The 110,497-nt window shown below is 68.6% G+C and carries 92 protein-coding genes (1 of these 92 cut by a window edge); 37 read left to right on the top strand and 55 right to left on the bottom strand.

Annotated elements, in window-relative coordinates; translation table 11 throughout:
- The first annotated feature begins 784 nt into the window (after positions 1-784).
- Complete coding sequence (locus KUG43_RS05150; protein ID WP_216906765.1) at positions 785-3,355, top strand: zinc-dependent metalloprotease family protein; 2,571 nt, start codon at positions 785-787, stop codon at positions 3,353-3,355.
- A gap of 19 nt (positions 3,356-3,374) precedes the next feature.
- Here the strand turns inward: KUG43_RS05150 and KUG43_RS05145 are convergent, their stop codons facing one another.
- Entirely contained in the window at positions 3,375-3,563 is a 189-nt protein-coding gene (locus KUG43_RS05145; protein ID WP_216906763.1) for a hypothetical protein, read from the bottom strand.
- Between the two features lie 112 nt (positions 3,564-3,675).
- Positions 3,676-5,139 (bottom strand): protein adenylyltransferase SelO, encoded by a 1,464-nt coding sequence (locus KUG43_RS05140; RefSeq protein ID WP_216906761.1) that lies wholly within the window; start codon positions 5,137-5,139, stop codon positions 3,676-3,678.
- A 618-nt stretch (positions 5,140-5,757) separates the two neighbouring features.
- Here KUG43_RS05140 and KUG43_RS05135 point away from each other — a divergent pair.
- Complete coding sequence (locus KUG43_RS05135) at positions 5,758-6,828, top strand: glycosyltransferase family 4 protein (protein ID WP_216906759.1); 1,071 nt, start codon at positions 5,758-5,760, stop codon at positions 6,826-6,828.
- Positions 6,821-8,938, top strand: a complete 2,118-nt coding sequence (locus tag KUG43_RS05130) for an amylo-alpha-1,6-glucosidase (protein WP_216906757.1) — start codon at positions 6,821-6,823, stop codon at positions 8,936-8,938. The genes KUG43_RS05135 and KUG43_RS05130 overlap by 8 nt, the downstream gene beginning before the upstream one ends.
- Before the next feature lie 37 nt (positions 8,939-8,975).
- On the opposite strand, the gene KUG43_RS05125 is transcribed toward KUG43_RS05130, so the two are convergent.
- The gene (locus tag KUG43_RS05125; RefSeq protein WP_216906755.1) at positions 8,976-11,339 is read right to left on the bottom strand and encodes a RelA/SpoT family protein; all 2,364 of its coding nucleotides are present in this window, start codon (positions 11,337-11,339) and stop codon (positions 8,976-8,978) included.
- Positions 11,340-11,436: 97 nt separating this feature from the next.
- On the opposite strand from KUG43_RS05125, the gene KUG43_RS05120 reads away from it, so the two are divergent.
- Positions 11,437-13,047 (top strand): ABC transporter ATP-binding protein, encoded by a 1,611-nt coding sequence (locus KUG43_RS05120; RefSeq protein WP_216906753.1) that lies wholly within the window; start codon positions 11,437-11,439, stop codon positions 13,045-13,047.
- Positions 13,048-13,060: 13 nt separating this feature from the next.
- On the opposite strand, the gene KUG43_RS05115 is transcribed toward KUG43_RS05120, so the two are convergent.
- Positions 13,061-13,555 (bottom strand): DoxX family protein, encoded by a 495-nt coding sequence (locus KUG43_RS05115; RefSeq protein WP_216906751.1) that lies wholly within the window; start codon positions 13,553-13,555, stop codon positions 13,061-13,063.
- A 331-nt stretch (positions 13,556-13,886) separates the two neighbouring features.
- On the opposite strand from KUG43_RS05115, the gene KUG43_RS05110 reads away from it, so the two are divergent.
- Positions 13,887-14,201, top strand: a complete 315-nt coding sequence (locus tag KUG43_RS05110; RefSeq protein ID WP_216906749.1) for an alpha-amylase family protein — start codon at positions 13,887-13,889, stop codon at positions 14,199-14,201.
- A 79-nt stretch (positions 14,202-14,280) separates the two neighbouring features.
- On the opposite strand, the gene KUG43_RS05105 is transcribed toward KUG43_RS05110, so the two are convergent.
- Positions 14,281-15,255: a VOC family protein gene (locus KUG43_RS05105; RefSeq protein ID WP_216906747.1), complete on the bottom strand. Its 975-nt coding sequence runs from the start codon at positions 15,253-15,255 to the stop codon at positions 14,281-14,283.
- Between the two features lie 60 nt (positions 15,256-15,315).
- On the bottom strand, positions 15,316-16,236 hold the full coding sequence (locus KUG43_RS05100) for a DMT family transporter (protein ID WP_216906745.1): 921 nt from the start codon (positions 16,234-16,236) through the stop codon (positions 15,316-15,318).
- Positions 16,237-16,528: 292 nt separating this feature from the next.
- On the opposite strand from KUG43_RS05100, the gene KUG43_RS05095 reads away from it, so the two are divergent.
- Positions 16,529-17,335: an SDR family NAD(P)-dependent oxidoreductase gene (locus KUG43_RS05095; RefSeq protein WP_216906743.1), complete on the top strand. Its 807-nt coding sequence runs from the start codon at positions 16,529-16,531 to the stop codon at positions 17,333-17,335.
- 4 nt (positions 17,336-17,339) lie between these two features.
- On the opposite strand, the gene KUG43_RS05090 is transcribed toward KUG43_RS05095, so the two are convergent.
- Positions 17,340-18,767 (bottom strand): NAD(P)/FAD-dependent oxidoreductase, encoded by a 1,428-nt coding sequence (locus KUG43_RS05090; protein ID WP_216906741.1) that lies wholly within the window; start codon positions 18,765-18,767, stop codon positions 17,340-17,342.
- A gap of 203 nt (positions 18,768-18,970) precedes the next feature.
- Between KUG43_RS05090 and KUG43_RS05085 the strand changes: the two genes are divergently transcribed.
- The 10 genes from KUG43_RS05085 to KUG43_RS05040 are packed head-to-tail and all read left to right on the top strand — an operon-like array spanning position 18,971 to position 30,682.
- Entirely contained in the window at positions 18,971-19,468 is a 498-nt protein-coding gene (locus KUG43_RS05085) for a DUF2231 domain-containing protein (RefSeq protein WP_015110318.1), read from the top strand.
- A complete protein-coding gene (locus KUG43_RS05080) occupies positions 19,468-20,091 on the top strand; it encodes a DUF2231 domain-containing protein (RefSeq protein ID WP_216906740.1) in 624 nt (207 codons plus the stop codon). The genes KUG43_RS05085 and KUG43_RS05080 overlap by 1 nt, the downstream gene beginning before the upstream one ends.
- Positions 20,092-20,102: 11 nt before the next feature.
- Positions 20,103-21,041, top strand: a complete 939-nt coding sequence (locus tag KUG43_RS05075; RefSeq protein ID WP_216906738.1) for a cytochrome c oxidase subunit II — start codon at positions 20,103-20,105, stop codon at positions 21,039-21,041.
- A 4-nt stretch (positions 21,042-21,045) separates the two neighbouring features.
- Positions 21,046-22,716 (top strand): cytochrome c oxidase subunit I, encoded by a 1,671-nt coding sequence (locus tag KUG43_RS05070; protein ID WP_216906736.1) that lies wholly within the window; start codon positions 21,046-21,048, stop codon positions 22,714-22,716.
- The gene (locus KUG43_RS05065; RefSeq protein ID WP_216906734.1) at positions 22,713-23,315 is read left to right on the top strand and encodes a cytochrome c oxidase subunit 3; all 603 of its coding nucleotides are present in this window, start codon (positions 22,713-22,715) and stop codon (positions 23,313-23,315) included. Before KUG43_RS05070 ends, KUG43_RS05065 begins: the two co-directional genes overlap by 4 nt.
- Before the next feature lie 3 nt (positions 23,316-23,318).
- Positions 23,319-24,833: a GMC oxidoreductase gene (locus KUG43_RS05060; RefSeq protein ID WP_216906732.1), complete on the top strand. Its 1,515-nt coding sequence runs from the start codon at positions 23,319-23,321 to the stop codon at positions 24,831-24,833.
- Positions 24,830-27,553 carry an MGH1-like glycoside hydrolase domain-containing protein gene (locus KUG43_RS05055; RefSeq protein ID WP_502988576.1) on the top strand — a complete coding sequence of 908 codons (2,724 nt, stop codon included), beginning with the start codon at positions 24,830-24,832 and terminating at the stop codon, positions 27,551-27,553. Before KUG43_RS05060 ends, KUG43_RS05055 begins: the two co-directional genes overlap by 4 nt.
- Positions 27,550-29,190 carry a GMC family oxidoreductase gene (locus KUG43_RS05050; protein WP_286194392.1) on the top strand — a complete coding sequence of 547 codons (1,641 nt, stop codon included), beginning with the start codon at positions 27,550-27,552 and terminating at the stop codon, positions 29,188-29,190. Before KUG43_RS05055 ends, KUG43_RS05050 begins: the two co-directional genes overlap by 4 nt.
- A gap of 8 nt (positions 29,191-29,198) precedes the next feature.
- Positions 29,199-30,470: an NHLP bacteriocin system secretion protein gene (locus tag KUG43_RS05045; RefSeq protein ID WP_216906730.1), complete on the top strand. Its 1,272-nt coding sequence runs from the start codon at positions 29,199-29,201 to the stop codon at positions 30,468-30,470.
- Positions 30,467-30,682 carry a hypothetical protein gene (locus tag KUG43_RS05040; protein WP_216906728.1) on the top strand — a complete coding sequence of 72 codons (216 nt, stop codon included), beginning with the start codon at positions 30,467-30,469 and terminating at the stop codon, positions 30,680-30,682. Before KUG43_RS05045 ends, KUG43_RS05040 begins: the two co-directional genes overlap by 4 nt.
- Here the strand turns inward: KUG43_RS05040 and KUG43_RS05035 are convergent.
- From KUG43_RS05035 to KUG43_RS05010, 6 genes are all read right to left on the bottom strand, one after another.
- Positions 30,643-32,301 carry a TolC family protein gene (locus tag KUG43_RS05035; RefSeq protein ID WP_216906727.1) on the bottom strand — a complete coding sequence of 553 codons (1,659 nt, stop codon included), beginning with the start codon at positions 32,299-32,301 and terminating at the stop codon, positions 30,643-30,645. The genes KUG43_RS05040 and KUG43_RS05035 overlap by 40 nt on opposite strands.
- Entirely contained in the window at positions 32,298-32,537 is a 240-nt protein-coding gene (locus KUG43_RS05030) for a hypothetical protein (RefSeq protein WP_216906725.1), read from the bottom strand. Before KUG43_RS05030 ends, KUG43_RS05035 begins: the two co-directional genes overlap by 4 nt.
- Positions 32,538-32,542: 5 nt before the next feature.
- Positions 32,543-32,815, bottom strand: coding sequence for a hypothetical protein (locus KUG43_RS05025; protein ID WP_216906723.1), 273 nt, complete (start codon positions 32,813-32,815; stop codon positions 32,543-32,545).
- A gap of 79 nt (positions 32,816-32,894) precedes the next feature.
- On the bottom strand, positions 32,895-33,845 hold the full coding sequence (locus KUG43_RS05020; RefSeq protein ID WP_216906721.1) for an RluA family pseudouridine synthase: 951 nt from the start codon (positions 33,843-33,845) through the stop codon (positions 32,895-32,897).
- Positions 33,845-34,801, bottom strand: coding sequence for a ribosome biogenesis GTPase YlqF (ylqF, locus tag KUG43_RS05015; protein WP_216906719.1), 957 nt, complete (start codon positions 34,799-34,801; stop codon positions 33,845-33,847). The genes KUG43_RS05020 and ylqF overlap by 1 nt, the downstream gene beginning before the upstream one ends.
- Positions 34,801-35,184: a universal stress protein gene (locus tag KUG43_RS05010; protein WP_216906717.1), complete on the bottom strand. Its 384-nt coding sequence runs from the start codon at positions 35,182-35,184 to the stop codon at positions 34,801-34,803. Before KUG43_RS05010 ends, ylqF begins: the two co-directional genes overlap by 1 nt.
- A gap of 140 nt (positions 35,185-35,324) precedes the next feature.
- On the opposite strand from KUG43_RS05010, the gene KUG43_RS05005 reads away from it, so the two are divergent.
- Positions 35,325-36,530, top strand: a complete 1,206-nt coding sequence (locus tag KUG43_RS05005) for a phosphoglycerate kinase (RefSeq protein WP_216906715.1) — start codon at positions 35,325-35,327, stop codon at positions 36,528-36,530.
- A gap of 9 nt (positions 36,531-36,539) precedes the next feature.
- On the opposite strand, the gene KUG43_RS05000 is transcribed toward KUG43_RS05005, so the two are convergent.
- From KUG43_RS05000 to KUG43_RS04985, 4 genes are all read right to left on the bottom strand, one after another.
- On the bottom strand, positions 36,540-36,926 hold the full coding sequence (locus KUG43_RS05000; protein ID WP_216906713.1) for a hypothetical protein: 387 nt from the start codon (positions 36,924-36,926) through the stop codon (positions 36,540-36,542).
- Positions 36,927-37,024: 98 nt separating this feature from the next.
- Positions 37,025-38,428 carry an ATP-binding protein gene (locus tag KUG43_RS04995; protein ID WP_216906711.1) on the bottom strand — a complete coding sequence of 468 codons (1,404 nt, stop codon included), beginning with the start codon at positions 38,426-38,428 and terminating at the stop codon, positions 37,025-37,027.
- Entirely contained in the window at positions 38,406-39,131 is a 726-nt protein-coding gene (locus KUG43_RS04990) for a response regulator (RefSeq protein ID WP_216906708.1), read from the bottom strand. Before KUG43_RS04990 ends, KUG43_RS04995 begins: the two co-directional genes overlap by 23 nt.
- Before the next feature lie 3 nt (positions 39,132-39,134).
- Positions 39,135-39,926: a DUF8623 domain-containing protein gene (locus KUG43_RS04985; RefSeq protein WP_216906706.1), complete on the bottom strand. Its 792-nt coding sequence runs from the start codon at positions 39,924-39,926 to the stop codon at positions 39,135-39,137.
- A gap of 77 nt (positions 39,927-40,003) precedes the next feature.
- Between KUG43_RS04985 and KUG43_RS04980 the strand changes: the two genes are divergently transcribed.
- On the top strand, positions 40,004-41,086 hold the full coding sequence (locus KUG43_RS04980; RefSeq protein ID WP_216906704.1) for a UDP-N-acetylglucosamine--N-acetylmuramyl-(pentapeptide) pyrophosphoryl-undecaprenol N-acetylglucosamine transferase: 1,083 nt from the start codon (positions 40,004-40,006) through the stop codon (positions 41,084-41,086).
- On the opposite strand, the gene KUG43_RS04975 is transcribed toward KUG43_RS04980, so the two are convergent.
- Complete coding sequence (locus tag KUG43_RS04975) at positions 41,070-42,206, bottom strand: pyridoxal phosphate-dependent aminotransferase (protein WP_216906702.1); 1,137 nt, start codon at positions 42,204-42,206, stop codon at positions 41,070-41,072. The two genes, KUG43_RS04980 and KUG43_RS04975, sit on opposite strands and share 17 nt — an antisense overlap.
- A 106-nt stretch (positions 42,207-42,312) precedes the next feature.
- On the opposite strand from KUG43_RS04975, the gene KUG43_RS04970 reads away from it, so the two are divergent.
- The 4 genes from KUG43_RS04970 to KUG43_RS04955 are packed head-to-tail and all read left to right on the top strand — an operon-like array spanning position 42,313 to position 46,801.
- Entirely contained in the window at positions 42,313-43,224 is a 912-nt protein-coding gene (locus KUG43_RS04970; protein WP_216906698.1) for an AAA family ATPase, read from the top strand.
- Positions 43,211-44,122: a DUF58 domain-containing protein gene (locus KUG43_RS04965; protein WP_216906696.1), complete on the top strand. Its 912-nt coding sequence runs from the start codon at positions 43,211-43,213 to the stop codon at positions 44,120-44,122. The genes KUG43_RS04970 and KUG43_RS04965 overlap by 14 nt, the downstream gene beginning before the upstream one ends.
- Positions 44,119-45,963, top strand: coding sequence for a transglutaminase TgpA family protein (locus KUG43_RS04960; protein WP_216906695.1), 1,845 nt, complete (start codon positions 44,119-44,121; stop codon positions 45,961-45,963). Before KUG43_RS04965 ends, KUG43_RS04960 begins: the two co-directional genes overlap by 4 nt.
- Before the next feature lie 10 nt (positions 45,964-45,973).
- Complete coding sequence (locus KUG43_RS04955) at positions 45,974-46,801, top strand: pentapeptide repeat-containing protein (protein WP_216906693.1); 828 nt, start codon at positions 45,974-45,976, stop codon at positions 46,799-46,801.
- A gap of 16 nt (positions 46,802-46,817) precedes the next feature.
- Here the strand turns inward: KUG43_RS04955 and KUG43_RS16905 are convergent, their stop codons facing one another.
- The 7 genes from KUG43_RS16905 to KUG43_RS04925 all read right to left on the bottom strand — a co-directional run bounded on the left by KUG43_RS16905 (position 46,818) and on the right by KUG43_RS04925 (position 53,578).
- The gene (locus KUG43_RS16905; RefSeq protein ID WP_286194411.1) at positions 46,818-47,216 is read right to left on the bottom strand and encodes a type II secretion system protein GspD; all 399 of its coding nucleotides are present in this window, start codon (positions 47,214-47,216) and stop codon (positions 46,818-46,820) included.
- Positions 47,167-49,068, bottom strand: coding sequence for a general secretion pathway protein D (locus KUG43_RS04950; RefSeq protein ID WP_286194391.1), 1,902 nt, complete (start codon positions 49,066-49,068; stop codon positions 47,167-47,169). Before KUG43_RS04950 ends, KUG43_RS16905 begins: the two co-directional genes overlap by 50 nt.
- A gap of 83 nt (positions 49,069-49,151) precedes the next feature.
- On the bottom strand, positions 49,152-49,949 hold the full coding sequence (locus tag KUG43_RS04945) for a hypothetical protein (protein WP_216906691.1): 798 nt from the start codon (positions 49,947-49,949) through the stop codon (positions 49,152-49,154).
- Positions 49,946-50,653: a PilN domain-containing protein gene (locus KUG43_RS04940; RefSeq protein WP_216906689.1), complete on the bottom strand. Its 708-nt coding sequence runs from the start codon at positions 50,651-50,653 to the stop codon at positions 49,946-49,948. Before KUG43_RS04940 ends, KUG43_RS04945 begins: the two co-directional genes overlap by 4 nt.
- The gene (locus KUG43_RS04935; protein ID WP_216906687.1) at positions 50,650-51,528 is read right to left on the bottom strand and encodes a type IV pilus biogenesis protein PilM; all 879 of its coding nucleotides are present in this window, start codon (positions 51,526-51,528) and stop codon (positions 50,650-50,652) included. The genes KUG43_RS04940 and KUG43_RS04935 overlap by 4 nt, the downstream gene beginning before the upstream one ends.
- A 57-nt stretch (positions 51,529-51,585) precedes the next feature.
- Complete coding sequence (locus KUG43_RS04930; protein ID WP_216906685.1) at positions 51,586-52,773, bottom strand: quinone-dependent dihydroorotate dehydrogenase; 1,188 nt, start codon at positions 52,771-52,773, stop codon at positions 51,586-51,588.
- A 10-nt stretch (positions 52,774-52,783) separates the two neighbouring features.
- A complete protein-coding gene (locus KUG43_RS04925) occupies positions 52,784-53,578 on the bottom strand; it encodes a ribonuclease H family protein (RefSeq protein ID WP_216906683.1) in 795 nt (264 codons plus the stop codon).
- A gap of 73 nt (positions 53,579-53,651) precedes the next feature.
- On the opposite strand from KUG43_RS04925, the gene KUG43_RS04920 reads away from it, so the two are divergent.
- Complete coding sequence (locus KUG43_RS04920) at positions 53,652-54,389, top strand: DUF3747 domain-containing protein (protein ID WP_216906682.1); 738 nt, start codon at positions 53,652-53,654, stop codon at positions 54,387-54,389.
- A gap of 322 nt (positions 54,390-54,711) precedes the next feature.
- Here the strand turns inward: KUG43_RS04920 and rplL are convergent, their stop codons facing one another.
- The 9 genes from rplL to gloA form a co-directional block, all read right to left on the bottom strand.
- A complete protein-coding gene (gene rplL / locus KUG43_RS04915) occupies positions 54,712-55,098 on the bottom strand; it encodes a 50S ribosomal protein L7/L12 (RefSeq protein WP_216906680.1) in 387 nt (128 codons plus the stop codon).
- Between the two features lie 62 nt (positions 55,099-55,160).
- On the bottom strand, positions 55,161-55,688 hold the full coding sequence (gene rplJ / locus KUG43_RS04910; RefSeq protein ID WP_216906678.1) for a 50S ribosomal protein L10: 528 nt from the start codon (positions 55,686-55,688) through the stop codon (positions 55,161-55,163).
- A 259-nt stretch (positions 55,689-55,947) separates the two neighbouring features.
- Positions 55,948-56,610 (bottom strand): GDSL-type esterase/lipase family protein, encoded by a 663-nt coding sequence (locus KUG43_RS04905; protein ID WP_216906676.1) that lies wholly within the window; start codon positions 56,608-56,610, stop codon positions 55,948-55,950.
- A 9-nt stretch (positions 56,611-56,619) separates the two neighbouring features.
- Positions 56,620-57,327 (bottom strand): 50S ribosomal protein L1, encoded by a 708-nt coding sequence (gene rplA / locus KUG43_RS04900; RefSeq protein ID WP_216906674.1) that lies wholly within the window; start codon positions 57,325-57,327, stop codon positions 56,620-56,622.
- Between the two features lie 76 nt (positions 57,328-57,403).
- Positions 57,404-57,829, bottom strand: coding sequence for a 50S ribosomal protein L11 (rplK, locus tag KUG43_RS04895; protein WP_216906672.1), 426 nt, complete (start codon positions 57,827-57,829; stop codon positions 57,404-57,406).
- Between the two features lie 157 nt (positions 57,830-57,986).
- Positions 57,987-58,691, bottom strand: coding sequence for a transcription termination/antitermination protein NusG (gene nusG / locus KUG43_RS04890; RefSeq protein WP_216906670.1), 705 nt, complete (start codon positions 58,689-58,691; stop codon positions 57,987-57,989).
- Positions 58,691-58,915 (bottom strand): preprotein translocase subunit SecE, encoded by a 225-nt coding sequence (gene secE / locus KUG43_RS04885; RefSeq protein WP_254945043.1) that lies wholly within the window; start codon positions 58,913-58,915, stop codon positions 58,691-58,693. The genes nusG and secE overlap by 1 nt, the downstream gene beginning before the upstream one ends.
- 117 nt (positions 58,916-59,032) lie before the next feature.
- Positions 59,033-61,852, bottom strand: a complete 2,820-nt coding sequence (locus KUG43_RS04880; protein WP_216906668.1) for an ATP-dependent Clp protease ATP-binding subunit — start codon at positions 61,850-61,852, stop codon at positions 59,033-59,035.
- The gene (gene gloA / locus KUG43_RS04875) at positions 61,842-62,243 is read right to left on the bottom strand and encodes a lactoylglutathione lyase (RefSeq protein WP_216906667.1); all 402 of its coding nucleotides are present in this window, start codon (positions 62,241-62,243) and stop codon (positions 61,842-61,844) included. Before gloA ends, KUG43_RS04880 begins: the two co-directional genes overlap by 11 nt.
- 129 nt (positions 62,244-62,372) lie before the next feature.
- On the opposite strand from gloA, the gene eno reads away from it, so the two are divergent.
- Positions 62,373-63,668, top strand: coding sequence for a phosphopyruvate hydratase (eno, locus tag KUG43_RS04870; RefSeq protein WP_216906665.1), 1,296 nt, complete (start codon positions 62,373-62,375; stop codon positions 63,666-63,668).
- 13 nt (positions 63,669-63,681) lie between these two features.
- Here the strand turns inward: eno and KUG43_RS04865 are convergent, their stop codons facing one another.
- From KUG43_RS04865 to argJ, 4 genes are all read right to left on the bottom strand, one after another.
- Entirely contained in the window at positions 63,682-65,379 is a 1,698-nt protein-coding gene (locus KUG43_RS04865) for an ABC1 kinase family protein (protein WP_216906663.1), read from the bottom strand.
- Positions 65,379-65,723 carry a hypothetical protein gene (locus KUG43_RS04860; RefSeq protein WP_216906661.1) on the bottom strand — a complete coding sequence of 115 codons (345 nt, stop codon included), beginning with the start codon at positions 65,721-65,723 and terminating at the stop codon, positions 65,379-65,381. The genes KUG43_RS04865 and KUG43_RS04860 overlap by 1 nt, the downstream gene beginning before the upstream one ends.
- 34 nt (positions 65,724-65,757) lie before the next feature.
- Positions 65,758-66,315 (bottom strand): hypothetical protein, encoded by a 558-nt coding sequence (locus tag KUG43_RS04855; protein WP_216906660.1) that lies wholly within the window; start codon positions 66,313-66,315, stop codon positions 65,758-65,760.
- A gap of 70 nt (positions 66,316-66,385) precedes the next feature.
- Entirely contained in the window at positions 66,386-67,621 is a 1,236-nt protein-coding gene (gene argJ, locus KUG43_RS04850) for a bifunctional glutamate N-acetyltransferase/amino-acid acetyltransferase ArgJ (protein WP_502988575.1), read from the bottom strand.
- Here argJ and coaE point away from each other — a divergent pair.
- The gene (coaE, locus tag KUG43_RS04845) at positions 67,598-68,371 is read left to right on the top strand and encodes a dephospho-CoA kinase (RefSeq protein ID WP_216906656.1); all 774 of its coding nucleotides are present in this window, start codon (positions 67,598-67,600) and stop codon (positions 68,369-68,371) included. The genes argJ and coaE overlap by 24 nt on opposite strands.
- A 153-nt stretch (positions 68,372-68,524) precedes the next feature.
- Positions 68,525-69,655 (top strand): alpha/beta hydrolase, encoded by a 1,131-nt coding sequence (locus tag KUG43_RS04840; RefSeq protein WP_216906654.1) that lies wholly within the window; start codon positions 68,525-68,527, stop codon positions 69,653-69,655.
- Positions 69,656-69,673: 18 nt separating this feature from the next.
- Here the strand turns inward: KUG43_RS04840 and gatB are convergent, their stop codons facing one another.
- On the bottom strand, positions 69,674-71,167 hold the full coding sequence (gatB, locus tag KUG43_RS04835; RefSeq protein WP_216906652.1) for an Asp-tRNA(Asn)/Glu-tRNA(Gln) amidotransferase subunit GatB: 1,494 nt from the start codon (positions 71,165-71,167) through the stop codon (positions 69,674-69,676).
- A gap of 114 nt (positions 71,168-71,281) precedes the next feature.
- Here gatB and KUG43_RS04830 point away from each other — a divergent pair, with 114 nt between their 5' ends.
- Positions 71,282-72,472, top strand: coding sequence for an FAD-dependent oxidoreductase (locus KUG43_RS04830; RefSeq protein ID WP_216906650.1), 1,191 nt, complete (start codon positions 71,282-71,284; stop codon positions 72,470-72,472).
- Here KUG43_RS04830 and KUG43_RS04825 read toward each other — a convergent pair.
- From KUG43_RS04825 to KUG43_RS04810, 4 genes are read right to left on the bottom strand one after another with little or no spacing between them, the layout of a single operon-like run.
- Positions 72,411-74,240, bottom strand: a complete 1,830-nt coding sequence (locus tag KUG43_RS04825; protein WP_216906648.1) for an adenylate/guanylate cyclase domain-containing protein — start codon at positions 74,238-74,240, stop codon at positions 72,411-72,413. The two genes, KUG43_RS04830 and KUG43_RS04825, sit on opposite strands and share 62 nt — an antisense overlap.
- A complete protein-coding gene (locus tag KUG43_RS04820) occupies positions 74,240-74,926 on the bottom strand; it encodes a FecR domain-containing protein (protein WP_216906646.1) in 687 nt (228 codons plus the stop codon). The genes KUG43_RS04825 and KUG43_RS04820 overlap by 1 nt, the downstream gene beginning before the upstream one ends.
- A gap of 34 nt (positions 74,927-74,960) precedes the next feature.
- Positions 74,961-75,419 carry a nucleoside-diphosphate kinase gene (gene ndk / locus KUG43_RS04815; protein WP_216906644.1) on the bottom strand — a complete coding sequence of 153 codons (459 nt, stop codon included), beginning with the start codon at positions 75,417-75,419 and terminating at the stop codon, positions 74,961-74,963.
- A gap of 44 nt (positions 75,420-75,463) precedes the next feature.
- Complete coding sequence (locus tag KUG43_RS04810) at positions 75,464-78,058, bottom strand: cyclic nucleotide-binding domain-containing protein (RefSeq protein WP_216906642.1); 2,595 nt, start codon at positions 78,056-78,058, stop codon at positions 75,464-75,466.
- A gap of 101 nt (positions 78,059-78,159) precedes the next feature.
- On the opposite strand from KUG43_RS04810, the gene speA reads away from it, so the two are divergent.
- The gene (gene speA / locus KUG43_RS04805) at positions 78,160-80,124 is read left to right on the top strand and encodes a biosynthetic arginine decarboxylase (protein ID WP_216906640.1); all 1,965 of its coding nucleotides are present in this window, start codon (positions 78,160-78,162) and stop codon (positions 80,122-80,124) included.
- Between the two features lie 2 nt (positions 80,125-80,126).
- On the opposite strand, the gene KUG43_RS04800 is transcribed toward speA, so the two are convergent.
- The 4 genes from KUG43_RS04800 to KUG43_RS04785 form a co-directional block, all read right to left on the bottom strand.
- On the bottom strand, positions 80,127-82,010 hold the full coding sequence (locus tag KUG43_RS04800; protein WP_216906638.1) for an adenylate/guanylate cyclase domain-containing protein: 1,884 nt from the start codon (positions 82,008-82,010) through the stop codon (positions 80,127-80,129).
- Positions 82,007-83,059 (bottom strand): FecR family protein, encoded by a 1,053-nt coding sequence (locus KUG43_RS04795; RefSeq protein WP_216906636.1) that lies wholly within the window; start codon positions 83,057-83,059, stop codon positions 82,007-82,009. The genes KUG43_RS04800 and KUG43_RS04795 overlap by 4 nt, the downstream gene beginning before the upstream one ends.
- A 37-nt stretch (positions 83,060-83,096) precedes the next feature.
- A complete protein-coding gene (locus tag KUG43_RS04790; RefSeq protein WP_216906635.1) occupies positions 83,097-83,825 on the bottom strand; it encodes a FecR family protein in 729 nt (242 codons plus the stop codon).
- A gap of 76 nt (positions 83,826-83,901) precedes the next feature.
- Positions 83,902-84,606: an SIMPL domain-containing protein gene (locus tag KUG43_RS04785; protein WP_216906633.1), complete on the bottom strand. Its 705-nt coding sequence runs from the start codon at positions 84,604-84,606 to the stop codon at positions 83,902-83,904.
- Positions 84,607-84,695: 89 nt separating this feature from the next.
- Between KUG43_RS04785 and KUG43_RS04780 the strand changes: the two genes are divergently transcribed.
- Positions 84,696-86,177 carry a mechanosensitive ion channel family protein gene (locus KUG43_RS04780; RefSeq protein WP_216906631.1) on the top strand — a complete coding sequence of 494 codons (1,482 nt, stop codon included), beginning with the start codon at positions 84,696-84,698 and terminating at the stop codon, positions 86,175-86,177.
- On the top strand, positions 86,177-88,129 hold the full coding sequence (locus KUG43_RS04775) for a CHASE2 domain-containing protein (protein ID WP_216906629.1): 1,953 nt from the start codon (positions 86,177-86,179) through the stop codon (positions 88,127-88,129). Before KUG43_RS04780 ends, KUG43_RS04775 begins: the two co-directional genes overlap by 1 nt.
- Here the strand turns inward: KUG43_RS04775 and KUG43_RS04770 are convergent.
- The 3 genes from KUG43_RS04770 to KUG43_RS04760 form a co-directional block, all read right to left on the bottom strand.
- Positions 88,083-88,724 (bottom strand): hypothetical protein, encoded by a 642-nt coding sequence (locus tag KUG43_RS04770; RefSeq protein ID WP_216906627.1) that lies wholly within the window; start codon positions 88,722-88,724, stop codon positions 88,083-88,085. The two genes, KUG43_RS04775 and KUG43_RS04770, sit on opposite strands and share 47 nt — an antisense overlap.
- 92 nt (positions 88,725-88,816) lie before the next feature.
- A complete protein-coding gene (locus KUG43_RS04765) occupies positions 88,817-89,176 on the bottom strand; it encodes a DUF3307 domain-containing protein (RefSeq protein WP_353617932.1) in 360 nt (119 codons plus the stop codon).
- A 90-nt stretch (positions 89,177-89,266) separates the two neighbouring features.
- The gene (locus KUG43_RS04760; RefSeq protein ID WP_216906625.1) at positions 89,267-93,415 is read right to left on the bottom strand and encodes a CHAT domain-containing protein; all 4,149 of its coding nucleotides are present in this window, start codon (positions 93,413-93,415) and stop codon (positions 89,267-89,269) included.
- A 277-nt stretch (positions 93,416-93,692) separates the two neighbouring features.
- Here KUG43_RS04760 and KUG43_RS04755 point away from each other — a divergent pair, with 277 nt between their 5' ends.
- Positions 93,693-95,411, top strand: a complete 1,719-nt coding sequence (locus KUG43_RS04755) for a ShlB/FhaC/HecB family hemolysin secretion/activation protein (RefSeq protein ID WP_216906623.1) — start codon at positions 93,693-93,695, stop codon at positions 95,409-95,411.
- A gap of 17 nt (positions 95,412-95,428) precedes the next feature.
- Here the strand turns inward: KUG43_RS04755 and alaS are convergent, their stop codons facing one another.
- The 3 genes from alaS to KUG43_RS04740 form a co-directional block, all read right to left on the bottom strand.
- Positions 95,429-98,098, bottom strand: a complete 2,670-nt coding sequence (alaS, locus tag KUG43_RS04750; protein WP_216906621.1) for an alanine--tRNA ligase — start codon at positions 98,096-98,098, stop codon at positions 95,429-95,431.
- Between the two features lie 65 nt (positions 98,099-98,163).
- On the bottom strand, positions 98,164-100,059 hold the full coding sequence (gene glsA, locus KUG43_RS04745; protein ID WP_216906619.1) for a glutaminase A: 1,896 nt from the start codon (positions 100,057-100,059) through the stop codon (positions 98,164-98,166).
- A gap of 89 nt (positions 100,060-100,148) precedes the next feature.
- Positions 100,149-101,966 carry an HD family phosphohydrolase gene (locus tag KUG43_RS04740; RefSeq protein WP_216906617.1) on the bottom strand — a complete coding sequence of 606 codons (1,818 nt, stop codon included), beginning with the start codon at positions 101,964-101,966 and terminating at the stop codon, positions 100,149-100,151.
- A gap of 157 nt (positions 101,967-102,123) precedes the next feature.
- Here KUG43_RS04740 and KUG43_RS04735 point away from each other — a divergent pair, with 157 nt between their 5' ends.
- Both KUG43_RS04735 and KUG43_RS04730 read left to right on the top strand, forming a co-directional pair.
- Complete coding sequence (locus KUG43_RS04735) at positions 102,124-102,600, top strand: hypothetical protein (protein WP_216906615.1); 477 nt, start codon at positions 102,124-102,126, stop codon at positions 102,598-102,600.
- Positions 102,597-105,698, top strand: a complete 3,102-nt coding sequence (locus KUG43_RS04730; RefSeq protein ID WP_216906613.1) for a DEAD/DEAH box helicase — start codon at positions 102,597-102,599, stop codon at positions 105,696-105,698. Before KUG43_RS04735 ends, KUG43_RS04730 begins: the two co-directional genes overlap by 4 nt.
- A 12-nt stretch (positions 105,699-105,710) precedes the next feature.
- Here KUG43_RS04730 and KUG43_RS04725 read toward each other — a convergent pair whose 3' ends face one another.
- The gene (locus KUG43_RS04725) at positions 105,711-106,853 is read right to left on the bottom strand and encodes a fatty acid desaturase family protein (RefSeq protein ID WP_216906611.1); all 1,143 of its coding nucleotides are present in this window, start codon (positions 106,851-106,853) and stop codon (positions 105,711-105,713) included.
- A gap of 78 nt (positions 106,854-106,931) precedes the next feature.
- On the opposite strand from KUG43_RS04725, the gene KUG43_RS04720 reads away from it, so the two are divergent.
- From KUG43_RS04720 to KUG43_RS04710, 3 genes are all read left to right on the top strand, one after another.
- On the top strand, positions 106,932-107,798 hold the full coding sequence (locus tag KUG43_RS04720) for an SWIM zinc finger family protein (RefSeq protein ID WP_216906609.1): 867 nt from the start codon (positions 106,932-106,934) through the stop codon (positions 107,796-107,798).
- Entirely contained in the window at positions 107,785-108,270 is a 486-nt protein-coding gene (locus tag KUG43_RS04715) for an MEKHLA domain-containing protein (RefSeq protein ID WP_216906607.1), read from the top strand. Before KUG43_RS04720 ends, KUG43_RS04715 begins: the two co-directional genes overlap by 14 nt.
- A gap of 173 nt (positions 108,271-108,443) precedes the next feature.
- On the top strand, positions 108,444-108,863 hold the full coding sequence (locus tag KUG43_RS04710) for an Hsp20/alpha crystallin family protein (RefSeq protein ID WP_216906605.1): 420 nt from the start codon (positions 108,444-108,446) through the stop codon (positions 108,861-108,863).
- Positions 108,864-108,868: 5 nt separating this feature from the next.
- Here KUG43_RS04710 and KUG43_RS04705 read toward each other — a convergent pair whose 3' ends face one another.
- Entirely contained in the window at positions 108,869-109,234 is a 366-nt protein-coding gene (locus KUG43_RS04705) for a PilZ domain-containing protein (protein ID WP_216906603.1), read from the bottom strand.
- A gap of 131 nt (positions 109,235-109,365) precedes the next feature.
- Between KUG43_RS04705 and KUG43_RS04700 the strand changes: the two genes are divergently transcribed.
- On the top strand, positions 109,366-110,497 hold the 5' portion of the coding sequence (locus KUG43_RS04700; protein WP_286194385.1) for a diflavin flavoprotein. 644 nt of this gene lie beyond the right edge of the window; only the first 1,132 of its 1,776 coding nucleotides appear in the window; the start codon lies at positions 109,366-109,368; its stop codon lies beyond the right edge, outside the window.

The raw sequence follows: 110,497 nt of genomic DNA, 5'->3' as shown, positions 1-110,497 counted from the left end.
CAGCGCCTGCTCCAGGCCAGCGAGCACCACATCGGCCGTGATCTTGATCCTGTAGCGGCAGGCCTGGGTTTCGCTGCAGGCGAAGGTGCCGTGCTCCAAGCCCCATCAGGCCGGTTGAGACTTAACGCTCCACCACCTGATCACTCGGCTTGCCCTAAGCCAACGGAGACAAGCCGCCGTTTGGCACCTATCGCATCCGCGCAAGATCCGCAAGGCTTGCGGGCATTGCGTTTTACGGCATGGTGCTTCCCTCCCAACAGGGCCTCAATCTTCCCAGGGCGAAGCCTTAGGGCCCATCTGCAGGACTCAAGCGGCTGCTTCGAGCAGGGGGCTTCATACAGCTTCATGAATAGAGCCGCACATTCGCCTACCAAAGTCTCATCCAACATTCACCGGTAGACAACAGCTTCTCCCGGCAAGTTGTCGCGAAATCAAAGGCGCAGATGATCGGATTGATCGATGATCTCCTCGGGCGTGACTGGGCTCCCCAGCCCCTGAACTAAACCCGAGGAAAGACCAACTCGCAAGTGTTCTAGATCCCGTGACTTTGATGTCCTTCTGGATACTTGGGCTGGCAAGGGTGAAAGCTTCTCGCGGGGTCCGCTGAGCCTCAATTTTCCATCGCAAAGTGGTCTTGACTGCCCCATCCAATCTGACGAACTCCCTGGTCGGTGCCTATCTCTTTCCCGATTGGTCTGGTCAAGCAAGGCGCTCGTCCGATTCTTTCGTTCCGAGTCGCGGCAACACGCCATCCCAGGGGAGCGGCAACCTGCTCGCCCTCCCGATGTGGGGGCTTGCGACGACGACGGCCCTCCCTTCCCCAGGTGGATCGACCAGCGGAGGCGCCATCGCCGACAGCGTGCTGGCTCCGAAGGCTCAAGGCCCCCTTTTCCAATCCAGCGCCCGCATCGAATCCTCCACGAGCGTCGCCCTGAGCAGCCATCAGGTGCTGGGCGATTCCTTCGCCAACGTTGCTGCCACGGCAACCGCCTCAGGGGATAGCTGCTGCCTCTGCAAGGACTGCAGCCAGCTCGCCATCGACACCGACCCGGCCAGCTCGGGCGGCACCGCTCAGGCCCCCATCGTCCTCGGCGGACTGGTCACCCTGGCCGGCTCGGTGGATCTGAGCCAGACCTTCCAGCTCCACAGCAATCCCCTGGCCACCAAGACGATCTTCCTCGACTTCGATGGTTTCAGCATCAGCTCCACACCCTGGGAAAACGGTGGCGCCCTCAGCCTCGGCTCCTTCTACTCCTCCTTCGACTCCGCCGCCCTGACAGAGATCCAGCGCATCTGGCAGCAGGTGGCGGAAGATTTCGCCCCCTTCAACATCAACGTCACCACCCAGGACCCGGGCAGCGCCAACCTCAGCAAGTCCGGCAGCGGCGACGACCGCTGGGGCATCCGCGTTGCCTTCACCAGCAACCTCAACCTGCTCACCGGCAGGGCCATCACCAATGCCGGTGGCGGCGGTACCGCCTACTACAACAGCTTCAACTGGAGCACTGATGACGTCGCCCTGGTCTTCAACCGGGGCAGTTACACCGCCGCCGCCACCGCCTCCCACGAGGTGGGCCACAGCCTCGGCCTCACCCATGACGGCTCCAGCGGCACCGAGTACTACGCCGGCCATGGCGGCACCGGGCCCACCAGCTGGGGCACCCTCATGGGCGCTCCCTGGCTGGGCGACGACGAAAATCTCACCCAGTGGAGCAAAGGCGACTACGCCGGCGCCAACAACACCCAGGACGACCTGGCCGTCATCACCGGCAGCAACGGTTTCTCCTACGCCGCCGACGACCACGGCAGCAGCTTCGCCACCGCCACGGCCCTCACCGGCATCAGCTTCAGCAGCTTCGGGGTCATCGAACGGAACACCGACATCGACCTGTTCCGCTTCGACACAGGCGCCGGTCTGGTGAGCTTCGACATCGTCAACGCCGCCAGGGCCTACATCGGCAGCGGCGGCAGCACCATCACCCAGTACCTCGCCGCCCTGGGCCCCAATCTCGACATCGCCGCCAGCCTCTATCGGGCCAACGGCTCCCTCCTGCAGACCTTCAACCCCGCCGATCTCACCACCGCCAGCTTCTCCATCAATCTTGAGGCTGGCACTTACTTCCTCGGCATCGACGGCGTCGGCTCCGGAAACCCCCTCGCCATCACCCCCTCCGGCTCCACCGACTACGGCAGCCTCGGGCAGTACATGCTCTCCGGCAGCGTCCAGCAGGTCACCACAACCACGACCACGACAACAACGACCACCACCACCACCACGGTGACGCCCCCAGCCGCGGCGCTGGTGGTGCAACCCACCGGCACCCTGTCGACCAGCGAAAGCGGCGCCACCGCCAGCTTCCAGGTGAGCCTCTCGCGTGCCCCACTGCAGGACGTGATCGTCAACCTGGCCAGCACCAACACGGCCGAGGGCCTGCCCCTCACCACACGCCTGGTGTTCAGCGCCAGCAACTGGTCGACGCCGCAGACCGTCACCATCCGGGGTGTGGATGACGGGGTGGTGGACGGCACCGTGAACTACGGGATCACCCTGACCACCAGCAGCACCGATCCCGCCTTCAACCAGCTGCAGACCACCCCCGTGGCGGCGCAGAACCTGGACAATGACGTGGCCGCCAGCCCGACGCTGTACACCGCCAGCAGGGGCGCACTAACGGCCCAGGCCTACATCACCGCCCCCGTCGTCAGTGGATCCCTCACCGACATCCATGGCAGCGACGATCAACGGCTGGCGATCACCGAAGGCAGCATCTCCCTGAAGAGAGGCCAGGTCGCCAGCGACCTCAATGCCTATCAGTGGACGTTCGACAATCTGATCAATGCCAGATCCCTGGTTTTCGAAGGCTCTCGAACCGCCAATACGGTTAACGACAACTTCAGCATCCAGTTCTCCACCAATAACGGCAGTCAGTGGACCACGGCCTTCACCGTGTCGAACACCACCGAGAGCCGCTTCTCCTATGCCTTCGCCAGCCCGCTGAACGGCACGGTGCTGGTGCGGGCGATCGATACGAACAGCACCAGCAAGGCACAGTTCCGCAACACCCTCTACGTGGATCAGCTGGCCTTCAGCACCACGCCCAGTGCTGCGGGATCACGGGCCAAGGCCTTGGAGGTGGATCCCATCATCGGAGCGGGGCCTGCACTCGCCACCAACGACGACCCCTCTCCGACCAGCTCGATGGACCTCCACGAGGGAAGCGGAATGGATGTCCTACCCAGCCTGGAGACGTCGCCACTGGCGGGGTGGATGCCAGGCAGCGTCAGTGAGACACCGTCGCCCCTGGCCACCGACCCGCTGGGGATCTGGCACCCCGCACCGTCGCCATTGGTCTGACGTGTCGCTGGCCTGGAGCTCAGGACTCAGCCAGCCCCGGAAACACCATCAGGTCGATATGGCCTCCGGCAGGCTGGCGCCATTCGCGGAACTCCGCCGCCAGGGCCCGGTGCTCGTGGTCGAGCGATTGCGACTCCAGATCCAGCAGGCGCTGATGCACCAGATCGAGCGTGTTGTCGATGAGCTGGGCAGCCTGTTCGGAGGTCATGGCATCGCTGCGATGGGGAAAGCCTGGGCTTCGCGGTGTTGTAGAAGACGCCGCCCCGGTGGGCTGTAGCCCCTGACACGGGCCGTCTCCCCCGTCGGCGGACCCGCACCGATCACACCGTCTGGGCCAGCCACTGCTGCAGCGGTGTCCAGTCGTCCCGTTCATCGATGGCGGCCCAGATCCGCTCGATCACCGGCCGGATCGGCGTTTCCGGCGGGTTCCAGCGCTGCAGGCAAGTGCTGATGGCGGCCTCAGCGGTGCTGGCGGGGTCAGGGCGCGCGGCATGACTCCAGCGCCACCAGGCGTCCCGCCAGTCCAGCCATTCGGCCCGTGGCGGCGCCGGGGCCTCGGCCACGAAAGGCGCCAGGTCGTCGGCCGTGGCCGGCAACCCGCCCACCCGGACGCGCTCCGCCAGGGCGGCGAAGAAACGGCCATAGGCCACGGGCCAGCCGGCCAGCAGCCGCACCGTGGGGGGCACCGGATCGGGGAGGTCGGCCAGGGTCTCGGCGGGCACCAACCCGGCGTCGAAACCGAGGCGACGGCGCATCTGGCGGCGGTAGTGGGCGTCGTAGACAGGGTCGAACGCCTCCAGCGCCGCCTCCAGCGGCCGCCGGGGCAGCAGCATCGCCAGGGGCTCCTGCAGCAGCCGCAGGTTGTGCTCGCAGACGAGCGGCTGGCGGCCGTAGGCGTAGAGGCCGTCGCGGTCGAAATAAGCGGCGGTGAAGCCCGGATCCCAGGCCTCGAGGAAGGCGAAGGGGCCGTAGTCGAAGCTCTCGCCGGCCAGCGACATGTTGTCGGTGTTGAGCACCCCGTGGGTGAAGCCCGCCGCCATCCATTCGGCCGCCAGCCGCGCCACCCGCTGCACCAGCTCGCCGTAGAAGGCCAGCAGCAGCTGGTCGCCACTGCTGTGGATGGCCTGCAAATGGGAATAGTGGGTGGCCACCACATGGCGCAGCAGCCGCTCCAGCTGGGCCGGCTGGCGCCGAAACTGCAACCGCTCGCAGGTGCCGAAGCGCAGGTGGGTGCGGGCCAGCCGCACCATCACCGCACTACGGGTGGGGGAGGGCTCGTCACCGCGCCAGAGATCTTCGCCGGTTTCGATCAACGTCAGGGTGCGGCTGGTGCTGACGCCAAGGCGATGCAGGGCCTCACTGGCGATCACCTCCCGCACGCCTCCCTTGAGGGTGAGGCGGCCATCACCGCCCCGGCTCCAGGGGGTGGTGCCTGAGCCTTTGCTGCCCAGGTCCTGCAGCTGGCCGTGGCGATCCCGCAGCTGGCCGTAGAGGAAGCCGCGGCCGTCTCCCAGCAGGGGGTTGTAGGTGCCGAACTGATAGCCGTGGTAACGGAGCGCCAGCAAAGGCGCGCGGCCCTCGAACCGCCCGTAGGCCTCCTCCAGATCGGCGTCGCGGATGGCGGCCGGATCCAGGCCCAGCTGGTGGAGCAGGGGGTCGTTGCGGAACCGCAGGCGCGTGAGCGGAAACGCCGCCGCCTCCACCACATCCCAGTACTCGGGCCCGAGGGCCTCGATGGCAGCCTCGAAGGGCAGGCCCAGCAGGGGGTTGGGGGTGACAGCCATCAAAAGAGACCCTAGGGAGCAGGAGGTCCCCGGAGCCGGTGCGGTGGCGAGGGGTGGGACGGCCATCCCGATGGCAGGCCAACAAGTCGTGTGGGCGAGTGACGCAGGGCACCCACAGTCCCTCAACCAGAACTCCGAACCCCGTCAAGTGCCGATGGAACACCAATCCAGTCGGCCAACGTGGCGACATCATCAGCAGAGAACACCACTGGATCAGTGGAATTCAGCAGCAGGATTTGCTTGGCCGCAAGCGGTGAAGTCTGGCCTCAATGGATGGATTCAATGGACCAATTCGGTGCAGTTTTGCGCTCTCCAGATTCCTCCAGTTCGGCGTGCTTGCCCGAAGGATCTGAGGCTTGCTGGGATGTCCCAACACCATAGACATGGAGATCTCCACCACCATGACATTGGCAGGGTCATCAACCCGAAACAGAATCATCGCCCCAGTGTCACACCTTGGGGTCGCCGTTGTACGGCTTGGAAGCTTGATTGCCTACTCCACCAGCACACCTGACGCAATCCCGCCGTCCTGCAGCAAATCTGCTGTGCAGGCTTTCAGCCTTGGATTTCTGGATAGGGTTGTAACGAGAGAAGAATCTGAAGCAGGAAGGTGAAGAGATGAGAATCGCGCAGATTTCCACCCTTCACGAGAGGGTTCCGCCCGTCGGCTATGGAGGAACAGAACGGGTCGTTCACTATCTCACGGAAGAATTGGTGCGCCGTGGCCATGAAGTGGTGTTGTTTGCCAGTGGCGACTCCCTGACCAGCGCCAAGCTCTGCGCCTGTGTCCCCCAGGCTCTGCGTCTCAGCGGGCAGGTGTCTGACGCCAGCGTGCACAATGCGATCCAGCTCGACCGCGTCGTTGAGCAGCTCGACAACTTCGACATCCTCCATTTTCATAACGGCCACTCCCATTTTCCCCTTTCCAACCTGCTGGGCATTCCCCATCTGAATACCCTGCACGGCCCCCTGCATGCGCCCGAGCAGAAGCTGCTGTACACCCACTTCCATCAGGTGCCTCTGGTCTCGATCTCCGAAACCCAGCGCCAGCCCGTGCCCGGGGCCAACTGGCTCGGCAACGTCTACCACGGGCTGCCCAACGACCTCTATCGCTACCAAGCCACACCCAGGCCCTACCTGGCCTTCATCGGCCGCATCTCACCGGAAAAGCGGCTGGATCGTGCCATCGCGATCGCCACGGCCGTGGGCCTGCCGTTGAAAGTGGCCGCCAAGATCGATCCGGTGGATACCCCCTACTTCCATGATCACATCGAGCCGTTGCTGAAAAACAACCCGCTGGTGGAATTCGTTGGCGAAGTGGATGACGCCGGCAAGCAGGATCTGCTCGGCCATGCGCTTGCCCTGCTGTTTCCGATCGACTGGCCCGAACCGTTCGGCCTTGTGATGATCGAGGCCAACGCCTGCGGCACCCCGGTGATCGCCTGGCGCAACGGCTCGACCCCGGAGGTCATCCGTCAGGGGGTCAACGGCTACCTGGTGGACTCGATCGAGGAGGCCATCGCTGCAGTCGGCCGGCTGGAGCAGCTGGATCGATCGCGGATCCGCAGCCACTTTGAGGTCTGCTTCTCGGTCACGCGCCAAGCCGAGGACTACGAGCACCTCTACCGGCACCTGATCCAGGCCCGTCGCTGCCAGAGCCCCGCCCACCGGACTCCGGTGTATGCCTGATCCGCTGCCTCCCTTCGTTCTCAAGAACGAGGAAACCTTCGCGATCCTGGATTCCCGTGGCGAGATCTGCCCGGACCTCCAGCACGAGGCCGGCATCTTCCACCGCGGCACGCGCCACGTCAGCCGGCTGCAGCTGTTGCTGTGGGGACGACCACCCCTGGTGCTGAGCTCCACCGAGCTCGGCGCGGTGGGGGTGCTGGTGAGCCATCTCAGCAACAACGATGGCGGTGCCGAGGGCTCGGCGGCCATGACGATCCACCTGGAGCGCAACACGGTCCTGACCGCCACCGCCTGTCTGCAGCAGTTCTGCTTCACCAGCTATGGGGACCAGCCCGTTGTGATGCCGCTGACCCTGCGCCTTGATGCGGACTTCCGCGACATCTTTGAGGTGAGGGGCTATACCCGGTCGGAGCGGGGCCGCACGGTGCGCCGTGGCGTCGATGGCACCCTCGAGCTGATCTACCGGGGGCTGGACGGGGAGGATCGGGCGACAGTGCTGCGCCTGAGCGATCCCGTGGAGGACGTGAGCGAGGAGCACATCAGCCTGCAGCTGACCCTGGAACCCAGGCAGACCCGGCGGCTCTTCCTGGTCTTGGACTTCCACCCTGGTTCAGCGCCACTAGGCGCGGAGGATCACTACAACGCCGCCATGGCCGCCACGATCCAGCGCTTCCGCGAGGCCCGGCGCAGCGCCGCCTCGGTGATCAGCGACAACCCGGCCTTCAACAGCTGGCTGATGCGCTCCTTCTCCGACGTGCATCTGCTGGCCAGCCAGGTGGAGGATGGCCTCTACCCCTATGCCGGGGTGCCCTGGTTCAGCTGTCCCTTCGGCCGTGACGGGCTGATCACGGCGCGCCAGATGCTGATGGTGGAACCACGGCTGGCGCGGGGCGTGCTGGGCTACCTGGCCAGTCGCCAGGCGGTGATCAACGATCCCGCCCACGACGAAGAGCCCGGCAAGATCCTGCACGAATCACGGCTGGGGGAGATGGCGGCGCTCGGAGAAGTGCCGTTTTCGAGGTATTACGGCGCCGTCGACTCCACGCCCCTGTTTCTGATGCTGGCGGGCGACTATCTCTGCCGCAGTGACGATCAGGATTTTGTCGCCGGCCTGCTGCCAGAGCTGGAGGCGGCGATGGCCTGGATTCACAGGGCCGAAGCCGGCAGCTTCGATGGCTTTCTCCGCTACCTGCGGGTGGCCGAGAACGGCCTGCGCAATCAGGGATGGAAGGATTCCGACGACTCCATCCACCACGCCGATGGTCGATTGGCCGAAGGCTCCATCGCCCTCTGCGAAGTGCAGGCCTACGCCTACGGCGCCCGCCGCTCGCTCGCTTCGATTCTTCACCGCCTGGGACGGCCCACAGAGGCCGAGGGTCTGCTGGAGGAGGCCTCCGCCTTGCGCCACCGCTTCCACCAGGCCTTCTGGACGCCCTCGATCGATTCCTATGCCCTGGCCCTCGATGGCGAAGGCCAGCCCTGCCAGGTGCGGACGTCGAATGCCGGTCACTGCCTCTGGACCGGCATCGCCACCACTGAGGCGGCGGCGGCCATCGCCCGGCAGCTGATGGCACCCACCAGTTTCAACGGCTGGGGCGTGCGCACCCTGGACGAACGGGAGTGCCGCTACAACCCGATGAGCTACCACAACGGTTCCGTCTGGCCCCATGACAACGCCCTGATCGGCATGGGTCTGGCCCGGTATGGCCACCGCTCCGAGGCCCTGCAGATCCTCACAGGCCTGTTCGAGACCGCCAGTGCGGTGCCGATGTTCCAGTTGCCGGAACTGTTCTGCGGCTTCCCGCGCCGAGAGGAGGAGGGACCCACCTTCTACCCGGTGGCCTGCAGTCCCCAGGCCTGGGCCAGTGCCAGTGTGTTCGGTCTGCTGGAGGCGGTCACGGGGATGGCGATCGAGCGGGAGCACGGCAGCAGCCGGGTGCAGGTGCGCCTGCACAATCCCTGCCTGCCGAGGGGGCTGAATATGCTGGACATCAACGGGCTGCGGCTGGGAGACGAGGAGATCAACCTGCAGTTCCACCGCAGTGACCACGACGTGGGCGTGATGGTGCGCGGCCGCTCCCCCGGGGTGGATGTGCTGATCATGAAGTGAAACCCAGGCCAGGAACCGACGGCAACCGCCTGCCGGTTCAGCCGATGCCGGTGCGGCAGAGGTCGAGCACGTCGGCCATCGAACGGATCTGGTCCATGGTGGTGCGCAGCTGGGCGGCGCTGAGCAGCTCGACCCGCAGGTCGATGCGGGCCGGCCTGCCGGCGCTGGTGCGAACCCGGGCATCGCTGACGTTGATGCGGTGGTCGGAGAGGCGCATCAGGATGTCCTTGAGCACCCCCACCCGATCGAGCACCTCGATGCGCAACCGCACCGGGTAGCGCCGCTGCTGGGCCTCCCCGAGCGGGTTCCAGCGCACCGGCAGCCGCCGCTCCACCGGCACCTGGGGCACGTTGGCGCAGTCCTGGCGGTGGATGGTGATGCCGTGGTTGCCCAGGGCCACGGTGCCCACGATCGCCTCGCCGGGCAGGGGGCTGCAACAGCCGCCCAGGCGGTACTCGAGTCCTTCGAGCCCCAGGATCGGGCTGGTCGAAGGGTGCCCGTGGGGCGCATGGCGCGGCTGGGCTGCCGCCACCCCGGCCGCCACCTCTTCATTGGTGGGCGTGGGGGCGGCGGCGGCGGTGCTGAGGCGCACCTCTTCCCGCAGGCGATTCAGCACCTGCTGCAGGGTGACGCCGCCGAAGCCCAGGGCAGCCAGCAGATCCTCGGTGCCCACCAGGTTGCAGCGCTTCGCCACCCGGGCGATCGCCTCCCCGTTCAGCAGGGCGTCGAAGCCGTCGCGACCCAGCTCCCGCTCGAGCATCTCCGTGCCCCGCTGGATGTTGTCGTCGCGGTGGCTGCGCTTGTACCAGCCCCGGATGCGGTTGCGGGCCGTGGGGGTGGCCACGAAGTTGAGCCAGTCGAGGCTTGGATGGGCGTTCTTGGTGGTGATCACCTGCACGAAGTCGCCGTTCTGGAGCGGGGTGGCCAGGGGACAGAGGCGGTCGTTGATGCGCACGCCCTGGCAGTGGTTGCCCACCTCCGAGTGGATGCGGAAGGCGAAGTCGACGGCGGTGGACCCCTTGCGCAGACCCACCACATCCCCCTTGGGGGTGAACACGAACACCTCCTCATCGAAGAGGTCCTCCTTGATCGAGGCCAGGAAGTCGCTGCTGTCCTCGCCGCCGTCGTCCTTCTGCCAGTCGACCAGCTGCCGCAGCCAGTTGAAGCGCTCGGTGTCGCCGGCCGCCGGAGAGCCCCCCTCCTTGTACTTCCAGTGGGCGGCGATGCCGTACTCCGCCACCTGGTGCATGTCGGTGGTGCGGATCTGGACCTCGATCGGCCGGTGCCGGCCGATCACCGCCGTGTGCAGCGACTGGTAGCCGTTGGGCTTGGGCAGCCCGATGTAGTCCTTGAAGCGGCCGGGGATCGGCCGGAAGATGTCGTGCACCACGGCCAGGGCCCGGTAACAGCTCTCCACGCTCGGGCAGAGAATCCGCAGGGCCGCCACGTCGTAGATCTCGTGGAAGGCCTTCTGCTGGCGCTGCATCTTGCTCCAGATGCCGTAGAGGTGCTTAGGCCGGCCGCTCACCTCGCAGTCCTGCAGACCCGCCGCCACCAACCGGTCGCGCAGCAGCTGCACCGTGGCCCCCAGCCGCTCCTCCCGTTCGCTGCGCTTGGTGGCGACCTGCTGCTGCACATCCCGATAGGACTCGGGCTCCAGCACCTTGAAGGCCAGATCCTCCAGCTCCCACTTGAAGCGGCCGATGCCCAGGCGGTTGGCCAGGGGGGCGTAGATGTCGCGGGTTTCCCGGGCGATGCGCTGCTGCTTCTCGGGCTTGAGGGCGCCGAGGGTGCGGATGTTGTGCAGCCGGTCGGCCAGCTTGACCAGCACCACCCGGATGTCGCTGGCCATGGCCAGGAACATGCGCCGCAGGTTCTCCGCCTGGGCTTCGGTGCGGTTGGTGAAATGGATGCCCCCCAGCTTGGTGACCCCCTCCACCAGGGCGCGCACCTCCTCACCGAAGCGGGCCTCGATCTCCTCGGGGGTGACCTGGGTGTCCTCCACGACGTCGTGGAGGAAGCCGGCGGCGATCACCGCCGCACTGGCGCCGATGTCGCGCAGCAGGCCGGCGACGGCGATCGGATGGACGATGTAAGGCTCTCCGCTGGCCCGGAACTGGCCGTCGTGGAGCTGGTAGGCGAAGTCGAAGGCCGTGGCCACAAGGGCCTCTGGATCGACGGGGCGCGACGCGTCGTCGCCGGCGGGCTGCCGTTGCTGCAGGCTCTGGCGCAGCCAGGCCGGCAGCGAGACGCCGTAGCTGCGCTCGGAGAGTTCAGGAGCCTGGGGTGCGGGAGCCACTGGGGCGAGCACCGAAGCCTCCGGTGTCCCATCCCCATCAGAAGCTGGAACCGAGGCGTAGGCCACCGGAGGGGAACCTGGATCCGGCGCCACTCTCAGCATCACACCCTTCAGGGTTCTCCCATGGTATGGGGCAATCGTCACGAACCAGGGGATTTGCGCATTCGGCCATCCAGACTGGTCGCCGTCGGACCCGTCCATGGCCCCCAGAGCCCCGTCCATCCCGCCGGCGCCAGTGCTGCGGATCGGCGCCCTGCAGGTGCGTTACCCCGGCAGTGAACGGCCCACCCTCGATGGCCTCGACCTGACCCTCTCGGCGGGCGAGCGTCTGGCCCTGGTGGGGCCCTCGGGCTGCGGCAAGAGCACCGTCGCCCGTGCCGTGCTGCAGCTGCTGCCCCCCGGCAGCAGCTGCGAGGGGGAGCTGCTGCTGACCGGTCAGGACCCCCGCCAGCTCCGGCGCGCCGCCCTGCGCCGGCTGCGGGGCGAAGCGGTGGGCCTGGTGTTCCAGGACCCGATGACCCGGCTCAACCCGTTGCTCACCATCGGCGAGCACCTGCGGGACACCCTGGCCGCCCACCGCGGCGGGGGCCGCCAACGGGCCCGGGAGCTGCTGGCCCGGGTGGGCATCGACCCGGAGCGCTACGGCAGCTTTCCCCATGAATTCAGCGGCGGCATGCGCCAGCGCCTGGCCATCGCCCTGGCCCTGGCCCTGCAGCCGCCCCTGGTGATCGCCGATGAACCCACCACCAGCCTGGATGTGGCCGTGGCCGGCCAGGTGATGGCCCAGCTCAGTGATCTCTGCACCGAAACCGGCAGCGCCCTGCTGCTGATCAGCCACGACCTGGCCATGGCCGGCCGCTGGTGCGACCGCATCGCCGTGCTCGACCAGGGGCGTCTGGTGGAGGAGGCCCCCAGCCACCAGTTGCTCACGACACCCGCCTCACCGCTGGCCCAACGGCTGGTGGGGGCCGCCCGGCTGAGGGAGGGCGGCCACAGCGAGGCCCCCGCCGCCGCGCCGGTGCTGCTGGAGGTGGAGGAACTGCGCAGCTGGCACCCCCTGCCCTCGGTGCCCTGGCAACCGCGCTGGATCAAGGCGGTGGATGGGGTCAGCCTCACCTTGCACGAGGGCGAAACCATCGGCCTGGTGGGGGCCTCGGGCTGCGGCAAGAGCAGCCTCTGCCGCGCCCTGATGGGACTGGCGCCGGTGCGGGGCGGGGCGGTGCGGCTCCAGGGGGTCGATCTGCGCCAGCTGCGGGGCCGCTCCCTGCGGCGGGCACGGCGCCGCCTGCAGATGGTCTTCCAGGACCCCCTGGCCTGCCTCAACCCCCAGATGACGGTGGGGGAGGCGGTGGCCGACCCCCTGCTGATCCATGGGCTGGCCAGCCGCCCGGAGGCCCGCCGCCGCGCCCGGCAGCAGCTGGCCCTGGTGGGGCTGGATCCACCCGAATCCTTCGAAGGCCGCCTGCCCCGCCAGCTCTCGGGCGGTCAGCAGCAGCGGGTGGCGATCGCCCGCGCCCTGATCCTGGAGCCCCAGGTGCTGCTCTGCGACGAGAGCGTCAGCATGCTGGACGCCGAGGTGCAGGCCGAGGTGCTGGCCCTGCTGCGCCGCCTGCAGGAGCAGCTCGGCCTCGGCCTGCTGTTCATCACCCACGACCTCTCGGTGGCCGGCGGCTTCTGCCACCGGGTGCTCGTCCTCGACGGCGGCCGGGTCGTGGAGGAGGGCGCCGGTGCCGAGCTGCTGAGCCATCCCCGGGCCGCCATCACCCGCACCCTGGTGGAGGCCTGCCCGCGCCTGCCGGCCTTGTCTTGATCGACCCGCCCGCTTAAAACATCGCCCCCAGCAGGTCGGCGATCAGCAGGTTGTCGAGGGACAAAAGGCCACCACCGGAGGTGATCAGCACCAGGCACATCACCACGTACATCGCCGCCTTCTCCCAGCTGGGCGGTTCACCGACGCCCATCGGTCCGGCGTAGTCCCCCGCGGGGATCTGGTAAGGATCGGGAGCGATGAATGGGGTACCGGACACCAGTTCCAGCACCATGGCGTAGGCCATCGACACCAGAATTGCCAGGGCCGCCAGGGGGGTGAGCAGCCCGGGGATCAGGGCGATCCCGGCGCCCCACATCGAGGCCGCCGACAGAAAACAGAGCCATTCCGGCGTCTTCATCGCCGTGGACCACGTTTTGAGGTTGCGCAGCTTCGGCCAGCCGTGGCGGATGAAGGCCAGCCCCACGAACAGGCGCAGCACCAGCAGGCCGACGCCTGCCGCCAGGGAAGGGCCGCTGGGCACGAGCAGGGTGACGATCTCGAAATCCATCGGCGGGCGGGACGACGGGACGGCGCGCCGGCTCACCGTAAGCAGGGTGGGCGGACGGCGCCGCGGAGGGGTCGGGCGAAACCGGGGGTCCTGGCCATCATGCGGTTGGCGGGCGACGGCGGTGGAGCTGTGCCTGTTCGAGTGCGTCGAGGACGCCGAGCCCCGGCATCGTTCCGCCCTCGATCCCGGCCTGCATCGCACCGGCGATTACTGACATGTCCGGGTCGAGGGGATCGGGCCGGGCCAGCTTGATGGCTGGCGGGTGGAGGGGGCCTGGCAGCCGGTTTCGTTTTTCGCGCCCCATCCGGGCTACGGCTGCAGCTGCGATCCCATGGCAGTGATCAATGAGTTCCGCGACCTGGTCAAGGCGCTTCACCGCGCCGGCATCGAGGTGATCCTGGATGTGGTGGTCCACCACACCGCCGAAGGAGATGCCGAGCGGCCGGCCTTCTGCTTCCGGGGACTGGCCGACGGCGATTACTGCCTCCAGAACGGCGATGGCACCTACATCGATGTCACCGGCTGCGGCAACACCTTCAACACCAACCATCCGGTGGTGCGACGCCTGATCCACCACAGCCTGCGCCACTGGGTGCAGCACCGGGACCAGACCGGCCAACCCACGCCCCTGTCCCCGATCCTCTAAGACATCGACACCGACCCGGTGCTGGCAGGGGACACCTACACCCTGGGGCCCCGCTCGATCGTGGTGCTGGTGGTGGGTCTCAGTCCTGCAGCAGTTGCAGCCGATGGCCATCCGGATCGGCCAGTTGCAGGGCCGTCTTAGCCCCGATCGACTCGGCCTGATCCCCCAGCGCAAGGATCCCGCCGGAGACCAGGCGGCCGCCGAGGGCCTCGGCCCGAGCGGCGATCGCCTCCAGATCGGCCACCCGCAGGCGCAGCTGCCAGTGGGCCAGGTCCTGGGCACCGTGATCGGCCGGCATCGGCCGGCCACCGCTGGGCTCGCGGTAGTCGAGGCACTCGACGCCGGCGCCGCAGGGGCAGCGGTGGCCGGTGATGTGCACCCGGGTTCCCGCCAGTCCATCGAGGCCATCCTGCTCCGAACCGCTGTTGACGCCATCCCCCCCGGCGGCCAGGCCCAGGAGCTCGCGGTAGAACCGGGCGCTGGCGGCGGTGTCGGCGATGCCGATGGCGCTGTGGTCGAGGCCCAGCAGCGGCCCGGGCGCCTCCCCATGCCAGCGGGGCTCCCCCTTGTCGGGCGGGAACTGCAGCAGCTCCAGCGGATGGCCCTCCGGGTCGCGGAACTTGTAGGCCTCGATGCCGGCGGCGGCCGTGTTCCAGTCCGGCAGCCTCTGGGGCGCCGTGGAGATCGGCGTGATCCGCCCGGCCGCAACGGCTGGCTGCAACAGGGCCAGGGCTGCCGCCATGTCGTTCACCACCAGGCAGCCGTGCTGAAACCAACAGTCGTTGCTGCGGGAATCGGCCGGGACCGGCCGGCCAGGGCGGGTTCCGGGGGCCAGCGCAAGCACCTCAGTGAGCTCCAGCACCTCCGCGCCGATGGCCAGCCGCAGCAGCTTGAGGCGGGCACCGGGCAGGCCCACCAGGGTGGCGTAGGGGCCACCATCCACGATTCGGGCCTGGCCACACCGTTGGAAGCCAAGGGCCTCGACGAAGAACGCGGCGCCGGCTTCGGCATCGGCACTGGTGAAGCCGATGCTTTCGATGTGGGGCAACGTCATCGCCGGCCATTCGCCCGAGTGAAGGTGCCAGTCAAAGGGAGAGCGCCGGCCGTGGCGACGTCAGGCGCTCAAATCAGGGGTCGGTCGCGGCGGGTTCTGCCAGACCAGGCTGAGCACGCCACCGGTGCAGATCAGCACGGTGCCCACCACCACGCCAAGATTGGGAATCTGAGCAAACCAGATCCAACCGATCAAGCCAGCGAAGATCACAGACGAATACTGAAAGGCTCCGATGGTGCTTGGATCGGCAAAACTGTAGGCGCGGATCAACAGCAACTGGAAGCTGAGCAAGCAGATGGCCGAGGCCAGTACCACCAGGAGTTGATCCGCCGTGATGCTCTGAAAACGCCCCACCATCATCAGACTGGATGTCAGGCTGCCGATCACCAGAAAATAGGCAAGCTGGGTAAAGGCAGACTCGCTCCTGCCCAGCGCTTTCACAGCTAGAAACTCAATGGCGCAGACGAATCCAGCCGCCAGGCCAAGCAGATCGCCGGGCTTGTCAAGGAGGCTCGCATTGGGCTGCACAACAATCACCATGCCGGCAAATCCCACCGCCAACGCCTTCCAGAGATTGGCAGGAATCCGTTGCTTGAGAACCAGCCAGGCCAGCAACGGTATGAACATTGGCGTCGTATTCAGCAGGACATTGGCATTGACCAGATTCACCAGCTTGGCGGCGGCCATGAACAGCAGGAAGCCCCCCATGCCCATGCCGCCACGGAGCAGATGCAGGGGCAACACAGCGGTGGGCAGATCGCGACCGCCGCGCACAACCAGCACCGGAATCAGCAGGACCAGTGCCAGAACAAAGGTGAGCCAGGTGAACGTCAACGCGTCCATGTCGGCACCCACCGCCCGCGCGAACGCACTCTGGAGTGTGTTCGCCAGGAACGCTGCCACCAGCAAGGCCGCGCCCTTCGCCACCGAAGTGGCGGCCTGCCCGTTTCCCTCCGGGTCTTGCAACAGACGGCCGCCCATGAGGTTGGATCTACAGTCGTAGTGAACAGACTAGAGATGGCGCCCTATGTTGTGGCGTCATGAACGGGTTTCGCAACAGCGCCAACCACTCCGAGCGCTGCTTGAGCGGCCATCAATGCCATGATCGCAGCCTGAAGATCTTCACCGTGAGGGCCAACGACGCTGCCCATGGCTCCGCCTCCTGATGCGGAATGTTCAGGTGTTGCGCTATCAAGCCCGTGGGCCCGTTCGATCGTCGTCACTAGGATGAGCGTGTGAGTTTCCCACCACATCCCTTTCCTGGCCCCACCCGATGAGCAGCTCCAACCCCCTGGCCGGCAAGGCCCTTTCCACCCTGCTGCAAGGCAAGGTCGCCATCGTCACCGGTGGCAATAGTGGTATAGGAAAATCCATCGTTGAGTATCTGGCGGAACTCGGCGCCAAGGTGGTGATCGATTACCGCTCCCATCCCGAAGCCACCGAAGAGCTGGAGCGTGAAATCGGCACCTACGGAGGCTGCAGCTTCGGTGTTCAGGCCGATGTGGGCAAGCTCGATGACCTGCAACGTCTGGTGGATGCCACCGTGGCGAAATACGGCCGCCTCGATGTGATGGTCAACAACGCCGGCATCGAAACCCGCACCTCGATTCTCACCACCACCCCGGACAATTTCGACAAGGTGCTGGATGTGAATCTGCGCGGCGTCTTTTTCGCCACCCAGTTCGCCGCCAAGCAGATGATTGCCCAGGGCGGAGGCGGCCGCATCATCAACATCTCCTCGGTGCACGAGGACTGGCCGATGCCCGACAACACCCCCTATTGCTGCGCCAAGGGCGGCGTGCGCATGCTCACCCGCACCGCGGCCCTTGAGCTGGCGCCCCATGGCATCACGATCGTCAATGTGGGCCCCGGTGCCGTGGCCACGCCGATCAACGATTCCACGATGAACAATCCCGAGCTGCTGGCCAAGCTCAACGCCGCCATCCCGATGGGCCGCATGGCCCAGCCGGAGGAGATCGCCAAGGTGGTGGGCTTCCTGGCCAGCGACGCCGCCAGCTACATCACCGCCACCACGATTTTCGCCGATGGGGGCCTGATGCACAGCAGCCCCGGCCTCTGAACCTTCAGGCCGCCGCCGGCTGCTCCACGGCTTCGGGAGCGGAGTCCTCCGCCCGTTCCGCCCGCTCCAGGCCCACCTCCACACCCATGTGCTGATCGGTCCGGCCGGTGATCAGCAGGCTGGCCCGCCGCTGGCCAGCGATCATCCATAGCCACTTGGTCAGCAGAGTGAGACGGTTCTCGTTGGCGGGCATGAAGGCCAGGTGGGCCAGGCCCCAGAGCAGCCAGCCCAGCGGCCCGGTGAACTTGAGGCCCCGCAGGTCAGCCACGGCGCAGAGGGGACCGATCACCGCCATGCTGCCGAAATCGAACCAGCGGAAGGGGGCCTGCCGCTGCTCCCCCAGCTGGGCCAGCAGATCCAGGGCCACCCAGCCCCCCATCTGCACCGCCGGTCCGGCCATGCCCGGCAGGGGCTTGCCATCGACCGTGTGGGCATAGGAGCAGAGGTCGCCCACCACCCGGATCTCGGGATGGCCGGCAATCGAGAAATCGGGCTCGACCACCACCCGCCCACCGCGATCGACCGTGCAACCGGTGCGCTCCGCCAGCAGTTTGCCGAGATGGGAGGCGCGCACCCCGGCGCTCCAGCAGATGGTGGCCCCCTCCAGCACCCGCTCGCTGGGAGTCCCCGGCGCCGGTGCCTTGAAGGCCACGGTGAGCCGGCCCGCCTCGATGCTCTGCACCCGACCGCCCAGCACCAGTTCGACGCCACGGGAGCGCAGGTAGTCGGCGGCCGCTTTGGACAGCGACGGATCCATGGCCCGCAACAAGCGATCGCCGGGATCCACGAGCAGCACCCGACAGAGTTCGGGATCCAGCTGGCGGAAGTCGCGTGCTGCCGCGTGGCGCATCAGCTCGTTGATCGATCCAGCCAGCTCGCAGCCGGAGGGGCCACCGCCGACCACCACCACCGACTGCAGGAAGCGACAGCGTTCCGGATCCGGTGTCTGCTCGGCCTCCTCCAGGGCCGTCAGCACCCGGCGCCGGATCTCGTCGGCGTGCTCGAGGATCTTCATCGGCGGCGCCAGTTCCCGCCACTCCTCGTGGCCGAAGTAGGTGCTGCCAGAGCCCGTGGCCAGGATCAGGCTGTCGTAGCGCAGGCGGCGGTCATTGAAGACCACCTCCCGGGCAGCGGCATCGAGGTCGACCACCTCACCGAGCAGCACCTGCACATTGGCCGCCTTGGCCAGCAGCAGCCGCAGGGGCGTCGCCACGTCGCCCTCGGACACCAGGCCGGAGGCCACCTGATAGAGCAGGGGCTGAAAAAGGTTGAAATTCCGCTTATCCACCAGGGTGACGCGCACCGGCTGGCCGGCCAGCCGGTGGGCCGCTTTCAGACCGGCAAAGCCTCCTCCCACGATCACCACGTGGGGCCAGCTCTTCATCACGGCGTTGCTCGGCTGAAGCTCAAGGAAGAAGTGTTCCTTTGGCATCGATGCGCCGCTCACGATGTCTGAAAGGTAGGGACAATCTCACGGTCTGGGAGCGCTGTTCCGCCCGGATGCGGGGACCATCGCCTGACGGGTTGCCCGCGTCAGGTCGGGGTATCGCCACAGTGCTGTAGCAAAAGGTCACAGACCCAGGACAGCTGCCGGGCGCTGGCCATGGTGAAGGAGCACTCCCCGGCCGGTGCCCGATGCAGCAACTGCTGCCAGCCCTCAATGATCACAACCTGCCCTGGATGGACACCCTCCATCCGATCGTGGTCCACTTCGTCATCGCCATGGCTGTCATCAGCGTGGTCTTCGATCTGATCGGTGTTGTGCTGCGGCGGCCGAATCTGTTTGAAGTCAGCTTCTGGAACCTGCTGTTCGCCACTGGGGCCATCTTCGTGGCGATCATCTTCGGCCAGGTGGAGGCGGGCCTGGCCGATCCCTATGGCGCCTCGCGCGCAATCCTCAACCTGCACAGCACCCTGGGCTGGTCCCTGGCCGGCATCCTCTCGGTGCTCACCGGCTGGCGCTATGTGCTGCGCAACCGCGACCCCGAGACGCTGCCGCTGCCCTTCCTGGCCGCCGGTGGGGTGCTGGCCGCACTGGTGGTGGTGCAGGTCACCCTGGGCAACCAGCTGATCTGGGTGTACGGCCTGCACACCGTGCCGGTGGTGGCCGCCGGCCGGGCCGGACTGATCTGATGGCCTCCTCCATCCTTCCGGCCGAGGCTCCGATCCAGCAGCTGGGTGACTGGCTGGGCCCCAACGACCTGCCCTACAGCCTGCCAATCCATCCGAATCTGGTTCATTTCACGATCGGCCTGTTCGTGATCGCCATCGCCTTCGACATCGTCGGCGCCCTTTACCCGATTGAAAAGCGGGTGTTCCGTTTCCTGGCCCTGCCGATCACCCGGGCCGGTTTCCACGATGTGGGCTGGTACAACCTGCTGGCCTGCGCCGTCGTCAGCTTCTTCACCGTGGCGGCCGGCTTCTTCGAGATGCTGCTGGCGGTGCCGCTGCCCGGCGTCACCAGCAGCATCGGCCTGCAGAGCATGGAAACCATGCTCTGGCATGGCGTCGGCGGGGTGGCGATCCTGGTGGCGATCATCGCCATGACGGTCTGGCGCGGTTACCAGCGCTTTCTCTGGCGTCGGGACATGGGCCGCCAGGTGCAGTGGCTCTATCTGCTGGTGGGGCTCGGCCTGTTCCTGGTGATCGGCCTGCACGGCACCCTCGGTGCCGAACTGGCCGCCGAATTCGGCGTCCACATCACCGCCGACCAACTCCTGGCCAGCGGAGCCAACCTCCGCACCGCCCTTCCTTAGGGCCCCTCCCCATGACCTCCTCCACCCCACGCCGCCCTGGCCCTATCGCCCTGGCAGCCCTGGCCATCTGGATCGGCCTGCTGGCCCTGATCAGTTATTGGATGGCAGGCGAGTCCTACCAGTGGCTGCCGGTGCAGGCCTCCAATGCCGCCCCGCTGGTGGATGGCCTGTTCAGCTTCGAAACCGGCATCGGCACCTTCGTGTTTCTGGGGGTGATCTCGGTGATGGGCTGGGTGATGCTCGTGCACCGGGCCGAGAAGTACGACGAAAGCGACGCTGAGCCGATCGAGGGCAACACCCGCCTTGAGGTGATCTGGACCGCCATCCCCCTCGTGCTGGTGATGGCCATCGCCTGGTACGCCATCCAGATCAACACCGAACTGGGGGTGCTGGGGCCGATGGAGCACATCCATCTGCGCAGTCCCCAGGAGCAGCAGGGGGGGTACCCCGGCGACCGGCTGCCAGCGGAGCAGGTGGAGGTGGTCGCCCGGCAATGGTCATGGGAATTCCGCTATCCCAGCCAGCACGTCTCCAGCACGGAGCTGCACCTGGAGCTGAACCGGCCGATCACGTTCCGGCTGGTCTCTGAAGACGTGCTGCACGGCTTCTTCATCCCGGCCTTCCGGCTCAAGCAGGATGTGATCCCTGGCCGGGCGATCGATTTCAGCCTGACCCCCACCCGCCTGGGCCGCTACCGCCTGCGCGACTCCCAGTTCAGCGGCACCTGGTTCGCCGCCAACCAGGCCGATGTGGTGGTCGAGACCGCCGAAGACCATGGCCTCTGGCTGAAGCAGGCCGCCGCCGCCCCCCTGCAGAGCGGCCTCAGCGTCGCCGCTGCCGAATACACCGAGCGCCAGACGAACCCCCGTGGGGGCTGGCCCACGGTGGTGCCGGCTCCCCCGCCCCAGGTCAACGTTCCCGGTTCCAGTTCCCTTCCCCACGACGCCTGAGGCCATGACCAGTACCGCCCTCTCCCCCGAACCACCCGCCTCCTGGCGGCGCTACTTCGGCTTCAGCACCGATGCCAAGGTGATCGGCATCCAGTACATCGTGGTGGCCTTCTTCTTCTTCCTGGTGGGTGGCCTGCTGGCCATGATCATCCGAGGCGAGCTGATCACACCCGCTTCCGACTTGGTGGATCGGACCGTGTACAACGGCCTCTACACGATGCACGGAACGATCATGCTGTTCCTGTTCATCTTTCCGGTGCTCAACGGGCTCAACAACCTGTTGATCCCCACCATGATCGGCGCCCCCGACATGGCCTTCCCCCGGCTCAACACCGCCGCCTTCTGGCTGGTGCCGGTGTTCGGCATCCTGCTGATCGCCAGTTTCTTCGTGCCCAGCGGCCCGGCCACCTCCGGCTGGTGGTCGTACCCGCCGGTGAGTCTCCAGAACCCCCTCGGCCACCTGATCAACGGCGAGTTCCTCTGGGTGCTGGCCGTGGCCCTCTCCGGCGTCTCCTCGATCATGGGGGCGGTGAACTTCGTCACCACGATCCTGCGCATGCGGGCTCCGGGCATGGGCTTCTTCCGCATGCCCGTGTTCTGCTGGACCGCCCTGGCCGCCCAGACCCTGCAGCTGATCGGCCTGCCCGCCCTCACCGGCGGCGCCGTGATGCTGCTGCTGGATCTGAGCGTCGGCACCTCGTTCTACAGGCCTGAAGGGGGCGGCGATCCGGTGCTCTATCAGCACTTCTTCTGGTTCTATTCCCATCCGGCGGTGTATGTGATCATCCTGCCGGTGTTCGGCATCTTCTCGGAGCTGTTCCCCGTTTATTCTCGCAAGCCCCTCTTTGGCTACGTCTACGTGTGCCTGGCGTCCTTCATCATCGTTGGCCTCGGTCTGATCGTCTGGGTGCACCACATGTTCCCCAGTGGCGTCACCCAGTGGATGCGCAACCTGTTCATGGTCACCACGATGCTGATCGCCGTGCCCACCGGGGTGAAGGTGTTCGCCTGGCTGGGCACGATGTGGGGAGGCAAGATCCGGCTCACCACCCCGATGCTGTTCTGCCTCGGCGGCCTGTTCAACTTCGTCTTTGCCGGCATCACCGGCATCATGCTGGCCACCGTACCGATTGACATCCACGTCAGCAACACCTACTTCGTGGTGGGCCACTTCCACTACGTGATCTATGGCGCGGCCGTCATGGGCGTCTTCGCCGCCATCTACCACTGGTTTCCCAAGTACACGGGCCGGATGCCCTACGAGGGCCTCGGCAAGCTGCATTTTCTGCTCACCTTCATTGGCGCCAATCTCAGCTTCCTGCCCATGCATCCGATGGGCCTGATGGGCATGCCCCGCCGTGTCTCCTCCTACGACCCGGAGTTCGCCTTCTGGAACGTGCTGGCCAGCCTCGGGGGCTTCCTGCTGGGGGTGTCGATCATTCCCTTCCTGCTCAACATGATCAGCTCCTGGGCCCGTGGTCCAAAGGCACCGCACAACCCCTGGAATGCCATCGGCCTGGAGTGGCTGCTGCCCTCACCCCCGGCGGAAGACAACTTCGGCGAGCACGTTCCCACCGTGATCAGCCGCCCCTACGGCTATGGCAGCGGCGAACCGCTGGTGGAGCACCAGGCCGAGATCGAGCGCGCGCTCTCCCTTCAGGAGGCCATCCGATGAGCAGCACCCCCATCCCCCCCACCAGCCCGTCCGCAGCCCACGGCGAGGGCCAGCACGCCAACCACACCCTCACCGGCTTCATCATTTTTCTGTGCTCCGAGAGCGTCATCTTCCTGGCGTTCTTCAGTGGCTACGCCCTGCTGCGCCTCTCCGCCCTCGACTGGCTGCCCGCCGGCGTGGACGGCCTCGAATGGCGCATGCCGCTGATCAACACGGTGGTGCTGGTGTCCAGCTCGTTCACGATGGTGGTGGCTGAGTATTTCAAAGGCAAGGGGAAGATCTGGCTGTTCCGGGGCTTCTGGCTGCTGACCATGGCCATGGGGGCCTACTTCCTCTATGGCCAGGCGGTGGAGTGGAGCGGCCTCACGTTCGGCTTCACCTCGGGCACCTTCGGTGGCACCTTCTATCTGCTCACCGGCTTCCATGGCCTGCATGTGCTCACCGGCATCCTGCTGATGGGCCTGATGCTGGCCAAATCCTTCGTCCCCGGCAACTACGACGGTGGCGAAGAAGGCGTCATCGCCACATCCCTGTTCTGGCACTTCGTGGATGTGATCTGGATCATCCTGTTCGTGCTGCTCTATGTCTGGAGAGCCTGAACCATGATCATTGACGACAACCATTACGACGTGATTCTGATCGGCAGCGGTGCCGGTGGCGGCACCCTGGCCGCCAGCCTCGCCGATGCGGGCCACACGGTGTTGCTGCTGGAGCGCGGTGGCGTCATGCCCCAGGCCGACCAGAACGTGAACGAGGTAAGTCTGTTCCGCAAGCCGCGGTACCACCCCGAGGAGAAGTGGTTCGGCACCGATGGGGATCCCTTCTCCCCCCAGATGGTGCATGCCATCGGCGGCAACACCAAGATCTGGGGTGGCGTGCTTGAGCGCATGCGTGAGAGGGAATTCCTTGGCGTGCCCCTCCAGGAGGGGCCCTCTCCGGACTGGGAACTGCGCTACGACGACCTGGCCCCTTGGTACGACCAGGCGGAATCGCTGTATCACGTGCACGGTGTGGCCGGTGCCGATCCCACCGCCCCGGCCCGCAACAGCGCCTACCCCGCTGCGCCGCGGCCGGTGGAGCCGTTTCTGGTGGAGCTGCGTGCCGCCCTCGAACGCCAGGGCCTGCATCCCTACGACCTGCCGCTGAGCTGGTCCGATTCGGCGGTCGATCCCACCGGAGATGCCGAACTGTTTGGCGTCGATCCGGTGCGCGCCTGCGGCGCCGTCACCGTCAAGGAGCACGTCCGGGTGATGCAGCTGCACGTCAACCCGTCGGGCCAGGAGGTGCGCGGCGTCGAAGCGGAGATCGACAACCAGCGCTGGCTGTTCCGCGGCCACCAGGTGGTGCTGGCCGCCGGGGCCATCGGCACGCCGGAGATCCTGCTGCGCTCCGCCACCGACCACCACGCCCGCGGCCTGGCCAACGGCTCCGATCAGGTGGGCCGCAACCTGATGAAGCCCCAGCTCACCTCGATCCTGCAGCTGGCCGCTGCCCCCAATTCGGGCCGCTACAGCCGCGGCCATGGCATCACCGACTTCTACTGGGGCGACAAGAACGTTGACTTTCCGCTCGGCTCGATCCAGAGCGGTGGGGGGGTGCTCCAGGACGCCCTGTTCGCCGAATCGCCGCCGGTGCTCTCCCTGGTGACCCGGCTGCTGCCGGATTTCGGTCTTGAGCAGCTCGCGGCCCGCTCCATCACCTGGTGGGCGATGAGCGCCGTGCGGCCCGATCCCCACAACCGCGTCGCCCTTCGGGGCAACCTGCTGCAGATCCATTACACGGCCAACAACCGGGAGGCCCACGATCGCCTCGTCTACCGCTGGATCGACTGCCTCAAGGCGGTGGAGGCCGACCCCCTGACCCTGGTGGCCAAGGCCGCCCCCACCCACCCCCGCGGCGAGGCGCCCCTGCCCGTGATCGGCGGCGCCTGCGGCACCTGCCGCATGGGCTCAGATCCGGCCACCTCGGTGGTGAACCTGCAGGGCCGCAGCCACGAGGTGCACAACCTCTGGATCGTCGATGCCAGCGTGTTGCCCTTCTGTCCCTCGGTGGGGGTGGGGCTCACGGTGGTCGCCAACGCCCTGCGCATCGGCGCCGCCCTGAAGGCCGCCCTTTGACGGCCAGCGTCCCCAGCGGCGCCGTGCTCGACGCCATCACGCCGTCGGAAACCCGGCGCATGGCCGAGCGCGACCACGACCTCGCCCCCTGGAGCCTGTGGGGCAGCTACCTGAGCGAGCGCCAGTGGGGCACCGTGCGCGAGGACTATTCAGCCGACGGGGACGCCTGGACCTCCTTCCCCCACGACCACGCCCGCTCCCGTGTCTACCGCTGGGGCGAGGACGGCCTGCTGGGCCTCTGCGACGACCAGTGCCGCCTCTGTTTCTCGCTGGCCCTCTGGAACGGCGTGGACCCGATCCTCAAGGAACGGCCCTTCGGACTCGGCAATCCCGAAGGCAACCACGGTGAGGACCTCAAGGACTATTTCTTCCATCTCGCCAACACTCCCACCCACAGCTTCATGCGGGGGCTGTACAAGTACCCGCAGCGGACGTTCCCCTACGAAGAGCTACGGGCCGAGAACGGCCGCCGCGGCCGCGACCAGCCCGAGTACGAACTGATCGACACGGGGATCTTCAACGAGAGCCGCTATTTCGATGTCCTCATCGAGTACGCCAAGGCCGGACCGGAGGACCTGCTGATCCGGCTGCGGGCCACCAACCGCGGCCCGGATCCCGCCCCGCTCACCGTGCTGCCAACCCTGTGGCTACGCAACACCTGGCGCTGGGGCTATCCCGATGAAGTCGAGCACCGGATCTGCCCACTCGCCGGCGCCGACGATGCGGCCAGCGGCCCTGCCGTGGTTACCGATGGGATCCCCCGTCTGGGGGTGTATCAGCTCGACTGCGACGAGCCCGGACGCTGGATCTTCACCGACAACGAAACCAACAGCGAGCGGCTCTGGGGCCAGCCCAACGCCACGGCCTTCCAGAAGGACGGCTTCCATCGCCATGTGGTCGACGGCGAAGCCGGCGCGGTGAATCCGGCCCTGCAGGGCAGCAAGGCGGGCCGTCTGCTGCAGCGCACCCTGGCCGCCGGCGAGGAATGGGTGGTGGAGCTGCGCCTGCACCGCACCGACGGCCCCGCGCCGGCCCCTGCGCTGGATCGGGACGCCGTCGCAGCACTCTTCGCCGAGCGTGAACGGGAGTGGCTGGAGTATTTCGAGCATCGCGTTCCCGGCCTGTGCGAAGACGACCGGCGCATCCATCTGGCCGGCACCGCCGGGCTGCTGTGGTGCAAGAAGTACTACGGCTGGAGCGTGATGCGCTGGCTTGAAGGTGACCCCACCGGCTCGCCGCCACCGGCCCAGCGACGTCACACCCAGAACGCTTACTGGGAACGTCTGCACGCCCACGACGTGATCTCGATGCCGGATTGCTGGGAGTATCCCTACTTCTGCCAGTGGGACCTGATGTTCCACGCGGTGGCTTTCGCGATCTTCGATCCGGCCACCGCCAAGGAGCAGTGCATGCTGCTGCGCAAGCCCCATTACACCGCTCCCAACGCCCAGACCCCTGCCTACGAGTGGGCCTTGTCCGATCCCAATCCGCCGATCGGCGCCTGGGCGGCGATGCGCATTTATCAGATTGATCGCAAGAACAGCGACAGCGCCGATCTGGCCTTCCTGAGGGCAGCCCTGCGCAAGCTGATCCTGGAGTACGGCTGGTGGGCGAACCGCAACGACCGCTCCGGCGACAACGTCTTTGAGGGGGGGTTCCTGGGCCTCGACAACATCGCCGTGTTCGATCGGCGTTTCCCCCTGGCCGACGGCAGCATCATCGAGCAGTGCGACGGCACCGCCTGGATGGCCTCGCTCAGTCTCAATCTGCTGGACATCGCCGTGGAACTGAGCCAGGAAGAGCCGGAGTACGCCGACATCTGCGAGCGTTTCGTGGTGGATTTCGTGCAGCTGGCGATCGCCCTCAACAATCCGGCCGGCCGCAACTACCTCAACTGGGACGAGGAGGACGGCTTCTATTACGACGTGATCAAGCGGCCCGACGGCAGCGTCGACTATCTGCGCACCCGTTCGCTCTCGGGCCTGGTGCCCCTGCTGGCGGTGCAGAGCTTCGACATCGACACCGTGGCACGGCTACCGATGCTTGATGTCAGCCGCACCCTGGCGTGGTTCACCCACGAGCGCACCACGCCCTCCTGGATCGTGGAAAACCTGGGGATCTGGCACAACGACCGGGTGCTGTTCACCCTGGTGCCCAGGGAACGCCTGCAGCGCATCTGCGAACGACTGTTTGACGAGGAGGAGTTTCTCTCCCCCTACGGCATCCGTTCCCTCTCCAAGGTGTACGAACAGCACCCCTACACCTACACCGAAGGCAGCGAAAGCCAGACCCTCGCCTACAGCCCGGCCGACAGTCCTGTGGCGATGTTCGGGGGCAACTCCAACTGGCGCGGGCCGGTGTGGATGCCGATGAACTTCCTGCTGATCGAATCGCTGCAGAAATTCGCCCACTTCTACGACGAGAGCTTCAAGGTGGAGTTCCCCACCCGCTCCGGCCACTGGATCAGCCTCTGGGAGGCCTCCCTGGAGCTGGAGAAACGGCTGGTGGATCTGTTCCGCCGCAACGGCGAAGGCCGACGCCCCTTCAATGGTGGCGTGGAGATGTTCCAGAGCGATCCCCACTGGCGCGATCTGATCCTGTTCAACGAATACTTCCACGGCGACAATGGCAGCGGCGTCGGTGCCTCCCATCAGACCGGCTGGAGCGCCATGGTCTGCAAGATGCTCAACCAGCTCAACCGCTACTCCCCCCCGTCATGAGCGCCCCGTCCGCCAGCACCGCCATCGCCGGTCCGAGTGTTCACAGCTCAACCCTGCCGGCCGCGACCCAGCTGCAGGTGAGCAACGGTGCCCACTTCGATGTGGTGATCATCGGCAGCGGCGCCGGTGGCGGCACCCTGGCCCGCCACCTGGCCCCCGCGGGCCTGAAGGTGCTGGTGCTGGAGCGGGGCGACTGGCTGCCCCAGGAGCCCCAGAACTGGGACGCCGAAGCGGTGTTCCAGCAGAACCGCTACGTGTCGAAGGATCCCTGGCTCGACAAACACGGCAAGACGTTTCAGCCGGGCAGCCATTACTTCGTCGGGGGCGCCACCAAGATGTACGGCGCCGCCCACTTCCGCCTGCGCCAGCAGGACTTCGAGCAGCTCGCCCACTTCGATGGCACGTCGCCGGCCTGGCCCCTGCGCTACGCCGACTTCGAGCCCTGGTATCAGAAGGCCGAGGAGATGTACCACGTGCACGGCCAGCGCGGTGAAGATCCCACCGAGCCGCCCTGCAGCGGCCCCTACCCCCATCCGCCGGTGGCCCATGAGCCGCGGATGCAGAAGCTCGTCGACGACCTGCGCTCCGCCGGGCTGCACCCGTTTCATGCCCCCAGCGGCGTGCAGCTCGATGAGGCCAACATGGCCTTCAGCCGTTGCCGCAAGTGCAACTGCTGCGATGGTTTCCCCTGCCTGGTGCACGCCAAATCGGACGCGGAAGTGCTGGGCATCCGGCCGGCCCTGGCGCAGCCGACCGTGTCACTGCTGACGCGGGCGCTGGTGAAGCGACTGCACACCGATACCTCCGGCCGCACGGTCACCGGGGTGGAACTGGAACGGGACGGCGAGCCGCTCACCGTCAGCGGTGATGTGGTGGTGGTGAGCTGCGGCGCCGCCAACAGCGCCCGGCTGCTGCTGGTGTCAGCCAACGACCGCCATCCGCGTGGGCTGGCCAACGGCTCCGACCAGGTGGGCCGCCACTACATGTTCCACAACAGCAAGGCGATGGTGGCCCTGGCCCATGAGCCGAACCGCACCATTTTCCAGAAAACGGTGTCGATCAACGACTGGTATCTCGGCGATGCCGACTTCGACTACCCGATGGGCAACATCCAGATGACGGGGAAAACGAACGGCACGATCATGAAGGGCTACGCGCCACTGGAAACCTTCATGATGCCCGGCTGGAGCATGGACAAGATCGCCCAACATGCCCTCGACTTCTGGATCTCCAGCGAAGACTTGCCCGATCCGAACAACCGTGTCACCGTGACCGCATCCGGCCAGATCCAGCTCAGTTACACCCCCAACAACCTCACCGCCTCGGCGCGTCTGGTGAGCCGGCTGGAGGGCCTGCTGGATCGCCTCTATCTGCGCCAGCATCTGGTGGAGCGCCAGTTCTACATCGCCAACAGCATGGGCATCGCCGCCGTGGGCCACCAGGCCGGCACCTGCCGCTTCGGCAGCGATCCGGCCAGCTCGGTGCTCGACCTCAACTGCAAGGCCCACGAACTCGACAATCTCTATGTCGTCGACACCAGCTTCATGCCCACGATCGGCGCCGTGAACCCCTCCCTCACCGCCATCGCCAATGCCCTGCGGGTGGGCACCCACCTGGTGGAGCGGCTGCGGGGCTGAGGCTGACCATGGAAACGTCCGAGGAAGCGACGGAGCGGCGGGTGCTGCTGGCCCTGGGCACCGCCTGGGCCCTGACCGCCGGCTGGTTCCTGTTCTGGCCGGTGCCCACCGAGGTGATCGGCCGGGGGGTGGTGATCGTGCCCGGCGGTGCCACGGTGATCGATGCCCGGGCCGAGGGCCAGATCCTCAGCCTGCCGGTGCGGGTGGGCCAGCGGGTGAGCCGGGGCCAGACCCTGCTGCGCCTCTACCTGCCCACCTTGGAGCAGCAGCTGCGCCGCCAGGAGAAGGATCTGGCGGAGCTGATCCGCATCAACGCCGATCTCGACCGGCGCGACCAGGCGCGGCTGGCCTCGGCCCGGCGGCTGCGGGACACGGCCCTGGCCGAGTTGGCGGGCAACCGCAGACGCCTCGACGCCCTGCGTCGCGTCTACGACCAGAAGGTGGCCGATTTCCGCCATCTCGCCGGCCGCGAAGTGGTGGCCCCCCTGGCCGGCGAGGTGGTGGCCAGCGAAGACCGAGCCATCCAGCTCGACAACAGCGTCGCCGATCTCGGCATCCGCGAACGGGAGGCCATCGACGCCTGGGAGACGGTGAAGCTGGGCATCGACTCCGAAGCCCAGCGGCGTCGCTTTGCCATCAATGACGCCCGCCGCGCCGTGCGGGTCACCCAGACCCGCCTGGGCTTCGACGGCAGCCTCAGCGCCACCCGGGACGGGCGGCTGCTGGATCTGCAGGTGGTGCGCGGTCAGACGGTGAAACCGGGCCAGCGCCTCGGCACCCTGGGAGGGCCCGAGGATGGCCAGACCCTTCAGGCCGTGGCCTACTTCGCCCCGGCCGATGGGCGTCGCCTGCGCCCTGGCCTGGCCATGGAGGTGGTGCCGGACTGGAACGAGCGGGGCCGCTTCGGTGGCATCCGCGGTCGCGTCGTGCGCGTCAACCTGCTGCCCGCCACCCGCGAAGACATCAACACCACCATGGGCAACCCCCAGCTGGCGGAGGCCCTGGTGCGCCACGGACCGGTGCTGCGCACCGAGATCGCCCTGCAGCCCACGGGCAACGCCCCCGGCTTCGATGGCTACCGCTGGACCCTCAGCCGTGGCAGCAGCGTCTTCCCGATCCGCGAGGGACTGACCCTCAAGGCCCACGGTTATGTGGAGTGGCGCCCACCGGTCAGCTATCTGCTGCCGATGCTGCGCGACCTCACGGGCAGCTACCGCACCCTGCGGCAACAGGAGCGCCAGGACCAGCCTCCGCTCCAGCAGCGAGAGGCCCTGCCATGACCCGCGAGCTGCCCTGGCTGGTGCTCCAGGCGGCCCTGCTGGTGGTGCTGCTGCATGCCAATGCCCCCGAAGTGTGGTTCTGGTTCGCCGCCCTGCTGGTGCTGCTGCTGTGGCGCTCGTTCGCCTGGCGCCATCGCCGCTGGCAGCGGCTGCAGGAGCGGCAGGGCGACGCTCAGGAGTCGCCCAGCACCAGCGGCAGCGCCACCGGCTGATCGGGCCGGTCCGGCACCGGCAGCAGTTCGCGCAGCAGCTGGGCGTAGCTGACATTGGCCAGGGTGGTGGACTCGGCCACCCCCTCCATGGCGCCGGTGAGGGTGGCCACGGTGGTGGCCACATCGCTGTAGTCGGCCAGTCCGAGCTGGTAACGGGCCCGCACATCCCGGAAGGCCTCCCGGGAGGCGCTGTAGGAGGCACGGGCCGCCACGATCTGGCGCAGGGCGGCCCGATGGTCGTAGAAGGCGGCTTCGAGGCGCTGGCGGATGGCATTGCGTTCGCGGGCCAGGCTCTGGTCGGTGCGTGCCGCCGCGCTGCGACTGGCGGCCACGGCACCGGCGGTGACGCCGCCATCGAAGAAGCGCCAGTGCAGCTGCAGGCCCGCCGCCCAGTCGGAGCGCTGGTTGAGCAGCTGGGGGATGAGAGCCGAGCTGCAGCACCCCTCCAGCTTGATCACCGGTTGGGTGATCAGCCCCTGGCCGTAGCCACCGGTGGCCACCAGCCGCAGGCTTGGCAGCAGCTCGGCGGCGCGGCGATCGGCCTGGCGCAGCAGGGCGTTGCGGGAGGCCTGCAGGGCCCGCAGCTGGGGATTGTCGCGCCAGCCGCGCACGATCGTCTGCTCCAGGTCGAAGGGCCAGGGGGGCTGCAGCCGCACCGCTTCGCTGGCCCGCAGGCTGACGTCGAAGGGCACGTTGATCAGGTTGCTGAGCTGGCGCTGGCGGCTCAGCTGCAGGGCCTCGGCCTGCTCAAGGCGATAGAGGCTCTGCTGCAGGGCGGCCTCGGCCCGGAGCCGGTCCAGCCGCGGCACCAGACCCGCCTGCTGGAGCGCCGCCACCTGGTCGCGCACCACCGTGTCGCTGTCGGCGACGGCCCGGCGGATGCGCTGCAGCTGGTCGGCGAGCTGCAGGCCGTAGTAGGCGACGCTCACATCCAGCTGCAGCTGGCGCAGCCGGTCGGCATAACGCTGGCGGGAGGCCCTGAGGCTCTCGTCGGCCTCGGCGATGCTGGCGCTGCGGTAGGGGCTGATCAGCTCCCAGCCCAGTTCCATCCGGGCAGCGGCCGCACCGACGTTGGTCTGCACCACATTCCAGCCCTGGGGCCTGACCAGAAACGGGGAGTCCGCCGGATAGAGGCCCGTGTTGGCGGCCCAGACCTGGCTGTAGGAGCGCTGCTGACGGAAGCCACCGGCCAGGTTCAGGCCCAGCTCCGGCCACCAGCGTCCCCGGGCCGAACCGGCCAGGTCCTGGTGCTCGCGCACGCCCAGCACGGCGGCGGCCAGATCGGGATCGTTGCGCACGGCCACCGCCAGGGTCTCGGCCAGGCTGAGCTGTTGGCGCCGCTCGATCCGCACCGCCTCAGGGGCCTCCGGCAGGGCCGTCGCGGCCGGGGCCGGCAGGTCGGGCGCCTCAGCTGCGTCGGGTCTGTCCGCCTCCGGCGCCGCCGGCAGCAGGCTGCGGTCGAGCCGCTCGAGATCCTGCTGGAACCCCTGGAGGCTGCGCAGCAGCGCCGGGGAGGGGGGCGGCAGGCGGCGGCTCTGGGCCCGGGCCGGTGCCATCACGGCCACCACGGCCAGCGCCAGGGCCGGTGCCAGCCAGCGGTGGGCGTGGCACCGGATCATGGCTGTCTGGGGCCCGGGGCTGGCGCCTCGTCCTTGGTGGGGGAGGCCTGGATCAGGTCGTGGAGGCCCAGGCTGGTGCGGGCCAGGCAGCCGATCGAGAAGCAGATGGCGGCACTGCCGAACAGGCCCAGCTGGGCTTCGCGGGTTTCGCCCTCGAGGCGGGTCATGGCCAGCAGCACCACCCCGGCGGCCAGCCAGGGCAGGGTGACAACCATCCCGAGCTGGGAACGGGTCATCGCCATCAGCGCAGACCCAGCTCCTGGCGCAGTTGCAACTCCAGCTGGCGCACGGCGTTGAAACGCGCCATGGCCCAGGAGAGCTTGCAGACACAGCCGATCGAGAAGCAGATCGCCGCGTTGCCGAACAGGCCCCAGGCGTGGCTGTGCAGGTTGAAATCCTCGGCCAGCAGCAGCCGCAGCGCCAGGATCACCAGCAGGCCGGCCACCACCCAGGGGCCATACACCCAGCCAACGAAGAACTGATCGACGAACAGCCGACGCGGCGGCGGGGCCATGACAGCGGAAGCCAGGGAACCAAGTCTGCCGCCGGCCCCAGGCGATACAAGCCGCCCCGGCCGCAGGTCGAGCTGGCCCTCAGGAGCTGCGCCGCCTGAGGGCCAGCAGCAGCTTCTCGAACACCTCCGGCAGGGGGGCCTCACACACCAGACGCTCGCCGCTGATCGGATGGTCGAGGGCCAGCCGCACCGCATGCAGGGCCTGGCCGCCCAGGGCCACCGGAAGCTTGCGGCAGCGGCCGTAGGTGGCATCCCCCACGATCGGATGGCCCGTGTGGGCGCAATGCACCCGGATCTGGTGGGTGCGGCCCGTGTCGAGCTTGAAGCGCAGCAGGGAGTAATCGCCCAGGGGTTCGATCAGGCGCCAGTGGGTGCAGGCATGGCGGCCGGTGCTGTCCGAGACCACGGCGTACTTCTTGCGATCGACCGGATGGCGGCCGATGGCCCCCACGATCGTGCCGCGCTCCGCCGCCGGCTGGCCGTGCACCACCGCCAGGTATTCCCGCGAGGCGATGCGCTTCTGGATCTGCACCTGCAGCTTCACCAGCGCCTCCTGGCTTTTGGCCACCACGATGCAGCCAGTGGTGTCCTTGTCGAGGCGATGCACGATGCCGGGCCGCATCTCACCGCCGATGCCAGGCAGGTCGGGGCAGTGGTGCAGCAGGCCGTTCACCAGGGTGCCGTCCTTGTTGCCGGGGGCCGGATGGACCGTGAGCCCGGCGGGCTTGTTGAGCACGATCAGGTGGGCATCCTCGAACAGCACGTCCAGCGCCATGGGCTGGGCCACCAGATAGGGCAGGGGTTCCGGCGGCGGCATCCACAGCTCGACGGTGTCGTCGGTGCGCAGGGGCGTCTTGGCCCGGCCCGTGACGCCGTTCACCCGCACATAGCCCGCATCAATGAACTTCTGGATCCGGGCGCGGCTCTGCTCGGGCCGCTGGGACACCAGCCAGCGGTCGAGCCGCATCGGCAGCGGCTTCGGGTAGTGGAGCGTCAGCAGCTCCCCATCACCTTCCCCGAAGCAGGCCATCAGCTGGGGGGCCCCTCCACCGGAGGCAGGGCGAGAGGAGGCAGCTCCAGGGAGATCGGCCCCAGCAGGGAGCGGCGGAAATCATCGAGCAGGCGCTGGGCCATGCGGGCCGTGTCACCACTGGTGTGGCGGGCCGCGGCGGCGCTGAGCCAGGCTTCGGCGTCAGGCACGGGCATCGCGCGGGTCCCTCCCGGCAAGGACGGCACCGCCACCCCGTAGCGCCGCTCCACCAGCCCCGGCGCCACACCTGCGGCCGCCACCCGCTCCAGCTGCACGAGCAAACGGAGGAAGGCCAGGGCCACCGCCTCGCCGTCGTAGGAGGCCTGGCCGATGTCGTCGCAGAGAGCCAGTCGCAGCCCGGCCAGCTGATCATCGAGGCGGGGGGGCAGCACGCCGGGGGCGTCGAGCAGATCCAGTTCCTGGCCCAGCCGCACCCAGCGCAGGCTGCGGGTGACGCCGGCCCGGCGGGCACTCTCCACCACCTTCTGGCGCACCAGCCGGTTGATCAGCGCCGACTTGCCGACGTTGGGGAAGCCCAGCATCAGGGCCCGCACCGGCCGCGCCCGCATGCCGCGGCCGGCCCGGCGGGCGTTGAGCTGCTCCCCGGCCCGGATCGCCGCCTGCTGCAGTTGCTTGACGCCGGTGCCGACCTTGGCGTCACACCACCACGGCACCTCGCCCCGCTCGCGGAACCAGCCGTCCCAGGCCAGGCGGGCCGCGGCGCTGACCATGTCGCGGCGGTTGATCACCAGCAGGTGCTGCTTGCCCCGGATCCAGCGCTGCAGGCGCGGGTGGCCGGTGGCCAGGGGGATGCGGGCATCCCGCACCTCGATCACCAGGTCCACCTTCTCCAGGTTGGCGCTGAGGGCTTTCTCCGCCTTGGCGATGTGGCCCGGATACCACTGGATCGGTGGGGCGGCCGTGCTGAGGCGGACCGTGTCGCCGACGTCCGGCATCAGGGCACCACCAGCACCGGACAGGGCGCCAGCTGCAGCACCCGGGCGGCGGTGCTGTGGTGGTCCTCCTCCAGGGTGATGCCGCGGGTGCCCATGACGATCACATCGGCATTGATCTCATCGGCCACATCGCCGATGACGAAGGCCGGCTTTCCCTCCCGCTCGAGCACCTCGCAGGCCACACCGGCCTGGGTGAAACTGGCGCGGGCCTGCTCCAGCAGCTGGGCCACCGCGGCGGGATCGTGCATCACACCCTCTTCGGCCTCCACGACCGACAGCAGCACGATTCGACTGCCGTGGCGCTGGGCGAGCTGAAGGGCGACGGCCGCCGTTTCCATCGTCTGGCGGCTCTGGTCGATGGGGAACAGGACGGTGTCGAACATGGCGGAAGGCCCAGCCCCCTTGTCTTAGCGCCGACCGTTGCGGCCGCCAGGGATGGGAGGTGGGAAGAACCGAATCGCGCCGGCGGCAGGAGCGGAGGCGCCGGAGGCTAATCTCCCCCCGCCTTTCCTTACACGTAACCGTGGCGAAGCGATCCCTCTCCAGCCTCAGCGCCGATGATCTCCGCGGCAAGCGGGTGCTGGTTCGGGTCGACTTCAACGTGCCTCTCGACGACGCCGGTGCCATCACGGACGACACCCGCATCCGGGCGGCACTGCCCACCGTGCGCCACCTCATCGACCACGGCGCCAGGGTGCTGCTGGCCGCCCACTTCGGCCGGCCCAAGGGCCAGGTGAATGAGGCGATGCGCCTCACCCCGGTGGCGGCCCGCCTCAGCGAGCTGCTGGGCAAGCCCGTGACCAAGACCGACAGCTGCATCGGCCCCGACGCCGAGGCCAAGGTGGCCGCCATGGCCGATGGCGATGTGGTGCTGCTGGAGAACGTGCGCTTCTTCGCCGAGGAAGAGAAGAACGACGCCGGCTTCGCCGAGAAGCTGGCCGCCCTGGCCGACGTCTATGTGAATGACGCCTTCGGCGCCGCCCACCGGGCCCACGCCTCCACCGAGGGCGTGACGAAGTATCTGAGCCCCAGCGTGGCCGGTTTCCTGATGGAGAAGGAGCTGCAGTACCTGCAGGGGGCGATCGATGAACCCAAGCGTCCCCTGGCCGCGATCGTGGGCGGCTCCAAGGTGAGCAGCAAGATCGGCGTGCTTGAGTCGCTGATCGACAAGTGCGACAAGGTGCTGATCGGCGGCGGCATGATCTTCACCTTCTACAAGGCCCGTGGACTGGCGGTGGGCAAGAGCCTGGTGGAGGAGGACAAGCTGGAACTGGCCAAGGAACTCGAAGCCAAGGCGGCCGCCAAGGGCGTCCAGCTGCTGCTGCCCACCGATGTGGTGCTGGCGGATAACTTCGCCCCCGACGCCAACAGTCAGACCACCGCGATCGACGCCATTCCCGATGGCTGGATGGGCCTCGATATCGGCCCCGATTCAGTGAAGGCCTTCCAGGAGGCCCTGGCCGACTGCCAGACCGTCATCTGGAACGGCCCCATGGGGGTGTTCGAGTTCGACGCCTTCGCCGCCGGCACCAACGCCATCGCCCACACCCTGGCCGATCTCAGCGCCAAGGGCTGCTGCACGATCATCGGCGGCGGTGACTCCGTGGCGGCTGTGGAGAAGGTGGGTGTGGCCGAAAAGATGAGCCACATCTCCACCGGGGGCGGCGCCAGCCTGGAGCTGCTGGAAGGCAAGGTGCTGCCCGGCGTGGCCGCCCTCGACGAGGCCTGAGACCAGGCCTCAGAGGCTGCCAGATCGGCCCTCACCCCATTTCTTCTTGCCCCACTCGGGCATGGCGATGCCGTTGCGCTGGAACAGGGCCCGCAGGGACTCACGGTGCTGCTGGCGCTGGCGCTGGCTCGCTTCACGCTGCTGCTTCATGCAGGCCCGCAGAGCTTCGCTGCTGGCGGCAGAAGAGAGACAGCGCTCACCGGTCTGGAGGATGGCGATGCGGGCCTGCTGATCGCTGATCGCCAGCCGCTTCTGCTCGGGAAAGATCTTCTGCATCTGGGCGGGCGTGGGCCGGGTGGCCTCGGTGGGAGCGCTCTGGGCCATCACGCCACCGGTGGAGCCGAGGACCGCGGCCAGAACGGCGATCCGCAGGGGCTGGAGCAGGCTGGAAGGCATGGGAGGAACGGTGATTGACGATTCCATCGTGACCGGAACGTGTGACGGGAATCGGACTGGCTGACCGCCACCTATGTCCGGATGCGACCGTCGCCGCTTCACCCCCCCGGCAGGGGCCAGGCCCTCAGGGCCACGCCGAAGCGTCCCTGCGGCGGCTCGGCGGCGGCAGGGGCCTCCAGCCGGCGCAGGTCACCGCCATGGTCGCGGGCGACTTTGGCGGCAATGGCCAGGCCCAGGCCGCAGTGCCCCTCGCCGCCGCGCGCCTGATCGAGCCGCTGAAATGGCGTCATGGCCTTGTGCCACTGGTCCGGGCCGATGCCATCGCCACAGTCCCAGACCTGGATCTCGAAGCCGCTCTCCACGGGTCCGGCCTCGCCGTGGGGGTGCACCGCCCCGTCCCCGGATCCCAGGGGCCGCAGCACCAGCCGCAGGGGCGGCCGGCCATAGGTGAGGGCGTTGTCGAGCAGGTTGCCCACCGCCCGCGCCAGCGCGATCGGCCGCACCCGCCGCACCAGCGGCTCCAGATCCAGCTCCAGGGGCACCTCGCCCACCGACGCCGCCGACTCCGCCACCAGGGCATCGAGCGGTACGAGCACGGGAGTCTCCCCCGCCTCGGCTCCCGCGAAGATCATGAACTGGCGGGTGATCCGCTCGATCGAGCGGATGTCGGCCTGGGCCCGCTCCAGCTCCTGGGGTGCCATCGGGCCCTCGGCGGCGAGGGCCAGGCGCAGCCGCAGCCGTGTGAGGGGGCTGCGCAGGTCGTGGGCGATGCCGGCCAGCATCGTGGTGCGCTCCCGGCCGGAGTCCTCCAGCCGCAGCAGCATGGCGTTGAAGCGGGCCATCAGCTGCCGCACCGCCGGGGCGCCCTGGTCCGGCAGGGCCTCGGGCAGGGCTTCGAGGCCCACATCGGCCAGGGCGTCCTGCAGCCGGGTCAGGGGCCGCTGGATCTCCAGCATCAGGAACAGCAGCAGGGCCCCGAGCGCCCCCAGGCCGATGGACAGGGACAGCAGCAACGGATCCGGCGGCCAGCCGCGCGGTGAGGGCAGATAAACGAACAGCCACACCGGTTCCAGCGGGGAGGCCATTTCCACCCATACCCCCCGCCGCGGGGAGAAGGCCGGCTGCACCGCCGGACAACGGCCCAGCCGGCGGCACAGCTCCGCCTGCAGCCGCTGGGTCTGCCAGCGCAGCCGCCGATCCCCCCGGCCCACCCAGGCCGCCGTGGCCGCAGGCTCCGGTCGGCGGCCCACCACCAGTCGCATGCCACTGATCTGGCCAAGCACCTCCGGGCTGAAGCGCTCCAGCGCCACCTCCCCCAGCACCAGGTTCGAAGCCACCTCCGAGCCCGTCTGGATCAGCTGCTGCTGGGCCAGGCGCCGACCCAGCAGCAGGTGCAGCAGCAGCAGGCTGAGGGCGGCAGCACCGGTGCCAGCCAGCAGGTACGCCAGCGTGCGCCCCAGGGACGGCCGCCAGACGGGTTCAGGACTGGCGGGGCTTGCCATCGGGAACGAACACGTAGCCATAACCCCAGACCGTCTGCACATAGCGAGGCCGGGCCGGCTCCGGTTCGATCAACCGCCGCAGCCGCGACACCTGCACGTCCATGCTGCGGCTGTCGGTGTCGCTGCCGGGACCCCGGGCCAGTTCGATCAGCCGCTCCCGGGACAGGGGCCGGTGGGGGTGCTGCACGAAGGCCGCCAGCAGGGCGAACTCGCCGCCGGTGATCGTCAGGGCTTCCCCCTGGCGCTCCAGGGTGCGGGCCGCCAGATCCACCTCCAGGTCGCCGAAGCCGATCCGTTCCCCATCGGGCTGGGGCAAGCCGCCGGGGAGGGTGCCGCGGCGGCGCAGCACCGCCTCGATCCGGGCGGTCAGCTCCCGCGGCAGGAAAGGCTTGGCCAGGTAGTCGTCGGCCCCCTGCTCCAGGCCGATGATCCGATCCACCGCATCGGCCCGGGCCGTCAGCATCAGCACCGGCAGGTCGTCGTCCCCGTCCCGCAGGCGCCGCAGCAGGGTGAGGCCGTCATCGCCGGGGAGCATCAGGTCGAGCACCAGCAGATCGGGGCGCTGCCCCTCCAGTCGGGCCATCAGCTGGGCGCCATCGCCCATGCAGCGGACCTCGTAGCCCTGGTCCCCCAGGTAGGTGGACAGGAGATGGCGCAGGTCCGGATCGTCGTCCACCACCCAGATCCGATGCGGTCGGCCCATGGTTCAGGGCTCGAGCGATTTGCGGTCGGCGACAACGCGCACCCGCTTGGTGGCGCTGACGATGCCGTCGGGGTGCACCAGCAGGACGGCCCAGGTCTGGGAACCGGGGGACAGGGGCGCCTGCACGATCTTGAACAGTCCGCCGCCCCCGAGGGCCCCGAGCTCCATGCTCGGGCTGGCCATGGTGGCCTGCTGCTGGGGGGTGATCGCGGCGATGCCCCCAGCGGAGAGGGCACCGTCGAGGGGATCGTCGAAGATCACGTCGACGTCGTAGCGCTGGCCGGTCAGCACCGCGTCGGGGATCAGCAGGCTCACCGGCAGGGGCTTGTCACCGCTGCGCAGCAGCGACCGTTCCCGCAGCACCGTCTGGCCGTTGATGCGGGTGCCGTCGCTCTGCAGGGCCAGCTGTTGCTCCGCCTCCAGCCGGTAGGTGGTGCCGCCCTGGCGCCGGGTGCCATCCACCCGGAGGGTCACCGTGGGTTGGCCATCGCGCATCTGGGCGCCGCTGCTCAGCTGCCAGCGGGCATCGGGAAACTGCTGCCTCAACAGGCGCCGGCGGCTCTCCAGCAGGGCGGGATCCAGCCCGGGGCCCGCCTGCAGCAGGCCAGCCAGGGCCGTGTCGGAGCTGCTGTTGAGGGCACTCTCGAGGGCCTGCAGCTGGGCGGGCGAAGGCGGAACCGCCAGGGCGGGGGCGACGCCGGCGCCGGCCAGCACCACGGTCGCCAGGAGGGTGCCGAACAGCTGGGGCGACCGGACCGAAGGCAGGGGGGCGTTCAGCGGGCAGGACGGAGCCATGGAGAGGGAGGGAACCGGGGCGGCGGTGAGCGGACCGGAATCGGCTTTTAAGTTAGGCGCGCTCGCCCCACCCGCCCATGCCGACCCTGCTGATCGCCGCCAGCGGCACGGGTGGCCACCTGTTCCCCGCCCTGGCGGTGGCTGAAGCCCTGTCCGCCGACTGGCAGGTGCACTGGGTGGGGGTACCGAACCGGCTGGAGACCGACCTGGTCCCCAGCCGCTACCCGCTCCACATGGTGCGGGCCGGCGGACTGCAGGGCCGGGGGCTGCGAAAGCTCTGGAACCTGCTGCAGCTGCTGCTGGCGGTGCTGCCGATGCGGCGCCTGATCCGGCGGGAGGGGGTGAGCGTGGTGTTCAGCAGCGGGGGGTACATCGCCGCACCGGCGATCCTGGCCGCCCGCTGGTGCGGGGTTCCGGTGGTGCTGCACGAGAGCAACGCCATCCCCGGGCGGGTGACCCGGTTGCTGGGCCCCCTGTGCACACGGGTGGCGGTGGGGCTTCCCCAGGCGGCCGAGCGGCTGCCCCGCTGCCGTCCTCTGGTGTGCGGCACCCCGGTACGACGGGACTTCCTTCGTCCCACTCCCCTGCCCGAGTGGGTGCCAGGGGGCGACGGGCCCCTGCTGCTGGTGATGGGGGGCAGCCAGGGGGCCCTGCGCCTCAACCGCATGGTGCGGCCCCTGCTGCCGCAGCTGGCGGCCAGCGGCTGTCGCATCGTTCACCTCACCGGCAGCCAGGACCCCGAAGCCGGAACGCTGCGCCTCGACGGGGTGGCGGAGCGGGCCTTCAGCGATGAGCTGCCGGGGCTGCTGCAGCATTGCGACCTGGCCATCAGCCGGGCCGGCGCCGGCAGCCTCAGCGAACTGGCCGTCTGCGGCACCCCGGCGATCCTGGTGCCCTTCCCGGCGGCCGCCGACCGGCATCAGGACGCCAATGCCGCCGCCGCCGCCAGCCTGGGCGCCGCGGTGATCGTCTGGCAGCACGAGCCCGGCGAGCCTGCCCTGGAGCGGACCGTGTGGCGGCTGCTGGGACCGCGCCTGCGCGGCTCCGCCACAGGAGCCGATCCTCTGGAGCCGATGCGGGACGGCATGGAGGCCCTGGCGGTGCGGGACGCCGACCGGCGGCTGGTGCAGGTGCTGGAGCAGGTCAGGGGGCGCGGTTGAAGCGCCGCAGGGCCCCCAGGAGTCGGCGGTTGCCGGCCCTGCTCTGCACCGCGATCCGCAGCCAGCTTTCGCCCAGGCCCTCGAAGGAGCGGCAGTCGCGCACCAGGATCCGGTGCTGGCGTTCCAGCGCCAGCCGCAGCGGCTGGAGCGAGGCGGCCGGCGGGCGGCTGCGCACCAGCAGGTAATTGGCCGCCGAGGGCAGGGGCTCCAGTCCGGGCATCGCCGCCAGCCGGCCCGTCAGCCAGGGGCCCTCGCGGGCCACCCAGCACTGCACCCGCCGCTGCCAGCGCCGCAGTCCAGCCTGATCGGCCATCAGGAACTGGCCCGCCGCCGCCGCCAGAGCGTTGACGGGCCAGGGGTCGCGCCAGGCGGCCCAGCGGGCCAGCCGCTCGGCGCCGCCCAGGGCGTAGCCGAGCCGCAGGCCGGCGATCGAGAACAGCTTGGTGAGGCTGCGGATCACCACCAGGTTGGGGTGGGCCGGCAGCAACGGCACCAGCGACTGGTCCTCGCCGGCGGGCACCAGCGGCAGAAACGCCTCATCGACGATCACCAGGGCGAACCGCTCCAGCAGGGGCTGCAGCGAGGCCCGGCTCCAGAGCTGGCCGGTGGGGTTGTGGGGATTGGTGAGCCACACCACGGCCGGGCGGTCTGTCGCAACGGCCGTGGCGGTGGTGGCCTCTGCCAGGGGCCAGTCGGTGGGACCGGCTCCGCGCCAGTCCAGTGGCAGCGGCAGGGTCCGCCACACACCGCCCCAGCAGTCCAGGGCCCGGCGGTAGTCGCCGAACCCCGGCGCCGGCAGCAGGCTGGGGCCGCAGGCGGCGGCGTCCCGCGCCGCCCAGGTGAACAGTTCGGCGGCCCCGTTGCCGGGCAGCACCATGGCCGGATCGAGCCCGTGCCAGGCGGCGATGGCACCGGCCAGGGCCCCGTAGTCCCGGTCTGGATAGTCGCGCAGGTCGGTGTCGAGTGCGCGGTGCAGCAGGCGCCGCAGCCGCGGTGGCGGGCCGAAGGGCACCAGGGAGGCGCTGGCGTCCAGCAGCTGATCCGGACGACAGCCGAGGCGTCTGGCGGCCGCCTGGAGGTTGCCGCCATGGGGTTGCGGCGGATCAGGAAGCCCCGTCACCGGGTGGTGAGCTGGCACCGACTCCAGGGAACATTCAGGCGGTTGTAACACAGAAGCGTGGCGGGGCTGCTGCAATGGGTGGACCACCGGTGACCGCACCAGCCCCGTGCCCCCTTCCCCCCTTCACCCGGTGATCAGCGCGATCGGTGCGGTGTTGCTGGGCAAGGAACACGAGGTGCGCCTGGCCCTGGCCTGCCTGCTGGCCCGCGGCCACCTGTTGATCGAAGACCTGCCCGGCATGGGCAAGACCACCCTGGCCGAGGCCCTGGCCCGCAGCTTCGGGCTCGGCTTCAAGCGGGTGAGCTTCACCAGCGACCTGCTGCCCGCCGATCTGACCGGCCTCAACGTGTTCGACCCTGGCGCCGCCAGCTTTCACTTTCAGCCCGGTCCCCTGTTCAGCCAGGTGCTGCTCGCCGACGAGATCAACCGGGCCAGCCCGCGCACCCAGAGCGCGCTGCTGGAGGCGATGGCCGCCGGCAGGGTGAGCGTGGACGGCACCAGCCATCCCCTGCCCCGGCCCTTTCTGGTGATCGCCACCCAGAACGGCCTCGACCAGGGGGGCACCTCGGCCCTGCCGGAATCCCAGCTGGACCGTTTCCTGATGCGCCTCAGCCTGGGCTACCCCCCCCGCCAGGCGGAACGGGCCCTGCTGCAGGGCGAGGGCCTGCGGCCCGATGGCCTCAGCAGCGCCTTCGGGCCCGAGGATCTGCTGGAGCTGCAGACACGCTGTGACCAGCAGCACTGCAGCGCCGCCCTGCTCGACTACGTGCTCGACCTGCTGGACCGCAGCCGTCACCAGCCCGCCCAGGGCCATCCGCTCTCCCCCCGGGCCGGTCTGGCCCTGGTGGCCGCCGCCCGCGCCTGGTCGCTGCTGGAGGGCCGGGACCATGTGATTCCAGACGACGTCCAGTCCGTGCTGGCCGCCGTCTGCGAGCACCGCATGGACGGCGGCCAGCGCGGGGGGAGCGACGGGGACCTGAGCCAGCGGCTCCAGGCGGGTGTCGATGGACTTCGGTAGGCCCCAGCAGGGGGAGCGGGTGCGCCTGCGGATGCGCAACCTGTACATCCTGCCGACGCGGTTCGGCTGGCTCTGGCTGGCGGGCACGGTGCTGCTGCAGGTGGTCGGCGTCCAGATGCAGAGCAACGGCACGTTGTTGCTGAGCTTCCTGATGCTCAGCCTGTTCCTGCTCACCCTGCACCTCACCCACTTCAACCTGCAGGGTGTGGAGCTGGGCTGCGGCGAACCGGCACCGGGTTTCGCCGGGACCCCGGTCGCCTATCCGATCCAGCTGCGCTGCCCCGGCCGCAGCGAAGGGGTGCGGCTGCGGCTGGCGGGGGAGGCGGCGGGTGGGCCGCTGTCGCTGGCGGCGGGGGAGCATGCGCTCACCGTGACCTGGACCCCCCCGGGCCGGGGCTGGCAACGACCCGGACTGCTGCGGATCCAGACCACGGCGCCCCTGGGGCTGTTCTGCTGCTGGTCGCGCTGGTACCCAGAGGCGGCCCAGCTGATCTACCCGGCCCGGCGGGCCGGACCGGTGCGGCGGCTGGCCGCCGGGTCGGCACCGGTGGTCGGCGAGCCGGCCCTGGCCAGCCGCCAGGACGGCAGCGACGACTGGCGTGACCTGGCCCCCCATCGCCCCCAGGACAGCCCCAGCCGACTGGCCTGGAAGCTGCTGGCCCAGGGGCGGGGCGAGTACGCCAAGCGCTTCCTGGATCACCCCGAAGCGGCCCCCCTGCTGGCCCCGGAACCCGGGGTGCCCCTGGAGGCGGCGCTCGAACACCTCAGTGAGCGCATCTGGAGCTGGCACGGACGGGGCCTCAGCTACGGCCTGGTCCTGAACGGCCAGACCGTCGCGCCCGGCCGGGGGGTTCTCCACCGGGACCGGTGCCTGGCGGCCCTGGCCTGCTGCCGATGAGCCGCGCCGCCGCCCCCCTGCAGTGGCTGACCATGGGGTTGCTGGCGGTGGGGCTGCTGGGCCTCTCGCCGGCCCTGTCCCTGAGCCTGCTGGCCTTCGGTCTGGCGGTGCTGACGGCCCTGAAGCTGCGCGAGGCCCGCAGCCTCGAGGAACGCCGGGTGGTGGCGCTGCTGCAGCTGGTCTGCGCCGGTCTGCTGGCGGCCCTGCGCCCCGAACTGGCACCGAGCCTGCTGCAGGGCCTGGCCATCCTGATGGCCCTGGCCGGGCTGCTGGCCCTGGAACTGGGGGCGGGGCCCGACTGGAAAGCCCTGATGCGCCGCAGCCTGCAGGTGCTGCTGGCGGCGCTGCCGATCGCCCTGGTGCTGTTCCTGCTGCTACCCCGGCTGATGCCCTTCAGCAACTTCGGCACGGGCCAGGGCATGGGGGCGATGACCGGCCTGAGCGACAGCATGGAGCCGGGCTCCATCGCCAGGCTCGCCGTCAGCCGCCAGGCCGCCGCCCGCGTCGCCTTCCCCCTCGGTGGCGGGCCACCCCCCCTGGAGCAGCGTTACTGGCGGGTTTTGGTGCATGACCGCTTTGATGGCCGCCGCTGGCGCAGCAGCGCCCCGCCGTTCCCCAGGCCTGCGGCCGGCCAGCCCGCCCCGCCGGCGCCGCCGCCCGCTGCCCCGGGGGAAGGCCTTCAGCTGTGGCTGGTTGAACCCAGCGGCCTGTCCGCGGTCCCCTGGAGCGGCGCCGGACGGCCGCTCTCGGCCGACCTGACCCTGCAACGCAGCGGCGAACTGCTGAACCGGGCACCGGGCAGCCAGCGGCGCGTCTACGCCCTCACCCGGACGGCGGATCAGGCTGACTGGCGCACCGAACCACCCGGGCCCATCGATCTGGTCCTGCCCCGGGGCGACAACCCCCAGCTGGAAGCGCTGGCCGCCTCATGGGAACGCCTGGGCAGCGACCGGGAACGGCTGAACGCCGCCGGGAGCTGGTTCCGCAGTCAGCCATTCCGTTACACGCTCGAGCCCGGGGCCCTGCCCAGCCAGGCGCCCCTCGACCACTTCCTGTTCGAGTCCAGGCTCGGCTTCTGCGGCCACTACGCCAGCGCCTTCACCACCCTGATGCGAGCGGCCGGGGTGCCGGCCCGGGTGGTGAGCGGCTACCGGGGTGGCCAGTGGGTCCAACCGGTGGGGGGCAACGGCTACGTGGACCTGCGCCAGGCCGATGCCCATGCCTGGAGCGAGGTGTGGCTGCAGGGGGAAGGCTGGCAGCGGGTCGATCCCACCGCCTGGGCCGCTGGGGACCCCATGGCGCGCGCCGTGACCAGCGGCGACACACCCGGCAGCGCCACCCCCTGGGACTGGCTCCAGCAGCAATGGTGGAGCCTCGACATCGCCTGGGCCCGTTGGTGGCTGGGGTACGACAGCGAGCAGCAGCAGGCCCTGGTGCGTCGGCTGCTGGGTGACCAGCGCCACCTGCTGGGGCTGGTGGTGTTGCTGGCGGTGGCCATCAGCCTGGCCGCCAGCCTGGGGGGGCTGGGCTGGCTGGGCCGCCGCCGCCGGGGTGATCCTCTGCGCCTGGAGCTGGAGCACACCCTGAGGGCCTTCGCCAGGCACGGCATGGCGCCCCAGGCGGGGGAAACCCTTGCCGTCTTCGCCCAGCGGCTGACGCAGCGATGGCCCGTCCTGAGCGCTCCCCTCAACGCCTACGTCGGGCACTACCAGCGGCAGCGCTTCGCCAGCACCCCCAGCCGGACGGGATGGCGCGAGACCCAACGGCTGGGACGGACCCTGCGCCGTTCCCTGCGGGCCGGCAACATGCCTGAGGAAGCGGTACAACGGGGGGACCGCTGAACGGGCGACCATGACCAGCGTGCACGGGTTCGCCCGGAGCCACATCCGGGCCCTGCTGTTCGCAAGCTCGGCGTCTCTGGCCCTGCTGATGCCCGTGGCCGTGCGTGCGAGCAGTGATGGCGATCTGATCCGTCTGCTGAATCAGCGCAACTGCCCCCGCTGCAAACTCCAGGACGCCGACCTGGTCCATGCCGACCTGCGGGATGCGGATCTGCGGGGCGCCAAGCTCCAGCGCGCCAACCTGGGCCAGGCACGGCTGGATGGGGCCCGCCTGGAAGGGGCCGACTTGCGCTTCACCAGTCTCCAGGGAGCCTCCCTGCGGGGTGCCGATCTGCGGGGGGCCAATCTGGAGGGCACCGACCTGCGCCAGAGCGATCTGAGCGGCGCCCAGCTCGATCCCGGCGGTCTCGCCCGCAGCCACTGGCAGGACGCCCGGGGTGTGGGACCTGCGGTGTTGAGCTATCCCGAGCTGCACAACGCCGGCGTCACCGCCGCCCTGGAGGGCCGCCATCCCCAGGCGGAGCAACTGTTTTCCGAGGCGATCCGGCTGCAGCCGGAAGCGGCCATCAGCTGGGTGGCCCGGGGCCTGAGCCGCACGGAGCAAGGCAAGACGGATCTGGCCGCCCAGGACATCAACTACGCGGCTGTCCTTTACGGCCAGGCCGGTGAGGAGGCACAGGCGAAGCAACTGACTGAGGTCGCTGCCAGCCTCACAAAGCCTGGAAAGAAAGCGAAGCAGGAAAGCGGAATGGGAGGACAATTGCTCAGCGGCGCCGCCGGGTTTGCCTCGACCATCGCTCCATTGGCCATGAAATTCCTGCTGCCCCTCGCCTTCTGATCAGGGGCTTTCCTGGTCAGGGAGCCATGGAGGGCTGGGGGCCACCACCGAGGAAGGCACGGGAGGCCGGCGTTGATGGCTGGTAGCCATAGCCGTAGGTGCCACCCTCGGTGTCGTTGATGATGCGCGGTGTCACCATGATCACCAGTTCGCGTTTCTCACGACTGTTGTTCGTGGCACGGAAGAACTGACCAATCAGGGGAATATCTCCCAGAATCGGCCATTTGGTGACCACGGACCGGTCGAAATCGGAAATCACCCCGGTGAGGATCAGGGTTTGACCGTCCCTAACCCGCAGGGATCCAGTATCAAGGCGTCGGATACTTAAAATCTCAATGTCGCCGCAGCCCGTTACAGGCAGGCGATCAGTGACTGCAGATATACTGGGGGGACAGCGTAAATGTAACAAATCCATTGTCATCAATCTTTTCGACTCGCGCGCCCAACACCAAACCGGCCGTGGACAAGGTTGGCGTACAGGTGATGACATTGCTCGTCGCCCCAGTACCGGCAGATGAATTGGTCTCAAATTCCGTAATGACATTGGTGCCCACACGCACCACGGCCTCATTCGCCCTTCTTCGACCAATAGGTGAGTCAATCGTGTATTGATCCAGGCCCCCAGTAGCCCCAGAGTCACCGCTGGCGGAGCTGGTCGATCCAGTACCAGCCTCTCGAAGAACCGAGGGATTCTCTTGCAGAATAAGCGTAGGACTGGCAAGAAGCTTACTATTGCGAGAAAGGATCTGAGCCTGGACAAAGTCAAAGAAGTTATTAATCGGATAATTCACACCAGGGTTGGGGGTCCCATTAAACCCCTGAAATGGGATCACTGCAGGAACCTGATTCCCGACATTCGGCGAACTACCACCAAGGAGGGATCCAAAGTTTGCAGCCAGCGAACCATTATCATTGACGATAAAGTTATTGCCCCACCGGAAGGCGAAACTATTGGCCACCTCAAAGTCATTCTCTAGATTCACATCCAGAATCTTCACCGAGAGGGCCACCTGCCTCTGGCGCAGATCCAATTGCTTGAGATACTGCTCAGCGATGGTCACCAGCCGTGGCGCACCAACCAAGGTGATGGTGGAAAGCCGAGTGTCGGTAGTGGCTTGCAGGCCAACCAGCGGACCGGTTGCGGCCCCGTAGGACTCCACGCTGGTGGTCGTGCTGGAGGTGGTCGTGGAGGACGTGGGGCTGCCGACTGGAGCGGCCGTGGCGGCGACGCCCTCAGAGACGGCCGTGGAGATGGTGTTGGTCTTGGTGACCTGGGCCCCCAGGTTGGCCAGATAGTCGGCGGCGGAGTTGGCCGGCACCTGGTTCAACCGGTACACCTTGGAGAGCTGGGCGCCGAAGCTCTTGGACAGCACCCTGGGGCCGGCGAAGATCGTGTTGCCGTCACGCTTGCCCTGCAATCCGGCGGCCAGCAGGGCCGAGTTGATCGCCCGGCCATAGCTTTCACGACGGAAGGAGATCGAGATGGGTCGCATTCCCGCAGCTGGGGCAGAGGATGCGCCGGGAGCGCTGGATTCATCGACGTAGACGAACCCGTAGCCACCGAGCTGGCTGAGGGCCATCAGCACATCCTTGGCCGGGGCGTTGCGCAGGGTCATGGTGACCGGTGGCCCGCTGACGCTCACATAACTGGGATTGCTGATGGTCATGGTCCCCACAGCCATGTCGCCCAGCGGCGGGGCCACGGCGCGCGGCTGGAGGGGGGGGATGAAACCGGGCTGGGGAACCCTGCCAGGGGTGTTGACGTTGGGGGTCAGGGTCTGGAGGGTGCTCTGGGCCGGCGCGTTGAAGGTGAGGATCAGGCTGCGGCCGTCGGCACTGACAACGGGCCGCCCCACGGGAAAGCCGGGTGTGGGGGAGATCTTCAGCTCGAAGAGATTGCCCGAACCCTGGAAGCTGATGCTCTGGAGCCCGGCCTCGGGCAGGGAGAGCTGCACAGGGCCGCGACGCAGGGCCATCGGCACGGCCGTCTGCAAACGGCCCAGCCAGGTGGCTCCCTGGGTGGTCTGCTGGAGAACAGGAGAAGGGCCGGTCCCTTCGATCACCACCTCCACGGAATCAGGCAAGCGCCGCAACTTGATGTCGAGAGAGCCGCCGGCCTGGGCGATGTCGGAGAGACGGGCGACGGCCGTTCCGTCTGCTGCGGGTGCCACAGCGGCTGCGGCACCAGCGGAAAGACCTGCCCCCTGCTGCAGAACCACGAAACCAACCGATGCCGTAAGAACGTGCCGCCACTGACGTTTTGCCACGTTCCGTCGCTCTCCGAATCGGTCGAATGGTATCGGCGATTGTGAGAAACGGCCAGTTTCCAGATCCCGTTGCATCGGCATGATCAGTTGGAAGTTGCAGGAGGTGCTGGAGCCGGGGCTGGGGCAGCCGCTGGGGCAGCCGAAGGTGCCGCCGCTGGTGGTGCCGAAGGTGCCGGGGATCGGCTGTAGAGACCCAGGGTGAGCTTCATCACCACCTCCGTTGTGGGGTTGGGAGGTTTGCCGTTGGCAGGCTTGTCATCGGAAAGGGTGAGATTGAGATCGCTTTGCACCACGAGGACGTTGAGGGCCTCCAGACGACGCAGGAAGGCCAGCAGCGAAGGGAATGACCCTCGCGCCGACACCAGCAGCGTGCGTTGGGACAGACCCTGCAAGGCCAGGGGATCGGTTGGGGCGGCAGGGGTGCCTGCGGCTGGGGCTGCTGCTCCTGCGGGTGGGGTGGCCGGGGCTGCAGGGGCGCCAGCGGCGGGCGGTGTCGTGGCCGGGGGCACGGCCTGGGTGGGCTCGTAAAGCGTCAGCTGCACGCCGGAATTGTCGGCTTCCCGATCAAGCATGGCCAGGAAGGTGGAGAGGTCGCCGTTGCCCGTGATCAGCCGTTCGATCTTGGACTTGCTGACCAAGGCCGCCTCGGTGTTCTCTTGGGTGGCGACCAGCTGCCCCCGCATCAGGGTCACCTGATCACGCAGTTGCTCCAGCTCCTGGAGGCGCTGGCTGTCCCGCTGGAGCGTGGCCCAGAGGGGCAGAAGGCCGGCGAGAACCACCAACAGGCCCAGCCCGCCAAGCACACCCGCCGGCAGGAGCAGCCAGATCAGGCGCAGACTGGCAACCGGAAGCCTGGCAGAGCCTTGCTGAAGATTCGTCATGGGATCAGGCCCTCCGCCTGGAGCAATTGGAGCCGGCGCACCATGCCATCCGAGCCAAGCTGCCGCATCACCATCAGCTGCCGGGCGGGCGGCAGGCTGGCAAAGGGAGCGACGAGTTCGAAACGGACCGCAGAGGGGGCCGCCTGCACCGCCTTCCCGGCCACGGGAGCGGCAGCAGGAACCCTCTCCAGCTTGACGAGCGTCACCCCTTTGCCCTCCAGCAGCGGCGAGCGGGCCAGCTCCAGCTGCAGCGCATTGATGCGGGCAAAGGCCAGGGGATCCAGGGCCTGACCCTTGAGCACCAGTTTCTGCCCCTCCGCTTCCACGCTCTGGAGCTGCAGGCCCTCAGGGATGCGCAGCTGCAGGTCGGCCAGAAGGGCCGAGGAGGTGCGCAGCGTGGTGAGGCCCTCAGTCAGGCTGCGGGTGGTGGTGGTGAGTTGGTCAAGCTTTGCCTTGCTGGCCGCCATCTCGGCCTGCATCTGGGTGGCTTCGACTTCGAAACGGGTGAGCTGGGCGGTCTGGGACTTGACCACCATGTAGCGGAGGAGCACCAGGGCGGTGCCAGCCACCGCCATCACCAGCAGAGCAGCTCCGATCAGGGCACCCCTGATCAGCAGCGGACGCCGATCCAGCAGGGCCGTGATCATGCTCTCCTGGCCGAGCTCCTGGCGCCGTTCCCGCAGCAGATCGAGAGGCGCTGTCATCGGACCCTCTCCACCATCGCCAACCCCTGCAGGACCAGAGATCCAAAAGGCTGCGTGGTGAGCAGTTCGGCGCGTACCCCAAGCGCGTCCTGGAGATGGTCCTGGCTGGCCAGCGGCGCGCTGAGCAGCAGCCGGAGCCGATGCACGGAAGGATGGCGGCGTCGATAGAAGGCCACGCAGCGGGTCACCTCCCGAACGAGCTGATCATCCTCCTCGGGCAGGGGCCAATCGAAGACCGGCTCGGCGCGACGCAGAAGCAGCAACCGCCCTCCCCCAGGCAGTGCATGGATCAGCAGCGTCAGGACATCCTCCGCCGCGTGCTCCAGCAGCGCATTCACAGCCGCCAAGCGACAGGACTGGGCCGGGGCCAGCCGCTCAAGCTGAACTCCGGCCAGGTTGAACACCTCGATCCAGTCGTCCACCAGCTTCCTGGACGCCACGGCCAGAAGCATGCGGGGGTTGGCACCCGGCAGGGGCTGCAGATCGATGGTCGCTTCGGACAGGGGAACGGCAAGACTGAGGGGAGGATCGATCGTCCGCAACGCTTGGATGGGGTCGTCGGGGATCGCCTCCAGGGGCCAGTCGATGACGCGCCATTCGGCAGCCCCCTCGGGAAGGGAGGCGAGCACGACGGCATCCAGCAGACCGTCGCGCACCATCAGATCGCCGATCAGGTCACCAAGGGGTTCTTTCTCCAGGGGCTGGCCATCCAGGCAGGTGAGCGGAGGCAATGGCAGATCGATGCTCACCGGCTCTGGCCCATTGACCCGCAAAACCTGTCCCATCAAGGCCTCGTCCTGCAGCTCCAGCAGCAGCCGTCGCGGAAGGACCTGCGCTCGGATCGGACGCAGACGATCATTCAGATCATCCTTCAAGCCGATCAGGCCAGAAAAAACCAAGACTCCGATCCGATGCCTGCGAAAGTTACCGAATTATGAGCGCCAAGGCATCCCCGAACCTACAACTTCAGAAAGCGTCCTGCAGCCATGGCGATCGAGCTGGTGGCTCAATCCCTCCAGAATCGATGGCACAAGTGCGGGGCCTTCGTAAATCCAACCCGTGTAGATCTGGATCAGGGACGCTCCTGCACTGATCCGTTCCCAGGCGGCCTCGGCGGAGTCGATGCCGCCCACGCCGATCAGCGGCAACGCAGGACCTGCCGTCGCCCGCAGCCGCCGCAACACCTCCACCGCCCGCCGCCGCAGGGGCCGGCCGCTCAGTCCTCCGGCTTCTTCGGCGAGGGTCTGCCCCGTGGCTTGCAAACGGCGCCCTTCGAGTCCAAGTCGGTGGACCGACGTGTTCACGGCGATCACGCCAGCCAGGCCCTCTTCGTAGGCCAGTCGGGCGATGGTGTCGATGGCGTCATCTTCGAGATCAGGGGCAATCTTCACCAGCAGGGGGGGACAGGCCGGCAGCCGCCGCAGACGCTCCACCAGCCGCCTGAGCTGGGCCTCCTCCTGCAGGTCCCGCAGCCCCGGGGTGTTGGGTGAGCTCACATTGACCACCGCGTAGTCGGCCAGCGGTGCCAGCAGCTCCAGGGAAGCGGCGTAATCGTCGGGGGCCATCTCCAGCGACACCGCCTTCGATTTGCCGAGGTTGATGCCGAGCACGGCGGGCCGCTGCCCCGGCAGGGGCAGCCCCTGGCGCTCCAGGGTCCGGCGCACGCCCCTGGCCCCATCGTTGTTGAAGCCCATGCGGTTGAGCGCGGCCCGCTCCTCAGCCAGCCGGAACAACCGCGGCCGGGGATTTCCCTGCTGGGGCTGCCAGGTGATGGTGCCCAGCTCGGCGAAGCCGAAACCGAACAGATGCCAGATCGCGGCCGCCACCCCGTTCTTATCAAAGCCCGCGGCCAGTCCCACCGGGTTGGCGAAGCGACAACCGAACAGCGTCTGCTCCAGGCGCGGATCCCGCCGCTGCAGCTCCGCGCCCAGCCCAGCCAGGCTGCCACTGACCAAGGGCCAGCGGCGTCGCAGGGAGGCCTGGCCCAGGGCCAGAAGCGTCAGACGACTCAGCTGCTCGGCGTCGGCACCGTCGTCACGGCGCAGCAGCGGCTCGACGAAGCGGGCATAGAGGGCGCCGGTTCCCACCTGGCCGCCGCCGGTCGATTGCTCCTGCGCCATTCCTACCTCCTCACTGCGGCCTGGCCAATCCTCCCGTGTCGCGCTCCAGGCGCCAGCTCCCGTTGCCCAGGGGCCTCACGAGCCAGTCGCGCCAGAGCCAGGGATCGCCCTTCCTCTCCAGGGTGGCGGTGGGCACCTCCAGCAGCCGGGCGAGCTCAACGGCCCGCAGGCTGTAGCCGCCTGCGGCAAGCCGATCGGCCAGCTCCATGCGGGAGAGCAACTGCTGCAGCGAGCTGGGGGCCGGATCCACAACGTCTGGAACCGCCACCTCCTCTGCCCCGGCTTCTGGCACGTCTTCCTGCACCGCTTTAACCGCGACGCCGGATCGGCTTTCCACCGCCAGGGTCGGGGTCTGACCGCGGGAATAGGCAACGGCAATGGCATCGCAGCGGTCGTTGTCCGGATCGCCGCTGTGGCCGCGCACATGACGCAGGGCAAGCCCAGGCAACCTGGCGGCATCGAGCAGTTCCCAGAGATCGCGGTTGAGCACAGCCCCACCGGAGGCCGTCCGCCAGCCTTTGCGCTTCCAGCCGGCCATCCACTTCTCGAAACCATCGATCAGGTAGCGGCTATCGGTGCGCAGCACCAGATCGGGATGGCGCGGCAGGTCCCGCAGAGCCTCCAGCACCGCCAGGGCGGCGGTGAGCTCCATGCGGTTGTTGGTGGTGGCCGCTGCCGCCCCCCCCAGCTCCCGCCGGGAGCCGTTCTCAAAGCGCAGCAGGGCACCCCAGCCCCCCGGGCCTGGGTTGCCGCTGCAGGCCCCGTCGCAGGCGGCAGACACTACCCGCACCGGACGATCACCCATGGAGTCCCCTTGACAGCATCGCTTGAATGAGACCCTCTCTCCCGGAGAACGCCCGGGCCCTGGAGGTGTTCCCATGCAGCGAACCTACCTGGCCCTGGCGGGCCTGGCCCTGGCCGGAGCCGGCCTGCCGATGGTGCAGCCCAGGCTGGCCATGGCCGCCGGCCTGTTCCAGAGCACGGAGGTGGACCCCCAGCGTTTCGCGGTGCTGGCCAGGCCGGTGGGCGACAACGACTGGACCCTCCTGGTGCTGGAGCAGCTGGCCGCCCAGCCCTCCTGCTGGCAGGCCCGCCCGGACGGGCTGGTGGATCCAACCCTGAACCGGTTCGACTACACGGGCATCTGCAATCGCTACCTCGACAGCAACGGCTATTCCCTGCGGGTGGCCGACCAGGACATGGGCACCACCTACCGCCTGCAGGTGCAGCAGGTGGGCTCCCGTCTGGAGCTTCAGGCCGTCTCGCCCAGAAGTTCTGCCGTCCTGGTGCTGGGAAGGGCCGAGGTTCCCCTGCGGGACCGCGACGGCTTCGTCGCCCTCACGCTCGAACCCGGCTGGGATCTCAAACGCCGCACCTATGAGCAGAGGTCCCTGTCCCACCTCTACTTCGCCAGTCCGACCCCCCTGGAGCAACTGATTGCCCGGGCCGGCGGCCAGACGTTCCGGCGTTCCCCGGGCAGGGCCGAACTCCCCGGCCTTGCCACCACCCCGCCGCTGCTCGACCAGCGCGACGACAGCATGATCTCCGACCGCTCCGGTCGGGCGATCGCCCTCCAGGTGATTCCCTACACCGAGGCCAATGGAGGGGGTCTCTGACCCCATCGCTCGATCCCGTCTGGGGCCCTGGTCCGGGACCAGTTGAATCACCGGACTCCTCACCCCCCCACCTGCCTTCCCCCTCCTTTAATCTGATCTGGTGAGGAGTGAAGGACGCTCTTCCAGGGTCGAAACGAGGACAGACTCCCGGAATCGTTCCATCTCCAGAGCCCTGCCTTCGGCGGGGCTCTTTTTTATGGGTTGCACTCCGCGTGCCCGGGGGCGCCCAGCCGTCACCGGACGCGACCATCAAAAAGCCGGCCCCGAAAGGCCGGCATGGAAAGAAAGGGGTCGCCGGGCCAGGAGGCCCGGCGGTGGCCGGTCACTTGATGGAGACCTTGCCACCCACTTCTTCGATGCTCTTCTTGAGAGCTTCGGCATCGTTCTTGGAGATGCCTTCCTTGACGGCCTTGGGAGCGGCTTCCACAAGGGCCTTGGCTTCGCCCAGACCGAGGCCGGTGGCCTCGCGGACGGCCTTCAGCACCTTGATCTTGGCGGCCGGATCGAAGCCATCGAGGATGACGTCGAATTCGGTCTGCTCCTCAACCGCCTCGGCGGCGGCGCCGGGGGCGGCGGCGGCCATGACGACGCCAGCCGAAGCGGCGGCGGAGACGCCGAAGGCCTCTTCGATCTGCTTGACGAGCTCGGAAGCCTCAAGCAGCGAGAGGGTTTTCAGTTGTTCGAGAATCTGGTCGGTGGTAGCGGACATGGGGGGGAATCAGCAACAGAACGGGAGGATCGGTGGAGCCCAGGGGTTCGCGAAAGGCGAACTCAACCTTCGCCGGATTCGGCGTGTTGCTTGAGCGCCCTGGCGAGACCGGACGGAACCTCGTTGATGCCCACAGCCAGCTTGGTGGCCAGGCCATTGATCGCACCGGCGATCTGGGCCATGAGCACCTCCTTGGAAGGCAGATCCCCGATGGCCTGGATGTCGGAGGGGGAAAGGAGCTTGCCTTCGAAGAGGCCTCCCTTCACATCCGACTTCTTGGTGTCCTTCTGGAAGGACTGCAGGGCCTTCACCGCACCGCCGATATCGCCCTTGACCAGGACGAAGGCATTGGTGCCGGTGAGCAGGGAATCGAGATCCGACCAGACGCTGTCACCATCAATGGCACGGCGCATCAAGGTGTTTTTGGTCACCTTGCACACACCGTTGCTGGCCTGCAGACGGGTCCGCAGATCAGTCATCTCCTTGATGGTCAGGCCCTTGAAATCGAGGACCAGCGCCATTTCGGCTTCACCGAGGAGCCCTTTGAGCTCTTCGACGATCTGTTGCTTGTTCTCCAGCGTGCGGCCCATAGGAAGTGGATCGGATCGGGGGAACAAGCAGGGAACGCAGCCCTGACAGCTCCCCGGCTAGGGAAGCTTCGAGGCCGCTCATCGCTCCGCTCCGATCTGAGTGACTCCGGCGGAGTCACCAGCACAGGCAAAAACCAATCGCGTGTACCTCGGCAGGACTTACGACAAGGAACGAGCGACCGGAATCGACGACCCTGACGACCTGCTGTCTTGGGTTGGGCGCGTGCCCTTCTGGACGAATCCAGTTGTTCAACCTACATCACGGCAGGCCCAGTTCCCGCAGCCGCGCCTGCCAGCGGGCGTAACCGGCGGCGTTGAGATGCACGCCATCCACGGTGTAGGCGCGCTTGAGACCATCGGCGTCCGCCATCACAGAGGTGAGATCGGCGTAATCCCGCGCAGGCGTCTGCTGGGCGAGCCGCTGATTGAGTTCCGCCACCCGCCGAACCCCGTCGGCGCCACAGCGGAACCGGGCACAGGGAATGGTGGACTGGACGACCACCCGCGCCCCGGTACCAATCTGCAGGCCGGTGCGCAGCCACTGGATCCGGCCGGCGATGCGGCCGGGGTCGTAGCCCCAGATGATGTCGTTGATGCCCACCATCACCAGGTAGGTGGCGGCACCGGTCTGGCGGATCGACGGCAGACGGGCCATCAGCTGGAAGCTGGTATCGCCACTGACGCCCTGGTTGTAGACCACACGAGCGGGGAACGCCGCCTGCCAGTCGCCCTCGGCCGTGAGCGAGTCGCCGACGAAGGTCACCGGACCGCCGCCAGGGTTGGACGGCGATCCGGAGGACTCCGGCGGCAGGGAGGCGATGGAACCGGCGCCGGGCCGGAAAAGCAGGCCCCACCCCAGGGTCAGCAGGGTGAGCGGAACTGCCACCCAGCCACCGATCCGCACCCAGGACGACGCAGGCACTCCAGGGCTTCAGCTGTCCTGCTTGATGTCCTGGAGTGCGGCGAAGTCGACCTGCACCGAGGGGCCCATCGTGGAGGCGACGTAGAGGCTCCTCCAGTAGCGGCCCTTGGCACCGCTGGGCTTGTTGCGGTCGATGGTTTCCTGCAGTGCCTTGAGGTTCTCCAGCAGCTTGGCGCTGGGGAAGCTGGCCTTGCCGAAGCGCACGTGCACGATCCCGGCCCGGTCGGCCCGGAACTCCAGTTTGCCCGCCTTGAATTCGTTGATGGCGCCAGCCAGATCGGTGGTCACGGTGCCGGCCTTGGGGTTCGGCATCAGACCACGGGGTCCGAGCACCCGACCGAGCTTGGCCACCTTCGGCATCATGTCGGGGGTGGCGATCAGAAGATCGAAGTCGATGGCACCGCCGGCGATCTGGTCCACCAGTTCATCGTCGCCGGCAAGGTCGGCACCGGCGGCCTTGGCTTCGGCCACCTTCTCGCCCCGGGCAATCACCGCGATGCGAATGCTCTGACCGGTGCCGTGGGGCAGAGCCACGGTGGTGCGCAGCTGCTGGTCGGTGTACTTGGGATCGATGCCGAGGCGCACATGGGCTTCGATGGTTTCATCGAAGCGGGCGGTGGCGGTGTCCTTGACCAGCTCAATGGCTTCGAGCGGTTCGTAGGAGCGGTCCTCGACCTTGGCGGCGAGGGCCGTGAAGCGTTTGGAGATTTTTGTCATGGCAGGAAGGGGTGCGGACGACCGCGGGCGGTCTCCCCCAGGTAGGTGAATGGAATGAAACGACGCCCGGGGAGGGTCAGTCGCTGACGGCAACGCCCATGTTGCGGGCAGTGCCTTCGATGATGCGCATGGCCGACTCAACGCTGGCGCAATTGAGGTCGGGCAGCTTGGTCTTGGCGATCTCCTCAAGCTGGGCGCGACTGATGGCACCCACGGCGCCCTTGGCGGACGTGGCAGCACCTTTGTCGATGCCGGCGGCCTTGGAGATGAGCACCGAAGCGGGCGGGGTCTTGGTGATGAAGGTGAAGCTGCGGTCTTCAAAGACCGAGATCTCCACCGGGATCACGTACCCGGCCTTTTCCTGGGTGCGGGCGTTGTACTCCTTGCAGAACGCCATGATGTTGACCCCGTGCTGACCGAGGGCAGGGCCCACCGGTGGTGCGGGGTTCGCTTTGCCGGCCTGGAGGGCCAGCTTGATCACAGCTACGACTTTCTTGGCCATCGTCTGGACTAGGGGACGGAACTCCCTTGCGGGAGAGCGGGACGGGACTCCCTCGCGGGAGTGCTGCGGATCGCCGGGGCGGTGGACGGCCCGGCAGCGTGGCGGTCCCGTAGGGACCACCTTGGGCCGCCCTCCGCAGGGAGGCGGCCGCCGCTGATCAGCTCTGTTTGCTGATCTGGGAGAACTCGAGCTCGACAGGGGTCTCCCTGCCGAAGATCGACAGGAGGGCCTTCAGCTTGCTGCGCTCACCGGAGACTTCGATCACCTCGCCCTGGAAGTCCTTGAACGGACCGGCGGTGACGAGGATCTGATCGCCTTCGGTGAGGTCGACCTTGAGGACAGGTTTCTTCTCGGCGGCACGCTTGAAGATGCGATCCACCTCCTGGCGGCTGAGGGGCCGGGGCCGGATGTGCCCCCGGGCCTTGCCGGTGGCGCGGCGTTCCTCCTGGCCCACGAAGTTGATGACGTTGGGGGTGCTGCGCACCGCCATCATCGTGTCCTCATCGAGGACCATGCGCACCAGCACGTAGCCGGGAAACACCTTCTCCTCGATGGACTGGCGGCTGCCGTCCTTCTTCAACTTGACACCAGGGGTCTGGGGGATCTCGATCTCGAGGATCCGGTTGCTGACCCCTAGGGTGACGGCCCGCTGCTCGAGGGTGGCCTTCACCTTCTTCTCGCAACTGGAGGCCACCTGAACCGCGAACCAGCGGGCCACCTGGGGCTTGGCCGATTCAGCCGCCTCGGCGGCGCCGTCTGCGGCGACGGGGCCAGGCCCTTCGCCAGGAAGCTCCAGCACCTCGGGGGCGTCCGGTTCGATCTCGGGCACGGTCTCGGGCACGGCAGACAGGGGAAGGGTCATCAACGGAAGATCTGGGCCGATCCCCAGTGATAGAAGCGATCGATCGCGGCAATGGCTGCGGCCGAAAGGCTCACCATCAGAATCACCGCCACCGATTCGCTGAACAGCTGCTGGCGGCTCGGCCAGACAACCTTGCGCAGTTCCGCGAGGGTGACCGCGAAGAAACCGGTGGCGGTCTCCTCGTCGCTCGAGGCACCATCCGGCCCCTCGTCGGGATCGGACAGGCCATTCCTCTGGGCCAGGGGCCCATCGGGACTGCTCGTGGTGGTGGTGACGGGGGGAATGGGTTCCACGGTGTGGAGGCGATGGCTGCCGTTATGTCGGCAAGCATCGACAAACGATCACCCTACCGGACGTCCTTCCCCATCCGCCTTCAGGGGAATGAAGCGAAAGCCCTCGTCCCCGGGGCCGGCGAGCTCCAGCCGCACGCCCCTGGCGCCGCTGAAGTGATCCTCCAGCAATTCGGTGGCCAGGGGATTCTCGATGCGACGGCGCAGCACCCGCCGCAGCGGGCGGGCACCGTACTCCGGCTCGTAGCCCTGCTGGGCCAGGGCCACGACGACGGCCTCGTCCAGCTCCAACTCCAGGTGCTGCTCCCGCAGCAGGGCGGCCAGCTCCGCCAGCTGCAGGCGCACGATGCGCTCGAGATCGGTGCGGGCGAGGGGCCGGAAACGGATCACCTCATCGATGCGGTTGAGAAATTCCGGGCGGAACTGGCGCGACAGGGCCTCCTCCACCGCCAGATCCAGGGCGCGCTCCTGGGCCAGCTCGCCCTCCTCGGGGTGAAGGGAATGGCCGCCGCCGTCAGGGCTGGAGCCGGAGCGGGCCCTCTCCAGGATCGCCCGGCTGGCCAGGTTGCTGGTCATGATCACCACCGTGTGGCGAAAGTCCACCGTGCGGCCCTGGGAATCGGTGAGCCGGCCGTCGTCGAGCACCTGCAGCAGCAGGTTGAACACATCGGGATGGGCCTTCTCCACCTCATCCAGCAGCAGCACCGCGTAGGGGCGGCGACGCACGGCCTCGGTGAGCTGGCCCCCCTCCTCGTAGCCCACGTAGCCGGGGGGGGCCCCCACCAGGCGGGCGACGGCATTGCGCTCCATGAATTCGCTCATGTCCAGCCGCACCAGGGCCTCCTCCTCATCGAAGAGGGCCGCCGCCAGGGCCTTGGCCAGTTCCGTCTTGCCGACGCCGGTGGGCCCCAGGAACAGGAACGACCCCACCGGCCGGGTGGGGGCCTGCATGCCGGCGCGGGAGCGACGGATCGACGCCGCCACCGCCGCCACCGCCTCGGGCTGGCCGATCACCCGCTCGCCGAGCCGCTGCTCCAGCTCGAGCAGCTTCTGGCGTTCGCCGGCCAGCAGCTGCTGCACGGGGATGCCAGTGGAGCGGGCCACCACATCGGCGATGTCCCCCTCCTCCACCTGCTCGCGCAGCATCGGATCGCTCTGCAGCTCCGCCTCGACGGTGGCGCGGCGTTGCTGCACCCCGTGCAGCTGGTCGTACTGGAGCCGGGCCGCCTCCTCCAGGTCCCCGTCCCGCTCCGCCTCGGCGATGGCGTGGCGCAGGTCCTCGTCCTGGTGCATGAGTTCGCGCAGCTCCTCGAGGCGCTCCCGCTCCCCCGCCCAGCGCCGCTGCAGGCGTTCGAGCTGTTCGTGGGCGAAGCGCCGCTGCTCCTGCAGCTGCAGACGTTCCTCCAGCGGAGACGCCTCAGCCGCCAGCAGCTCCAGTTCCACCCGCCGCAGGTCCGCCTCGGCCGCCTCCACCACCTGGGGCTTGGAGGTGGCCTCCATGCGCAGGTTGGCGGCGGCCTCGTCGATCAGGTCGATGGCCGAATCAGGCAGGCAGCGGTCGCTGATGTAGCGGGCCGCGAGTCTGGAGGCCGCCACCAGGGCCCCATCGGTGATGGTGACGCCGTGGTGGAGCTCGTAGCGCTCCTTCAGCCCCCGCAGGATCTCGAGGCAGGTGGGGCCATCGGGTTCGCGGATCACCACCTGCTGGAAACGGCGCTCCAGGGCCGGGTCCTTTTCGATGCTGCGCCGGTAGTCCTCGGGGGTGGTGGCGCCGATGCAACGCAGGTCGCCCCGGGCCAGCACCGGTTTGAGGATGCTGGCCGCATCGGTGCCGGAGCGATCACCGCCCACCACCGTGTGCAGTTCGTCGATGAACAGCACCACACCGCCGGCGCCTCTGGCACCCCCCTCCTCGCCTCTGGCACCGTCGCAGTCGCGGACTTCCGCCAGCACGCTGCGCAGGCGCTCCTCGAACTGACCGCGGAACTTGGCCCCGGCGATCAGGGCCCCCAGATCCAGGGCCACCAGCCGCAGTCCCCGCAGGGCATCGGGCACCTCTCCGGCCACGATCCGCTGGGCCAGGGATTCGGCCACCGCGGTCTTGCCGACACCGGGCTCACCGATCAGCACCGGGTTGTTCTTGCTGCGGCGCGAAAGCACCTGGATCAGCCGGCGGATCTCCGGATCCCTTCCCACCACTGGATCGAGTTCTCCTGCCCGGGCGGCGGCGGTGAGGTCGCGTCCGTAGCGGGCCAGGGCACCGGGTTCCGGATCGCCCTCCCGCTGCAGGGTCAGGTCGGTCTGCGGCGGCGTCGGTGACCGCAGGGGGGCGGCGGGCGGCGGGGCCGATACCGGCGCCGCAGACGGAGCAGCGGCCTCGGCCGCGGCCGGCAATGGCCGCCACTGGCGCAGCAACAGGTCCTCGCTCAGGCCCTCCTCCACCAGCAGGGACGCCCCGATGCGGGGATCCACCAGCAGGGCCAGCAGTACATGGGGGACATCCAGCAGCCGGGATCCCCAGGCCGCCCGGCGGCGATCGGCCTCCTCCAGCAGATCTTCAAGGGCATCGCCGATGTAGAGGATGCCGCCGTCGCCACCGGGCTGCTCGGCGCAGAAGGTTTCCAGTCGATCGAGCAGCCGGTCCTCGTCGAGGGGCAGCGGTTCCACCCAGGTGGCGAAGCGCCGGTTCAGCAGCAGGGTGAGCAGCAGGTGCTCCACGTCCATGGCGCCATGGCGCCAGCGCCGCGCCTGCTCCTGGGAGGCGATCAACAGATCCCAGGCGGCGTCACTGAAGCGGTCAGGATCGCTCGTGAGGCTGGCGGGAGCAGCCGCCGACTCCCGGTCGTCGCGCAGGCGGGACTCAGGGCGCATCGGACCTCGACGACGTCTGGATCAGTTCCACCTTGTAGCCGTCGGGATCCTGCACAAACGCGATCACACTGGTGCCGTGCTGCTTCGGGCCGGGTTCGCGCACCACCTGACCACCCTTGGCGGCAATGGCCGCGCAGGTGGCGTAGATGTCATCGACGCCGATGGCCAGATGGCCGAAGCCGGTGCCGAGGTCGTAGGCCTCGGTGCCCCAGTTGTGGGTGAGTTCCAGCACGGTGGTGTCCTTCTCATCCCCGTAGCCGACGAAGGCCAGGGTGTAGGCGCCGCCGGGATAGTCCTTGCGGCGCAGCAGCTTCATGCCGAGCACCTCGATGTAGAAGCGCAGGGAGCGCTCCAGGTCGCCCACCCTGAGCATGGTGTGAAGCAATCGCATCGGCGCTGGACCAGCTGGGGCCATTCTGACCAGGGGGCCGTGGGCCCGGGTCATCGCCAAACGGTGGTGCAGGGAACACAGGCAAGGGTGGAGGGCCACCCATAGGATTCGCCCACCAGCACACTCCCTGTGTACGACTCCCTCGACCTCGTCATCGACTCCATCGTGGCCCGTGAGGTGCTCGACTCCCGGGGCACCCCCACGGTGGAGGCGGAGGTGTATCTGGAGGGGGGCGCCAGTGGCCGGGCGATCGTGCCCAGCGGCGCCAGCACCGGCGCCCATGAGGCCCACGAGCTGCGCGACGGCGAGAAGGCCTACTTCGGCAAGGGCGTCAGCAAGGCGGTGGAGAACATCGAGGAGCGCATCGCCCCGGCCCTCTGCGGCCTGAGTGCCCTCGACCAGGGCGCCGTGGACGAGGCCATGAACGAACTCGACGGCAGTGACAACAAATCGGCCCTCGGTGCCAACGCCATCCTGGCGGTGAGCCTGGCCACCGCCCATGCGGCCGCGAAGGCCCTGGGCCTGCCGCTTTACCGCTACCTGGGCGGCCCGATGGCCACCCTGCTGCCGGTGCCGCTGATGAACGTCATCAACGGCGGCGCCCACGCCTCCAACAACCTCGACTTTCAGGAATTCATGCTGGTGCCCCATGGGGCCGGCAGCTTCCGCGAGGCCCTGCGCATGGGCGCCGAGGTGTTCCACACCCTCAAGGGGCTGCTCAAGGATCAGGGCCTCTCCACCGCCGTGGGCGATGAGGGTGGCTTCGCCCCCGACCTGGCCGGCAACGACGCCGCAGGCGAGCTGCTGATGCAGGCGATCGAGAAGGCCGGCTACCGCCCCGGCGACCAGATCTCCCTGGCCCTCGATGTGGCCAGCACCGAGTTCTATGCCGATGGCCGCTACGCCTTCGGCGGGGGCAGCTACACCAGTGGCGAGATGGTCGACCAGCTGGCGGCTCTCGCGAGCCGCTTCCCGATCGTCTCGATCGAGGACGGCCTGGCCGAGGACGACTGGGAGGGCTGGCGCCTGCTGACCGAGCGCCTGGGCAGCACGGTGCAGCTGGTGGGCGATGACCTGTTCGTGACCAACACCACCCGTCTGCAGCAGGGGATCGAGCAGGGCATCGCCAATTCGATCCTGATCAAGGTGAATCAGATCGGCTCACTCACCGAAACCCTGCAGGCCATCGATCTGGCTGGAAGGGCCGGTTACACCAGCGTGATCAGCCACCGCAGCGGCGAGACCGAGGACACCACCATCGCCGACCTGGCCGTGGCCACCCGCGCCGGCCAGATCAAGACCGGCTCCCTCAGCCGCAGCGACCGGGTCGCCAAATACAACCAGCTGCTGCGCATCGAGGACGAACTGGGCAGCCAGGCGATCTATGCCGGCGTGGAAGACCGGGGGCCGCGGGGCCGAGGCTGAGGCGGCCCGCCGATCACTCCCGGCGTGACGCTGCGGCGACCCCAGGCAGCTGGTCGAGGCGGCCATCGCGCTTGAGCCGCGATTGCAGCTTCAGCCAGGAGAGGCCCACCGGCAGCCCCAGCACCAGGGGCACCGCCACCAGGGCGGGGCGGCTGCTCGCTGCCAGCAGCGCCGCCGCCACCGCCAGGCCCCCCAGCAGGAAGGACTGACCCGAGCTCTGCTGGGCCAGGGCCAGGCGCCGCAGCAGCCGATCGGTTTCTCCGGCACGGATCAGCACCTGCAGATCCCCCTGCTCAATGCGTGAGAGGCTCTCCTCCAGCCGCCGGGGAATCCCCAGCGCCCGGCTGCCCACCTCCGCCGCCTGGCGGGAGATCTCGTTGAACAGTTCATTCGGGCCGTTACCGCTGGCGGTCATGAGGGGCAGCAGGTAAGGACGGGCAATCGCCATCAGGCTAAAGCCCGGATCCAGGCTGCGGCCCACTCCTTCGAAGGTGGAGAGGGCCCGCATCACGAAGATGAGTTCCGGTGGCAGGCGAAACGGCTGGCCGTACACCAGTTCATACAGATCACCCGAGAGCTTGTCGAGCACGTTGGCGCTGAACGGCGGCGTCAGGGCCTCGGTCAGCATCACCCGCACCAGCCGTCGCACCGGACCCGGGTCGATGCCCTGGGCGATCACGCCGGCCTGCTGCAGCTCGTCCACCAGGCCGGAGGCATCCCGGGCCGCCGCAGCCCGCACCATGCGCCCGATCCGGCTGCGCAGCCGCTCGGAGATCTGGCCCATCATGCCGAAGTCGTAATAGATCAATGAGCCGTCGCCGGCGACCGCCAGGTTGCCGGGATGGGGATCGGCGTGGAAGAAGCCGAAGCGGACCAGCTGCTGCAGGTAGCTGGCGGCCCCCTTTTCCGCCACGGCCGCTGGATCGATGCCGGCGCGGACGAGGGCCTCCCGGTCATTGATCTTGATGCCGGGCATGTAGTCGAGGCACAGCACCCGGCGGGAGCTGAGTTCCCAGATCACCGCAGGAATGCGGATGCCGGGATCATCAAGAAACTGCTGACGGAAACGGGCGGCGTGCTCCGCCTCCAGGCGGAAATCCAGCTCCCGCAGCAACACCCGGCGGCATTCCTTGGCGATGCCTACCCAATCACGGCCCGCACCCCAGCGGGGATGGCGCTGCACCACCGCCGCCACCTGCTGCAGCACCTCCAGATCCAGTCGGAACAGCCGCTCCAGCCCGGGCCGCTGCACCTTGAACACCACCTGCCGGCCGCTGCGCAGGCTGGCCCGGTGCACCTGGGCCAGGCTCGCCGACCCCAGCGGCTCCACCGCCAGGTCGATGATCTCGGCCCGACGCTCGCCCAGTTCCTGTTCCAGCAGGGACTCCACCACGGGGAAGGGGAACGCCGGCACCCGGTCCTGCAGATGGGCCAGTTCCTCCACCACGTCGGCGGGGAGCACATCGGGGCGGGCCGAGAGCAGCTGCCCCAGCTTGATGAAGGCGGAGCCGAGCTCAAGAAACTGGGACGTGAGCCAGCGGGCCCGGCGGCGCTGGCGAGCGGCCTGGCGCTCGGGGGTGCGTCCTCCCGGGTAGCTCCAGGGACGGCCATCCCACCACAGGCCAGCCAGCAACTGGACGACCAGACGCCAGATGCGCAGGGGCCGCCAGAAGCGGGACAGCAGGATCCCGGGGCTGGAGGGGGCCGCCATCAGGCCTGCCCCGGAGACCGCGGCGGACCGTCGGGGGCGGCCGCTGGGACCTGATCGAGGCGTCTGGAGAGTTCGGCCACCTTGGCCCGCAGGCCATCGATCCGTTCCTGGGGGTCGTCGGCGGAGCCGCCCCTTCCTGGGGCCGCGGCTGCACTGCGGTCGTTCTCGATCCGCTCGGCTTCCATGGCCACCTCCTCCCAGAACAGGCTGAGTTCCTGTTGCACCTTGGCGGGCGCGTCCTGGGCGAGCACCGCCAGGGTGGCCGCCGCATCGGCCAGGCCGCTGCCCAGGCGGGCGGCCAGGCGGTTCACGGCCGCCATGGCGAGGGACTGCGGCGCGCTCATGACAAGGCCGGAGGGTTCAACGAACTGTGGCAGATCAGGGCTGGTTTCCGGGAGCCGGTGGGGCGCTCAGCGGAGGCGGGGCGATCGGCGCTGGGCCGGCGGCCTCCCGCTCGCGGGCCGGCGGCGTTCGTGGCGGGGGCAGGGCGGGGGCCGGAGGGGGCTCAACGTTTCCGGGCCCGGGCGCTGCCGGCGGGTCGGCGTCGCTGGGAGTCTCGGTCTGCTCAAGCAACCGCTGCCGCTCCCGCGCTTCACGCTCCTCCATTCCCCGCCGTCGCTCCTCGAGGTCGGCCTGCTCCTGTTTCTGCAGCTGCTCCAGGTCGATCAGGTCGAGGTCACCCCGAATCTCCCGGGCCTCGCCGCCGAAGCGCTGACGCAGGGATTCGAGCGTCGTGCCGGGGGCAGCCTGCACATCGAAGCGCTGGCGGTTGCCCCGCTCCTCCTCACCGCCCAGACTCAGCAGCCGAAGACCGGCGCCGTAGCTGAGCCCGAAGCAGAGGCCGACGATCCACCACACCCGCCAGTCCCAGCCAGGGCGGGATCCGGCGCGGGCGCGGGGCCCGCTGGGCGTGGAGGGGGGCCTGGCCGTGACCATCGACGTCAGCGCAGTCGCTGCCATCTTGCCCAGGCGTGGCCCCGGCATCCATGGGGGCCGGCCGGCGGGCTCAGGTGGTGTAGTCGGCGTTGATGCGCACGTACTGATCGGAGAGGTCGCAACCCCAGGCGCTGCCGCTGCCCGGGCCCTCGCCGACCCGCAGCCGGATGCCCACCGTGTCGTCGACCAGGTAGGCGCCCGCGGCCCGGGCCTTGAGGTAGGCGGAGGCGGCCGGACGGTCGAAGGCCAGGGGCTGGCCCGCCGCCATCAGCTGGTGCTCCCCCAGCCACAGGGCCACGGCCAGCGGGTCGAAGGCCACCCCGGCCCGGCCGGCGGCGGCCACGATCCGGCCCCAGTTGGGGTCGCGGCCGTGCACGGCGCACTTCACCAGCGACGAACCGGCCACGGTGCGGGCGATGGCGCGGGCGCCGGCCTCATCGGCGGCGCCCTCCACCCGCACCTCGATCAGGCAGGTGGCACCCTCGCCGTCGCGGGCGATGGCCCGGGCCAGGTGCTGCGACACCGCCGTCAGGCCGGCCTCCAGTGCCTCGAAGTGCCCCGGATCCAGGAGCTCACCGGCGGCAAAGGCCAGGTATGTGTCGTTGGTGCTGGTGTCGCCGTCCACCGTGATCGCGTTGAAGGAGCGATCCACCGCCCGCTTCACCATGTCCTGCCAGACATCGGCCGGCACGCCGGCATCACACGTCAGGTAACCCAGCATCGTGGCCATCTGGGGATGGATCATCCCCGATCCCTTGGCCATGCCGCCGATCCGCACGGTGCTGCTGCCGAGACTGGCCTCCAGGGCGATCTGTTTGTCAATCAGATCGGTGGTGAGGATCGCCGTGGCCGCTGCGGCGCCACCCTCCGCAGAGAGTCCCGCCACCAGCGGTTCCATGGCAGCCAGCAGCGGCGGCATCGGGATGGGCACGCCGATCACCCCTGTGGAACAGATCAGCACCTGCTCCTCGGCTAGAGCCAGCCGCTCCGCCAGGGCGGCGGTGGCCCGCAGGCTGTCGCTGCGGCCGCGCTCGCCGGTGCAGGCGTTGGCCTGGCCTGAGTTGGTGAGCACGGCCCTGGCCCTGCCGCCCGTGGCGGCCAGCCGTTCGGCGCAGAGGTCGACGCAGGCCGCCCGCACCCGGTTGGTGGTGAAGCTGCCGGCGCAGACCGACCCCTCCGGTGCCAGCAGCAGGCACAGATCGGGCTTGCCGGAGGGTTTCAGGCCCGCCGTGAGGCCCGACGCCAGAAATCCTGCCGGGGCCGTGATGCCACCGGCGATGGGATGCCAGGGGCCAGGGACGCTCACCACGGAACCAATGCACGTTGGTCCCATCCTGAAGGGGCACCGGACTCCAATGATCCGCTGCCGCGGCGTCGATCGACGGGCGCCAGGCCCCAGAGTGCAACCCAGCGGATCCAACGCGCCCTGAGCCAGCCCCAGCGCCGCATCGGACTGACCGGTGGAATCGCCACCGGCAAGAGCACGGTGGCCGCCCTGCTGGAGCACCGCTTCGGGCTGCCCGTGCTGGATGCCGACCGCTACGCCCGCGAGGCCCTCGCGCCGGGCAGCCCCGGTGCGGCGGCGGTGCTGGCGCGCTACGGCCAGCAGGTGCGGGCGCGCGATGGGGCTGCCCCTCCGTCCGCCGACGCTTGCCCGGCCCTGGACCGGGCCGCCCTGGGAAGGATCGTGTTTGCCGATGCGGCCGAGCGGGCCTGGCTGGAGGGGTTGGTGCACCCCCTGGTGCGGCAACGCTTTGCCGTCGAGCTGGAACGGCTCCAGCAGGTGCCCACCGTGGTCCTGATGATCCCGCTGCTGTTTGAGGCGGGGCTGGAGAGCCTCTGCAGCGAGGTGTGGCTGGTGGATTGCGACGAGGCCGAGCAGCTTCGACGCCTGATGGCCCGCGATGGACTCGACGCTGGGGAGGCCACCGACCGCATCCACTCCCAGTGGCCGCTCGCCCGCAAACGGGCCCTCGCCAACGCCGTGATCGATAACAACCAGGCCAGCAGCGACCTTGCCTCACAGCTGATCAACCTGCTCCTGTCTCCGCATTGACAGACGCTCTGGCGGCCATCAACGCGATACCGCAAGATCGACAACGAAGGGCGCAGACAAGCACCTTTGATGTAAAGATTTCAGCAGAAAACTCCACGGGTCGACTTGAGCACTGGTGCTTACATGACAATGAGCGCTGGCCGGAAGACATGAATGTCACGCACCATTCGTTACTTCGCCACCAATCGCGATCGCCAGAAGCTCGGGCGGGCCTTTGATGATGCGGAGCGCATCAAGTTGCAACGCAGTGGCTACCACTGGATCGACACCGAGATCTGCATGGCCCAGTACCTGGGCAGCACCGATTCCTCCAGCCTTCCGATCGAGGCGGTGATCGCCGAAGAACAACGCGAGGACCTGAAGAGCTTTCTGGCCAAACCGTGCATCCGTACGGTGGTGATCGGCATTCACGGCTTCAACGTGCCGCTGCATGGAGCCATCACCTCCTTTTCGCTGCTGGCGGAGCTGCTGCAGCAACAACTGGCCCAGCAAGGTCACTCGCTGCTGATGGGCCCGGATGCCATCGACGAGAGCAGGGATCACATGGCCTTTATCGGCTTTTCCTGGCCATCCGATGGCAGCGTGCTGGCCTATCAGTCGGATCGCAACGAGGCGACCCAGTCCACCGCCGCGTTGGCCAACATGATCGCCACGATCCGGACCGTGAATCCTGGCGCCGGCATCGCGATCATCGCCCACAGCATGGGAAATTACCTCACCTGCAACATGCTGGCCAACCTCCTCAACGAAGAGAGTTGGCCGAAGCAGGCCTTCAGCGGCGACGATGCCGGCCGTCGCCTGACGTGCCGCCTGTCGCGAAGAGAAAACAATGGCACCGAATCCTTCGTGGATCAATACATCATGCTGGCCCCCGATGTGGAACGAAGGGAGGTCACCCAGTGTCCGAATGTGCAGATCCGCTCCGAGCGACTTCACTACAACGGACCCTTCTACGGTGGACTCAAGCACCTGGTGGGTCATACCCATCTCTTCTACTCACGCCACGACAGCGCCCTTCAGGCGTCGGTGCTGGAAAAAGAGGCCCTGCGCGAACCGATCGAAAAACTCAAACAGCGACTCACGGGCCCCGAACTCACCAAACGCTGGGAAAGCAGCCTCGGTCTCAATCCCCTGCCGTCCCTGGCGCCCCCCAACATGACGGGGTACAACGCCACCCGGCTGACCAACCGCGCCATCGACCACGGCGATTATTTCGACGCCCCGGCCATCATCCACACCATTGCCGATCTACTGATTCAGCCGCCGATCACCAGCTGGACCTGATCGAGGAGGCTCCGCGGATCAGCCCTTCAACTGCTCGCTGAGGATCCGGTTGGCCAGCTTGGGGTCGGCGCGGCCACCGGTGCGCTTCATCAGCTGCCCCACGAAGAAGCCCTGAAGCTTGTTCTTGCCGCCGCGGAAGGCCTCCACCTCCTCCGGGTGGGCGGCCAGCAGCTCCGCGACGATGGCGGCGATCGCCGCGGGGTCGGAGATCATTCCCAGGCCGCGGGACTCCACGATCGCAGCCACCGAGCCACCCTTCTCGAGCAGTTCGGGCAGCAGGTCCTTGGCGATCTTGCCGCTGATGGTGCCTGCCTCGATCAGCTGCACCATCTCGGCCAGCTGCGCGGGCCCCAGAGGCAGCTCACTGATCGACAGCCGGTTGGCGTTCACATGGGCGGCGATGTCACCGGTGACCCAGTTGGCCACGGCCTTGGGGTCGCCACCGGCGGCCACTGCTGCCTCGAAGTACTCCGCCATGGGGCGCTCATCGGTGAGGACGCGGGCGTCGTAGATCGAGAGCCCCAGGCTTTCGGCATAGCGGTGGCGCTTGGCGGCCGGCAGTTCGGGCAGCTCCGCCAGCCAGCTTTGGCGCTGCTCGGGGCTCACCTCGATCGGCCCCAGATCCGGGTCCGGGAAATAGCGGTAGTCGGAGGCCCCCTCCTTGCTGCGCATGCTCTTGGTGAGCTGCTTGCCCTCATCCCAGAGACGGGTCTCCTGGACCACCGGCTCACCGGATTCGTAGGCCTTGATCTGGCGGGCGATCTCGAAATCGATGGCCTTCTGAATCGCCGAGAAGGAGTTCATGTTCTTGATCTCCACCTTCACGCCGAAAGGGGCATCCGGGCCGCGGCGCACGGAGATGTTGACGTCGCAGCGCAGGGAGCCCTCCTGCATGTTGCCGTCGCTGACACCCAGGTAGCGCATGATGCGGCGGATCTCGGAGGCGTACTCGGCCGCCTCCCGGCCCGTGCGCAGGTCCGGCTTGGAGACGATCTCCGCCAGGGCGACGCCGGCCCGGTTGTAGTCGACAAGGGAGTGGGTGGAGCCGGCCAGGCGGTCGCTGCCGGCGTGCACGAGCTTGCCAGCATCCTCTTCCATGTGCAGCCGCTCAATGCCCACCTTTTTGAGATAGGTCTCCTTGCCCTTTTCGGCCACCTCCACCTCGATCCAGCCGTCCTCGGCGATCGGCTGGTCGTACTGGGAGATCTGGTAGTTCTTGGGCAGGTCGGGATAGAAGTACTGCTTGCGGTCGAATTTGCTGTGCTCGGCCACCTGCAGGTTGAGGGCCAGGGACGCCTTCACCGCGTACTCGAGCACCTTCTGGTTGAGCACCGGCAGGGTGCCAGGCAGGCCGCACACCACCGGGTCGATGTGGGTGTTGGGATCGTCGCCGAAGCTGGTGGAGGCGGCGGTGAAGATCTTGCTGGCGGTGCCCAGCTGCACGTGGGTTTCCAGGCCGATGACGGCCTCCCACGCAGCCCCCTTGCCTTCCGCCCTGTTCCCTTCAGCCATGGTCGCGAATCCTGCCGGCGCTGTCGGCCTCCCGCGGTGGGCCGGAGGCGCATGGGCGGATCCTAGGCAGCGGCGGGCAGCCGCTTGAATTGAAACGCGCAAGTCCCGGAGGCCATGACACTGGCTGGCACCCCTTCCGATCACGCCCCCGTGCTGCTGCTGGGCGGCGGCCTGATGGGCCTGGCCATCGCCCACCAGCTGGCCCGCATCGGCCGGGCCGTGACCGTGCTCAGCCGCCGCCGCAGCGAGGCGGCGGGTTTCGTGGCCGCCGGCATGCTGGCCCCCCACGCCGAAGGGCTCAGCGGCCCGATGCTGGCTCTGGGCCAGGCCAGCCTGGAGCGCATTCCGGCCTGGGTGGCCCGCATCGAGGCCGACAGCGGCCTGCCCTGCGGCCTGCGCCCCTGCGGCATCGTCGTCCCCTTCAGCGGTGCGGCCGAGCGGGAGGCCTACCCCACGGCCCCCTTCGGCGAGCCCCTCGATCGGGCGGGCCTGGAGCGGCAGGTGCCGGGGATCGGACCCGCCTGGCGGGCGGGCCTGCTGTTCACCCAGGACGGCCAGATCGACAACCGCCGGCGCCTGATGCGCGCCCTGGAGCGGGCCTGCGTCGCCCTGGGGGTGCGCTTCGAGGAGGGCACCGAGGTGCTGGAGCTGCTCACCGGCGACGGCGGACGCCTGCGGGGGGTGCGACTGCGGCGGGCGGAGGGGGGCGAACACACGATCGCCGCCGCCACGGCGGTGCTCGCCTGCGGCGCCTGGAGCGGCCGGTTGCTGCCGTCACTGCCGGTGCACCCGGTGAAGGGCCAGATGCTGTCGCTGCAGGGCCCGAGGGCCAGCCTGGAACGGGTCGTGTTCGGACCCGGCACCTACCTGGTGCCGCGGCAGGACGGACTGCTGGTGGTGGGCGCCACCAGCGAACCGCAGGCCGGCTTCGACGACGGCCTCACCCCCGAGGGCCAGAAACAGCTGCAGCAGGGGCTGGTGGCCCTGCTGCCGGAGGCGGCCCTGTGGCCGCCGATGGAGCGCTGGTGGGGCTTCCGGCCCGGCACCCCCGACAACATGCCGCTGCTGGGCCCAGGGCCGATCGAGGGGATCTGGCTGGCCACGGGTCACCACCGCAACGGCGTGCTGCTGGCGGCGATCACCGCGGAGTTGATCGCTGAAGCGATCACCGCGGCAGGCTCAGGCCCGGGGGCGGGCGAGCCGGTCGACACCCTGCTGGCGCCCTTCCGCTGGAACCGTCCGTTCACGGCGCCGGCCGCAGCCCCCGCAGGGCATACACCTCCAGGGACACGGGCCAGCCCTTGATCCGGTGGCTCCCCAGGGACAGCACCTCCAATTCCCCGGGCAGCAGCGCCAGTAGATCGCCGCTGATCAGGATCGGGTGCTCGGGAAACAGGCGCGTCAGCCCCTCCAGGCGGCTGGTCACGTTGACGCTGGCCCCCACCACCGTGAACTCCAGGCGCTGGGAGGAGCCCAGGTTGCCGGCGATCACCTCACCGAAATGGAGCCCGATCCCATGCCGGAGCGGCGGGGAGCCCGCCGCGGCCAGCTCGACGTTGAGGGTCTCCAGCCGTTCCTGCATCGCCAGGGCGGCCCGCACCGCCGCCCGGGCCTCCTGCGCATCCCCACGGCTGCGGGGCACCCCGAACTCCGCCATCACCGCGTCACCGATGAATTTGTCGAGCAGACCCTCCTGCTCCAGCACCGCCGCAGCCATGGCCTCGAAGTAGCGGTTGAGCAGGGCGAACAGCTCGGCCGGCTCCAGCACGGCACTCAGGGGCGTGAACCCCACCAGGTCGCTGAACAGCACGGCGCAGCGGGCCCGGCTGCCCACCGCCTGGTTCCACACTGGCCCGGGGCTGCGCAGGATGTCGCGCAGCAGGGTGGGGGAGACACGCCGGCTCAGCACCTGGTGCAGATAGGCCCGCTCCCGGCTCTCCGCCAGCCCCTGGCCCACGGCCCGCACCCCGCCGCCGGCCACCGGGGCCAACAGCAGGGCGGCCAGGGGGAGCCGCAGCAGGGCCCCGGCCCACACTGCCCAGCCGGCCAGCAGGACACCGCCCGCCAGGGCCAGGGCCAGCTGCAGGGTGCCTCCGGCCGAGGCGGGACGCCGCAGCAGCAGCCCGATCAGCCCTCCCCAGGCCAGCAGCAGCAGGCCTTCCCCCGCCAAGGGCAGCCGGATCAGGCCCCGGTTCTGCAGCACGTTGGCGAGGGCCACCGCCTGGATCTCCGTGCCGGCCATGGGCCCCACGGGCGTCTCCTGCAGGTCCCCCAGCCCTGGGGCCGTGACGCCGATCAGCACGGTGCGTCCTCGCCAGGTGGAGGCCGGCACCTCGAGCAGCCGCCAGGCCGGCACCCGGGGCATGGTGCCGGCGGGGCCGGGATAGTTGAGGCCCATCGGCGCCGCCGCCGGTGGTGCCGGACGGGCCAGAAAGGCCATCGGCCGGGGCAGGGGGGGCGGGAACGCGCCCAGCCGGTAGCGGATCCAGTCCTGGCCCGGCACCGCCTCCACCACCCCCCGGGGGGACTGGAGCAGGGTGGTCAGCCCGGGGGCACCCAGCGGGTGGATCGGCAGCCGCAGCCGACTCTGCTCCAGCCCCCCCTCCTGACGCACGTCGTAATGGACGGCCAGGTGCACCCGCTGGCGCCAGGGGGCGAGGGTGGAGGCGAAGGCCCGGTCATCGGCAGGCCCGTACCGGCTGGGCTGGCTGTACTCGATGTTGAACAGCACCCGGGCGGCCCCTTGCTCCAGAACATGGGCCGCCAGCCGGGCTTGCAGGGCCCGCGGCCAGGGCCAGGGGCCCATCTGGCGCCACAGCGGCGACGCCTGGCGTTCGGCCGGAGCCAGCAGCTCCCCCAGCTCCAGGGAGTCGGCATCGATCGCCAGGATCAGCGGATCGGGGGGGGCGGGGCGCTGCCCCCGCAGCAGGAAGAAGACCTGCAGCAGCTGGTCGTCGAGCAGCCGCGGCCCCTGGCCCAGGGGGGTGAGGGGGGCCCGGTCGAGACCCGCCAGCAGGGGAAGCGCCAGGGCCAGCCACCAGAGCCGACGCCCCAGGCCAGGCCAGGGGGGCATCAGGGGCTGAGCCCGAGTTCGCGCTCGATCACCGGCAGGGTCTGCATCGGCGCCTGGAAGCCATTGAGCAGCTCGCTGCTCCGCCGCCGCTTCTTCACTTCCGCCGCGTCCATGCGCTGGGGGCCCTTCCAGCCCTGGGGCGTGGCCTCCAGGCGCTGGCCGCTGGTCAGCCGGTACGCGGTGCCGTCAGCCGCACGCACCTCCACGTTCCCTTCCCAGCTCAGGAACAACACCTTGTCGGCGGTGGCCTCGATGAAGACCGTGGTGCCCTGGATCGAGGCCGTGCCCACCCGGGTGCGGACCCTTAGCGGCGTGCTGCCTTTCGATCCCGGATCGATCCAGGCGATGATCCGGCCGCGCACCAGGTCGAGCAGGGTCGGCTCGAGGCGCAGCTGGGCGTTCCCCCCCAACCGGAAGCTGCGCCCATCGGCCAGCAGGATCTGAAGCCGGCCGGGGTTTTCGGTGCGCAGCACCGTGGAAGGACCCAGCACCTGGCCCACCAGGGCTGGCCGCTCCGTAGCCGCCGGCGGCTTCACGAACGCCGGACGCGATGGCACATCGACCACCCGGGGCACCCGGGGAGCGGCCGTGACACCGGGCAGGGCGAGGGCCAGGCCGGAGACGATGACGGCCGCGGCCGCCAGGGTCAGGGTCCTGGGATGCTGGAGGCTCCTGCGCAGCACCATGGCCCGGGGACGCGAAGGTCCCCAGGATGGCCGCTCAGGGCTCGACCCGCCACACCTGGTCGGCCGGCGTCCAGTCACAGAGCTCGGAGGCTGCGAACCAGAGGCCGATCTCGAACACGGCCGTTTCCGGCGCATCAGAGCCGTGGATGACGTTGCGGCCGATGTTCACCGCCAGGTCACCGCGGATCGTGCCGGGTTCGGCCTCCAGGGGCTTGGTGGCGCCGATCAGCTTGCGGGCGCTGGCGATCACGCCATCGCCTTCCCACACCATGGCCACCACGGGCCCGCTGGTGATGAAGTCGACCAGGCCAGCGAAGAACGGCCGCTCCCGGTGAACGCCGTAATGGCTTTCGGCCAGTTCGCGGCTGGGAACCAGCTGCTTCAGGCCCACCAGCTTGAAGCCCTTGGTCTCGAAACGGCCGAGGATCTCGCCCACCAGGCCCCGCTGCACCCCGTCGGGCTTGATGGCGAGGAAGGTGCGTTCGGTGGCCATGGAAACAGATGTTGAGATCCGAGCCATCGTCCGTGGCCGACGTCCTAGTTGGCAAGCACAGGACCTTCCGCCTCCAGGCGCGCGGCCAGGTGGGCCAGCAGACCGCGGCCGAAGTGGCGTGAGCGCCGCAGCAGCTCTTCGAAGACCTGGGAGGGCAGAACGAACAGCGTGGCCCCCTCCTCACCGGCGGCCACGCTGGCGCTTCGGGAGTCACCTGTGATCACACCCATCTCGCCAACGGTCTGGCCCACGCCGATCACCACCGGCTGCCCGGCAGCCGTCTGCAGCCGCACCTCGCCCTGCAGCACCAGGGCGAGGCCATCACTGGGCGCGCCGCGGCTCATCAGGGTTTCACCCGGCTCACACGCCTGCAGATGACCCTGGTGTGCCACCCAGAGGATGCCCTCCGGCAGCAGATCGGCGAACAGCTGGGCCCCGGCGATCGCCGGGAACTCCTCACGGTCGGGGGCGATCTCGCCGCGGCGCTGGCTGAGCAGGAACGGCGACGCCGCCAGGCCGGTACGGGGATCCTGAAGGTGGCGGGCGGCCCGCTGCGGGTCGCGCTCGCGGGCCAGCATCAGCACCCAGCCGGCGGTGTCCGGGTCAGGATCACGCCACAGCAGATCCAGGGCTTGATCAAGCTCACCGCAGGCCGGCACCGAGGCCGGCAGCGGCTCGAGACCGGCCGCCACCAGGCGCCGATCCAGTTCACGGCGGGGCCCTTCGGTGCGCTGGACCATGGCCTGCACCAGCGGCCGCAGCAGGGGATCTCCCGCCGCCAGCTGCCCCAGCAGGGCCCGCAGTCCCGCCTCCTGGGTCCAGGCGACCCGTCGCTCCTCCAGATGCCGGCGCTCCAGTTCCCCGCGGGGGCCGAAACTCTGCAGCACAGCCTGCCACCGGGCCTCATCGAGCCCACTCTCCGCCTGGAGATGGTCGAGTTGCTCCTGAAGGGCCGGCGACAGACGCTCCGGCTCCAGCACCTGCAGACCCGCCAGCCGCAGCAGCTCCTCCACCGCCTCATGGGCGGCCTCGCGGCGCAGGTCGTCGACCTGGCGCTGCAGGGGATCCAGCTCCAGCAGCTCCGGCTGCTCGCTGGCCAGGGTGCGCACCACGGCGTGGTGATCGGAGTCATCGAGCTGCAGGGTCTGGCGCAGCTCCTGGAGCTCCAGCAGGGCGCTGGCGCGATCGAGGCGGCCCGTGCGCAGCATCTCCGCCATCACGTCGCGGTACAAACCGCGACCCTGCTGGCGACCGAGCGCCGGCAACGCCTTGACCAGCGTGAACACCTCCTGAGGCGAGAGGACCTCGAGGGATCGGCCATCGAGGGCAGCCTCCAGCCCGGGAAGATCGCGCAGCTGGCGGCGCAGGCTCTCGCTGGCGCTCTCGCGACGGTACGTGGCCTGGTCACGTCCCCAGCTGCGGTACAGGGCGATGCTGGTGGCCAGCAGCACCAGCAGCTGAAGCACCTCGCCCCCCTCACCGCCCAGGGCCCCCTGGAAGGGGTCCACGAACCAGAAGAAGAGGTTGATCGCCAGGAACGAAGCGAGCAGTCGGGTGCGCTGCGCCGCCCGCTCCTGCGGTTCGCCCAGACCCTTGTGGCGGAAGAACCGCTCCAGGAGGCGCTGGAGGCCTTGAAACAGAAGCACAGAGGAAGCCGCGGCGGCGCTGAGGAGCAGCGGGACCGCCAGCAGGCGGGGCAGGGGCAGCGCTGGCCAGAGCGCCTGCCAGACCCGCTGGGGCTGGCCGGCATCGAAGGCCCAGGCTCCTGAGCGCAGATAACCGAGCGGATGGTCCTCCAGGCCGCTGCCGACACCCACCGCCTGCATCAGCAGGAAGAAGGCCACAATCAGGCCCGGATAGGAGTACCAGATCCAGCTGAGCCCGCGCTTGCCGTGAAGGTTCTGCCAGAAGGAGCGCTCAGCGTCGATGTCGATGCAGGGCACCTGACAGGCCACGCAGGCGCTCTGCTCCCGCCCCTCGGCGGCGAGGGTGCGGCACATCGACTGGGTGATCTTCGAGGTTGAGGCGACATGGGCCGTGCTGCCGAGGGGCCCCCGCAGGCCGGTGAGCACGGTCTGCACCGGCCCCATCGGGCACACGTACTGGCACCAGGCCTTGCCACCCCAGGACCAGCCCACCAGCAGCGCCGCCGCCAGGGTCACCAGGAGCAGGATCGCCAGCCCGATCGGGCTGCCGTTCACCGCCAGCAGGCGCAGGCACAGCCCACCGATCAGCAGGCTCCACTGGAGGGTGAGATGGTGGCGGCCCAGCCACGATTCGGCCTCCACCATCACCACCTCAGGCCGCCCCTTGCGGCCGGGGCGGCTGCGCTGCCGGCCGAGGGCCCGGGCCAGCTGCGACACGAAGGCCAGCGGGCAGACGCGCCGCCAGAGCTCATGGCTGATGGCGCCGATCAGAAGCAGACCCACCGGCACCACGGTCCCCCAGAACAGCCGGTTGCCGGGCTGCTGATGCAGCTGACAATCGGGATCGAAGGCCACGGAGCAGGGGGGCACCAGCGCAGCCGGCAGCATGATCACCGGCAGCAGCAGCGAGGCGATCAGCAGCATCCAGCCGATCAGCAGGGCCCAGCGCACCCGGCGCAGCTGCTGCTCCGGCAGACGACTGAACAGCTGCATGGCTTGAGGACGGCCGGGGCCCCCTGCTGTAGCACCGGCGCAGCAGGATGACACCCCTAGATTCCAGCCACCTTCCCCGCAGCTCCTGCACTGCGCGCGCCATGGCGGCAGCCACCAGCTGGTCCATCGCCGACAGCTCCGCCCTCTACGGCCTTGAGCGCTGGGGGGAGCCCTATTTCTCGATGAACGCCCGGGGCCACGTGATCGTCCAGCCCCGCGGCGACCGTGGCGGCTCCCTCGATCTGGTGGACCTGGTGCGGGAGCTGCAGGGGCGCGACCTCACCCTGCCGCTGCTGATCCGCTTCGACGACATCCTCGAGGACCGGCTGGAGCGTCTGCACGGCGCCTTCGAGCGGGCCATCGCCCAGTACGGCTATGACGGCCGCTACCAGGGGGTGTTCCCGGTCAAGTGCAACCAGCAGCGCCACGTGGTGGAGCAGCTGGTGGAAAGCGGCCACCGCTGGCACTTCGGCCTGGAGGCGGGCAGCAAGGCCGAGCTGCTGATCGCCCTGTCGCTGCTCGACGACCCCGACGCCCTGCTGATCTGCAACGGCTACAAGGACCGGCGCTACATCGAGACGGCGATCCTGGCCCGGCGCCTGGGGCGCCAGCCGGTGGTGGTGATTGAGCAGGCCGACGAGGTGGAGCGGATCATCGCCGCCAGCGGCGCCCTGGGCGGGGCCCCGTTCATCGGCATCCGCGCCAAGCTCTCCGCCCGCAGCACCGGGCGCTGGGGCAGCTCGGTGGGGGAACGGGCCAAGTTCGGCCTCTCGATCCCCGACGTGCTCACCACGGTGGAGCGGCTGCGGGAGGTGGGCCTGCTCGACGACCTGCGCCTGCTGCACTTCCACATCGGCAGCCAGATCAACGACATCGCCGTCCTCAAGGACGCCCTGCAGGAGGCGGGGCAGATCTATGCCGAGCTCACCCGGCTGGGGGCGCCGATGGGCTTCCTCGATGTGGGTGGCGGCCTCGGCATCGACTACGACGGCAGCCGCACCGCCACCGCCGCCTCCACCAACTACTCGCTGCAGAACTACGCCAACGACGTCGTCGCCACGATCCGGGAGTGTTGCGAGCCCCACGGGATCCGCCCCCCCACGCTGGTGAGCGAGAGCGGCCGGGCGCTGGCCAGCCACTTCAGCGTTCTCGTGTTCGACGTGCTCGGGGCCGGCGGCCACACCGAGTCGCTGCCGCCGCCGGCCGAGGGGGAGGCCCTGATCCTGCGCAACCTGCGCGACACCCATGCGGTGATCAGCGCCATCGCGGTGGGGGGAAGCCCCGAAGGGGAGGGCGGGGACGGGCGGTCGGTGGTGGAGCGCCTGCAGGAGGCCTGGAACGACGCCCTCAAGTTCAAGGAGGACGCCCTCAACGCCTTCCGGCTCGGCTACCTGAGCCTGCCGGAGCGGGCCACCGCCGAGCGGCTCACCTGGGTGAGCTGCCAGGCGATCGCCCGCCAGCTCGAAGGCCTGGCCACAGGCACCGTGATCCCCCAGGAGCTGCAGGCCCTGCCGGCGGCGCTGGCCGGCACGTACTACGCCAACCTCTCGGTGTTCCGCTCGGCGCCGGACACCTGGGCGATCGACCAGCTGTTCCCGGTGCTGCCGATCCACCGGCTCGATGAACGCCCCACCCGGCTGGGCAGCTTCGCCGACCTCACCTGCGATTCCGACGGCAAGATCGCCCGCTTCATCGACAGGGGCCAGGTCAAGCCCCTGCTGGAACTCCACAGCCTGCGGCCGGGCGAGCCCTACTGGATCGGGCTGTTCCTGGGCGGGGCCTACCAGGAGGTGATGGGCAACCTGCACAACCTGTTCGGCAGCACCAACGCCGTTCACATCCGGCTGGCGGCCGGGGGCGGCTACCGGGTCGACCACGTGGTGCGGGGCAACACCAACGCCGAGGTGCTCGAGGCGATGGAACACGACCCCGACCTGCTGCTGGAGCGGCTGCGGCTGGCCAGCGAGCAGGCGATCGGCCGCGGCGACCTGGCCATCAGCGACGCCCGTCGCCTGATGGCCCACCTGCGGGCCAGCCTGGAGCAGACGACTTACCTGGAGGCCTGACCTTACCTGGAGGCCTGATCCCGGAGCGACACCGTGAAGATCTCCACCTCCCCCAGGCTCTTCACGGGCTGGGCCCCCAGGGAGCGGGAGTCGAGGCCCGCATCGGCCTGAATCAGGCTGGCGGTCTGCGCGTCACACACCACCGCCGCGTCCACATTCCGGGTGGCCGACTCCAGTCGGGCCGACAGGTTCACCGTGTCGCCGATCACGGTGAACTCCATCCGCTTGGGGCTGCCGATCTGGCCCACCATCACCTGGCCGCTGGCCAGGCCGATGCCGTTGTCGAGGGTGGCGATGCCCCGCCGCGCCCAGTCCTCGTTGAGGCCGGCCAGGGCCGCCCGCATGGCCAGGGCGCAGCGCACCGCCTGGCTGGCCTCCTCGGCCACCCCCCGGCTCACCGGTGAGCCGAAGACGGCCATCACCGCATCGCCGATGAACTTGTCGACGGTGCCGCCATGGGCCATCACCACCTCCACCATGGCGCCCAGATACTCGTTGAGCTGGCGCACGTGCAGCTCGCTCTGGCCCTCGCCGCTGCGCTGCTTGGTGAGCACCGTGAAGCCCTTGATGTCGGTCATCAGCACGGTCACCTCGAGCAGCCGGCCCCGCAGGATCCCCTGGGCCGATTCCGGGTCGGAGAGGATCTCCGCCACCACGCCGGGCGCCACGTAGCGCTCGAAGGTGCGTCGCAACCGGCGCCGCTCCTGCCCCTCCCGCAGGTAGGCATCCCCGCCGTAGAGCAGGCCCAGCAGGACCAGGCCCGAGACCGGTGCCAGCAGCGGCAGCCAGCGGTTGGCCTGCTGCAGCGCCACCGTGACGGCGGCGCCCTGGAGGACCAGCATCAGCGCCACAAGCACGAGTCGCCCGCGCAGGTTCGAGCGTCGCCGGGCCGCCGCCAGGACGATCAGCAGGGGCAGCAGGGACAACAGGGCCCGTCCCGGGGCGCTGCGGGGCCAGGGTTGCAGACCGTCTCCCTGCAGCGAGTTGGCCGTGGCGGTGGCCAGCACCTCCAGACCCGACAGGCTGCCGAAAGGGGTGGGATAGCCATCGGCCCCCTGGGCGACGACAGGCCCGAGCAGCACCACCGAACCGGCCAGGTCCTTGCGCAGGGGATGGGTCTTCCAGCGCTCGGGGTCGAGCACCTCCCAGGCCGGCAGACGCCGGAAGCTGCCCTCAGGGCCGTAGAAGTTGAGGGAGCTGGCCCTGTCGTCCTGGCGGCTGCGGTGGCCCCCCAGCCGCAGCAGGGTGGAGGAGAGGGCGCTGTGGCCCTCGGCGCCCCGGGCGGGGAGCACGCCGCTGGCGTAGGCCTCCGGATGGCGGCTGGGCTCGCTGGAGGTGCCGGCAAGGATGTTGGTGAGCCCCAGGGCGCCGGTGCCGCCGATGGCCGCCAGGAAGCGCTCCGGCCGCACGAAGGTGAGCGAGCCGGCCCCCTGGGCGTCATTGGACTCGAGCATCTCGGCCGCCAGGGCGACCCGGCCGGGGTAACGCCGCAAGCGCAGCTCCAGGGCCTCGTCATCGCCCTCACCCTTGCCGCTGGGCCCCTCGAAGACCACATTCACAGCCACCGCCTTGGCGCCGGCCTGAAGAAGCTTCTCCGCCACCATCCCGTAGGTGGCGCGGGGCCAGGGCAGGCTGCCGACGCCCCTGGCCCATTCCGGGATGCGGCCCTGCTCCTCGAACCAGTCGCCCTGCTGCAGCGTCGCGTCATCGACCGTGACCAGCACCACCTTCGCCGGCGGCCGGCGCGGGCCGCGCAGCAACAGCAGCTGCTGCTCCACGCCCCGTTCCCAGACCCGCATCCGGGGCCCCGGCCAGCCGGAACTGACCCCCACCCAGGCCAGCACGGCCACCACGAGGACCCTGAAGGTGCGGCGTCGCGCCATCATCGTTGCAGTGGGCTCCACAGGGTGCAGATCGCGACGGCCCGGCCGGAGCGCTCCAGCCGCACGCAATCGATGGCCCTGGCCCTGGGGCGGTTGATCAGGATCTGGGTGTGCAGGGGCGAGCCCATCCAGCGCGAAACAATCACCTCCGGGTTCCAGGCGCCCGCCGGCATCGGGCAAGCGATCACCTCACTGGTGGGAATGAGTTTGGACGTCGCCGCCATGCGGCTCTGGAACGCCCCCCAGCTGGAACGGTCGTGGTCACAGTCGCGACTGGCCAGCACCCCCTCCAGGACCGGCGCCAGATAGGCGGCGTTCTGTGCCGCCAGGGGCGCCGGCAGGGGTTCGAGGGCGGGGCGTCCGGCCTCACTGCGGTAGCGGTTGATGGTCTCCACCAGGGGGTCACTGCTGACCGCCGGCCTGGGCGGGGCGGCGATCACACCGGGGAAACGGCGCTGCACGAAGGCCTCCAGCGCCGCCATGCCGGGCAGGGGAGCAGTGAAGTCCTGGAACAGGGGGCCGCGGAGGATCGCGGCGTAGTCGGCCGCCGTGAGCGGGCGCTGCCAGAGCACGTCCCCCTGGCTGGAGAGCCGCACCCTGTTGCCCCCGGCCACAAGCGTCGGCAGCGCGGCCAGCGGCTGCCCATCGGCGAGGGGCTGCAGCTCCACCGAGCCCTCCAGCACCGCCACCTCCTGCTCGCCGCCATCGAGCAGGGTGACCAGGTAGTTGGTTCCCCGGGTGCTCAGCCGCGAGGAGCGGGTGCAGCCGTTCTGCGGACCGGACACCAGGATCTGGCCGCTGTTGAGCAGGAAGCAGGTGCTGCCGAGTCGCAGCTGGGTGAAGCGGTTGAGGCGGCCGGCGGCACCACCGGCGAAGCCGAGCTGGCCGCGGCTGTTCTGGGTGCGAACCAGTTCGGGCACGACCGCCTTCTCTCGCAGATGGGCCTGACGGCGTTCGATGAAGAGCTCATTGCCATCGAGGATCTCCTGGATGACCGCCGATCCCGCCGGGCTGGCCTGACTAGCGCAGGGCCAGGCGAGGGCCGCCGCCAACGCGGTCAAGAGGAGGGTTCGATGTCGGATCACAGGCTCAGAAGAAGCGCGGCAGACCGAAAGGCAGCGACGGCGTGCTGATCGGCACGGGCAGGTTCACCCCCGGCACCCTGGAGCGGATGTAGCTCTCCAGGGAGCCGTAGGCCGGCAGGGGCACCCGGAACCCCTGGAACAGGGGGCCGCCGAGGATGCCGTTGTAGTCGCTGACGCTGAGCCCCAGCAGCGCCAGCACCACCCCGCTGGCCGACAGCCGCAGCTTGTTGCCCGCCTCCACCGTGGTGGCGGGTTGGCCGGTGGGCTCCCCATCGGCGAGAGGTTCCACCTCCACCGACCCCTCCAGCACGGAGATCTCCGACTCCCCTGACTCGCTGACGTCGAGGAGGTAGTTGGTGCCCCGCACGCTGAGGCGGGCGGAACGGGTGCAACCGCTCTGTTTGCCCGACACCAGAATCTGGCCCTTCTCGATCAGGAAGCAGCCCTGGCCCAGCTTGAGCAGGGCGAAGCGGTTGAGGCGGCCGGCGGCGCCGCTGTCAAAACGGATCTGGCCCCGGCTGTTCTGGGTGCTGACCTTCTGGGGGGCGACGGCCTTCTGCTTCACCTTGGCCGTCTTGCCATCGATGAACATCTCGTTGCCATCAAGGATCTCCTGCACAACGGCACTTTCGGAGGCCTGCACCGGCAGCGGCCCGACGGCCGGACCCGCCAGCAGGATCAGGATCGGCAGGAGCGACAGGCTCGGCAGGGCGCTCGACAGGCGGTGGCGCATTCGCTCAAGGCTCCGGGTCCGGATCGCTGCATTCTGCTCGGCGGGGCCCAAAACGCATCCGCAGTCCTCAACAGCATCACCGGGCGCAGAAGCGCACCGTCAGGCTCAGGCGGTCCTTCGGCAGCGCCAGTTCGGCAGGGTCGAAGGGCGGGGCGGCATCGGCGGCGGCGGCCCGCATCAGCATCGGCCGCAGTTCGTTGCCGTCCAGCTGCACCTCCAGGGGGTTGAGCCTGCTCAGGCCCACGGCGGCAGCCACCTCCCGGGCCTGGGCAAGGGCGTCCTGGTAGGCCGCCCGCAGCAGCTGGCGCCGCACGGCCCCATCCAGGCCACGATCGGCCTCGGTGCCCACCGGCGCCAGGCGCACCCCTGGCAGCGCTCCCACCTCCCGGATCAGGGCCTGCAGCCGCTGGGGCTGCAGCCGGCCGCTGACCTGCAGGTTGGCCGTCACCGCGGCCGGTCGGTTGCGATCGGCGTCGCGCCGCCAGGTGCTGGGCGAGGTGACCCGCAGCTCCTCCACCTGCTGCCCCTGCAGGGCCGTGCGCACCGCCGCCAGGCGCTCCTGCAGGCTCTGGAGGGCGCCATCGGCCGTGGCTGACTCCGCCTCCAGGGAGAGGGAGAACGACAGCCGGCGGGTGGGCCGTTCCTGTTCGGCACTGCCCCGGGCCTCCAGCAGGGTGCCCTCGCAGCGCAACTGAACCTGGGCGCCGGCGGCGCCTGGCCAGGCGCCGACCGCCACCAGTGCCAGCAGATGGACGAAGGGGTACAGGCGGATCGAAGGCATCAACGGGGGAAACGGCTGCTTCCAGCCTGCTCTCTGCAGGGGCCGGCGGCCAGGATCGGCGGCAGGATGGGGCGGTCGAAGCGAGTGCCTTGGCCCTGCTGCAGATCTGGATCAGCGCCCTGGCCGCCACGGCCGGGCTGCTGGTGCTGGCCCGACTCGGACGCCTCAGGCACCTACCGACCCTGCCGCTGCGGTTGCCGCTGCTGGCCATCGCCGCCTGGGTGCTGCTGAGTTCCCTGCCATTGCAGGGGTTGCCGCCGGCCTACCGGGTGTGGGTGCTGCTCACCGACGACCTGCTGCTCACCTACGCCGCCATCCTCATCGCCCTCTGGGCAGCCCTGGAGGTGCCCGCCCACCTGGGGCTGTGGCGTCCGCCGCCCCAGTTGCTGATGCAACTGCTCACGCTCGGTAGCGGCGCCCTGGCCACGGTGGTGCTGGTGCGGCAGTCGGCGCGACTGGACTTGGTGGGGCTGGTGACCACCTCCGCCGTGCTCACCGCCGTGATCGGCCTGGCGGCCCAGGAGTCACTCAAGGACCTGTTCGCGGGTCTGGAGCTGCAGCTGGGGGACGACTTCACCGAAGGAGACTTCCTTGAGCTCGACCAGGGGGTGCGCGGGGTGGTGGTCCGGGTGAGCTGGCGGGACACCATGCTCCGCAACATGGACGGCCAGCTGGTGGTGGTCCCCAACAGCCTCGTCACGGCGCGGGTGCTGCGCAACCTGGGCCGGTCCGGGGCCGTCAGCAACCGGTTCAGCGTCGGCCTCGACTACGAACTGTCGCCTGCCCAGGCCAGGGCCCTGCTCGAGAAGGTCGTGCTGCAGCACCCCAAGGTGTTGCGCGAACCGGCCCCCCGCATCCGGGTCCAGGAGTTCCAGGACAGTGCCATCGCCTACGAGCTGCAGGTGTGGCAGCGGGATCTGGGGGACGGCGCCATCGGCGATCTGCGCAGTGATCTTCTGGAGCAGATCTGGTACGCCCTGGCCCGGGAGGGCCAGAGCATTCCCTTCCCTGTGCGGGAGTTGCGCCCGCGCCGCCCCCAGGACAGGGACAAGCCGCCCGGCCACCCCTCCCGCCAGCAGTGCTGCCAGACCCTGGCCAGCGCAGGGATCTTCACGGACCTGAGCGGCGAGCAACTCGAGACCCTCGTCGAGGGCAGCCACCAGGTGGCCTACGGGCCCGGTGAGGCGGTGGTGCAGGAGGGGGCCGAGGGCCACTCGATGTTTCACGTCTTGCGTGGGACCGTGGAGATCCTCAAGGAGATCGAGCCGGGCCACACCGTGGCCGTGCGCCAGCTGGGGCCCGGCGAGGTGTTCGGCGAGATGACCCTCTTCCTCGACGCCCCGCGCAGCGCCACGGTGCGGGCCACCGAGGAATGCCTGCTGCTGGAGGTGGACCGGGGCAGCATCAAGGGCCTGCTGGACGAGAACCCCGACCTGCTGGAGCGTTTCGCCGCCATGGTCCAGGAGCGGCAGGCGGAGCTGAAAAGCCTGGATCGCGAACAGCACACCGAACGCTCCAATGCTCTGCTGGAGACGATGAAACGCCTCTTCTTCGCCTTCAAGGGCACCTGATGGAGAGCAGAAAGGGGCCCGGATCAGCGCTGAGTTCCCTGCTGGTACGGCTGGGGTTGAACCACCTGGGGGATGGCGTCCGCTCGCTCGTGCCCTACGCGGCGGCGGGGCTGCTGCTGCTGGCGCTGCAGCGCAGCCCCATCAACGAAACCCTCAACCTGCTGCTCTATGACCTGATCACCAGCCTGCGCCCGGCTCCGTCCGGCACGGACAAACCGATCACGATCATCGGCATCGATGAATCCGACCTCGCCACTTATGGGTTCCCGATCGACGACAAGGTGCTGTGCCAAGCCATCGACCGGCTGAGCGCCGAGGGGGCCGTGGCGATCGGCCTCGACATCTACCGCGATCAGGGCGTCGGCCCTGACCAGGCCTGCCTGCGCGATCGCTTCCGGACCAACCCTCGCCTCGTTTCGATCTTCAACGTGGCCGAAGCCATCGGCCCGGTGCCGGGCACGCCTCCCGATCGGCGCGGTTTCAACGACCTGGTGCTGGATGCCGATGGCGTGATCCGGCGTGATCTGGTGCATGTGGCCGGCCAGGACGAAGCCACCGTGTCCTTGCCCCTGCGCCTGCTGGAGGTGGGCAAGGGCCAGCGCAACCTGAGGCAGCGGCTGGAGAAGGGAAGCGAACCGGGCCCCTGGCTGGATCCGGCCTCCGGGGGCTACGACCAGCTGGATGCCGCCGGGTACCAGCAGATGCTCTCGTTCCACCAGCTCGGCAGCTTCCACCTCTGGAATCTCCAGGATGTTCTCGGCCGCCGGCCCATCCCCCGGGACCAGATCCGCGGCCACATCGTGCTGATCGGCAGCACCGCTCCCAGCCTGAGGGACCTGTTCCCGACGCCCCAGACCCGCTCCGCCCTCGGGGCCAAGCAACTGCTGGTGCCAGGCGTCGAAATCCATGCCCATCGGCTGGCCGCCCTGATGGACCGCACCGTGGCCGGCGACCCGCGGCGCCTGCGCACGCTTCCGGGCTGGGTGGAGCGTGTTGCCGAGGTGCTGGCCGTGGTGCTGGGGATCGTCCTGGGGGAAGCCTTCCGGCTGCTGCGGCGCAGCGTGATCGTGGTGGTGCTGGTGGCCGCCCTGATGGTCGGAGGGGCCGTGCTGCTGCTCTACAACTTTGTCTGGGTCGGGTTGAGCCTGCCGCTCACCGGGCTGATCGCCATGGCAGGTGCGGCCTGGGTTCGCCGGGGCGCCTCCAGCCAGAAGCAGCGCCAGCAGATCGAGCGGCTGCTCGGCCAGACCACCTCCCCGGCCGTGGCCCGCCAGCTCTGGAATCAGCGGGATGGGCTGCTCAGCGACGGCCGCTTCGAGGGCCGCCAGCTGCCGGTCACGGTGTTGATGTCGGACACCTGCTCGTTCACAAGCGTGTCGGAACGGCTCAGTCCCGGAGAGCTGCTCGACTGGCTGAACCGGGGCATGGCCCTGTTCGTCCCCGCCATCACGCGCCGGGGCGGGATGGTGAACAAGTTCACGGGCGACGGCCTGCTGGCGGTCTTCGGGGCCCCCCTGAGCAGCGGCGAGGAGGCCGATGCCAAGGCCGCGATCGATGCCGCCCTGGCCATCCAACGCGCCGTGGACAGCCTCAACGAGGAGCTCCAGAAGGAGGGACTGCCGGCGATGGGCCTGCGCATCGGCGTCCACTCCGGCGCCGTTCTGGCCGGATCGATGGGCAGCAGCGAACGACTCGAATATGCCGTGATCGGCGATGCCGTGAACTGCGCCGCACGGCTGGAGAGCATCGACAAGGAGCGTCAGTCCAATCTCTGCCGGGTGCTGGTGTCCTCCAGCACGGTGGACCTGCTGCCCAAAGGGCTACCGCTGGAGTGGCTCGACTGGGGCGCGTTGAGCGTCAAGGGGCGCTCCGAACCCCTGCGCATCTGGGAGCTGCGTGGTGGCCTCAGGCGGGACATCGCACTGGAATCCGCTCCGGCCACTGGGCCGTGATCAGATCAGCCAGGCCGAATGTGGCGCCCACTTCCTCGCGGGGCACGCTGGAGCCGCAGGACCGATGCAGCTTGGCCAGGGAGGCCTGCACGGCCTCGTCGTCCTTGGAGGCTTCCATGACCAGGAGGCTGAGGGCCGGCGGCGAGTCCGCAGCCACGAAGTTGAGCGGATCGGCCGGGGTGGAGGTGGCAGCCGCCCCGGGGCAGATGTAGCTCGACTCCCACATCGTCGGCACCTTCACCGGGGGCAGAGTCAGGAGGGTGATACCCGGTGCGGAGGCCGGCAGCACCCGGCGTTGGCCCGAGGCGATCGAGCCATCCACCGTGCCGCGATCGCTCAGCGGTCGGAAGGTGATCTCCAGGGGACTGGGGGCAGCGCTGGGGCCTTCGAGCACGCCCAGGAAACGGGCCTTGCCGGGGGCGAAGACGCTGCTGGAGGGCACCAGGTGGGCCAGAAGGCGACTGGCGCATTCACCCCGGGTTCCTCCACCCACCCGCCTGCCCGGGAAGCTTTTCCGCAGCTCACTCTGGGCGTGGGCCTGCGGCGGCTCGATCACCACCAGGGGGGCCAGGGTCAGGAGGGAAGCGGCGAGCAACGGGAAGGGGGAACGCCGCGAAGAGCCAACGGAGGGGTTTCGGAGCAGGGCACGGGATCGGACAGCCATAGGGGGACCAGCAACCTTTCTCTTCATTGGAACCAGAGTGGTGTGGAGGCCTGGCGAATCGCCAGCCAGGCCCAGAGGAACTTGCAGAGGATGTGAAGCGCCTGATCAAAGGACAGCGTCCAGAGACGTCGGCATTTGCCGAAGTCGATCAACAGATGCATACCCCATTCTGCCACACCCAAAAGGGGTGACTGGGTCACCATGCCAACCAGAAAGCCATGGATGGCGGCATGGGAGGTGAGCCACCAGCCCCATCCGAGGGTCACCCCGCAACCTGGACATTTTTCCCGTGCCATGCGATCACTCTGGAGCCCGAAATCCCCGAGGAAATGGGCCATCGCCAGCATCAGAAAGACGTTGAAGACCGCTGAAAGCTCAGGCACTGAATGGGGAACTGGGTGGACCGTGGAGACCCACCACAAGTGGGGCAGGAAGAGGGAAGAAAGCAGACCAGGAAAGCCGATGGTGATGAATCACCAGGGAGTGCCGACCAACTGAACCCCGGCCCAGAAATAGGGATGGGCCATACCTGACGCAACGCGGCGGCGCTGGGAGGGTGTCAGTTCGGTGAGCAGGGGGACTCCATCGGATCCGATGACCTTATCGCCCTCAAGACGCACTTTGCCAGTGGCCATCGCCTGCCGTGTGGCCCGCAGGGCATCGGCTTTCTGCACACCCTGGTCGAGGTAACGATAAAGCTGCAGGAAGTAGGCCGAGGTGGCGACATCATCGACATACCAGAGTGTCCCGATCGCACTGCGTGATCCGGCCTGCAGGGCCAGGCCTGCAAAGCCGAGCTCACTGTCGCTGTCCCCCAAGGCTGTGCGACAGGCGCTCAGCACGAACAGCTCCAGCGGACTGCTGCTGCGTTGCTGCCGCAGGCGGGAGAACTCCTGAAGGCTGACGGAGCCGGTTCCGGTGAAGATGCGGGCCTGGGACGGTCCACCGGGCATGAACTCCGCATGGGTGGCCACGTGCAGGCGCTCATAACGGGGGTCGGCCGCCTGGCTGAGGAGCACCTCCGGGGTGAAGTTCTTGTTCAGGAAGCGGTCGATGCCGACCCCATCCGGGATACCTGCCAGCTCCTCGGGCACCAGGGGCAAAGGGCTGAGTCCTTCGAACTCCGAGGCCCCCGCCGCCAGCACCCGACCCCGGGCCAGCCGGGGAGGGCCGAAGGAGGTGAGGTTGAGGGACGGGGTGATCGAGAAGCCGAACTGGTCGCCGAAAAAGCTGGTGCCGTCATGCAGCGCCGCGAAGGGAAGACCCTGCAGGCCCCGGTCGGCGACGATCACCAGGGTGGTGATGCCCTTGGCCTTGAGTTCCTCGGCCAAGGGAGCAATCAGGGCCCGGTGGATCTGCCTGGTGGGGGACTCAGGGTTCTCCACTTCAAGCGGTTCGAGGCGAGCCAGCTGGCGATAGAGCGCCCGCAGCTGTTGGCCGAAGCGCTCGCGGGACAGTTCAACCCGCTGACCGAACGGCTCACCCTTGCGGCTGAGCAGAATCAGATCGAGGAAGGAATTGGTCGGCTTCTTCTCAGTGCCTGCCTGGGCCTTCTGATCCTGGGCCGCAGGGGGCTTCTGCTCCTGGCCTGCAGCCTCCTTCTGTTCGGTGAAGGACACCATGAGGACAGCCGGATTGAAGCGTTCGTCGTCCTGGTCCCCCTTCTGGGAAGCCTTGCTGAGAAGTCGCTGCAGCTCCTCAAGGCGCAGGGTTCCGTTGGAATCCGCCGCCGTGCCTACATCCCCGAGCGTCCTCCTCACATCCTCCGTCCGCTGCTGATCCCCATCCGAGAGGGCCGCGGCCACCAGGTCCGGCGAAAGGGCGGCGGTGGTGATGGTGAGGGGAGCAGGTGCCGTATGGGGCCCATCCGCCAGGCTGAAATCGGCTTCCGAGAGATTCACCGCCAGAGCCTCGGTACCCACGCCCTGACGGCTGCCGCTGAGATTGGAGCCGAAGGGAGACGTCTCGGTACCAGCGAAGATTTGGTAGCCGAGATCAGGCACCAGGAGCGACGGGGTCGGCGCGGGGGACGGCACAGGTGACGGCGACGGCTCCTGGGGAACGGTCACCGTCTGGGGCGGCGCGGCTGTGGGAGGCCGGCTCGGGGTGAAGGGCGGGTCGGGTGGCGCGGGGGGAGGTGGAGCGTTAGCCGCCAGGCTGCCGCCAACGGCGACCGGCAATAACGGATCGCCAGTCATGGCCACACCCTGAAGCTCGAAACCAACCGGCAGGAAAATCTGGTTGGGGATGAAAGCGCCGCTGATGGCCTGGGCCCTGATCAGGTCGAAGGGAGTGGCAACCCCGACGATGGGCGGAGAAGCCGCTTCCAATCCCCCGCCAAGGACGGTGTCGCCGAAGATGGAGAGTTGATCAGCGGTGGAGAGATCAAAAAGGAGCTGACTGTTGTCGGCCAGCTGGAAGCTGGCGGCGCGAATGACGAGCGAACCAATGGGATCCAGCAACGCCACTGGGGCCCCCGGCAGGGGGGAGCCTCCATTCGAGAAAGACCCCGTACCGTTAGGACCGACCACAATCTCACCGGAACCCTGCACGGTTCCATCATTCCGAAACGTGGCACTATCGACCCGCAGCGTTGCCGAACCATTCCCCTGCAGAACAATCGAGGTACCTGGGGAGATGGTCGCAGTCTGCAGATTCAAGGTGCTGTTGGGAGCAATCAGGATCGATCCGGCACTGGCAAGGTTCGCCAGCTGATTGGATCCAGACAGCTGTAGCTGTGCTCCACTTTCAAGGTCCAGATTGGGGCCACTGATGCTCGCCTGATTGAGGGCAAGAGTAGCTCCATCAGAAACCTTGAGGAAGGTTGTTTTAGTTGATGTCACATCCCTGAACGTGCCACCATCGATGCTGCTGACTTGAGCGGAAGGGCCAATCTGCAGAAGTGCTGTGGAGAAGGCGGTGACGATGCGGTCCGGGCCCTGGGTGTAACGCCTGGAAACATCCAGAGTGGCAGGATTTGGGTTAGCAAAAAAGGAGAGTTGAACCTCCCCCCGGCTGGCTGAACTCCAGGCGAACTCACCCGTACGAACCGTACCGGAGAGAAGCTTGAAGGGTTCGACCAGGCCGGTGAGTTCGATGTTGCCATCGATCCGTGCGGCACCTTGCAAGGCCCGAAGGGTGCCCGTTTTGATATCGACGTCGCCCTTCTCCCAGCTGATGGCACCTGCAGGCGCCGAGGCATCCGATGTTTTCTGGTACCAGATATTGACGTCCAGACGTCCCGTTGCGGAGCTGTTTGAGAAGGCGACCGGGTTGGCACCTGCCATGTTGATCCGGATGAGGCCGTCGGCCTTCAACTCCAACGTGGCGTCGGATCCAGAGGTTTTCTGGACCGGGGCCAGAAGCGAAATGTTTCCTGGCTGACTTGCGGCTGGATTCGTCGTGTCAACGAAGACCGTCGTGCCGGTGTTGAGCGCCGCATTGATGAAGGCGACATCAATCAGTGAAGGGGAGCCCGGCGGCACCCCAGGCGACCCACCAGGAGGCAACCCACCCCCGAAGGCGACGATCTCGATGTCGCGGGGGTCGATCAGCCAGGTGCCACCTCGCCCCCTGGGTGCCGAGAGATCCGGCGCGGTGGCCAGTGCCAGCCACCCCGCAGAGGTTTCCACAAATCCACCATCGCCACCCTGGGGGCCGCCCCGGGCGCTGATGGCACCAGCCACCTCGGCCCGTTCCTTGCCGAGGACCAGGATGCGGCCTCCAGGGCCAGTGCTGGTGGCGTCCGCTCGCAGGGTGGACGTTGTGTCCACCGTGGTGTTCAACGCGGTCACGGCCCCCAGGGGATCGGCTCCGACCCGCACGACCCCACCCGCCGTACCGCCGGTCGCCAGAAGGCTGGATCCGACCAGTGAAACCTGCTGTCCGGTGAGGCTGATGCTGCCGCCCGCTCCGACAGGGCTGGAAACGTCGACCGAGGTGTCCTGCAGCGACACCTGCTGGCCCTGCAGGGCCACCTGTCCCCCGGGGGCCTGAAGCCGGGATCCACCCAGCAACACATGGCCCCCCTGGGCATCGAGCAGCAGTCCGCCATCCACGGTGAGCAGGCCGCCCTCAATGGCCAGATCCCCCTGGGCGGACAGGCCAAGCTGGCTGAGGGTGGCCGGGTCGGTACTGAGCCCGGACAGACTCAGGACAGGCGCACCGGCCAGGGAGGCGGCGGCGGCAGCCGTTGTGCGATGCACATCGAAACGACCCTCACCCACCCGCAGGCCGGTGGCGGTGGTCAGGTTGAGTTGCTGAGCATTGGTGAAGGTGCCGGCACCGCTGAGCCGTATCCCCCCCGGCGAGAGCCAGACGAGGTTGGCCGGACCACTCAGGGTGATGGCCTTGTCGATGAAGCTGCCCAGGGGATGGGTGACGCCCACCATCACGTTGCGGTGGCCGGCCACATCAAGGCTGACGCCGGTGATCCCGCCACGGGTATCAAAGGCGGAGAAGCGGTGGAAGAGGTTGGCCCCGGCGGAGGTGCCCCCCTGGATCGCACAGGCCCCGCCGAAGCAACTGCCTCCTGGAAGGCCATTCACCACGCTGCCCAGCCCCAGTGGACCACCCGTGGCGGTGATCTCGCCGGCGGCAACGGGGGTGGTCGCCAGACCCATCAGAACGAGAACCCTCAGAGGAGCGAGCCAAGGCGTGGATTTCAGGACAGGAGCCGAACCTGAACAGAACCTTTGAACCATCTCATCGAGACATTGGTATCTGTTGCTACTCAAAATCCTGCTCATACGGCTGATGGGTGGGTAAGTTCTCCTGGCGCCATTCCTAGATCCGATCCCTTGGTCATCATTCTCGCATCAGGTGCTACTCCACCTGCTTTCAACAACATTTAAGGACGCTACCAGCTTCTCTTTCTAAGCGAGAACACGCCCCACCCAGATGCTGCTCCTTCTCGCCCAGTTGGTGGCTCCACCCCTGCAGGACGGTCCGGTCCGATTGCCAGGTCCCCCCCGCCAGCTGGAGCGACCGACCCTCGCCGAACCGCAGCAGCCCGCCCCCGTCGACATCCGGCCCCTGGAAACACCGGAGCCCGGGCCCGACGGCATCCGGCCGGTACCCTCCAGCCCAGAACCCGCTTCCCAGGAACCCTCCCCCCTTCCAGCGGGGCCACTGCCCGAGATCCGCGGACTGACGCTCTACAGCCCTCTCGAGGTGCGCGGGATCCTGGCCGAGTGCAGCAGGATCGCCGATCCCCAGGAACAGCTCAAGGCCTGCGCCGTAGCCCTCAGCACCCGGCTGGTCTTCGATGGGTACGTCAGCAGCCGCGTCTACGTGGTGAGCGACCCGGCCCCTGGCTACCTGAATGTGGTGGAGGGGACTGTCGTTGGGATCCAGGTGTCCGGCAGCGATCCCCGGTTGAACCGTCGTGTCGCGCGACTGCTGAACCCCCTGCGGGGTCAGATCCTGCGGTTGTCAACGGTGGAGCTGCAGTTGCAGCTCCTCAAGCGGCAGCCAGGCATCAAGAGTATCCGGGGGACCCTGGCGCGGCTGGGTAGTGATCCCTCCGAAGGGGTTTTCCGGGTCGCGGTGGAGCCGGCCAGCGAGCCGTGGCAGGGGGATCTGGCGATCCGCAACGACGGCACCGGCGGCTCAGGGGAGTTCCGGGCCGTGGCCACGCTGCTCAAACCCGGCCTGCTGCAACGAGGCGACACCCTGCTGATCTACGGCGAACTCAATGCCACCGACACCCCCGAACTGGGAGCCGCCATTGCCTCGCTGAGTTACACCTACCCCTTCAGCGACACCTTCAGCCTCACCGGTGGTTTCGGCTTCAGTCGCCGCAACCTGGTGGAGCTGCCGGCGCCGGTGGACGGGTTCTCCACCAGCCAGTACCAGGGCCTGGCCCAGTTCGAATGGGTGTTCCGCGAATCCCTGAGCCAGCGCTGGAGTCTCTTCGCCGGCTACAGCAACAGCCGCAGCAACACCTACGAACAGGGCGCCGTTCTGCCAGCAGCCGTACCTGAAAGTGTCCGCAGCCCTTCCGGCGGTTACCTGCGCTTCGGCATCAATGGCAATGTGGCCAACCGCCATTCCAGCTGGAACGGCAGCGCCTACCTGCTGCAGGGCGTCACGGCAGCGACCCCCGCGGTCCAGCGCCAGCAACTGGCGGAGGCGGGAATCGCCATCGGCGGCGCCACCGCCATCGGCGCCATCCTGTCCGGCTCCTGGACCGTGGCACCCCGCTGGCAGATCAACCTGCGCACCGCCGCCCAGCTGGCCTTCGCACCACTCACCTCATCCATGCAGTTCACCCTCGGCTCCGATGTGGGGTTGCGTGGCCTCCCCGGCCAGCTCGTCAGCGGCGACAGCGGCTGGCTGGCCAGCTCCGAGGCGGTGTGGACCTTCTGGAACGGCAAGACCAGTGCCCTCCAGCTCGTGCCGTTCATTGGCGCCGGGGGCATCCGCAGCAATTTCACCGGTGGCTCCTTCGGCGACACGGTGGGGGCAGGCGGGGTGCTGGTGCGCTGGCTGGCCAGCAATCACTGGACGGTGGAGCTGGGCTGGGCGCGGCCCTTCTCCAGCAACGACAACTTCGGGGTCTGGAACGACTGGCTGCTGGGACAGGGCCTATACACCAAGGTGAACTACCGCTTCTGAGCCCCAGCCTCTGAGGGTCAGACCCCGACCAGCTGGTCGGCCAGCCGCCGGCGGGCCTCCACCAGCGCCCCGTCGAGGGCGCCGCCGTCTCGACCTCCCGCCTGGGCCAGCTGGGGACGGCCGCCACCACCGCCGCCACAGAGCTGGGCGATGCCGCCGATGAAGGCACCTGCCTTGGCTCCGGAAGCCACCACCGCCGCACCGAAGGCGGCCACCAGCATCACCTTGCCCAGTTCCCCAGGATCCGGCAGACCACCGAGCACCACGGCCGCCCCCTCACCGAGCTGCTGCTGCAGGCGCTGGGCCGCCTCCTGGAGTCCGGCCCCGTCCACCCCATCGAGGCGCTGCACCAGCAGCCGATGGGGGCCGAACGCTTCAGCCCGCTCCGCAAGGGCACTGGCCTTGGCCACCGCCAAAGCGCCGCGCGCTGCCACCAGCTCCTTGGCGGTGGCCCGCAGCTCATCGGCCTGGGCGGCGACCCGCTCAAGGATCTCGCCGGGCTGGGCCTTGAAGCGATCAGCCAGCTCCCGAACCACCCGGTCGCGCTCCCTCAGGTAAGGCAGCAGGGCGGGACCGGCCACGGCCTCGATGCGGCGGATCCCCGCCGCCACGCCCGTCTCGGCGATGATCCGGAACAGGCCGATCTCAGCGGTGTTGGCCACATGGGTGCCGCCGCAGAGCTCCATCGAGACACCGGGGACATCCACCACCCGAACGACCTCGCCGTACTTCTCACCGAACATCGCCACGGCTCCGGACGCCCGGGCCTGCTCCAGGTCCATCTCTTCCACCACCAGGGGATGGGCCTCGGCGATCCAGCCGTTGACCAGATCCTCAATCTGTTCCAGTTCGGCCGGGGTGAGGGCCCGGGGGCAGTGGACGTCGAAACGCAGCCGGTCGAAGTCCACCAGGGATCCCGCCTGGGTGATGCCGTCATCGACGACGTGCTTGAGGGCCGCCTGCAGGAGATGGGTGGCGGTGTGGTGGGCCTGGGTGCGGCGGCGGCAACTGCGATCCACCCGGGCCTGCACCACCTGGCCCACCGCCAGACTGCCGCGCTCGACGCGGCCGCCGTGCACGAACACACTGCGGTTGCGGCTCACGGCATCGATGGGCACGATCAAGCCGGCCTCCGCCTCGCCGGCCAGCAGCACGCCCCGGTCGCCCACCTGGCCACCGGATTCGCCATAGAACGGCGTGCTGTCCAGCACGATCTGCACCGCATCACCAGCGTTGGCGACGGTGGCCGGTTCGCCGTTCACCACCAGGGCCAGCACACAGGCCGCCTGGTCGAGGGCCTCGTAGCCACGGAACTGGGTGGGCTCAAGGGCACCGGCCACCTGGTCGATCGCGCCCTGCAGGGTGAGGTCGATGCTCACGGCCGCGGCCTTGGCCCGCTGCCGCTGCCGCTCCATGGCCGCCTCGAAGCCGTCCAGATCGACTGTCAGGCCATGCTCTTCGGCGATCTCCTCGGTGAGCTCCAAGGGAAAGCCGTAGGTGTCGTAGAGCTCGAAGGCCGCATCGCCACTGATGCGCTCCGGCCGGGCGGCGAGCACCTCGGCCAGCAGCTTCTCGCCCCGCTCCAGGGTTTCCAGGAAGCGGGCCTCCTCCCGCACCAGTTCAGCCAGGATCACCTCCCGCCGCACCAGCAACTGCGGGTAGGCCGCCGCCATCAGGGCGATCGCCGCCTCCCCCATCGCCACCAGGAAGGGGCGGTCGATGCCCAGCAAGCGGCCATGGCGCACCACCCGGCGCAGCAGGCGGCGCAGCACGTAGCCACGGCCGAGGTTGGAGGCGGTGACCCCATCGGCGATCAGCTGGGTGATGGCCCGGCTGTGGTCGCCGATCACCTTGAGCGACGTCTGGCCACGGGCATCAAGGGCGGGGTAGTCCAGCCCCGCCAGCGCAGCGGCCGTCTCGATCAGGGGATAGATGAGGTCGGTTTCGTAGTTGTTCGGAACCTTCTGGAGGATCTGGGCCATGCGCTCGAGGCCCATGCCGGTGTCGATGCTGCGCCGGGCCAGGGGCGTGAGGGTGCCGGCCGCGTCGCGGTTGTGCTGCATGAACACCAGGTTGTAGAACTCGATAAAGCGGCCGTCGTCCTCCAGGTCGATGGCGTCATCGCCCTGTTCGGGGTGGAAGTCGTAGTAGATCTCCGAGCAGGGGCCACAGGGGCCGGTGGGGCCTGAGGCCCAGAAGTTGTCGGCCTCATCCATGCGGATGATCCGCTTCGGGTCCACCCCCACGGTGTCCCGCCAGATGGCCGCCGCTTCGTCGTCGTCCCGGAAGACACTGACCACGAGGTGGGCCGGATCGAGGCCATACACGTCGGTGATCAGCTCCCAGGCCCAGCGGATGGCCTGCTCCTTGAAATAGTCGCCGAAGGAGAAGTTCCCCAGCATCTCGAAGAACGTGTGGTGCCGGGCGGTGCGACCCACGTTCTCGATGTCGTTGGTGCGAATGCACTTCTGGCTGCTGGTGGCCCGGGGCGCCGGTGGCGCCGCCTGGCCGAGGAACACCGGCTTGAACGGCAGCATGCCGGCGATCGTGAGCAGCACCGTGGGGTCGTCCGGCACCAGGGAGGCACTCGCCATCAACCGGTGGCCCCGCTGCTTGTAGAACGAGAGGAACGCGTCGCGGATCTCGGCTCCGCGGCGAGGCCTGGGGAGGGTGGGGTCGGCAGCCATCACGGGAACGCAGGGAGAGGTCCTGGCACAGGCATGATCGCCCAGCGCCGGAGCCCGGCGGGCGCTCAGTAGTGCTCCATCAGGGTCAGCTGGACGCTCGTCTGGCTGAGCTTGGCGCCGATGTCGCAGGTGAGCGCCTTGAGCAGGGCGATCACCACGTCCGGATGGCTGGCACTGAGGGCCTCGAAGTCGCTGCGGTGCAACACCCAGCACTCGCCGGGCCGGGTGGCGATGATGTCGGCGGTGCGGGGCGTCTGGGCCACGAAACCGATCTCCCCGAAGCAGAGCCCCGGGCCGAAGGTGGCCAGCCGGGTGGAGTGGCAGACGCCATCACCGGTCTTGATGTCGAGGGCGATGTCGAAGGAGCCGGAACGCACCAGGAACAGCTCATCGCCGGGATCACCCCGGCGGATGACGAAATCCCCGGCCGCGAAGGATCGTCTGGCCATGCGATCCACCAGGATCCGCCGATGCTCCTCGCTCAGGGGCGCCAGAAAGCCCTGCTCACCGAGGTCGTCGCCGCTGCCGCCGGAGCCCCCATCGGCCTGCTGGTCATACCACGACAGGAGCAATTCCTCGGCGGCCTCAAGAGCTGAATCCAGGTGTTCATAAGCATCGATGCGATCGGTGATGTTCCAGTCCGGCTTGGAGACCATCGGCAGCCTGCCGGCGCGGGAGAGGAGAATCTCGACCCCACTGTCCTCCAGTGAACAGAGCTGGCGGTCCAGCAGGTCGGAGGATTCCATCGGGCACTCGGTCACGTGGGCCAGGTCGAGGATGAGGATGCGCACGTCGTTGCTGAGCCGCACCAGTTCGGAGGCCAGCTGCTCGATACCACCGAAATCGAGCACCCCCTGCACGTGGATGATGCGCACCTCGTCCCGGTGGGGCGCCAGGAGCTCCAGCTCCCGATCGCTGCGCCAGCGGCGTGATTTTCGCTGGGATCCCTGGTAGGAGCGGCGGATGGTGGCATCGGCCTGGAAGTACTGGTTGAACAGGCTCAGACCCACCCCCACCGACAACTGACGGCAGACCGCCACCCCCCGGACGCTGTTACCGAAGTTGTCGAGGGGCGGGGAGTAGGTGGCGATGCCGAGCCGTCCCGGAATCACCGCCAGAACACCGCCGGCGACCCCGCTCTTGGCCGGAATGCCGACGTCATGGAGCCACTGGCCGGCGAAGTCGTACATGCCGCAGGTGCCCATCAGGGCCAGCACCCGAACGGTGATGTCGTGGGAGAGGGGCTGGCCGCCGGTGAAGGGATTGCGTCCCTGGCAGGCCAGGGTGGCGGCCATCACGGCCAGGTCGCGACAGGTGACGGAGATGGCGCATTGGCGGAAATAGAGATCGAGGGCCGGTTCCGGATCCGATTCGATGATGTTGAAGTTGCGCAGCAGGTGGCCGATGGCGCGGTTGCGGTGGCCCGTTTCCTTTTCCGAGCGGTAGACGTCCTCATTGATCCTCAGGCGCCGGCCGGCCAGCTCGCCGAAGTACTCCAGCAGCAGATCGATGGCGCCGCTGGGATCGGCGTCACAGATCTGGGCGGAGGCGGCGATCGCACCGGCGTTGATCATCGGATTGCGCGGCTTGCCCGAATCCGGGTCCAGGCTGATGGCGTTGAAGGCTTCCCCTGAAGGCTCCACGTCGATCTTGCTGGCCATGAAGTCGAACGAGAGCGTCTTCAGTGCCAGGGCATAGATGAAGGGCTTGGAGATCGACTGGATCGTGAACTCCTTCCTGGTGTCGCCGATCTCATAGATCCGCCCCCCCGACGTGGCGATGACGATGCCGAAATCATCCGGGCAGGCCTTGGCCAGCTCGGGGATGTAGTCGGCCACCCTGCCCTCCCGGACCCCGGAAAAGGACGCGTGCAGTTCGGCCAGCAACTCCTGAATGACGTTGGCATGGCGGTCGGCACCCGGCCGCTGCGGCAGGTCGTCGTCCCGGAGATGGTCAGACATTAGGTAGCGACAGATACCAGGAAGTGGGCACGCTTGCTTGGCCCATCACCCACCATGGCAGCGGCAGGTGTGACGGCGGACGGCAGCCCTCACGGGACGCGTTGTTCTGGGTCCAGCAGCGCGTCCAAATCCACTGGATCGATCTGGTCGGCGGCCAGGAATCGCTTCGCATAGGTGAGGTAGACCCCGGATCGCAGGAAGAGATCGAAAAGGTCCGCATCGATGCGGCCACGATCCCGCAGCCCGGCCAGGATCGCCAGAGACTGGGACAGGGGCATGCCCCGTTTGTAGGGGCGGTCGGCGGCGGTGAGGGCCTCGAAGATGTCGGCGATGGCCAGGATCCGGGCCGGGATCGACAGCTGCTCCGCCGTCAGTCCCCTCGGGTAACCGCGGCCATCCAGGGTTTCATGGTGCGCCCCGGCGATCTCCGCGACACGGTGCATCGACGGGGGAAAGGCCATGCTCTCCAGCATCACGATCGTGTGGATCATGTGCTCGCGGATCTTGTAGATCTCCTCCGGGGTGAGCGTGCCCCTGGCCACGGAGAGGTTGTAGAGCTCGCCACGGTTGTAGAGCAACTCCGGCACCGTCAGGTTGAAGCCCCACCTGGACTCGGGCACGTCGGCGGCGGGCCTGGGCAGGCGGTGGTGGGGGGCGTCACTGAGCAGGGTTTCGGGGGCTGGCAGGGGCACCGGCGGGCCGCTGCGTCTGGCCTGCTCCTCCCAGCCCAGCCCCTGCCGGTCGTCGAAATGGCGCCACCAGCGGCGCACAGCCAGCCGCTGGAGCTGGGCGAGGTCCCCAGGGTCGGTGCCCTCACTGCCCAGATTGCAGCGGGCCACGCAGGCGAATTCCCGCTGCAACTGCTGCTCCAGTTGGGCAAAGTCCAGCTGCAGGGTTTCAGGGTCACCGCCCGCCAGCAAGCCCTCCAGCATGGCGATGCGCCCATCCCGCAGCAGCACCTCAAAGCGGGTGCGGATCTCATGGATCCGGTTGGTCGGGGCGTCCAGCTTGGTGGCCTTCTCCACCACGGCTTCGGGGGTGACGACCTTGCCGCAGTCGTGCAGCCAGGCCGCCGTGCGGAACTCCCGCCGCTCCGCCTCCCCCCGGAAGCGGAAGGCCGCCAGCGGCCCCGCCTCGGTGGCCTCCGCTGCCTCCGCCAGCAGCAGCGCCAGTTCCGGTACCCGGGAACAGTGGCGGCCGGTGTGGGCGCTGCGGGCATCGATCGCCCCCGCCAGCATGGCGATCATCGAATCGATCTGCCGCTGCTGCCCTTCCAGGGCCTGGGCCCGCTCGACACAGACGGCCGCCAGGGCCGCCAGGGCCTCGATCAACTGCTGGTCGCCGGCGTCGTAGGGACGCACCAGCGCCGCCGCCGTCTCGGGGGTGAGCAGGGAGGCGGACTCCCGCTTCCTGTTGATCAGCTGCATCACCCCCACCACGTCTCCGGCCATGGTCCGCAGCGGCACCACCAGCATCGACACCGCCCGATAACCCGTGCGTCGATCGAGCGCGGCGTCGAAGTGATAGGGACGATCGGGCGGAATCGCATACACGTCCGGCAGGTTGAGCACATCGCCATGCAGGGCCGCCCAGCCGACAAGGCGCTCGGGAGTGATCGGGAAGCGCACATCCAGGAGGCCCGAATCGATGCCGGCCCCTCTAGCCGCCAGGGAGCTGTTCTGGAAGGCCGTGAACCAGAGGCGTCTCTCGCCTTTCTCCTCTTCCACCAGGTAGATGCTGCCGGCATCGCTGAGGGTGAGATCTCTGGCACTGGAGAGGATCTGTCGCAGCAGGGCGGGAAGGTTCAGCGCACCGCTGATCGCCGTCGCGATCTGGAGCATCTCCGGCAGGGCACGCCTCGCCTGGTGGGCGTCGGAGGCGTGCGGTGGCGGATGGGCGGCGCTCAAGATGGTGGCCTGCCGAAATGGGCCTTCCTGGCACACCCATGGCCGTGAACGGAACGACGCCCGATGACCGGCCAGGGGTCGGAGAAAGGCTGAGGAAAGGTCTGTGCTGGTTGAACCGCTGGCATGGCCAGCATCACTGGATAATGTAAGCCTGCCGATGGCCAGGCATGATCGGGCCATCGCCAAGGCCTTGCCGTTGACCCAGGCGTCCGACGATTCCCGTGCCCGTCTGCGGCTGCAGTCCCTGTCGTGGGCGCTGCTGGGCGGACTGGCCGCCGCCCTGATCGGGCTGCCGGCCGGCCTGGACAGCGGACTGCGGTCGGCGGGCTGTGGCTTCTTCTACGGTCTGCTGGCCTTCCACCTGCAGCGGGTCGATCCCGACGACGAGCACCTGGCCGCCGGCCTGGTGGGGGCGGTGTGCGGGATCCGCAGCCTGGGGGGACCCGTGCAGATCACCTCCCTGGCCCTGCCCGTTCCCGAGCTCCACTCCCTGCTCCACCAGCCTCTGGCGCACAGCGCCATGGCGGCGATCATCGAGCTGATGCGCGGCTGGTTGCCGCTCTGGCTTCCCCTGATCGGCAGCGCCCTGCTGCTGAGGGGCGCCCAACGTCTGTTGCCCGCCTTGCGGCCATGAGCCTCCTGCACGCCACCTGGCTGTTTCCTCCCGAAGGGGCCGGGGGCCGGCTGCTGCTCTGGGCCGACACCTGGCGGGTCGCCGCACCGGTGGCGCCGCTGCGCACCGTTCCCGACCATCCCCTGTCCCTGAGCGTCGACGATCTGGGCGCCTGGCTGGATGACCATGGCCTCTGGTCGGAGGCCTTCCGCCCGGCGGAGGCCCTGCTCACCCTGCCCAGCCGCAGCCAGGGGGCCCGCGGCCGCCGCAAGGCCGCCAGTGAGGGGCTGGCCGCCTGGAGCGGCCTGCCGCTCCAGGCGGGCGAGCCGATCCCGAAGGAGGTGCAGTGGTGGCCCTGGCGGGTGGAGGGGCTGGCCCTTGATCCCGCTGGGGCCGGCGACTGGCTCGCCGGGCTGCCCCTCTCGGGCGACGATCCCGGGCTGGCGGACGATCTGCGCTGGTGGAGCCACCTGGAGCGCTGGGCCCTGAGCCTGATCGCCCGGGGCCGCTGGTTGCCCCAGGTGGAGGAGGACCGGGCCCGCTGGCTGCCCCTGCTCAACCGGGAGGGGGACCGGCGGCGGCTGGAAGAACTGGCCATCCGCCTGCCCCAGGTGGCCACCTGCGCCATGGCCGCCGGGGCCACCGGGGACGGGGGCCTGGCCTGCCGCCGCCCCGGCAGCGGCCGACTGCGGGTGGCCAGCCTGCTGGAGGCCCTCCTCGATGGCCAGCTGCGCAGCGGTTTCCGGCCCGGGGCCGAGGGTCTGGATCCCCTGCTGGGGGCCTGGCAGAAGGCCCTGGGCCCCGGCCCCGGCCGTCTCGAGCTGGACGAGGAGGAGCGGGAGCGGCTGGCCGTGGCCACCCAGCACTGGCGCGAAGCGGTGGCGGGGCGCGTGGCGCCGGCCAGGACCTGCCTGGAGCTGTTCACCCCCGAGGAGGGCGAAGAGCTCTGGGAACTGCGCTTCTCCCTGCAGGCGGAGGCTGATCCCAGCCTGCGCATGCCGGCCCGCACCGTCTGGAATGCGGGCGACGGCAGACTGCAACTGGGCGAAGTGGAGGTGGCCGAACCGGGCCAGCTGCTGCTGGAGGGCATGGGCCGGGCCCTGCAGGTGTTCGAACCGATCGGGCGGGGCCTGGATGCGGCAGCTCCCGAAACCATGCAGCTCACGCCAGCCGAAGCGTTCGTGCTGGTGCGCACCGCCGCCACCCAGCTGCGCGACGTGGGCGTGGGCGTGGTGCTGCCCGCCAGCCTCAGTGGCGGCCTGGCCAGTCGGTTGGGCCTCTCGATCGAGGCCGAGCTGCCCGAGCGCTCCCGCGGCTTCTCCCTCGGGGAAAGCCTCGCGTGGAAGTGGGAGCTGATGATCGGCGGCGTCACGCTGACGCTGAAAGACCTTGAGCGCCTCTCCGCCAAGCGCAGCCCGCTGGTGCAGCACAAGGGGGCCTGGATCGAGCTGCGCCCCAGCGATCTCAAGAACGCCGAGCGCTTCTGTGCCGCCGATCCCAACCTCAGCCTCGACGATGCCCTGCGGCTGACCGCCAGCGACGGCGACACCCTGATGCGACTGCCGGTGCATCGCTTCACCGCCGGGCCCAGGCTGCACGCCGTTCTGGAGCAGTACCACCAGCAGAAGGCCCCGGATCCCCTGCCGGCACCGGAGGGCTTCGCCGGCCAGCTGCGGCCTTACCAGGAGCGGGGCCTGGGCTGGCTGGCCTTCCTGCACCGCTTCGACCAGGGGGCCTGCCTGGCCGACGACATGGGCCTGGGCAAGACAGTGCAGCTGCTGGCCTTCCTGCAGCACCTCAAGGTGGAGCAGGAGCTGAAGCGGCCCGTCCTGCTGGTGGCCCCCACCTCGGTGCTGACCAACTGGAAGCGGGAGGCGGCGGGCTTCACGCCGGATCTGGAGGTGCGCGAGCACTACGGCCCGCGCCGGCCGTCCACCCCTGAAAAGCTGGCCAAGGCCCTGGACGGGGTGGACCTGGTGCTCACCAGCTACGGACTGCTGCAGCGCGACAGCGAACTGCTGGAGAGCATCGACTGGCAAGGCATGGTGATCGACGAAGCCCAGGCGATCAAGAACCCATCGGCCAAGCAGAGCCAGGCGGCCCGCGACCTGGCCCGCCCCGGCAAGCAGGGGCGCTTCCGCATCGCCCTCACCGGCACGCCCGTGGAGAACCGGGTGAGCGAGCTGTGGGCCCTGATGGACTTCCTCAACCCCCGGGTGCTGGGGGAGGAGGGTTTCTTCCGCCAGCGCTACCGCCTGCCAATCGAGCGCTACGGCGACATGAGCTCCCTGCGGGACCTCAAGGCCCGGGTCGGGCCCTTCATCCTGCGGCGGCTCAAGACCGACCGCTCGATCATCTCCGACCTGCCGGAGAAGGTGGAACTGCGCGAATGGGTGGGCCTGTCGGCCGAGCAGACGAAGCTCTACCGCCAGACCGTGGACGACAGCCTCGACGCCATCGCCCGCGCGCCCCTGGGCCAGCGCCATGGCCAGGTGCTGGCCCTGCTCACCCGCCTGAAGCAGATCTGCAACCACCCGGCCCTGGCCCTGAAGGAGGGCCGGGTGGACAACGGCTTCGCCAGCCGCAGCGCCAAACTGCTGCGCCTGGAGGAGATCCTCGAGGAGGTGATCGAGGCGGGCGATCGGGCCCTGCTGTTCACCCAGTTCGCCGAATGGGGCCACCTGCTCAAGACCTACCTGGAACAGCGCTGGCGTCAGGATGTGCCCTTCCTGCATGGCGGCAGCAGCAAGACCGACCGGCAGGCGATGGTGGACCGCTTCCAGGAGGATCCCCGCGGTCCCCAGCTGTTCCTGCTGTCGCTCAAGGCCGGCGGCGTCGGCCTCAACCTGACCCGGGCCAGCCACGTGTTCCACATCGACCGCTGGTGGAACCCCGCTGTGGAGAACCAGGCCACCGACCGGGCTTACCGGATCGGCCAGACCAACCGGGTGCTGGTGCACAAGTTCATCACCAGCGGTTCGGTGGAGGAGAAGATCGACCGCATGATCGAGGAGAAATCCAAGCTGGCCGCCGACATCGTCGGCAGCGGCGAGGAATGGCTCGGAGGCTTCGACGTGGGCCAGCTCCGGGACCTGGTGGCCCTGGAGGACGGGCCCTGACGGCCTGCCGGATCAGCGGCTGACCAGGGCAGCGACGTCAGGCTCCCCCAACACCGGCAGAAGCACCGGCAGGGCCAGGGGGGTGGCGGCGGCAGGCGTCTGACCCATGCGGCGAAGCCAGCGGTAGTGGGAGACCACACCGGCGAGGAAGGAACGGTGGCTGCGGAAGGGCACACCGCAGTCGCGGCAGGTCTGCTCGACGATGGCGGAGAGCTGGGGGTAGTGGACGTGGCAGATGCGGGGGAACAGGTGGTGCTCCACCTGGAAGTTCAAGCCCCCCAGCAGCCAGCTCAGCAGGCCGTTGGAGCGGCTGAAATCCACTGTGGTGGCGAGTTGGTGGTCGGCCCAGGGGCCCATGCCGGAATCAGTAGCAGCCACGCCAGGGAAGTCGGCCTCCTCCACGCAGTGGGCCAGCTGGAACACCACACTCAGGACGATCCCCTGCACCATCGCCGTCACCACGTAGCAGCCGATCACCGCTGCGATGGAATGGCGCTGCAGGGGCAGCGCAAAGGCCAGGGAAAAGAAGATCACCTTGCCGCCCACGACCAGCAGCCAGTCGGCCAGCGAGAGCGGGGGCAGGGAATGGTCACCGCGGCCCCGACTGGCCAGGTCAGCGAAGTCGTCGAAGAACTGCCACTTGATCGGCAGCATTCCGTAGAGGGGCCAAAGGTAGAGGTGCTGCCAGCGGTGCCACCAGCGGTGGGGCTGGTGGGGCGAGAGACGCCCGATCAAGCCGAGGTTGATGTCGTCGTCGTGGCCGGAGATGTTGGTGAAGGTGTGGTGCAGACCGTTGTGCTTGTGGGCCCAGATCAGGGAACTGCCGCCCAGCAGGTCGAGCGTCATGGCGGCGGCCTTGTTGATCCAGCGGTGGCGCGAGTAGGCGCCGTGGCCACCGTCGTGCTGAATGTTGAAGCCGATGGCGGCGATCGCCAGGCCGAGAAAGGCCGAGAGGGCCACAGCCACCGGCCAGCTGCTGGCCTGGAAGACGAGCAACCCGTAGGTGAGCACGAACCAGCCCAGGATCAGGGCCGATTTGACCACCATGGCCCGGGAGTCACGCCGGTCCTGGCCCGTGCTCTCGAAATGCTCGTGAACCCTTGCCCTCAGAAGACTGTGAAAACCGTTGCCGGCCCCGAACATGATGCGATTCAAGGACTCCACGCCCTGCGTCGGGACAACCTAGGCCAGTGGGTCCGGTAGGCGTCAGGATGGGGCCCTGAGGCCGGCGGCATGACCAGCTCCTTCCCCGGCGCCAATGGCGCCATCACCACCCAGCTGGGCCAGCAGGGTCTGGGGCAGCAGCCCTGGTGGGTGGAGCAGTGGATGGAGCTGATCCACTCCTACCGGTTCAAGAAACGCCTGGAGCGCGCCTGGACCTACGCCCGGGAGGGCAATGTCGTCTCGATCCGCTTCGAGGGACGCCGGGTCCATGCCCGGGTGCAGGGCACCGACCCCGATCCCTACAAGGTGAAGCTCTGGCTCGACGTGCTCAACGACGAGGACTGGGGCTATGTGCTGGAAGCCCTGAGCCAGAAAGCCCGCTGGTCGGCCCAGCTGCTGGCGGGGATCATGCCGGCCGACATCGAGCGGGCCTTCGCCGCCAGTGGCAAGCGGCTGTTCCCCTTCAAGCTCCAGGAGGTGCGCAGCGAGTGCAGCTGCCCCGACAAGGCCAATCCCTGCAAGCACATCAGCGCCGTCTATTACCTGATGGGGGATCGCTTCAGCGAGGACCCCTTCGTGCTGTTCCAGCTGCGGGGCCGCACCCGCAGCCAGCTGCTGGGCGATCTGGCCAAACGCCGCCGGGAAGGGGTGGTGGCGCCCGTGGAGCATGCGCCCCATCCAATCCACCCCGCCATTGCCGATCCGGCCCGTTGGTGGCGCTACGACGCCCCCCTCGATCCCGATCTGGTGGTGATCACGCCGGCCATGGAAGGGGAATCGGGCCTTGATGGGGCCGGCCCCCTGCCCCTGGCCGAGGAACCCCGCTTCCCGGAGGCCAACCAGCTCTTCCTGGACACGCTCAAGGCCCACGGAACCGGGATGGCCCAGCAGGCCATGGCCCGGGCGATGGCCACTGGGGCGGATGCCGAGGCCTGAGCCGCCCCCCTGGCTAAGCGAAGCCGCCATCACCACCGCCGGGCGCCTCCTGGCTGGTCACCGGCAGGCCTTCGATCGGCCGCTGCTGGCCGGCGTGGAGAACGGCCGCTCACCGCTGCAGGCGGCCCAGGAACTGTTCGTGGCCGCCACGATCGTGCTGGCCCATGACGGCGGCGCCGATCCGCAGCTGATCTATGCCAACCGCGCCGCGCTGATGCTGTGGTGCCGCCCCTGGAGCGCCATGGTGGGCTTGCCGTCCCGGCTCACAGCCGAGCCGGCCGAACGCCACAGCAGGGCCCTCGCCCTGGAGCAGGCGCGCCGCTGCGTGGCCCTGGAGGGCTACGCCGGCATCCGCATCGACAGCGGTGGCCGCCGGTTCCGCATCGAAAAGGCCCGGCTGTGGACCCTGCGGGATGGCGGCGGCCAGCCCTGCGGCCAGGCGGCTGCCTTCGCCACCTGGTGGTGGCTGTAGCCGCCCCGCTCCGGTTCTCCACCCCCGCTGGCGAAGAGGCCGAACCCGGTTGGGGGGACCGAACCCGGAGCGTCGGTTCTCCTCCTCGAAGCCTGAGGGCAAGGCGGGCACATTGAAGCAGCGGTTGGTCCTTCACCCGGCCCTTCCCGTGACTCGTATCGGAAACCACAACCATGCGTACCCTTCATTCGTCCCCTTTCGATCTTTTCGACCGGCTGGAGCAACAGCTGCAGACAGCCGAACGGGTTCCTGCCGCCGAGATTCATGAATCCGAAGCGATGTACACGATCGCTCTGGAACTCCCCGGCGTCGACCGCTCCTCCATTGATGTGAAGGCCACGGACCGTTCCTTGATCATCACCGCCGAGCGACGTTCCCTCCAGCCGGTGGAGGACAGCAACACCGAAACCGCAGGCAACCGCCGCGCACCCCTGCTGAGCGAATTCCGCTACGGCACATGGAGCCGCAGCTTCCGCTTCCCTGGCGGCATTCAACGGGACGCCCTCGAAGCCCACTACCGCGATGGCCTGCTCACCGTGACGGCACCGAAAGCACAGTCACTGACCTCCGTCAGTGTGAAGCTGGCCGACTGAGGGCATCAGGCCTCGATGCGGTGGGCGGAATCAAGGGAGAGACCGATCACAGAGATGTAGCTGGTGGCTTCGATCCAGCGCACGGTGCCTCTCAGGTGGTAGGTCTCTCCCTCCCCGTCACCCACCACAACACTGCAGTGCTGGCCAACGGCGAGATCATGACCGGCCTCGATGGCAATTTTCATTCCATCCGCACTCATGTCGAGGACCTCACCGAGCACCCCCTCGGAGGCGTTGATCGACTCCTGGTGAAGGCGGGCCGTGGCCAGGCCCGTCGGCGGCTTGAAACGGTCCGACCGCGAGGCTTCCAGAAGACGCTCTTCCAGGCGGCGGAACGCGTTCCGAAACCGCTCCAAGTCGTCAGTGACCACCAATCGGCTCGTCTTCGGAATGTTCAAGCCCATTGTCCACCGTCCCGCAAGGTTCCTGCGAGGTTGCCTTGCAGACCGAAAGGGACATCACCCTGCCTACAGTCGTGAGCCTGCGGAAGGAGTCTGACCCCATGAGCAGCAGCACCGCCACCGCCCCGGCCTCGATGGCGACCGCGGCCGGTCGCCTCAGCCTTCAGTGCGAGCCGATCGCCGCTGACACCACCGCGATCCGCTCCCTCGACTGGGACCGCAGCCGTTTCGACATCGAATTCGGCCTGCGCAACGGCACCACCTACAACGCCTTCCTGGTGCGCGGCGAGCGCACGGCCCTGGTCGACACCAGCCACGCCAAGTTCCGCGACACCTGGATCCCCCTGCTGGAAGGTCTGATCGAGCCCACGGCGATCGATCACCTGATCGTCTCCCACACCGAACCGGACCATTCCGGCCTGATCGGGGATCTGATCGATCGCCACCCGGACATCGAGATCGTCGGCTCCAAGGTGGCGATCCAGTTCCTGCAGGACCAGGTGCATCGCCCCTTCCGCAGCCGGGCCGTCAAAAGCGGCGATGAGCTGGATCTGGGCGTGCACCCAGCCAGTGGCGTGGCCCACCGCTTCAGCTTCCTCAGCGCCCCCAACCTGCACTGGCCCGACACGATCTTCTCGTTCGACCACGGCACCGGCATCCTCTACACCTGCGACGCCTTCGGCCTCCACTACTGCTCCGACGACCTGTTCGATGTCGACCCGGGGGCGATAGCCCCGGATTTCCGCTTCTACTACGACTGCCTGATGGCCCCCAACGCCCGCAGCGTGCTGCAGGCGCTCAAGCGGATGGAGGGGCTGCCGGAGATCAGCACGATCGCCGTGGGCCATGGCCCCCTGCTGCGGGACCACCTGCCCCTCTGGGTGGGTGACTACCGCGACTGGAGCGGCCAGCGCAGCGCCGGGGAGGCCTACGCCGCCGTCTGTTACCTGAGCCAGTACGGCTTCTGCGACCGGCTCAGCCAGGCCATCGCCCGTGGCGTCGGCAAGGCCTCCGGCCAGGTGCAGCTCGTCGACCTGCGCGCCACCGACGCCCAGGAACTCGCCGCCCTGATCGGTGAGGCCAGCGCCGTGGTGGTTCCCACCTGGCCCGCCTCCCCCGATCCCGACCTCCAGACGGCCATCGGCACCCTGCTGGCAGCCCTCCATCCCAAGCAGTGGGTGGGCTGCTATGACGCCTTCGGCGGCAACGACGAACCGATTGACACCCTGGCCG

It is taken from the genome of Synechococcus sp. CCY 0621 (assembly GCF_019038465.1).
GTDB lineage: Bacteria > Cyanobacteriota > Cyanobacteriia > PCC-6307 > Cyanobiaceae > Cyanobium.
The sequence above is the reverse complement of the archived record's forward strand: the minus strand, read 5'-3'. Positions and strand labels throughout refer to the sequence as shown.

Coding starts and splice junctions, on each gene's coding strand:
- KUG43_RS05050 (WP_286194392.1), top strand. CDS start 27,550: ATGAGCGCCCCGTCCGCCAGCACCGCCATCGCCGGTCCGAGTGTTCAC.
- KUG43_RS05100 (WP_216906745.1), bottom strand. CDS start 16,236: ATGGGCGGCCGTCTGTTGCAAGACCCGGAGGGAAACGGGCAGGCCGCC.
- KUG43_RS05115 (WP_216906751.1), bottom strand. CDS start 13,555: ATGGATTTCGAGATCGTCACCCTGCTCGTGCCCAGCGGCCCTTCCCTG.
- KUG43_RS04920 (WP_216906682.1), top strand. CDS start 53,652: ATGCAGCGAACCTACCTGGCCCTGGCGGGCCTGGCCCTGGCCGGAGCC.
- KUG43_RS04790 (WP_216906635.1), bottom strand. CDS start 83,825: ATGCGCCACCGCCTGTCGAGCGCCCTGCCGAGCCTGTCGCTCCTGCCG.
- KUG43_RS05070 (WP_216906736.1), top strand. CDS start 21,046: ATGACCAGTACCGCCCTCTCCCCCGAACCACCCGCCTCCTGGCGGCGC.
- KUG43_RS04755 (WP_216906623.1), top strand. CDS start 93,693: ATGCTGCTCCTTCTCGCCCAGTTGGTGGCTCCACCCCTGCAGGACGGT.
- ndk (WP_216906644.1), bottom strand. CDS start 75,419: ATGGCCACCGAACGCACCTTCCTCGCCATCAAGCCCGACGGGGTGCAG.
- gatB (WP_216906652.1), bottom strand. CDS start 71,167: ATGGCTGAAGGGAACAGGGCGGAAGGCAAGGGGGCTGCGTGGGAGGCC.
- KUG43_RS05020 (WP_216906721.1), bottom strand. CDS start 33,845: ATGGCCTGCTTCGGGGAAGGTGATGGGGAGCTGCTGACGCTCCACTAC.
- KUG43_RS05035 (WP_216906727.1), bottom strand. CDS start 32,301: ATGATCCGGTGCCACGCCCACCGCTGGCTGGCACCGGCCCTGGCGCTG.
- alaS (WP_216906621.1), bottom strand. CDS start 98,098: ATGGCTGCCGACCCCACCCTCCCCAGGCCTCGCCGCGGAGCCGAGATC.
- KUG43_RS05150 (WP_216906765.1), top strand. CDS start 785: ATGTGGGGGCTTGCGACGACGACGGCCCTCCCTTCCCCAGGTGGATCG.
- KUG43_RS04945 (WP_216906691.1), bottom strand. CDS start 49,949: ATGACGAATCTTCAGCAAGGCTCTGCCAGGCTTCCGGTTGCCAGTCTG.
- KUG43_RS16905 (WP_286194411.1), bottom strand. CDS start 47,216: ATGGATTTGTTACATTTACGCTGTCCCCCCAGTATATCTGCAGTCACT.
- KUG43_RS04775 (WP_216906629.1), top strand. CDS start 86,177: ATGGAGAGCAGAAAGGGGCCCGGATCAGCGCTGAGTTCCCTGCTGGTA.
- KUG43_RS04760 (WP_216906625.1), bottom strand. CDS start 93,415: ATGGGTCTGGCGACCACCCCCGTTGCCGCCGGCGAGATCACCGCCACG.
- KUG43_RS05095 (WP_216906743.1), top strand. CDS start 16,529: ATGAGCAGCTCCAACCCCCTGGCCGGCAAGGCCCTTTCCACCCTGCTG.
- rplA (WP_216906674.1), bottom strand. CDS start 57,327: ATGACAAAAATCTCCAAACGCTTCACGGCCCTCGCCGCCAAGGTCGAG.
- KUG43_RS05105 (WP_216906747.1), bottom strand. CDS start 15,255: ATGACGTTGCCCCACATCGAAAGCATCGGCTTCACCAGTGCCGATGCC.
- KUG43_RS04720 (WP_216906609.1), top strand. CDS start 106,932: ATGACCAGCTCCTTCCCCGGCGCCAATGGCGCCATCACCACCCAGCTG.
- KUG43_RS04940 (WP_216906689.1), bottom strand. CDS start 50,653: ATGACAGCGCCTCTCGATCTGCTGCGGGAACGGCGCCAGGAGCTCGGC.
- KUG43_RS04995 (WP_216906711.1), bottom strand. CDS start 38,428: ATGGCAAGCCCCGCCAGTCCTGAACCCGTCTGGCGGCCGTCCCTGGGG.
- KUG43_RS05135 (WP_216906759.1), top strand. CDS start 5,758: ATGAGAATCGCGCAGATTTCCACCCTTCACGAGAGGGTTCCGCCCGTC.
- KUG43_RS04840 (WP_216906654.1), top strand. CDS start 68,525: ATGTCACGCACCATTCGTTACTTCGCCACCAATCGCGATCGCCAGAAG.
- KUG43_RS05085 (WP_015110318.1), top strand. CDS start 18,971: ATGCAGCAACTGCTGCCAGCCCTCAATGATCACAACCTGCCCTGGATG.
- KUG43_RS04710 (WP_216906605.1), top strand. CDS start 108,444: ATGCGTACCCTTCATTCGTCCCCTTTCGATCTTTTCGACCGGCTGGAG.
- KUG43_RS05120 (WP_216906753.1), top strand. CDS start 11,437: ATGGCCCCCAGAGCCCCGTCCATCCCGCCGGCGCCAGTGCTGCGGATC.
- KUG43_RS04830 (WP_216906650.1), top strand. CDS start 71,282: ATGACACTGGCTGGCACCCCTTCCGATCACGCCCCCGTGCTGCTGCTG.
- KUG43_RS05045 (WP_216906730.1), top strand. CDS start 29,199: ATGGAAACGTCCGAGGAAGCGACGGAGCGGCGGGTGCTGCTGGCCCTG.
- KUG43_RS05145 (WP_216906763.1), bottom strand. CDS start 3,563: ATGACCTCCGAACAGGCTGCCCAGCTCATCGACAACACGCTCGATCTG.
- speA (WP_216906640.1), top strand. CDS start 78,160: ATGGCGGCAGCCACCAGCTGGTCCATCGCCGACAGCTCCGCCCTCTAC.
- KUG43_RS04855 (WP_216906660.1), bottom strand. CDS start 66,315: ATGGTCACGGCCAGGCCCCCCTCCACGCCCAGCGGGCCCCGCGCCCGC.
- KUG43_RS04965 (WP_216906696.1), top strand. CDS start 43,211: ATGGACTTCGGTAGGCCCCAGCAGGGGGAGCGGGTGCGCCTGCGGATG.
- KUG43_RS05000 (WP_216906713.1), bottom strand. CDS start 36,926: ATGCCTTCCAGCCTGCTCCAGCCCCTGCGGATCGCCGTTCTGGCCGCG.
- KUG43_RS05010 (WP_216906717.1), bottom strand. CDS start 35,184: ATGTTCGACACCGTCCTGTTCCCCATCGACCAGAGCCGCCAGACGATG.
- coaE (WP_216906656.1), top strand. CDS start 67,598: ATGCCAGGGGCCAGGGACGCTCACCACGGAACCAATGCACGTTGGTCC.
- KUG43_RS05040 (WP_216906728.1), top strand. CDS start 30,467: ATGACCCGCGAGCTGCCCTGGCTGGTGCTCCAGGCGGCCCTGCTGGTG.
- KUG43_RS05075 (WP_216906738.1), top strand. CDS start 20,103: ATGACCTCCTCCACCCCACGCCGCCCTGGCCCTATCGCCCTGGCAGCC.
- KUG43_RS05025 (WP_216906723.1), bottom strand. CDS start 32,815: ATGGCCCCGCCGCCGCGTCGGCTGTTCGTCGATCAGTTCTTCGTTGGC.
- KUG43_RS04820 (WP_216906646.1), bottom strand. CDS start 74,926: ATGGTGCTGCGCAGGAGCCTCCAGCATCCCAGGACCCTGACCCTGGCG.
- ylqF (WP_216906719.1), bottom strand. CDS start 34,801: ATGCCGGACGTCGGCGACACGGTCCGCCTCAGCACGGCCGCCCCACCG.
- KUG43_RS05130 (WP_216906757.1), top strand. CDS start 6,821: ATGCCTGATCCGCTGCCTCCCTTCGTTCTCAAGAACGAGGAAACCTTC.
- KUG43_RS05110 (WP_216906749.1), top strand. CDS start 13,887: ATGGCAGTGATCAATGAGTTCCGCGACCTGGTCAAGGCGCTTCACCGC.
- KUG43_RS05030 (WP_216906725.1), bottom strand. CDS start 32,537: ATGACCCGTTCCCAGCTCGGGATGGTTGTCACCCTGCCCTGGCTGGCC.
- KUG43_RS04785 (WP_216906633.1), bottom strand. CDS start 84,606: ATGCCTTCGATCCGCCTGTACCCCTTCGTCCATCTGCTGGCACTGGTG.
- rplL (WP_216906680.1), bottom strand. CDS start 55,098: ATGTCCGCTACCACCGACCAGATTCTCGAACAACTGAAAACCCTCTCG.
- KUG43_RS04925 (WP_216906683.1), bottom strand. CDS start 53,578: ATGGGTGATCGTCCGGTGCGGGTAGTGTCTGCCGCCTGCGACGGGGCC.
- KUG43_RS04985 (WP_216906706.1), bottom strand. CDS start 39,926: ATGGCTCCGTCCTGCCCGCTGAACGCCCCCCTGCCTTCGGTCCGGTCG.
- KUG43_RS05140 (WP_216906761.1), bottom strand. CDS start 5,139: ATGGCTGTCACCCCCAACCCCCTGCTGGGCCTGCCCTTCGAGGCTGCC.
- KUG43_RS04880 (WP_216906668.1), bottom strand. CDS start 61,852: ATGCGCCCTGAGTCCCGCCTGCGCGACGACCGGGAGTCGGCGGCTGCT.
- KUG43_RS04715 (WP_216906607.1), top strand. CDS start 107,785: ATGCCGAGGCCTGAGCCGCCCCCCTGGCTAAGCGAAGCCGCCATCACC.
- KUG43_RS04990 (WP_216906708.1), bottom strand. CDS start 39,131: ATGGGCCGACCGCATCGGATCTGGGTGGTGGACGACGATCCGGACCTG.
- glsA (WP_216906619.1), bottom strand. CDS start 100,059: ATGTCTGACCATCTCCGGGACGACGACCTGCCGCAGCGGCCGGGTGCC.
- KUG43_RS04735 (WP_216906615.1), top strand. CDS start 102,124: ATGGCCAGGCATGATCGGGCCATCGCCAAGGCCTTGCCGTTGACCCAG.
- KUG43_RS04800 (WP_216906638.1), bottom strand. CDS start 82,010: ATGATGGCGCGACGCCGCACCTTCAGGGTCCTCGTGGTGGCCGTGCTG.
- KUG43_RS04730 (WP_216906613.1), top strand. CDS start 102,597: ATGAGCCTCCTGCACGCCACCTGGCTGTTTCCTCCCGAAGGGGCCGGG.
- KUG43_RS05090 (WP_216906741.1), bottom strand. CDS start 18,767: ATGCCAAAGGAACACTTCTTCCTTGAGCTTCAGCCGAGCAACGCCGTG.
- KUG43_RS04955 (WP_216906693.1), top strand. CDS start 45,974: ATGACCAGCGTGCACGGGTTCGCCCGGAGCCACATCCGGGCCCTGCTG.
- rplJ (WP_216906678.1), bottom strand. CDS start 55,688: ATGGGCCGCACGCTGGAGAACAAGCAACAGATCGTCGAAGAGCTCAAA.
- KUG43_RS04960 (WP_216906695.1), top strand. CDS start 44,119: ATGAGCCGCGCCGCCGCCCCCCTGCAGTGGCTGACCATGGGGTTGCTG.
- gloA (WP_216906667.1), bottom strand. CDS start 62,243: ATGCGATTGCTTCACACCATGCTCAGGGTGGGCGACCTGGAGCGCTCC.
- KUG43_RS04825 (WP_216906648.1), bottom strand. CDS start 74,240: ATGCCCCCCTGGCCTGGCCTGGGGCGTCGGCTCTGGTGGCTGGCCCTG.
- KUG43_RS05065 (WP_216906734.1), top strand. CDS start 22,713: ATGAGCAGCACCCCCATCCCCCCCACCAGCCCGTCCGCAGCCCACGGC.
- nusG (WP_216906670.1), bottom strand. CDS start 58,691: ATGACCCTTCCCCTGTCTGCCGTGCCCGAGACCGTGCCCGAGATCGAA.
- KUG43_RS04860 (WP_216906661.1), bottom strand. CDS start 65,723: ATGAGCGCGCCGCAGTCCCTCGCCATGGCGGCCGTGAACCGCCTGGCC.
- KUG43_RS05080 (WP_216906740.1), top strand. CDS start 19,468: ATGGCCTCCTCCATCCTTCCGGCCGAGGCTCCGATCCAGCAGCTGGGT.
- KUG43_RS04865 (WP_216906663.1), bottom strand. CDS start 65,379: ATGGCGGCCCCCTCCAGCCCCGGGATCCTGCTGTCCCGCTTCTGGCGG.
- KUG43_RS04980 (WP_216906704.1), top strand. CDS start 40,004: ATGCCGACCCTGCTGATCGCCGCCAGCGGCACGGGTGGCCACCTGTTC.
- KUG43_RS04930 (WP_216906685.1), bottom strand. CDS start 52,773: ATGGCGCAGGAGCAATCGACCGGCGGCGGCCAGGTGGGAACCGGCGCC.
- rplK (WP_216906672.1), bottom strand. CDS start 57,829: ATGGCCAAGAAAGTCGTAGCTGTGATCAAGCTGGCCCTCCAGGCCGGC.
- KUG43_RS05125 (WP_216906755.1), bottom strand. CDS start 11,339: ATGCTGAGAGTGGCGCCGGATCCAGGTTCCCCTCCGGTGGCCTACGCC.
- KUG43_RS05060 (WP_216906732.1), top strand. CDS start 23,319: ATGATCATTGACGACAACCATTACGACGTGATTCTGATCGGCAGCGGT.
- KUG43_RS04810 (WP_216906642.1), bottom strand. CDS start 78,058: ATGCAGCTGTTCAGTCGTCTGCCGGAGCAGCAGCTGCGCCGGGTGCGC.